General features: G+C 49.7%; 100 protein-coding genes, 4 tRNA genes and 3 pseudogenes (2 of these 107 cut by a window edge). 51 read left to right on the top strand and 56 right to left on the bottom strand.

Features of this window, described 5'->3' with window-relative positions; all coding sequences use genetic code 11:
* Positions 1 to 150: the 5' end (the start) of a class I SAM-dependent methyltransferase gene (locus KCG54_RS03885; RefSeq protein WP_254324714.1), read on the bottom strand. Its footprint begins 510 nt before the window's first position; only the first 150 of its 660 coding nucleotides appear in the window; it begins with the start codon at positions 148 to 150; its stop codon lies off the left edge, out of view.
* Positions 151 to 306: 156 nt separating this feature from the next.
* On the opposite strand from KCG54_RS03885, the gene KCG54_RS03880 reads away from it, so the two are divergent.
* Positions 307 to 2,421: a LysM peptidoglycan-binding domain-containing protein gene (locus KCG54_RS03880; RefSeq protein ID WP_254324713.1), complete on the top strand. Its 2,115-nt coding sequence runs from the start codon at positions 307 to 309 to the stop codon at positions 2,419 to 2,421.
* Positions 2,422 to 2,644: 223 nt separating this feature from the next.
* Here the strand turns inward: KCG54_RS03880 and KCG54_RS03875 are convergent, their stop codons facing one another.
* The 5 genes from KCG54_RS03875 to gatC all read right to left on the bottom strand — a co-directional run bounded on the left by KCG54_RS03875 (position 2,645) and on the right by gatC (position 7,867).
* Entirely contained in the window at positions 2,645 to 3,649 is a 1,005-nt protein-coding gene (locus KCG54_RS03875) for an FAD-binding oxidoreductase (protein WP_254324712.1), read from the bottom strand.
* A gap of 79 nt (positions 3,650 to 3,728) precedes the next feature.
* A complete protein-coding gene (gene gatB, locus KCG54_RS03870) occupies positions 3,729 to 5,159 on the bottom strand; it encodes an Asp-tRNA(Asn)/Glu-tRNA(Gln) amidotransferase subunit GatB (RefSeq protein WP_254324711.1) in 1,431 nt (476 codons plus the stop codon).
* 100 nt (positions 5,160 to 5,259) lie between these two features.
* Positions 5,260 to 5,880, bottom strand: a complete 621-nt coding sequence (locus KCG54_RS03865) for a trimeric intracellular cation channel family protein (RefSeq protein ID WP_254324710.1) — start codon at positions 5,878 to 5,880, stop codon at positions 5,260 to 5,262.
* Between the two features lie 97 nt (positions 5,881 to 5,977).
* Positions 5,978 to 7,426, bottom strand: a complete 1,449-nt coding sequence (gene gatA / locus KCG54_RS03860) for an Asp-tRNA(Asn)/Glu-tRNA(Gln) amidotransferase subunit GatA (protein WP_004520128.1) — start codon at positions 7,424 to 7,426, stop codon at positions 5,978 to 5,980.
* A 150-nt stretch (positions 7,427 to 7,576) separates the two neighbouring features.
* Complete coding sequence (gatC, locus tag KCG54_RS03855) at positions 7,577 to 7,867, bottom strand: Asp-tRNA(Asn)/Glu-tRNA(Gln) amidotransferase subunit GatC (RefSeq protein ID WP_254324709.1); 291 nt, start codon at positions 7,865 to 7,867, stop codon at positions 7,577 to 7,579.
* A gap of 225 nt (positions 7,868 to 8,092) precedes the next feature.
* Between gatC and KCG54_RS03850 the strand changes: the two genes are divergently transcribed.
* From KCG54_RS03850 to KCG54_RS03820, 7 genes and pseudogenes are all read left to right on the top strand, one after another.
* Complete coding sequence (locus tag KCG54_RS03850; RefSeq protein ID WP_254324708.1) at positions 8,093 to 9,130, top strand: rod shape-determining protein; 1,038 nt, start codon at positions 8,093 to 8,095, stop codon at positions 9,128 to 9,130.
* 11 nt (positions 9,131 to 9,141) lie between these two features.
* Positions 9,142 to 9,984 (top strand): rod shape-determining protein MreC, encoded by an 843-nt coding sequence (mreC, locus tag KCG54_RS03845; RefSeq protein WP_254324707.1) that lies wholly within the window; start codon positions 9,142 to 9,144, stop codon positions 9,982 to 9,984.
* A 4-nt stretch (positions 9,985 to 9,988) separates the two neighbouring features.
* Positions 9,989 to 10,489, top strand: coding sequence for a rod shape-determining protein MreD (gene mreD / locus KCG54_RS03840; RefSeq protein WP_254324706.1), 501 nt, complete (start codon positions 9,989 to 9,991; stop codon positions 10,487 to 10,489).
* 4 nt (positions 10,490 to 10,493) lie between these two features.
* On the top strand, positions 10,494 to 12,542 hold the full coding sequence (gene mrdA, locus KCG54_RS03835; protein ID WP_254324705.1) for a penicillin-binding protein 2: 2,049 nt from the start codon (positions 10,494 to 10,496) through the stop codon (positions 12,540 to 12,542).
* Positions 12,535 to 13,685: pseudogene (rodA, locus tag KCG54_RS03830) on the top strand (rod shape-determining protein RodA). Before mrdA ends, rodA begins: the two are co-directional and overlap by 8 nt.
* A 1-nt stretch (position 13,686) precedes the next feature.
* Positions 13,687 to 14,346 carry a MarC family protein gene (locus KCG54_RS03825; RefSeq protein ID WP_254324704.1) on the top strand — a complete coding sequence of 220 codons (660 nt, stop codon included), beginning with the start codon at positions 13,687 to 13,689 and terminating at the stop codon, positions 14,344 to 14,346.
* Positions 14,347 to 14,424: 78 nt separating this feature from the next.
* Positions 14,425 to 15,767 (top strand): annotated as a pseudogene (locus KCG54_RS03820) (aldehyde dehydrogenase family protein).
* 194 nt (positions 15,768 to 15,961) lie between these two features.
* On the opposite strand, the gene KCG54_RS03815 reads toward KCG54_RS03820, so the two are convergent.
* The 4 genes from KCG54_RS03815 to mltG form a co-directional block, all read right to left on the bottom strand.
* Positions 15,962 to 16,969, bottom strand: coding sequence for an IS5 family transposase (locus KCG54_RS03815; protein ID WP_254324703.1), 1,008 nt, complete (start codon positions 16,967 to 16,969; stop codon positions 15,962 to 15,964).
* 323 nt (positions 16,970 to 17,292) lie between these two features.
* Positions 17,293 to 18,573 carry a malic enzyme-like NAD(P)-binding protein gene (locus KCG54_RS03810; protein WP_079453762.1) on the bottom strand — a complete coding sequence of 427 codons (1,281 nt, stop codon included), beginning with the start codon at positions 18,571 to 18,573 and terminating at the stop codon, positions 17,293 to 17,295.
* Positions 18,574 to 18,838: 265 nt separating this feature from the next.
* Positions 18,839 to 19,465, bottom strand: coding sequence for a dTMP kinase (gene tmk, locus KCG54_RS03805; RefSeq protein WP_036490420.1), 627 nt, complete (start codon positions 19,463 to 19,465; stop codon positions 18,839 to 18,841).
* 67 nt (positions 19,466 to 19,532) lie between these two features.
* Entirely contained in the window at positions 19,533 to 20,528 is a 996-nt protein-coding gene (gene mltG, locus KCG54_RS03800) for an endolytic transglycosylase MltG (RefSeq protein ID WP_254324702.1), read from the bottom strand.
* Positions 20,529 to 20,643: 115 nt separating this feature from the next.
* Here mltG and ampD point away from each other — a divergent pair, with 115 nt between their 5' ends.
* The 4 genes from ampD (at position 20,644) to galU (ending at position 26,255) form a co-directional block, all read left to right on the top strand.
* The gene (ampD, locus tag KCG54_RS03795) at positions 20,644 to 21,210 is read left to right on the top strand and encodes a 1,6-anhydro-N-acetylmuramyl-L-alanine amidase AmpD (RefSeq protein ID WP_188213859.1); all 567 of its coding nucleotides are present in this window, start codon (positions 20,644 to 20,646) and stop codon (positions 21,208 to 21,210) included.
* A 177-nt stretch (positions 21,211 to 21,387) separates the two neighbouring features.
* Positions 21,388 to 22,656 carry a cell division protein ZipA C-terminal FtsZ-binding domain-containing protein gene (locus KCG54_RS03790; RefSeq protein ID WP_254324701.1) on the top strand — a complete coding sequence of 423 codons (1,269 nt, stop codon included), beginning with the start codon at positions 21,388 to 21,390 and terminating at the stop codon, positions 22,654 to 22,656.
* A gap of 140 nt (positions 22,657 to 22,796) precedes the next feature.
* A complete protein-coding gene (gene ligA / locus KCG54_RS03785) occupies positions 22,797 to 25,265 on the top strand; it encodes an NAD-dependent DNA ligase LigA (protein ID WP_254324700.1) in 2,469 nt (822 codons plus the stop codon).
* A 126-nt stretch (positions 25,266 to 25,391) separates the two neighbouring features.
* On the top strand, positions 25,392 to 26,255 hold the full coding sequence (gene galU / locus KCG54_RS03780; RefSeq protein ID WP_254324699.1) for a UTP--glucose-1-phosphate uridylyltransferase GalU: 864 nt from the start codon (positions 25,392 to 25,394) through the stop codon (positions 26,253 to 26,255).
* Positions 26,256 to 26,308: 53 nt separating this feature from the next.
* On the opposite strand, the gene KCG54_RS03775 is transcribed toward galU, so the two are convergent.
* A complete protein-coding gene (locus tag KCG54_RS03775) occupies positions 26,309 to 27,805 on the bottom strand; it encodes a TrkH family potassium uptake protein (RefSeq protein ID WP_254324698.1) in 1,497 nt (498 codons plus the stop codon).
* A gap of 174 nt (positions 27,806 to 27,979) precedes the next feature.
* Between KCG54_RS03775 and KCG54_RS03770 the strand changes: the two genes are divergently transcribed.
* The 3 genes from KCG54_RS03770 to KCG54_RS03760 all read left to right on the top strand — a co-directional run bounded on the left by KCG54_RS03770 (position 27,980) and on the right by KCG54_RS03760 (position 29,014).
* Complete coding sequence (locus KCG54_RS03770) at positions 27,980 to 28,255, top strand: type B 50S ribosomal protein L31 (RefSeq protein WP_003747294.1); 276 nt, start codon at positions 27,980 to 27,982, stop codon at positions 28,253 to 28,255.
* Positions 28,255 to 28,380, top strand: a complete 126-nt coding sequence (ykgO, locus tag KCG54_RS03765) for a type B 50S ribosomal protein L36 (protein WP_003685279.1) — start codon at positions 28,255 to 28,257, stop codon at positions 28,378 to 28,380. Before KCG54_RS03770 ends, ykgO begins: the two co-directional genes overlap by 1 nt.
* A gap of 241 nt (positions 28,381 to 28,621) precedes the next feature.
* Positions 28,622 to 29,014 carry an MliC family protein gene (locus tag KCG54_RS03760; protein ID WP_070822369.1) on the top strand — a complete coding sequence of 131 codons (393 nt, stop codon included), beginning with the start codon at positions 28,622 to 28,624 and terminating at the stop codon, positions 29,012 to 29,014.
* 85 nt (positions 29,015 to 29,099) lie between these two features.
* Here the strand turns inward: KCG54_RS03760 and ileS are convergent, their stop codons facing one another.
* From ileS to KCG54_RS03745, 3 genes are all read right to left on the bottom strand, one after another.
* On the bottom strand, positions 29,100 to 31,892 hold the full coding sequence (ileS, locus tag KCG54_RS03755) for an isoleucine--tRNA ligase (RefSeq protein WP_254324697.1): 2,793 nt from the start codon (positions 31,890 to 31,892) through the stop codon (positions 29,100 to 29,102).
* Positions 31,893 to 32,030: 138 nt separating this feature from the next.
* On the bottom strand, positions 32,031 to 32,957 hold the full coding sequence (gene ribF, locus KCG54_RS03750) for a bifunctional riboflavin kinase/FAD synthetase (RefSeq protein ID WP_254324696.1): 927 nt from the start codon (positions 32,955 to 32,957) through the stop codon (positions 32,031 to 32,033).
* A gap of 122 nt (positions 32,958 to 33,079) precedes the next feature.
* Complete coding sequence (locus tag KCG54_RS03745; RefSeq protein WP_254324695.1) at positions 33,080 to 33,469, bottom strand: hypothetical protein; 390 nt, start codon at positions 33,467 to 33,469, stop codon at positions 33,080 to 33,082.
* Positions 33,470 to 33,629: 160 nt separating this feature from the next.
* Here KCG54_RS03745 and KCG54_RS03740 point away from each other — a divergent pair, with 160 nt between their 5' ends.
* The 4 genes from KCG54_RS03740 (at position 33,630) to dapC (ending at position 38,228) form a co-directional block, all read left to right on the top strand.
* The gene (locus tag KCG54_RS03740; RefSeq protein ID WP_254324694.1) at positions 33,630 to 34,505 is read left to right on the top strand and encodes a YoaK family protein; all 876 of its coding nucleotides are present in this window, start codon (positions 33,630 to 33,632) and stop codon (positions 34,503 to 34,505) included.
* A gap of 217 nt (positions 34,506 to 34,722) precedes the next feature.
* Positions 34,723 to 35,403, top strand: coding sequence for an OmpA family protein (locus tag KCG54_RS03735; RefSeq protein ID WP_254324693.1), 681 nt, complete (start codon positions 34,723 to 34,725; stop codon positions 35,401 to 35,403).
* A gap of 340 nt (positions 35,404 to 35,743) precedes the next feature.
* Complete coding sequence (locus KCG54_RS03730; protein WP_004520097.1) at positions 35,744 to 36,916, top strand: NAD(P)H-dependent flavin oxidoreductase; 1,173 nt, start codon at positions 35,744 to 35,746, stop codon at positions 36,914 to 36,916.
* A gap of 121 nt (positions 36,917 to 37,037) precedes the next feature.
* Positions 37,038 to 38,228: a succinyldiaminopimelate transaminase gene (gene dapC, locus KCG54_RS03725; protein ID WP_254324692.1), complete on the top strand. Its 1,191-nt coding sequence runs from the start codon at positions 37,038 to 37,040 to the stop codon at positions 38,226 to 38,228.
* A 47-nt stretch (positions 38,229 to 38,275) separates the two neighbouring features.
* On the opposite strand, the gene KCG54_RS03720 is transcribed toward dapC, so the two are convergent.
* The 7 genes from KCG54_RS03720 to KCG54_RS03690 all read right to left on the bottom strand — a co-directional run bounded on the left by KCG54_RS03720 (position 38,276) and on the right by KCG54_RS03690 (position 42,608).
* On the bottom strand, positions 38,276 to 38,446 hold the full coding sequence (locus tag KCG54_RS03720; RefSeq protein WP_188209856.1) for a rubredoxin: 171 nt from the start codon (positions 38,444 to 38,446) through the stop codon (positions 38,276 to 38,278).
* Between the two features lie 84 nt (positions 38,447 to 38,530).
* Positions 38,531 to 39,622 (bottom strand): acyl-CoA dehydrogenase family protein, encoded by a 1,092-nt coding sequence (locus KCG54_RS03715; RefSeq protein ID WP_254324691.1) that lies wholly within the window; start codon positions 39,620 to 39,622, stop codon positions 38,531 to 38,533.
* Positions 39,623 to 39,746: 124 nt separating this feature from the next.
* Positions 39,747 to 40,295, bottom strand: a complete 549-nt coding sequence (locus KCG54_RS03710; protein ID WP_070608130.1) for a carboxymuconolactone decarboxylase family protein — start codon at positions 40,293 to 40,295, stop codon at positions 39,747 to 39,749.
* A gap of 149 nt (positions 40,296 to 40,444) precedes the next feature.
* Positions 40,445 to 40,867, bottom strand: a complete 423-nt coding sequence (locus tag KCG54_RS03705; RefSeq protein WP_254324690.1) for a YidB family protein — start codon at positions 40,865 to 40,867, stop codon at positions 40,445 to 40,447.
* Positions 40,868 to 41,035: 168 nt separating this feature from the next.
* The gene (ruvX, locus tag KCG54_RS03700; protein WP_070608128.1) at positions 41,036 to 41,491 is read right to left on the bottom strand and encodes a Holliday junction resolvase RuvX; all 456 of its coding nucleotides are present in this window, start codon (positions 41,489 to 41,491) and stop codon (positions 41,036 to 41,038) included.
* The gene (locus KCG54_RS03695) at positions 41,484 to 42,032 is read right to left on the bottom strand and encodes a YqgE/AlgH family protein (RefSeq protein WP_049322876.1); all 549 of its coding nucleotides are present in this window, start codon (positions 42,030 to 42,032) and stop codon (positions 41,484 to 41,486) included. The genes ruvX and KCG54_RS03695 overlap by 8 nt, the downstream gene beginning before the upstream one ends.
* Positions 42,033 to 42,062: 30 nt before the next feature.
* Positions 42,063 to 42,608, bottom strand: coding sequence for a CreA family protein (locus KCG54_RS03690; protein ID WP_070608127.1), 546 nt, complete (start codon positions 42,606 to 42,608; stop codon positions 42,063 to 42,065).
* 173 nt (positions 42,609 to 42,781) lie between these two features.
* On the opposite strand from KCG54_RS03690, the gene KCG54_RS03685 reads away from it, so the two are divergent.
* The 4 genes from KCG54_RS03685 to KCG54_RS03670 all read left to right on the top strand — a co-directional run bounded on the left by KCG54_RS03685 (position 42,782) and on the right by KCG54_RS03670 (position 48,792).
* Positions 42,782 to 44,677, top strand: coding sequence for a murein hydrolase activator EnvC family protein (locus KCG54_RS03685; protein WP_254324689.1), 1,896 nt, complete (start codon positions 42,782 to 42,784; stop codon positions 44,675 to 44,677).
* Positions 44,678 to 44,891: 214 nt separating this feature from the next.
* Positions 44,892 to 46,364 (top strand): S41 family peptidase, encoded by a 1,473-nt coding sequence (locus KCG54_RS03680; protein WP_254324688.1) that lies wholly within the window; start codon positions 44,892 to 44,894, stop codon positions 46,362 to 46,364.
* A 95-nt stretch (positions 46,365 to 46,459) separates the two neighbouring features.
* Positions 46,460 to 47,836: a DNA repair protein RadA gene (radA, locus tag KCG54_RS03675; protein ID WP_049322871.1), complete on the top strand. Its 1,377-nt coding sequence runs from the start codon at positions 46,460 to 46,462 to the stop codon at positions 47,834 to 47,836.
* 149 nt (positions 47,837 to 47,985) lie between these two features.
* Positions 47,986 to 48,792, top strand: a complete 807-nt coding sequence (locus KCG54_RS03670; RefSeq protein WP_254324687.1) for a DUF4198 domain-containing protein — start codon at positions 47,986 to 47,988, stop codon at positions 48,790 to 48,792.
* A gap of 55 nt (positions 48,793 to 48,847) precedes the next feature.
* Here the strand turns inward: KCG54_RS03670 and KCG54_RS03665 are convergent, their stop codons facing one another.
* Entirely contained in the window at positions 48,848 to 49,408 is a 561-nt protein-coding gene (locus KCG54_RS03665; protein WP_049332414.1) for a pseudouridine synthase, read from the bottom strand.
* A gap of 80 nt (positions 49,409 to 49,488) precedes the next feature.
* Positions 49,489 to 49,581 (bottom strand) — tRNA-Ser (locus tag KCG54_RS03660).
* A 199-nt stretch (positions 49,582 to 49,780) separates the two neighbouring features.
* Here KCG54_RS03660 and KCG54_RS03655 point away from each other — a divergent pair.
* The 8 genes from KCG54_RS03655 (at position 49,781) to KCG54_RS03620 (ending at position 59,616) form a co-directional block, all read left to right on the top strand.
* Positions 49,781 to 50,293: a hypothetical protein gene (locus KCG54_RS03655; RefSeq protein ID WP_254324686.1), complete on the top strand. Its 513-nt coding sequence runs from the start codon at positions 49,781 to 49,783 to the stop codon at positions 50,291 to 50,293.
* A 52-nt stretch (positions 50,294 to 50,345) separates the two neighbouring features.
* A complete protein-coding gene (locus KCG54_RS03650; RefSeq protein WP_254324685.1) occupies positions 50,346 to 50,963 on the top strand; it encodes a 4'-phosphopantetheinyl transferase family protein in 618 nt (205 codons plus the stop codon).
* Between the two features lie 93 nt (positions 50,964 to 51,056).
* On the top strand, positions 51,057 to 53,375 hold the full coding sequence (locus tag KCG54_RS03645; RefSeq protein WP_254324684.1) for an MMPL family transporter: 2,319 nt from the start codon (positions 51,057 to 51,059) through the stop codon (positions 53,373 to 53,375).
* Positions 53,376 to 53,508: 133 nt separating this feature from the next.
* A complete protein-coding gene (locus KCG54_RS03640) occupies positions 53,509 to 54,747 on the top strand; it encodes an NAD(P)/FAD-dependent oxidoreductase (RefSeq protein ID WP_254324683.1) in 1,239 nt (412 codons plus the stop codon).
* 97 nt (positions 54,748 to 54,844) lie between these two features.
* Positions 54,845 to 55,363 carry a hypothetical protein gene (locus tag KCG54_RS03635; RefSeq protein WP_254324682.1) on the top strand — a complete coding sequence of 173 codons (519 nt, stop codon included), beginning with the start codon at positions 54,845 to 54,847 and terminating at the stop codon, positions 55,361 to 55,363.
* Positions 55,364 to 55,366: 3 nt separating this feature from the next.
* On the top strand, positions 55,367 to 56,569 hold the full coding sequence (locus tag KCG54_RS03630; RefSeq protein ID WP_254324681.1) for a beta-ketoacyl-ACP synthase: 1,203 nt from the start codon (positions 55,367 to 55,369) through the stop codon (positions 56,567 to 56,569).
* A gap of 172 nt (positions 56,570 to 56,741) precedes the next feature.
* Positions 56,742 to 58,964 (top strand): NADP-dependent isocitrate dehydrogenase, encoded by a 2,223-nt coding sequence (locus KCG54_RS03625; RefSeq protein ID WP_254324680.1) that lies wholly within the window; start codon positions 56,742 to 56,744, stop codon positions 58,962 to 58,964.
* 58 nt (positions 58,965 to 59,022) lie between these two features.
* The gene (locus KCG54_RS03620) at positions 59,023 to 59,616 is read left to right on the top strand and encodes a LolA family protein (protein WP_254324679.1); all 594 of its coding nucleotides are present in this window, start codon (positions 59,023 to 59,025) and stop codon (positions 59,614 to 59,616) included.
* A 55-nt stretch (positions 59,617 to 59,671) separates the two neighbouring features.
* On the opposite strand, the gene ylqF is transcribed toward KCG54_RS03620, so the two are convergent.
* The 18 genes from ylqF to KCG54_RS03530 all read right to left on the bottom strand — a co-directional run bounded on the left by ylqF (position 59,672) and on the right by KCG54_RS03530 (position 77,283).
* Complete coding sequence (gene ylqF, locus KCG54_RS03615) at positions 59,672 to 60,613, bottom strand: ribosome biogenesis GTPase YlqF (RefSeq protein WP_254324678.1); 942 nt, start codon at positions 60,611 to 60,613, stop codon at positions 59,672 to 59,674.
* A gap of 93 nt (positions 60,614 to 60,706) precedes the next feature.
* A complete protein-coding gene (locus KCG54_RS03610) occupies positions 60,707 to 60,943 on the bottom strand; it encodes a lipoprotein (RefSeq protein WP_003684875.1) in 237 nt (78 codons plus the stop codon).
* 34 nt (positions 60,944 to 60,977) lie between these two features.
* On the bottom strand, positions 60,978 to 61,832 hold the full coding sequence (gene rapZ / locus KCG54_RS03605; protein ID WP_254324677.1) for an RNase adapter RapZ: 855 nt from the start codon (positions 61,830 to 61,832) through the stop codon (positions 60,978 to 60,980).
* Positions 61,813 to 62,775 carry an HPr(Ser) kinase/phosphatase gene (hprK, locus tag KCG54_RS03600; protein WP_003747372.1) on the bottom strand — a complete coding sequence of 321 codons (963 nt, stop codon included), beginning with the start codon at positions 62,773 to 62,775 and terminating at the stop codon, positions 61,813 to 61,815. The genes rapZ and hprK overlap by 20 nt, the downstream gene beginning before the upstream one ends.
* 3 nt (positions 62,776 to 62,778) lie before the next feature.
* Positions 62,779 to 63,228 carry a PTS IIA-like nitrogen regulatory protein PtsN gene (ptsN, locus tag KCG54_RS03595; protein WP_039862228.1) on the bottom strand — a complete coding sequence of 150 codons (450 nt, stop codon included), beginning with the start codon at positions 63,226 to 63,228 and terminating at the stop codon, positions 62,779 to 62,781.
* Between the two features lie 269 nt (positions 63,229 to 63,497).
* On the bottom strand, positions 63,498 to 64,418 hold the full coding sequence (gene ubiA / locus KCG54_RS03590) for a 4-hydroxybenzoate octaprenyltransferase (protein ID WP_254324676.1): 921 nt from the start codon (positions 64,416 to 64,418) through the stop codon (positions 63,498 to 63,500).
* A gap of 173 nt (positions 64,419 to 64,591) precedes the next feature.
* Positions 64,592 to 65,086: a chorismate--pyruvate lyase family protein gene (locus KCG54_RS03585; RefSeq protein ID WP_254324675.1), complete on the bottom strand. Its 495-nt coding sequence runs from the start codon at positions 65,084 to 65,086 to the stop codon at positions 64,592 to 64,594.
* Entirely contained in the window at positions 65,076 to 65,732 is a 657-nt protein-coding gene (gene bioD / locus KCG54_RS03580; protein ID WP_254324674.1) for a dethiobiotin synthase, read from the bottom strand. The genes KCG54_RS03585 and bioD overlap by 11 nt, the downstream gene beginning before the upstream one ends.
* Positions 65,729 to 67,018 carry an adenosylmethionine--8-amino-7-oxononanoate transaminase gene (gene bioA / locus KCG54_RS03575; protein ID WP_254324673.1) on the bottom strand — a complete coding sequence of 430 codons (1,290 nt, stop codon included), beginning with the start codon at positions 67,016 to 67,018 and terminating at the stop codon, positions 65,729 to 65,731. The genes bioD and bioA overlap by 4 nt, the downstream gene beginning before the upstream one ends.
* A 52-nt stretch (positions 67,019 to 67,070) precedes the next feature.
* Positions 67,071 to 67,976 (bottom strand): DMT family transporter, encoded by a 906-nt coding sequence (locus KCG54_RS03570; protein ID WP_254324672.1) that lies wholly within the window; start codon positions 67,974 to 67,976, stop codon positions 67,071 to 67,073.
* Between the two features lie 193 nt (positions 67,977 to 68,169).
* On the bottom strand, positions 68,170 to 69,372 hold the full coding sequence (trpB, locus tag KCG54_RS03565; RefSeq protein ID WP_107848694.1) for a tryptophan synthase subunit beta: 1,203 nt from the start codon (positions 69,370 to 69,372) through the stop codon (positions 68,170 to 68,172).
* Between the two features lie 111 nt (positions 69,373 to 69,483).
* Positions 69,484 to 69,894, bottom strand: a complete 411-nt coding sequence (locus KCG54_RS03560; RefSeq protein ID WP_254324671.1) for a hypothetical protein — start codon at positions 69,892 to 69,894, stop codon at positions 69,484 to 69,486.
* Positions 69,895 to 69,898: 4 nt separating this feature from the next.
* Positions 69,899 to 70,501, bottom strand: a complete 603-nt coding sequence (locus tag KCG54_RS03555; RefSeq protein WP_070813819.1) for a DNA glycosylase — start codon at positions 70,499 to 70,501, stop codon at positions 69,899 to 69,901.
* Positions 70,502 to 70,537: 36 nt separating this feature from the next.
* Positions 70,538 to 71,158, bottom strand: coding sequence for a phosphoribosylanthranilate isomerase (locus KCG54_RS03550; protein ID WP_254324670.1), 621 nt, complete (start codon positions 71,156 to 71,158; stop codon positions 70,538 to 70,540).
* A gap of 116 nt (positions 71,159 to 71,274) precedes the next feature.
* Complete coding sequence (locus KCG54_RS03545; protein ID WP_254324669.1) at positions 71,275 to 74,412, bottom strand: M10 family metallopeptidase C-terminal domain-containing protein; 3,138 nt, start codon at positions 74,410 to 74,412, stop codon at positions 71,275 to 71,277.
* Between the two features lie 315 nt (positions 74,413 to 74,727).
* Positions 74,728 to 76,953 carry a DNA internalization-related competence protein ComEC/Rec2 gene (locus KCG54_RS03540; RefSeq protein WP_254324668.1) on the bottom strand — a complete coding sequence of 742 codons (2,226 nt, stop codon included), beginning with the start codon at positions 76,951 to 76,953 and terminating at the stop codon, positions 74,728 to 74,730.
* 166 nt (positions 76,954 to 77,119) lie between these two features.
* Positions 77,120 to 77,194, bottom strand: a tRNA-Glu gene (locus KCG54_RS03535).
* Between the two features lie 12 nt (positions 77,195 to 77,206).
* A tRNA-Arg gene (locus KCG54_RS03530) sits at positions 77,207 to 77,283 on the bottom strand.
* A gap of 115 nt (positions 77,284 to 77,398) precedes the next feature.
* On the opposite strand from KCG54_RS03530, the gene KCG54_RS03525 reads away from it, so the two are divergent.
* Together KCG54_RS03525 and KCG54_RS03520 are read left to right on the top strand one after the other, a co-directional pair.
* A complete protein-coding gene (locus KCG54_RS03525; protein WP_219088780.1) occupies positions 77,399 to 78,790 on the top strand; it encodes a 3'-5' exonuclease family protein in 1,392 nt (463 codons plus the stop codon).
* A 197-nt stretch (positions 78,791 to 78,987) separates the two neighbouring features.
* On the top strand, positions 78,988 to 79,779 hold the full coding sequence (locus tag KCG54_RS03520; protein ID WP_254324667.1) for a Cof-type HAD-IIB family hydrolase: 792 nt from the start codon (positions 78,988 to 78,990) through the stop codon (positions 79,777 to 79,779).
* A gap of 72 nt (positions 79,780 to 79,851) precedes the next feature.
* Here the strand turns inward: KCG54_RS03520 and KCG54_RS03515 are convergent, their stop codons facing one another.
* From KCG54_RS03515 to KCG54_RS03500, 4 genes are all read right to left on the bottom strand, one after another.
* Positions 79,852 to 80,058, bottom strand: a complete 207-nt coding sequence (locus KCG54_RS03515; protein ID WP_003680520.1) for a DUF2788 domain-containing protein — start codon at positions 80,056 to 80,058, stop codon at positions 79,852 to 79,854.
* Positions 80,059 to 80,144: 86 nt separating this feature from the next.
* A complete protein-coding gene (gene metZ, locus KCG54_RS03510; protein ID WP_254324666.1) occupies positions 80,145 to 81,314 on the bottom strand; it encodes an O-succinylhomoserine sulfhydrylase in 1,170 nt (389 codons plus the stop codon).
* Between the two features lie 143 nt (positions 81,315 to 81,457).
* Positions 81,458 to 82,018 (bottom strand): DUF3465 domain-containing protein, encoded by a 561-nt coding sequence (locus tag KCG54_RS03505; RefSeq protein ID WP_254324665.1) that lies wholly within the window; start codon positions 82,016 to 82,018, stop codon positions 81,458 to 81,460.
* 121 nt (positions 82,019 to 82,139) lie between these two features.
* Positions 82,140 to 82,940: a hypothetical protein gene (locus tag KCG54_RS03500; protein ID WP_254324664.1), complete on the bottom strand. Its 801-nt coding sequence runs from the start codon at positions 82,938 to 82,940 to the stop codon at positions 82,140 to 82,142.
* A gap of 162 nt (positions 82,941 to 83,102) precedes the next feature.
* On the opposite strand from KCG54_RS03500, the gene KCG54_RS03495 reads away from it, so the two are divergent.
* From KCG54_RS03495 to KCG54_RS03485, 3 genes are all read left to right on the top strand, one after another.
* A complete protein-coding gene (locus KCG54_RS03495; protein ID WP_003680526.1) occupies positions 83,103 to 83,354 on the top strand; it encodes an NGO1151 family protein in 252 nt (83 codons plus the stop codon).
* Between the two features lie 76 nt (positions 83,355 to 83,430).
* On the top strand, positions 83,431 to 84,234 hold the full coding sequence (locus tag KCG54_RS03490; protein WP_049347925.1) for a basic amino acid ABC transporter substrate-binding protein: 804 nt from the start codon (positions 83,431 to 83,433) through the stop codon (positions 84,232 to 84,234).
* 129 nt (positions 84,235 to 84,363) lie between these two features.
* A complete protein-coding gene (locus tag KCG54_RS03485) occupies positions 84,364 to 84,603 on the top strand; it encodes a putative hemolysin (RefSeq protein WP_254324663.1) in 240 nt (79 codons plus the stop codon).
* 65 nt (positions 84,604 to 84,668) lie between these two features.
* Here KCG54_RS03485 and serS read toward each other — a convergent pair whose 3' ends face one another.
* The 3 genes and pseudogenes from serS to KCG54_RS03470 form a co-directional block, all read right to left on the bottom strand.
* Positions 84,669 to 85,787, bottom strand: coding sequence for a serine--tRNA ligase (gene serS / locus KCG54_RS03480; RefSeq protein WP_283254589.1), 1,119 nt, complete (start codon positions 85,785 to 85,787; stop codon positions 84,669 to 84,671).
* 159 nt (positions 85,788 to 85,946) lie between these two features.
* Positions 85,947 to 86,153, bottom strand: a pseudogene (locus KCG54_RS03475) (serine--tRNA ligase); the annotation flags it as partial.
* Between the two features lie 125 nt (positions 86,154 to 86,278).
* Positions 86,279 to 86,354 (bottom strand) — tRNA-Glu (locus KCG54_RS03470).
* 133 nt (positions 86,355 to 86,487) lie between these two features.
* Here KCG54_RS03470 and KCG54_RS03465 point away from each other — a divergent pair.
* The 4 genes from KCG54_RS03465 to dcd all read left to right on the top strand — a co-directional run bounded on the left by KCG54_RS03465 (position 86,488) and on the right by dcd (position 89,396).
* Entirely contained in the window at positions 86,488 to 87,387 is a 900-nt protein-coding gene (locus KCG54_RS03465; RefSeq protein ID WP_254324662.1) for a recombination-associated protein RdgC, read from the top strand.
* A gap of 78 nt (positions 87,388 to 87,465) precedes the next feature.
* Positions 87,466 to 88,248, top strand: coding sequence for an ADP-ribosylglycohydrolase family protein (locus KCG54_RS03460; RefSeq protein ID WP_254324983.1), 783 nt, complete (start codon positions 87,466 to 87,468; stop codon positions 88,246 to 88,248).
* A 24-nt stretch (positions 88,249 to 88,272) separates the two neighbouring features.
* A complete protein-coding gene (locus KCG54_RS03455; protein WP_070851014.1) occupies positions 88,273 to 88,704 on the top strand; it encodes a hypothetical protein in 432 nt (143 codons plus the stop codon).
* Positions 88,705 to 88,829: 125 nt separating this feature from the next.
* Positions 88,830 to 89,396, top strand: coding sequence for a dCTP deaminase (gene dcd, locus KCG54_RS03450; protein ID WP_003680541.1), 567 nt, complete (start codon positions 88,830 to 88,832; stop codon positions 89,394 to 89,396).
* 58 nt (positions 89,397 to 89,454) lie between these two features.
* Here dcd and ppsR read toward each other — a convergent pair whose 3' ends face one another.
* Positions 89,455 to 90,276: a posphoenolpyruvate synthetase regulatory kinase/phosphorylase PpsR gene (gene ppsR / locus KCG54_RS03445; RefSeq protein WP_254324661.1), complete on the bottom strand. Its 822-nt coding sequence runs from the start codon at positions 90,274 to 90,276 to the stop codon at positions 89,455 to 89,457.
* Positions 90,277 to 90,691: 415 nt separating this feature from the next.
* Between ppsR and ppsA the strand changes: the two genes are divergently transcribed.
* From ppsA to KCG54_RS03420, 5 genes are all read left to right on the top strand, one after another.
* Complete coding sequence (gene ppsA, locus KCG54_RS03440; RefSeq protein ID WP_254324660.1) at positions 90,692 to 93,076, top strand: phosphoenolpyruvate synthase; 2,385 nt, start codon at positions 90,692 to 90,694, stop codon at positions 93,074 to 93,076.
* Between the two features lie 270 nt (positions 93,077 to 93,346).
* Positions 93,347 to 94,051: a peptidoglycan DD-metalloendopeptidase family protein gene (locus tag KCG54_RS03435; protein ID WP_036491300.1), complete on the top strand. Its 705-nt coding sequence runs from the start codon at positions 93,347 to 93,349 to the stop codon at positions 94,049 to 94,051.
* 322 nt (positions 94,052 to 94,373) lie between these two features.
* Positions 94,374 to 94,706 carry a hypothetical protein gene (locus KCG54_RS03430; protein WP_254324659.1) on the top strand — a complete coding sequence of 111 codons (333 nt, stop codon included), beginning with the start codon at positions 94,374 to 94,376 and terminating at the stop codon, positions 94,704 to 94,706.
* Between the two features lie 205 nt (positions 94,707 to 94,911).
* A complete protein-coding gene (locus tag KCG54_RS03425) occupies positions 94,912 to 95,871 on the top strand; it encodes a DnaJ C-terminal domain-containing protein (protein ID WP_036491296.1) in 960 nt (319 codons plus the stop codon).
* 15 nt (positions 95,872 to 95,886) lie between these two features.
* Complete coding sequence (locus KCG54_RS03420; protein WP_128581177.1) at positions 95,887 to 96,177, top strand: chaperone modulator CbpM; 291 nt, start codon at positions 95,887 to 95,889, stop codon at positions 96,175 to 96,177.
* 119 nt (positions 96,178 to 96,296) lie between these two features.
* On the opposite strand, the gene KCG54_RS03415 is transcribed toward KCG54_RS03420, so the two are convergent.
* Both KCG54_RS03415 and KCG54_RS03410 read right to left on the bottom strand, forming a co-directional pair.
* Positions 96,297 to 96,491 carry a YbdD/YjiX family protein gene (locus KCG54_RS03415; protein ID WP_049343946.1) on the bottom strand — a complete coding sequence of 65 codons (195 nt, stop codon included), beginning with the start codon at positions 96,489 to 96,491 and terminating at the stop codon, positions 96,297 to 96,299.
* Positions 96,481 to 98,562, bottom strand: coding sequence for a carbon starvation CstA family protein (locus KCG54_RS03410; protein ID WP_254324658.1), 2,082 nt, complete (start codon positions 98,560 to 98,562; stop codon positions 96,481 to 96,483). The genes KCG54_RS03415 and KCG54_RS03410 overlap by 11 nt, the downstream gene beginning before the upstream one ends.
* A 330-nt stretch (positions 98,563 to 98,892) precedes the next feature.
* On the opposite strand from KCG54_RS03410, the gene KCG54_RS03405 reads away from it, so the two are divergent.
* A complete protein-coding gene (locus KCG54_RS03405) occupies positions 98,893 to 99,636 on the top strand; it encodes a pseudouridine synthase (RefSeq protein WP_036493902.1) in 744 nt (247 codons plus the stop codon).
* Between the two features lie 59 nt (positions 99,637 to 99,695).
* On the opposite strand, the gene alr is transcribed toward KCG54_RS03405, so the two are convergent.
* The gene (gene alr / locus KCG54_RS03400; RefSeq protein WP_254324657.1) at positions 99,696 to 100,754 is read right to left on the bottom strand and encodes an alanine racemase; all 1,059 of its coding nucleotides are present in this window, start codon (positions 100,752 to 100,754) and stop codon (positions 99,696 to 99,698) included.
* A 206-nt stretch (positions 100,755 to 100,960) separates the two neighbouring features.
* Between alr and KCG54_RS03395 the strand changes: the two genes are divergently transcribed.
* Positions 100,961 to 101,422, top strand: a complete 462-nt coding sequence (locus tag KCG54_RS03395) for a winged helix-turn-helix transcriptional regulator (RefSeq protein ID WP_079453694.1) — start codon at positions 100,961 to 100,963, stop codon at positions 101,420 to 101,422.
* A 575-nt stretch (positions 101,423 to 101,997) separates the two neighbouring features.
* Positions 101,998 to 103,335 (top strand): GTPase/DUF3482 domain-containing protein, encoded by a 1,338-nt coding sequence (locus KCG54_RS03390; protein ID WP_254324656.1) that lies wholly within the window; start codon positions 101,998 to 102,000, stop codon positions 103,333 to 103,335.
* 74 nt (positions 103,336 to 103,409) lie between these two features.
* Here the strand turns inward: KCG54_RS03390 and KCG54_RS03385 are convergent, their stop codons facing one another.
* Genes KCG54_RS03385 through KCG54_RS03375 form a run of 3 tightly spaced genes read right to left on the bottom strand, consistent with a single transcriptional unit; the run spans position 103,410 to position 109,364 of the window.
* On the bottom strand, positions 103,410 to 104,816 hold the full coding sequence (locus KCG54_RS03385; RefSeq protein WP_141759934.1) for an efflux transporter outer membrane subunit: 1,407 nt from the start codon (positions 104,814 to 104,816) through the stop codon (positions 103,410 to 103,412).
* A gap of 55 nt (positions 104,817 to 104,871) precedes the next feature.
* Positions 104,872 to 108,084 carry an efflux RND transporter permease subunit gene (locus tag KCG54_RS03380; RefSeq protein ID WP_254324655.1) on the bottom strand — a complete coding sequence of 1,071 codons (3,213 nt, stop codon included), beginning with the start codon at positions 108,082 to 108,084 and terminating at the stop codon, positions 104,872 to 104,874.
* An 11-nt stretch (positions 108,085 to 108,095) separates the two neighbouring features.
* Complete coding sequence (locus KCG54_RS03375) at positions 108,096 to 109,364, bottom strand: efflux RND transporter periplasmic adaptor subunit (RefSeq protein ID WP_254324654.1); 1,269 nt, start codon at positions 109,362 to 109,364, stop codon at positions 108,096 to 108,098.
* A 226-nt stretch (positions 109,365 to 109,590) separates the two neighbouring features.
* Here KCG54_RS03375 and KCG54_RS03370 point away from each other — a divergent pair, with 226 nt between their 5' ends.
* Entirely contained in the window at positions 109,591 to 110,226 is a 636-nt protein-coding gene (locus KCG54_RS03370) for a TetR family transcriptional regulator (RefSeq protein ID WP_254324653.1), read from the top strand.
* A 65-nt stretch (positions 110,227 to 110,291) separates the two neighbouring features.
* Here the strand turns inward: KCG54_RS03370 and ettA are convergent, their stop codons facing one another.
* On the bottom strand, positions 110,292 to 111,968 hold the full coding sequence (ettA, locus tag KCG54_RS03365) for an energy-dependent translational throttle protein EttA (protein WP_254324652.1): 1,677 nt from the start codon (positions 111,966 to 111,968) through the stop codon (positions 110,292 to 110,294).
* A gap of 343 nt (positions 111,969 to 112,311) precedes the next feature.
* Here ettA and KCG54_RS03360 point away from each other — a divergent pair, with 343 nt between their 5' ends.
* Together KCG54_RS03360 and KCG54_RS03355 are read left to right on the top strand one after the other, a co-directional pair.
* On the top strand, positions 112,312 to 113,664 hold the full coding sequence (locus KCG54_RS03360; protein ID WP_036493892.1) for an SLC45 family MFS transporter: 1,353 nt from the start codon (positions 112,312 to 112,314) through the stop codon (positions 113,662 to 113,664).
* Between the two features lie 76 nt (positions 113,665 to 113,740).
* Positions 113,741 to 115,343, top strand: partial view of a glycoside hydrolase family 65 protein gene (locus tag KCG54_RS03355; RefSeq protein ID WP_254324651.1) — the 5' portion only. Its footprint extends 656 nt past the window's final position; only the first 1,603 of its 2,259 coding nucleotides appear in the window; it begins with the start codon at positions 113,741 to 113,743; the stop codon falls past the right edge of the window.

The raw sequence follows: 115,343 nt of genomic DNA, 5'->3' as shown, positions 1-115,343 counted from the left end.
CACAATCATATTTTCAGACGACCTCTGCCATATACTGCCCAATTGAACTGCCACTTGACCATTCAAATATTGCAAATGCCGTCTGAAAAAATCCGCCTCTTTTTGAGCAAGATATTGTCCCATTGGCGTTTGCATAAAAAAAGTTTCCATTAAATGCTCCCCTATGCATCCTGACTTGTGTGACAGAATTTTAACACCACGACCACATCATACAAGCAAATTCCCTGCCCGACTTGACGATTGAATGCTGAAACGATACCATCGAAAAGACGAAATTTTATTATATATTTGATAACTCTATTTACTATGGCAAAACTAAAAACCATCGCTCTGACCGTTTCAAGCCTGTCGGCAGTTTCCGCCACAGCCTACGCGCAAAACGCTACACCCAACCAAGTCGGCATGGCCATGATGCGCCTCAACTCCTCCCTGCTCGACCAAACCAAAGCACAAACCTTCGGATCTGGCAGCTTGTGGGCATCGTTGCGTAAAGACTTCCGCATCAACGAAGTCAACACAGAACTGGTTCGCCGCCATGAAAACAAATTTGCTGCAAACAGTGCATATTTCGACCGCACTATCTCTCGCAGCAAACCTTATATGTACCATATTGCCAATGAAGTTAAAAAACGCAATATGCCTGCTGAAATCGCTTTACTGCCTTTCATTGAAAGCGCATTCGTAACCAAAGCCAAATCTCATGTCGGCGCATCCGGCCTGTGGCAATTTATGCCGGCTACCGGCCGCCACTTCGGCTTGGAAAAAACGCCTTTATATGACGGCCGCCACGACGTTTATGCCGCTACCGATGCTGCATTGAACTACCTGCAATACCTGCACGGTATGTTCGGCGACTGGTCTTTGGCCCTTGCCGCCTACAACTGGGGCGAAGGTAACGTCGGCCGCGCCGTAAACCGCGCCCGTGCACAAGGTTTGGAGCCGACATACGAAAACCTGCGTATGCCGAACGAAACACGCAACTACGTTCCCAAACTTTTGGCCGTCCGAAATATCGTTGCCAATCCACAAACTTTCGGCATGAATATCAGTGAAATCAGCAATCAGCCGTATTTCAAATCCATCAGCATCGACAAACCTATTGATAACAGCACAATCGCTCGCTTTGCAAACATCAGCGAAAGCGAACTGTTGGCACTCAACCCAGGTTTCAATGCCCCGGTATTTATCCCTAAAAACAATCGTCGTCTGTTGTTGCCGGTTTCTGCGGTTTCTGCATTTGAAAAGAACTACCGCAATGCCAATCCAGATACCCTGATGTCTTGGGATATTTATACTTCTTTGGGCAACAAGAAGCTTAACGCCATTGCTAACGATACCGGCATGAGCGTAGCCGAACTCAAACGCCTCAACGGCCTGAGCGGTAGCGCCATTTCTGAAGGCCGCAGCATTTTGGTGGCTAAAAACTCAGCTACCCAAAGTCAAGACATTATTAACTTTATCGACAAAGACAATACGCCGGATACTTACCAATCCAATATGCCGGCTATGTCTCCAATTATTGCTTCCAACGTAGCAGAACCGGTTAAAGTCGCTCAAAATACCGTGACCAATATTGTTGCGCCTGTTGTTCCACAGTCCAGCAAATCGGTTGACTTTATTGCACGTAGCAAAGCTGAAAACGTTACTTCTGTAGCAGTAGCAGTAACAGAAACCAAAGCACAGCCTCAAGTTGCAAATGCGGAAGTAGCCGCCCCTGTTGTAGCCATGACCCATACTACTACTGAGCCTGCTGCCACAAATGTTGCTGAAGCACCCAAAACAGCTATTCCGGCCGACTTGACTGCACCAACTGTTGCCGCAAACGATGTAGCCCCTGCTCCAGCAGTTGAATCTGTTGCTGTTGCTCCGGTTCAAGAAGAGCATGATGACCTGATGGCTTTGGTACAAAGCCGACCTGCGGAGGAACCTGCAGCGACTGTTACTGAAGCGACTCCTGAAACCAAACAAGTTCAAACTGTTGTCACTGCTGAAAACGCTCGTACAGAACGTATCTCAGCCAATACCGTTAAACAACAAAGCCGCATCAATGCGCGTCTTGCCCGTATGAGTGAGCAACAAAACGCACAAACTGCAGCACTTGCAGCAGGCACACACCGTGTGGAAGATGGCGATACGTTGTTTAACATCTCCAAACGTTATAACCTGAGTGTAGCTGATTTGATTATTGCCAACAACATCAAAGGCAACAATATCAAAAAAGGCCAAATCCTCCGTGTTACAGCTGCTCCAGCAAAAGTCCGCGGCAACCCGATTCAAAACGTTTCCTACACTGTACGCAAAGGCGATACTTTGAACACCATTGCCAGCCGTTTCAATGTTGATGTTAATGATATTCGTCGTTGGAACCGCAATACCCGTACTGTGACCCCTGGTCAACGTTTGAAACTGATTGGTAGCTAATACTTGCTTCAAAACAAAGGCCGTCTGAAATATTCAGACGGCCTTTTTCTTTATGATAAATAATCAATTCAATTTTTAAAAACAAAATAGCTATATAAGCATCTGTTCAATAACTACGACATAGAAAAAGAGTGTGTAAAAACACACTCTTTCTCAAACAGATTGCCATCAAATTTTACTCTTAACACCTGCATTCAAACATATAAATTCTGTATAAACATCATTATGCCGGTGAAAAAGCATCACAGAAGAAGGTATCTTCCGGCAAGGCGCATTTTTGAGTCAGCAAACTTTGCGCACTCTCGGTCATAGCTGGTGACCCACAAGCATAAACTTCATATTGGCTCAAATCAGGATAATTTTGTGCGGCAACATTTTGCACATATCTATTCTCCCCTTTCCAATCGGAATCAGGCTTAGAAAGAACAGGCGAGAATTTCGCGTTTTTCAGACGACCTAGTAATGCTTCTGCTTCTTCCAATGCGTACAAATCCTCCTGCTGACGTGCTCCCCAGTAGAAATGAACCGGACGTTCGCTATTCTGATGAATCAAATCAAGCAAAATACTGCGGATAGGTGCGTAGCCTGTACCCGTTGCCAACAAAACAATCGGTTTATCGCTGTCCTTTTGCAAAGTAAACGTACCCAATGGGCCTTTAACACGGACAATGCCTTTTTCTTTGATTTTAGGCTCGGCACCAAAAATCATTTCTGAGCATACGCCGTTTTCACGTTTGCGGATATGCAGCTCCAAAACGCCTTCTTGGTCAGGCGAATTGGCGATTGAATAGCTGCGACTGATATTGCCGGGAAGCAGCAAATCAATATATTGTCCGGCATAAAATGCAAATGACGGCGCTTTAGGCAAAGCCAATCGCAACAAAGCAACATCATGTTTGATTTCAATCGTTTCAATGCGTACAGGTAAAGTACGCACCGGTAAAGCATTCGGATTAAACCCAGGCACATTGATTTTCAGGTCACTCTTCGCAGTAGTACAGCACAATAACACTTTACCTTGTGCTTTTTCTTCTTCACTGATGGCTTTATCAATATGTTTGCCCATTTCAAATTCGCCACTAATCAACTCAGCCTTACACTGCCCGCAGGCACCACTTTTGCAAGAATGAGGCAAATTTAAATTCTGACGGGTTGCGGCAGCAAGAACAGTTTCGTCCTCATTCGCCGTAAATGTAGTTTGATCTGGTAAGGTAATGGTATGTGTCATGGTATTTAGAATAAATTTATTATCAAAAACAAAGGCCGTCTGAAAATAAAACCTGTTTTCAGACGGCCTATCCTATCTATCAAGCCAATTTGGCTTTAATCAACTCTTGAACCTGAGCCGGATTGGCCTTGCCTTTACTTGCTTTCATCACTTGGCCGACAATCGCATTTAAGGCTTTTTCATTACCGGAACGGAATTGCTCAATGGCTTTCGCATTGTTTGCCAACACTTCATCCACCATCGCTTCAATTGCGCCAGTGTCAGTAATCTGTTGCAAACCATGTTTTTCGATGATTTCGTCAATACCTGCTTCAGGCTCAGCCCACATCGCTTCAAAAGCTTTTTTCGCCAATTTGCTGCTTAATGTTCCATCTGCAACTTTAGCAACCAACTCGGCAAGGCGTGGAGCTGTAATCGGGCTTTCAGCCAATTCCAAACCTTCTTTGTTCAAGGTAGCGGCAAGCTCGCCGTTCATCCAGTTCGCCGTCAATTTACCTTGGCCGCAGGCTTTGGCCGCTTCTTCAAAATAGGCAGCTTGGGCGCGGCTGGCAGTCAACAGGCGCGCATCATAGTCAGACACGCCGTAATCGGCAACAAAACGCGCCGCCATTTCATGCGGCAACTCAGGCATTTGCTCTTTGGCCTTTTGCAATTGGCCGTCTGAAATAATGACAGGCAGCAAATCCGGATCCGGGAAATAGCGGTAATCGTGCGCATCCTCTTTCAAACGCATCACACGGGTTTCGCCTTTTTCAGGATCAAACAGCATGGTTGCCTGCTGTACTTTACCACCATCTTCCAAAATTTCGATTTGCGCTTCCACTTCATAATTGATGGCTTGTTCCAAGAAGCGGAAAGAGTTGAGGTTTTTGATTTCACGGCGTGTACCGAACTCGGCCTGACCTTTTGGACGTACAGAAACGTTGGCATCAACACGGAACGAACCTTCCGCCATATTACCGTCGCAAATATCCAGCCAAGTCACTAAACCATGCAACGCTTTAGCATATGCCACAGCTTCGGCTGCGGAACGCATTTCAGGCTCGGAGACAACTTCCAACAAAGGCGTACCGGCACGGTTCAAGTCGATACCGGTAGCACCGTTCAAACCTTCATGTACGGATTTACCCGCATCTTCTTCCATGTGCGCACGGGTAACATTGATGGTTTTAACCTCATCGCCCACTACGATTTCCAGTTTGCCGTGTTCAACAATCGGCAAATCCAACTGGCTGATTTGATAGCCTTTTGGTAAATCAGGATAAAAATAGTTTTTACGGTCGAACACGTTTTTCTGATTGATTTTCGCATCCAAAGCCAAACCGAGTTTGATGGCTTTTTCGACGACTTCGCGGTTCATTACCGGCAATACGCCCGGCAACGCACACTCAACCACGCTGGCGTGGGCATTAGGCTCGGCACCGAATGCAGTGGATGCGCCGCTGAAGATTTTGGATTGGGTGTTGAGTTGGACGTGGATTTCCAGTCCGATTACGGTTTCCCAAGTCATAAGGGTCTTTCTGTCGAAAAAAAGTTAATCGGTTAAATGAGTGATTCGTTTTTCAGACGGCCTAAATAAAAAACCATAACAGGCCGTCTGTAAGATAAGTTTATTTCCTGCGGCGTTGGAAACCGGGCAGTTGCCAATGGAAACGGTATGCAGTCAGGCGAAACAACAATCCGCCGGCAAAGAGCAGGTTTAACGTAAAAATATTAATCCAGCCCAAATGCCCGAACAGATAAATCAGTCCGCCAATCAAAATAGCCACGCTGCCGTAAAGGTCGGTGCGCAAAATCATCGGCACATCATTGACCAAAATATCGCGCGCAATCCCGCCGCCAACGGCAGTCACAAAAGCCAAAGAAATAACGCCGAATAGATTGAGCTGCAAGGCCATACCGATTTGTGCGCCGGTAATGCTGAACGCTGCCAAACCGATGGCATCGGCAATAATAAAAGCAGCAGCCAAATAGGTGCTGCGATAACGTTGCACCCTTATCAACCATGCGATGGCAAGCGTGGCAAACACAACAATCAACGCATCGGTTTGCAAAAATACTTGCGGAATCCGGCCGACCAAGCTATCGCGTATCATGCCGCCGCCGACAGCCGTCAGTAACGCAGTAATGACGACACCGAGTACATCCAAACGCTTGTTGTAGCCGACCAAATAGCCGGAAATGGCAAACGCAGCTGTCCCAATGATTTGAATGAAGTCGGTGGCTGTCATGTTTTTAAATATCTACAATATGCAGCACCTCAATACATTCAGGCGCTTTTATATGGTTTATTTTCAGACGGCCTTGAATCATCAAGGCCCTAAAACATTATTCCGGCGCTTTAGTGTGCCAATCGCTGTTCAGCTGAACTTGATGTGCGGCACCCAAAATTTTGGCTTCGGAGAAATAGTTGCCGATAAATTGCACACCAATCGGCAGGCCGTTTGCGCTGAAACCGGCAGGCAGAGTCAGTGCAGGCAAACCGGCAAGGTTCACGGCGATGGTGTAAATATCGGATAAGTACATTTGCACAGGGTCGTGAATGTCGCTGCCGAGTTTTGGCGCGGCAGTCGGCGCAGTCGGCGCCAAAATGAAATCACATTGACCAAAGGCCGTCTGAAAATCATTGGCAACCAGACGGCGCAGTTTTTGCGCTTTCAAATAGTACGCATCGTAGTAACCATGGCTCAATACATAAGTACCGATCATGATACGGCGTTTGACCTCGCTGCCAAAACCTTCGGCACGGGTGTTGCTGTACATTTCTTCCAAATCGCCGAATTGCGCCGCACGATGGCCATAACGTACGCCGTCGAAACGGGACAAGTTGGTACTTGCTTCAGCAGAGGCAAGAACGTAATAAGCAGGAATCGACAATGATGTTTGCGGCAGGGAAACTTCAACAGTCTCCGCGCCTTGTGCTTTGAGCAAATCGATAACGCTTTGTAAGGCCGTCTGAACATCGGCATCTGCGCCTTCGCCGAAATATTCTTTAGGCAAACCGATTTTCAAACCTTTGAGCGGCTTGTCCAAATCACGGGTGTAGTCTTCTTTGTCGCGTTCCAAGCTGGTGGAATCGCGCTCGTCAAAGCTGGCCATGGCATTCAACAAAATCGCACAGTCTTCGGCTGTTTGCGCCATAGGGCCGGCTTGGTCAAAGCTGGAAGCATAGGCAACCATACCAAAGCGTGAAACCGTACCGTAAGTCGGCTTGATGCCGGTAATACCGCAATGCGATGCAGGCTGACGGATAGAACCGCCGGTATCCGAACCCAACGCAGCCGGTGCCAAACGCGCCGCAATCACGGCAGCCGAACCGCCTGACGAACCGCCGGGAACATGTTCAAGATTCCATGGGTTTTTGGTTGCGCCGTAGAACGAAGTCTCATTGGTCGAACCCATGGCAAATTCGTCCATATTGGTGCGGCCAAGAGTAACCATGCCGGCATCCAACAGGTTTTGCACCACAGTGGCAGTATAAGGAGAAACAAAGTTATCCAACATTTTAGAGCTGCATGCACTGCGCCAACCTGTTTGGCAGAAAATATCTTTGTAAGCAACCGGCACACCGGTCAAAGCCGTTGCATTACCGGCCGCGATACGCGCATCGGCTGCTTTAGCTTCAGCAAGGGTCTTATCTTGATCGATGGTCACATAGCCGTTGATGGCAGGGTTTTTCGCAGCAATAGCGGCCAAATATTCGGTCGCCAATTCGACTGCGGAAATTTGTTTGGATTGCAGCAGGCTGCTGGCTTGTTTGAGCGTGTAAGCGGTCATTGTGCCGTACTTTCTATAAAACAGTTTTTGCTTTCAAAACAGATATTGAAAACATCCGTTTAAATCAATAAATCGGGCCGTCTGGACAAAGTATCCTTTCAGACGGCCTTGCAATAGGGGCTTGCCGATAAGCAAAGGCCGTCTGAAACCTTATTCTTCAATTACTTGAGGAACGATATACAGGCGGTTGCGCACTTCGGGGGCAACCGCCTGATATCCTGCAGCGTGGTCAGTTTCAGTCACTTTATCTTCGCGCAGGCGCAAAGCGGCTTCGTGCGGATGCGCCATAGGTTCGATGCCGTCGGTATTGACGCTTTGCATGTTTTCAACCATGGCGAAAATGTCGTTCAACTCGGCAAGCGTTTTGTTTTTTTCTTCGTCCGTTAAAGTGAGGCGCGAGAGTTTTGCGATTTTTTCCACATCATTTAAGCTTAAAGCCATAAAAAATCCTTGTCTGATAGCAATGCCTCTTGGGTTTGGGGTATCATTGCATTTCGTCTTCTATGAAGCGAAGAATTATAACCGAAAACCAAACAGGTTGGCATGGTGTTTTGATTCAGACGGCCTTTTAAGGGCGCATTTATCCGTCTAAAACCGTGTACCTGTTTTTCTTATTTTAAATACTGCTTAACGCATCCGGGCTGGGCCGGAATTTCAGGAATCCTAATGTTTCGTCTTTTATCTCGTTTCCTCTCCAATGATATTGCCATCGATTTGGGCACGGCCAACACGCTGATTTTTGTACGCGGCAAAGGGATTGTTTTGGATGAGCCGTCCATGGTTGCGATTCAATCCGGTGCAGGCAATAAAAGTAAAATTATGGCGGTGGGCACGGAAGCCAAAAAAATGCAGGGCCGCGCGCCGCGCAATATTGAAATCGTCCGTCCGATGAGGGACGGCGTGATTGCTGATTTTGTGATTACCGAGCGTATGCTGGGTATGTTGATTAAAAAAGCCACTGAAGGACGGTCTTGGGTTCCGCCTCGTGTGGTTATCTGTGTTCCGGGTGGCTCTACCCAAGTGGAACGTAAAGCGATTTTGGATTCTGCGTTTGCTGCCGGCGCGGCAAGCGTGCATTTAATTGAAGAACCGATGGCCGCCGCTTTGGGCGCAGGCTTGCCGATTGAAGATGCGGCAGGTTCGATGATTGTCGATATTGGCGGCGGTACAACTGAAATCGGTATTCTTTCACTGGGCGGTATGGCCTATTCTGCTTCTGTCCGCGCAGCCGGCGACGAATTCGATAAAAGCATCATCCATTACCTGCGCCGCCATCGCGGCGTCTTGATCGGCGAAGCGACGGCAGAGGAATTGAAGAAACAAATCGGCTCTGCATCGGGCTTTGAAACAGAAACAGCCATGCGCATTAAGGGCCGCGATCTGGCCGAAGGTACGCCTAAATCCTTGGCAGTTACTTCAGATGAAATCCGTGAAGCATTGAGTGAAACGGTGAATCAAATCATCCGTGCTGTCCGTCTGGCTTTGGAACAGGCACCGCCCGAATTGGCCGGCGACATCGCTGACCGCGGCATTATGCTGACCGGCGGAGGAGCGCTTCTGCACGGTATCGATACCGTCTTGGCCGATGCAACCGGCCTGCCCGTCGGTATTGCCGACCAGCCTCTGAACTGCGTTACCTATGGTGCTGGTAAGGCTTTAGACTATATCGGCAAATGGGATACCGTATTCACGGAAAACCCATAAGGTAGATGGTTATGGAACGCTCTTCTTTGCGCTTTGACGAGGCAAAAGGCTCTAAGCTGTTGCCTCGTTTTGTCGTTTATATCACGCTGGCTGCCGGCCTGATGGTAGCCGATTACCGCTTTTCATTGATGCAGCCTGTACGTGCGGCAGTCATGCCCATGCTCTATCCTGTTCAATGGCTGGCGAATCAACCTGTTCAACTTTATCAATATTTTGCCGACCTCTCCCACTCTAAATCAGAGCTCTTGGAACAAAATCGCCGGCTTATGGAAGAAAATGGCCGTATGAAAATCGATTTGCAGCGAGATAAAGTCAATACCGATGAACTGCGCGAATTGAAAAAACTGTACGGTTTGCAACAAAAAGGCATTCACAACGTTATCGGTGCGGAAGTCATTTCCAATGGTAAAGATCCGCTTTCCGAAAGACTGATTATCGGCAAGGGCGGCCAAGATGGTTTGAAAGTTGGCGATGCGGTCATCGATCAAAGCGGTTTGATTGGCCTATTGACACAAGTTCACACACAAAGCGCGGAAATTGAACTGATCTCAAGCGGACAAAGCATTGTCCCCGTAGCCGTCAGCCGCACCGGCGAACGCAATTTGGCATACGGCAATGGCAACGGTTTGGATTTGCGCTATTTCCCAACCGGCTCAGACTTGAAACCCGGCGATATTCTGCTGACTTCCGGTTTGGACGGTACTTATCCGGCGGGGATTCCCGTTGCAACCGTCAGCAAGGTTGTCCGTGCATCGGGAACGCCTTATTACGATACGCAACTGACGCCTTTAGCCGCTTTACGCAGCAGCCGTTTTGTCTTGGTACTTTCTTCCGCCCCTTCTTCCCCACGCTGATTTCATGAACGATTTTGACGATTCTTACCGTGCAGTACCGCTACACATCATGGCGGCCAGTCTCATCGTGATGATGATACTGGACTTTATGCCGTTTTCCTTTGACGGGTTCTTCTGGCTGCCTGAAATGACGGCACTGATGCTGCTGTATTGGGCATTGCACCAACCGCAACGCGCAGGCATGGGACTGGCTTTTGCCATCGGTCTGATTGTCGATGCAGCAACCGCCGCGACTTTGGGCTTGCACGCCCTGTCTTACGTCGTGATGACTTATTTCATCTTAAACCGCCGCCGCCAAATCATGCTGTACGGCCACATTATGCAATTGGCCGCTGTCTTGGCTGCGTTGTTGCTCAATCAGGCCGTTTTAACTGCTGCCCGTCTGTTCCTCAATCATCAGGTCATCACTTTGCAAGGCTTTGTTGCTCCATTTGTCGGCGCACTGCTTTGGCCCATACTCAGCCAGCTGATGCTGATCGTGACCCGTATTTACCGCTCCCACTGAAAAGATGAAACCGATTCTTCCACGCCGTCTTTCCGGTGGTCAACATACCAAAAAACCTTCCGCTCAGGCAGCACAAGCCGATGCTTTGTTGCGCCTGCTCGTTGCATTTATCCTGATTGTTATCTTCTTTTCCATTTTGCTGGCGCGGTTCTTCTACCTGCAAGTAACTCAACACAATGAGTTTTCCGGTCAGGCATCGAGCAACCGTATTACCCTGATTCCAACGCCGCCTGTACGCGGCGAAATCGTCGATATCAACGGCGTTCCATTGGCCAAAAACTATCCTGTCTTTTCGCTCGAAGTTATTTCCAGCCGCATCGAAGGCAATATGGAAGATGTCATTGAAGCATTAAAAAAATACGTCGATATCACGCCGACAGATTTAAAACGCTTCAAAAAATACCGCGAAAGCTATCGAAAATTTGAAAATATCCCGCTCAAGCTTAGGCTGACCGATGAAGAGGTCGCCCGTTTGTCCGTTCATCTGCGTGAATTCAAAGGTGTAGAGGTCAACTCACGCACATTCCGCGAATATCCTTATGGCAAACTGACTTCCCATTTCTTAGGCTACATCGGCCGTATTAGCGATAAAGACAAAGAAATGCTGGAAGAAGAAGGCCTGACCGCCCTCTACCGCGGCAGTACGCACATCGGCAAATCAGGCTTGGAAAAATATTACGAACACCAGCTTCATGGCATTCCAGGCTATCAGGAAGTCGAAAAAGACGCTTACGGCAACATTGTCCGCGTATTGAAAAATGTCCCGTCCCAAATGGGGCAAACCTTGCGCCTGGGCATGGATATCCGTATGCAGCAGGAAGCCGACCGAATCTTGGGCGACCACCGTGGCGCATTGGTGGCCATCAATCCGCAAGACGGTACTGTTTTGGCTTTTGTTTCCAAACCTTCCTTTGATCCCAACCTCTTTATTGACGGCATCGACAGCGACACTTGGAAAATGCTGAATGACGATTGGAAAAAGCCTTTGATCAACCGCGTTACCCAAGGCCTTTATCCGCCGGGTTCTACATTCAAACCCTTTATGGGCATGGCCTTGTTGGAAAGCGGCAAAATCACTCAAAACACCATCGTCCCCGCCCCCGGCGCATGGAGCATACCCGGCAGCCGCCATATTTTCCGCGACTCTGTCCGCAGCGGCCACGGCTCGGCCAACTTGAGCAAAGCCATTCAAGTATCCTCAGATACCTTCTTCTACCGTTTGGGTTACGAAATGGGTATCGACAAAGCCTCTCCGTATCTGGCGCAATTCGGTTTCGGCCAGAAAACCGGCATTGACCTGCCCAGCGAATACACAGGCGTTTTGCCCAGCCGCGAATGGAAAGCCAAACGCTTTGCCAAGTCTTCCGACCCGACCGCCAAAGAATGGCGCGCCGGCGAAATGGTTTCCGTCAGCATCGGCCAAGGCTACAACGCCTACACGCCTTTGCAAATGGCACATGCGACAGCATCTCTGGCCAATAACGGTGTTGTCCATCAGCCACATTTGGTCAAAGAAGTATTGGATTTCGGCGCGCGCAAAATTACCCGTATCAGTCCTAATCCCGAACGTCAAATTCCATTCAAAACCGACAACTTCGAATACGTCAAACGCGCAATGGAAAAGGTATTGAAACCGGGCGGTACGGCGCACCGTATCGGTGGCGGACTCGCTTACACAATGGGCGGCAAAACCGGTACGGCCCAAGTCGTACAAATCAAACAGGGCGGCCGCTACAATGCCGCAGCCCTGCGCGAACAACACCGCGACCACGCATGGTTTATCTCGTTTGCGCCATTGGAAAAACCTGAAATCGCCATTGCCGTTATTTTGGAAAACGGCGGTTGGGGTGCGTATGCCGCGCCATTGGCTCGTGAAATGACTGATTTTTATATGCTTCACGTCAAGCCGCAACAGTTTTCAGACGGCCTTGAGTCAGATTCGGCCAAAACTGAAACAACGGACAAGCATCAGCCTATTACCAGCATTTTCCAATCTGCCTACGGACTGACTCCGACAAGCCCTGCCTCACAGCCGGAGGTTCATCATGAATAACACATCAGCGTGGAAAAATTTCAAATCCACCATTGCAGCCCCGATTGACCCTTGGCTGTTTTTTGCCATGCTCGCCATCTACATCATGAGCCTATTCCTGCTCTATTCTGCAGACGGGCAAGAGTTCGGCCAATTGGAAAACAAAACCATCCATACCGTTTTGGGCTTTGCCCTGTTATGGATTATCGCCGTATTTAAGCCGCAAACAGCTGCCAAAGTTGCCCTGCCTGTTTACATTGTCGGCGTATTACTGCTGATTGGCGTCGAAGTCGCCGGCGTTACCGTCAACGGCTCGACCCGTTGGCTGAGCCTCGGCTTTACCCGTATCCAACCTTCCGAAATCATGAAAATCGGTATTCCCATGACTGTCGCGTGGTATTTCCAACGCTATGAAGGCCGTCTGAAATGGATACATTATATTGTCGCCCTCGTGCTGATTCTTGTTCCTGTCGCCCTGATTTTGAAACAGCCAGATCTGGGTACGGCCGCGCTGATTATGGCTTCGGGTATTTTTGTCATCTTCTTTGCCGGATTGCCTTGGAAGGCCATTTTTGCTGCTATTATTGCCTTTGTGGCCGCTTTGCCGCTCTTGTGGAATTACGGCATGCACGACTATCAGAAAACCCGCGTCCTCACCCTGCTCGACCCAACCAAAGACCCATTGGGCGCAGGCTACCACATCATCCAATCCATGATTGCCATCGGCTCGGGCGGCGTATGGGGTAAAGGCTGGCTAAACGGTACGCAAACCCATTTGGACTATATTCCCGAATCAACGACTGACTTTATTTTCGCGGTATTCGGCGAAGAGTTCGGCCTGATTGGCAATATCCTTTTACTGCTGGTTTACCTCATCATTCTGGCACGCGGATTGTGGATTGCCGCGCAAGCTCAATCCCTTTACAGCCGTACTCTGGCAGGCGCGTTGACCATGACCTTTTTCTGCTATGCCTTTGTAAACATGGGCATGGTCAGCGGTATTTTGCCCGTTGTCGGCGTCCCCCTCCCTTGGTCAGCTACGGCGGTACGGCTACACTTTCCATCATGGTGGTACTAGCCTTGTTGATGGGTATTGCCAATGAACACAAAAACCTCCGCCGTCGTAATATAGACAACGACGACCTAACTGCAAGCAAGGAATAATATGGAATTAGGTGTAGAAATCGGCAAACTTCTCGTTGCACTTCTTGTACTGATCAACCCCTTCAGCGCGCTCTCAATTTATCTTGACCTGACACAAAACCACAGCACCAAAGAAAAGCGCAGAATCGCGCGTACTGCCGCATTGGCTGTTTTCATCGTGATTGTCGTCTTTGCACTGGGCGGCGGTATCTTGTTGAAAGTACTCGGTATCAGCGTGGGCTCTTTCCAAGTAGGCGGCGGTATTCTGGTTTTGCTGATTGCCATCTCCTTAATGAACGGCAACGATAATCCTGCCAAACCCAAAATTGATCCCCATTCAGAAGAACATCAAAGTGCGCAACAAGTCCGCCGCAATGAAAAAGCCATTGCCGTCGTCCCCATTGCCATTCCGATTACCATCGGTCCCGGCGGTATTTCTACCGTCATTATTTACTCCTCTGCCGCCAAAAATTACAGCGATATTGCCCTGATTATCATCTCCGGCTTTCTGGTCAGCCTGATTTGCTATCTCATCCTGATCGTTGCCGGACGCATCAGCAAACGCTTGGGCACTACCGGCCTGACCATCCTCAACCGTATCATGGGCATGATGCTTGCCGCCATTTCCGTAGAGATTATTGTTGCCGGCTTAAAATCTATTTTTCCCCAACTGGTCGCTTGAAGTACAATCATCACAATAAAAGGCCGTCTGAAACATTTTCAGACGGCCTCATAAAACATAAAAACAAAGGAGCCAACCATGTTTCACAGCACCAACGTTTTCACCGGAGAAACCATTTACAGCAGACCGGCGCAAAGCTATATCGAGTTCACCTACGAATTAAACCGCCTCCAAAGCCTTCAGCAAACCTTCGCCCAATCAAGCATTATCGAGCGCACCGCCCTCTTGCAGCAATTTGCCAACAGCCTTACCCAAAACCAAGAACGCCTCGCTGAAATGGTTTGCGAAGAAGTCGGACGCTGCCTGCACGAATGCCGTGCCGAAATCAGTAAATCCATCGAGCTTATCCGCTACTACGTCCGCCTTGCCCCGAACTGCTTGCCCATAAAACCATCGCCACCCAAGCCAGTCTCAGCCAAGTCCGTTTCGAGCCTTTGGGTATTGTTTTGGCGGTCATGCCGTGGAATTATCCTGTTTGGCAGATTTTACGATTTGCCATCCCTGCCCTTTGTGCAGGCAATGCTTGTGCAGTCAAACCTGCGCCCAGTGTTGCTCGCGTCAGCGAAACTCTCTTCGACCTTGTCCCCAAAGGCTTGCCGCTTATCGGCGCATGGTTAAGTCATGAAGACACGCTTAAAGCCATTGAAGATACCGATGCCATGGCGTTTACCGGTTCGACCCATACGGGCCGCCTGCTGGCCGCCCATGCAGGCAAACATCTGAAAAAAACCGTCCTTGAACTGGGCGGCAGCAATCCGTTTATTATTCTGCCTGATGCCGATCTGCAACGTGCAGCCATCGATGCCTGCTATTCACGCTTTCGCGATGCCGGACAATCCTGCAATGCCGCCAAACGCATCATTGTTACCCAAGATATTGCCGAACAGTTTATCCCGCTCTTCCTTGCCGAATGCGCCAAACTGCAAACCGGCAATCCCAAAGATCCGAACACCACCCTTGCCCCGCTTCACCGCAAAGACCTGCGTCAAACCGTACACGAGCAGGTTCAAGATGCGGTTGCACACGGTGCGCAATGCTTGAGCGGCGGCTATATCCCTGAGGGAGAAATCTGGTTTTACCCTGCCACGGTATTGGATCAAGTCAATCCAAACTGCCGCGTTTGGCACGAAGAAGTCTTCGGCCCGGTTGCCATGATCTTACGCGCCGACAATCCGGATCACGCCGTCGCACTTGCCAATGACACACCTTTCGGCCTCGGCGCCTGTATCTACACAGCCGACACGGCAAACGCATGGCAATATGCCGAAAAAATCCAAGCAGGCTCTGTCTTTATCAACCGCCACACCAGCAGCGACCTGCGCCTCCCCTTTGGCGGCGTCAAAGCTTCAGGTTATGGACGTGAGCTATCAGAATTCGGGCTGTACGAGTTCGTCAACGTCAAAACCTATTGGCAAAAATAAACCGTTTCATTAACTCAGACCGTCTGAAAACCCAATTTCAGACGGCCTGAGACCTTTGCAAAAAAGTCCTTTCCCCAACAGCCGAAACCCAAACACAGGTTTTCGGCTGTTTTTGTTTCAAATATCCGCTGACTCTACCCAAATATCCCCTTAATCCCTCTTGGATACCTGATAATCAGGCATCCGGCCACCTTTTAGGCGGCAACAGGCGCACTTAGCCTGTTGGCGGCTTTCAACAGGTTCAAACACATCGCCTTCAGATGGCTTTGTGCACTTACTTTAACCAGCCCGAAATAGGCTGCCCGGGCATAGCGGAATTTACGGTGCAGCGTACCGAAGCTTTGTTCGACCACATAACGGGTCTTCGACAAATACCGGTTACGTTTGGTTTGCGTTTCCGACAGCGGATGGTTACGGTGGGCTTTGCGCATAATGCCGTCCTGCAGCCGATGCTCTTCCAGATGTTGCCGGTTTTCCTCACTGTCATAGCCTTTATCGGCATAGACGGTCGTACCTTTGGGCAGTCCTTCCAACAAAGGCAACAGGTGTTTGCACTCATGGGCATTGGCGGGGGTAATGTGCAGTTTCTCGATATAGCCTTCCTCATCGGTGCGGGTATGTTGTTTGTAACCGAGTCTGTATAAACCGTTTTTCTTTGTCCAACGGGCATCTTTGTCTTTGCTCGGTGTGGTTTGGCCGCTGACTTGTCCTTCGTCATCGACTTCTATGGCCTGGCGCTGTTTGCTACCGGCGGTCTGAATAATGGTGGCGTCAACGACGGCGGCGGATGCTTTCTCTACTTTTAGGTTTTTCTCGGCCAGTTGGCAGTTAATCAGTTCCAGCAGTTCGGACAGGGTATTGTCTTGCGCCAGCCAGTTACGGTAGCGGCATAAGGTGCTGTAATTGGGGATGCTCAGTTCGTCAAAACGGCAAAACAGGTTGAAATCGATGCGGGTAATAAGGCTGTGTTCGAGTTCGGGATCGGAGAGGCTGTGCCATTGGCCGAGCAAGACGGCTTTGAACATGGACAACAGGGGATAGGCGGGACGGCCGCGGTGGTCTCGGAGGTAACGGGTTCTTTGACGATTCAGGTATTGTTCGATCGGTTGCCAATCAATCACCTGATCCAACTTCAATAGTGGGAAACGGTCGATGTGTTTGGCAATCATGGCTTGGGCGGTTTGCTGGAAGAAGGTGCTCATGGAAAATTCCCTAAATGTCTTGGTGGGAATTTAGGGGATTTTGGGGAATTTTGCAAAGGTCTCGGCCTGATGTTTTTTTTTAAAGACTGGCAAAAATGTTGTATTTAAAACCCATACCAATTCTGCAAAATCAAAGCGGCTCAAAAATAAGCAACCTATTTTAGAAAGCAATTTATATTTCCATGCCTATTTTGAATCGGCAGCTTACCATGTTCATCATTCCAGCCGTTTCATTAAACTCTCTATAAAATACGCGACAAACAAAAATGCCGTCTGAAATACAACTTTCAGACGGCATTTTCAATCAAATACTACTTACCGGATTACAATTTCAAACCGGCCAGTTTAGCAGCATACGCATCCAAATCGGCGATTGGACGGGTAGCCACGCCGCTTTCCATTGCCGCTTTAGCAGTAGCTGTAGCAACGCGAGGCAACAGGCGGGAATCGAATGGGGTAGGAATCAGGTATTCCGCACCGAATTCAAATTTCTTACCGTAAGCGGCAACCACTTCTTCAGTTACCTCTTCCATCGCCAAATCAGCCAAAGCGTACACGCAGGCGCGTTTCATTTCTTCGTTAATGGTGGTCGCGCCGACATCCAATGCGCCACGGAAGATAAATGGGAAGCACAATACGTTGTTCACTTGGTTCGGGAAGTCTGAACGGCCGGTACCGATGACCACATCCGGACGGGTTTCTTTTGCCAATGGAGGCAGGATTTCCGGATTCGGGTTTGCCATGGCGAACACGATTGGTTTTTCGTTCATGGTGTTCAGCATTTCAGGCGTCAGCAGGTTTGCACCGGACAGACCCAAGAAGATGTCTTTACCTTTAACGGCATCGGCCAATACGCGTTGGCCGTTGTCTTCAATGGCGTAGAACTGTTTGGACTCGTCCATACGGTCTTTGTCTTCGCGGGTTTTGTAAATCACGCCTTTGGAGTCGCAAACGGTCACGTTTTCGCGTTTCAGACCCAAATCCAGCAATTGGTTCAAGCAGGCAATCGCGGCCGCACCTGCGCCGGAGCACACCAAAGTCGCTTCTTCAATTTTACGGCCGGTATGACGCAAAGCGTTCAACACAGCGGCGGCGGTGATGATGGCGGTACCGTGTTGGTCGTCGTGGAATACGGGGATTTTGCAGCGTTTGCGCAATTCGCGTTCGATGTAGAAGCACTCGGGCGCTTTGATGTCTTCAAGGTTGATACCGCCGAAAGTCGGTTCCAAAGAAGCGATGATGTCCACCAGTTTTTGCGGGTCTTTTTCATCGATTTCGATATCGAATACGTCAACACCGGCGAATTTTTTGAACAATACGCCTTTGCCTTCCATAACAGGTTTGCCGGCCAATGCGCCGATGTTGCCCAAACCCAACACTGCGGTACCGTTGGAAATCACGGCAACCAAATTGCCTTTGGCGGTGTATTTGTAGGCATTTTGCGGATCGGCATGGATTTCCATACAAGGAGCGGCTACGCCCGGAGAGTACGCCAACGCCAAGTCTTTAGAAGTAGCCAGAGATTTGGTTGGGGTAACGGAGATTTTGCCCGGCACGGGGAATTCGTGGAACTGCAGGGCGGCTTCTTTTAATGAATTTTCCATTTGTCGATCCTGTTTGCGAGAGAGAGATTTTACAGCGAACAATTCTGAAACGGGCTGCTTCAGACATTTAAACTTCTAAAGTCGGTTTGTTAACAGACAGACTTTGTAAGAGGCCGTAATTTTATCATGTTCTTTCGGTGGCGCATACCTAATATTTATTTCATTTGTTTTGATGTTTCGGTTTAATCGGTTTTATGTCTAAAAACTTCTGTAATAATATTTCTTCGCTACATCAATCTTCTTTCAGACGGCATTTTATTTAAACTTAAACATTCAATCCAAAATGACTGTCCAGTGCGGTTTCAATCTGGGTTTTGACTGCGTCCAGACTTTGGCTGCTGTCGATGACGGCGTATCGTTCCGGCTGTTTGGCAGCACGTTGCAAATACACTTCCCGCACCCGATTGAAAAACTCGGCTGCCTCTTGCTCGAAGCGGTCTTTCTCGCGCGTTTGGTTGATGCGCGCCATCGATACTTCCAAAGGCACATCCAACAGCAAGGTCAAATCGGGACGGAAATCACCCTGTACCCAATGCTCAAGCGTGGCAATATCTTGCAAGGGAACGCCGCGTCCGCCGCCTTGGTAGGCAAACGTTGCATCGGTAAAGCGGTCGGAAACGACATGCGTGCCGTTTTTCAGGGCAGGCAGAATGACGGTTTCCAAGTGTTGCTGTCTGGCGGCAAACATCAACAGGGTTTCAGTACGCAGGCTGACTTGGGTGGCAGGGTTGAGTAGGATTTCGCGCAATGCTTCTCCGGCAGGCGTGCCTCCCGGTTCGCGCGTAAACAATACGGGCAGTTTGTGTTTCTCAAACCATGCTTTCATTACGGCGAGGTTGGTGGATTTGCCTGCGCCGTCTATGCCGTCAAGGGTAATAAATCTGGGTTTCATATGGATATCGTTAATCTAAAGGCCGTCTGAAACTGGGATTATAAATGTTTCAGACGGCCTATTCGGTTTATTTCTTCAAAATATATTTGCGTACGGCGGCGTTGTGTTCAGAAAGATTGTGGCTGAACTCGCTCAGGCCCGTACCATCCATTTTCGAGACGAAATACAGATATTTTTCATTAGACGGATGACCCGCTGCTTCAAGCGCGGCCTTGCCGGGAAGCGCAATCGGCGTCGGCGTCAAACCGCTGCGCGTATAAGTATTGTAAGGCGTATCGCGTTGCAGGTCGGCTTTGCGGATTCTGCCCTTATACGCATCACCCATGCCATAGATGACAGTCGGGTCGGTTTGCAGGCGCATGCCGATATTCAGGCGGTTGACGAATACGGCGGCCACATGGGCGCGGTCGTCTTCGTGCGCGGTTTCTTTTTCAATCAGACTCGCCATAATCAGCATTTCGTACGGATTTTTATAAGGCAGGCCGCTTTGACGGTCATCCCATGCTTCTTGCAGGTTTTCCCGCATTTTACGGTAGGCGATTTTGTAAATTTGAAGATCGCTGCCGCCGGCATCAATTTCGTAACTATTCGGGAAAAACTGTCCTTCGGGATTGCTGCTCAAAGCGTCGGGTGCTACTTCGGCCATCAGTTTTTCATCGCTCCAGCCGCGCGTATCATGGGCAATATCGGCAGTGTTGTCGATAATACGGCGCATTTGTGCAAACCGCGCACCCTCTAGAATTTGCACGCTGACCGAATCAGGACGGCCTTTTTTAATGCGTTTTAAAATGTCCCAAGCCGATACTTTGGCAGACAGGCGGTAAGAGCCGGCATTGAGTTGGTTGTGCACGCCCATCACATATGCGGCGGCTACCAACACATAACGGTTATAAACAATGCCGTCTTGAGCCAGTTTGCGGCTGACGGAAGAGATACCTTGATTCTTAGCAATGGTAATACGGTATGGCTTGCCGTTGTCTTTCGGAACAAACAACAATGCGGCAACCACGGCGGCAAATGCCGTCAAAAATACGGCCAGCCATTTCAACAATTTTTTCAGCATGGTAGGATTCTTGGTTTGTGAACGTGTCGGGCGACAGTATAACCGAAAACAAGCATATTAAGCCTGTCGCATTCCCCAACGTATGTTTTCCTATCCCGAAAGGCCGTCTGAAACCATGAATTCTCCTTCAAAAAACACTTGGCAAAACGGCCGTTGGCTGAATGCACGCCAAACTCATTCGCCCAATTTCAGCCCGCGCGAACCGGATGAAGACATCTCTTTGGTTGTCCTCCACAATATTTCCCTCCCTCCTTTTGAGTACAACACAGGGGCAGTGGAAAAATTGTTTACCAACCAAATCAACCCTGACGAGCATCCTTTTTTCAGTATCATCCACACCCTGCGCGTCTCCAGCCATTTTTTCATCAGCCGTAAGGGCGAAACCGTCCAATTCGTTTCCTGCGACGACATGGCCTATCATGCTGGCGTATCGTCGTTTCAAGGCAGAGAAAAATGCAATGCCTTCTCCATCGGTATCGAATTGGAAGGCTGCGATTTCGAGCCTTTTACCGAAGCACAATACACCAGCCTGCAAGCCTTGCTGACCGCCATTTCCGAACATTACCCAATTCAGGCCGTTACCGGTCATCAGGACATCGCGCCGGACAGGAAAACCGATCCCGGACATTTCTTCGATTGGCCTCGCCTTCAAAAAGCAGGTTTCCCCGTCCGGCGCGGATAACTTTCAGACGGCCTGAACAATGATTGGCAGACATAATGCTGTCACAACCGTTTATTTTCGTTATAATTCAGCTATTCATTCGGACGCATAAAGTCCGGCTCCAACGAACTTCCCACGCAGCAAGATTCCGCACCCTGAAAAAGACGGAATGCTGCCTTTTTAAAAAGTGATTACTCCATGATTTTCATCGTCTTAGCCCTCGCCGCCCTTTTGGCGGTCATCGGTTACAACATGTACCAGGAAAACCAATACCGCAAACAAGTGCGCGAACAATTCGGCCATTCCGATAAAGATGCGCTTTTGACCAGCAAAACCAAGCACGTCCGCGACAGCAAAGAAACCGGCGGCCAGGGTTTGTTTATCAAGAAAAACAAAAAAACCGAAGAGGCATTGCGCAACCTGCAAGAGCAAGATGAAATCTACGCGGCAAAAGCCAAACTGGCTCACCCTGCCCAACTTAAAACCGATGTCGAGCTGACCGTGGAAGACGACTTCTCCGCAGAAGAAAAAGTCCAACACACCGTTATCGGTTTGAACAACGAAATTACCGTAAGCCCTTCCGAAGCCGCTTCTGCTCCGGTTGAAACTGCAGCCGAGCCTGTGGCACAAGTACCATTGATCAGCCTGGACGAATTGTCTCAAGTCGAGCTGCCTTGGTTTGACCCGCGCTTCGACTACATGGCCTACATCTCCCTGAAACAAGCCCAAGAATTGCACGCCCTGCCGCGCCTTTCCGGCACACACCGCTTCCAAATCATCGGTTGCACCATGGACGACCATTTCCGCGTTGCCGAACCGATTCCGGGCGTTTATTACCAAGGCTTCGTCATGGGCCTGCAAGCTGTCAGCCGCAATGGTTTGGCCGCGCGTGAAGAGCTGCAACACTTTGACCAACAGGTTGATGCTTTTGCCCAACTGATGGACGGCAAAGTTTTGCATACCGACTTGGATGCTTTCACCGAAGTCGCACAAGCCCTCGACCAATTCTGTGCGCGTGTTGACCAAACCATCGCCATTCACTTGGTTTCCCATTCCAATATCAGCGGCGTAGAGTTGCGTGCCGCCGTGAAAGATACAGGCTTCAAACTGGGTGAAGACGGCGCGTTCCACTTCGGCGACAACAACAACCCTCAACTGTTCTCTATCCATACTTTGGACAACAAACCGTTTACCAATCCTTTGCTGGACAACCAAGCCTACCGCGGCTTCAGCATGCTTTTGGATATTCCGCATGTTCCTGCCGGCGAAAAAACTTTCGACAAATTTATGGACTTGGCTGTCAAACTTTCCGGCCAACTCAGCTTAGATTTGGTTAACGACCAAATGGAAGAAGTTTCCACCCAATGGCTCAAAGACGTACGCAACTACGTTTTGGCCCGTCAGGAAGAAATGCTTAAAGTCGGCCTCAAACCCGGCAGCAAACAAGCCCTGCGCCTATTCTCTTAAAATTCCCCAATCAAAAAGCGGATATGCAATGACGGCATATCCGCTTTTTTTCAGGTAAAATCCCTTCATCTTCAATATTCATCGATTTTCAGACGGCCTCTCTATCATCAGGCCGTCTGAAAACTCTATTTCGATTGCTCATGAATCCGACCGCACAACGTATCAAATACCTGACCGACCTCCTCAACCGCTACGCCTACGAATATTACACCCTAGACGCGCCCAGCGTACCCGATGCCGAATACGACAAATTGTTCCGCGAGCTTGAAGCATTGGAGCGGAACTATCCCGAGTTCAAACTGCCTGACAGCCCGACCCAGCGTGTCGGTGGCGAGCCTTTGGCAGGCTTTGCCGAAGTACGCCACGAAGTACCGATGCTGTCGCTGACCAACGCCTTCTCGCCACAAGATGAAAATGGCGTTTTTGACCATGCCGAAATGTATGCTTTCGATGAGCGCGTTCGTAGCGGATTAAACGGAGAAAAACCAGAATACGTTATCGAACCTAAATTTGATGGTCTGGCCATCAGCCTGCTGTACCGCGACGGCGTATTGACTCAAGCGGCAACCCGTGGCGATGGTACAACAGGCGAAGACGTTACCCAAAACGTCAAAACCGTATCCAACATCCCCCTACGCCTGCATGGAGAAAATATTCCCGAGCTTATCGAAATACGCGGCGAAGTACTGATGCTCAAAGCCGATTTTGCCGCCTTAAACGCACGACAAGCTGAAAATGGACAAAAACCTTTCGCTAATCCACGCAATGCCGCCGCCGGTAGTTTGCGCCAACTCGATTCGCGCATTACAGCACAGCGCAAACTGCATTTCTTTCCCTATTCCATTGCCCGACAACAAGGCGGTTTTATCGCGGAAGAACACCTGCAAGAGCTGAGCTACTGTAAAGAGCTTGGTTTCAGCCTGCCCGATGGTAATTTCAGCTGTTTCCAAAATATCGACGAAATATTGGCATTTTACGAGAAAATGCAGCAAAAACGCCCTACTCTGCCCTACGAAATCGACGGCATGGTGGTCAAAGTCAACAGTCTGGCACAACAAGAAAAACTGGGGTTCATCTCACGTGCGCCGCGCTGGGCCATTGCCCACAAATTTCCTGCTGAAGAAGCATTGACCATTGTCGAAGCCATTGATGTACAAATCGGGCGCACCGGTGCAGTAACCCCTGTCGCCCGCCTGCAACCTGTATTCGTCGGCGGCGTTACCGTTACCAACGCCACCCTGCACAATCAGGACGAAGTATCGCGCAAAGACGTGCGCGTTGGCGATACCGTCGTCGTGCGCCGCGCCGGAGACGTCATTCCCGAGGTGGTGCGCGTGATTTTTGAACGCCGCCCAATGCAGGAGACCAATATTTCCGTTTCAGACGGCCTGCAAGACGATTTGTTTGCCGAAACACCTTCTGAAACCCGATCCGAACCGCTTCACAAACCTTACCGCCTGCCCACCCATTGCCCTATCTGCCGCAGCGAAATCGAACGCGAAGAAGGCGAAGCGGTTGCCCGATGCAGCGGCGGTATGCTTTGCCAAGCACAACGCGCGCAAGGTTTAATCCACTTCGCCTCACGCAAAGCCATGGACATTGACGGACTTGGACAAAAACAAATCGAGCAGCTGGTAGCACAAGATTTGGTTCGCCATTTCGCCGACCTCTACCGTCTCGATATTCCAACCCTGCAAAAAATGAAGGAAACAGCGGATAAAGCGTCAGCTAGTGAAGAAGAACCATCAAACAGTGAAATTGGAGACTTTGAAGGCGAGACCGGCAATACTCTGCTTGCCAAAAACAATAAAAAACAGCCGACCAAATGGGCAGAAAACATCCTTGCAGGCATAGAAGCCAGCAAAACGCCCGAACTTGCGCGTTTCCTTTTTGCCCTCGGCATCCGTCACGTCGGCGAACGCACCGCCAAAACGTTGGCTCAGGCATTCGGTACGCTCGAACATGTCCGCCATGCACCCGAACTCATCCTCGCCTGCCTGCCCGATATCGGCACGGTGGTTGCCCACTCCATTGCCCACTTTTTTGCCCAAGAAGCGCAACAGGCGATGATCGACGAGCTGCTAACTGTAGGTGTTGCCCCACAAAGCCAGGCTGTCACTATCCCGCCGTTGCGCCATGCTGAGCCGCAACGCTGGATTGCCCGCCTGCCTGATTTTAAAATCAGCGAAACTAAAGCACTGGCCTTGTGGGAGCTTGCCGGACAAAGCATAGAAGGTTTGCAAACTGACAAAGCGTTGCCTGCCGATTGGCAGACATGGCGCAGCAAACCGCAAAACGCAGCCCTGCTTGAAAATATGAAAACTTTCTTTGCTCAAATGCTATCTAATCTTCAAGATGAAACTATTTCAGACGGCATTAATGAGGACATAGCAGGTAAAACCTTTGTATTAACAGGGACTTTACCCACACTCAAACGCGACCAAGCCCAAGCCATGATTGAGGCTGCAGGCGGTAAAGTTTCCGGCAGCGTATCCAAAAAAACCGACTACGTTGTCGCTGGAGAAGCCGCAGGCAGTAAATTGGAAAAAGCCCAAGCTTTGGGCGTGGCCGTATTGAGCGAAGAAGAATTACTGTCGTTGCTGAGATAAGACAGTATCTACAAGCAATCCGCCTTTTCAAGCCAACTGCTCCCTTATCATGTGGTATCATCGCTACATGCGACTACATCTTTACACTTTTTGGGTATAAACCCATAGTTAAAATAGGATAATAATATGAAACCCATTAAAAAATGCGTCTTTCCCGTTGCCGGTATGGGTACCCGTTTCTTGCCTGCGACCAAAGCCAGCCCCAAAGAAATGCTGCCTATTGTGGACAAACCTCTGATTCAATATGCAGTTGAAGAAGCGGTTGAAGCCGGCTGTACCGAAATGGTGTTCATCACCGGCCGTAACAAACGCAGCATCGAAGATCACTTCGACAAAGCATACGAGTTGGAAACCGAATTGGAATTGCGTCAAAAAGACAAACTGTTGGCGCACGTTCGCGATATCCTGCCTCCCAATATTACCTGCATGTACATCCGTCAAACTGAAGCATTGGGTTTGGGTCATGCCGTATTGTGCGCGCAGGCTGCCGTTGGTAATGAACCTTTTGCCGTTATTTTGGCAGACGATTTGATTGATGCGCCTAAAGGTGCATTGAAACAGATGGTTGATGTGTACAATCAAAGCGGTAACAGCGTTTTAGGCGTTGAAACCGTTGACCCTTCCCAAACAGGCTCTTACGGTATCGTTGAAGTTGAAAACCTAAAAAGCTATCAACGTGTAGTCAATATTGTTGAAAAACCAAAACCGGAAGAAGCGCCTTCCAATCTTGCTGTTGTCGGTCGCTACATCCTGACTCCGCGTATTTTTGACTTGTTGACCAACCTGCCCCGCGGCGCCGGTAACGAAATCCAACTGACAGACGGTATTGCGCGCCTGCTCGACCATGAGTTTGTGTTGGCTCATGCGTTTGATGGCAAACGCTACGACTGCGGCAGCAAATTGGGTTACCTTGAAGCAACCGTGGCTTATGGTTTGAAACACCCTGAAACTGGCGAACAATTCAAAGAATTGATCAAACAATACGCTTAAGCCCTGCCATTATAAAAAGGCCGTCTGAAATTTCAGACGGCCTTTTTCTACACTTATTTCTTCCAATATGCCGGAGTAAACAAAATTAAAACGGTAAAAATCTCCAAACGTCCCAACAACATCACAGCCGTACACAGCCACTTCTGCACATCGCTCAGCGCGGCATAATTATGTGACGGACCAACTGCACCTAAACCCGGCCCTGCATTGGTAATACAGGCAATGACTGCCGTAAATGCGGATAAAAAGTCCAAGCCTGCCGCCATCAGCAAAAAGCTGAATACGATAACCGTCATAAAGTAAATAAAGATAAACGACATAACGGTCAGCGCCATGCGATCCGGAATAGAACGGTTGTTGACCTTTACCGTACGAACCGCACGCGGGTGCAGTAAAATCAACATTTCGCGCAAGCTGAATTTAAACAACACCAAAGCACGCACGTTTTTAATACCGCCCCCCATAGAGCCTGAACTTGCCAATACGTTCGACAGGAAAAACATCCACAGCGACACAATCAGCGGCCATTGGGCAAAGTCAGCATTGGAGAAACCGCTGGCCAATCCGATGGACACAAAGTTGAAGCTGACAAAGCGCAAAGCTTCGCCAAGGCTTTGATAAACGTCCTGCTGCCATAAATATAATGCCGAAATCAAAATACTGCCCGACAAAACCAGCAGCATGGTGCGGCATTCTTCATCTTTCCAATACACCTGCAAAGAGCGGTTGCCCAGCGCAGTAAAGTGGCTGGCAAAATTGATACCACCCCATACAGTAAAAAACATCAACGTCCATTCGACTGCTACGGAATCAAAATAGGCAACGCTGTCATCATGTGTCGAAAAACCGCCCAAGGCCACAGCCGACATCGCATGGCACAAGGCATCAAACCAGCCCATACCGGCAATATGCAAGGATACAAAAGCCGCAGCAGTTGTCAGCGCATAGGCAAACCACAGCCGTTTGGCCACTTGCGAAATGCGGGGCGCCATCTTACTTTCTTTATCCATACCCGGAATTTCCGCTTTGAAGAGCTGCGTCCCCCCCACGCCCAACATCGGCAAAATCGCCACAGCCAGCACGATAATACCCATACCGCCGAGCCAGTTGAGCATGTGCCGCCAAAAATTCACCGACGGTGCCAACGTATCCAAACCGGAAATCACTGTCGCACCTGTCGTCGTCAGCCCCGACATCGCTTCAAAAAATGCATCGGTAAAACTCATGGACGGCATATAGAAATAAATCGGCATAGCCGCCACGACGGCAAAGGCCAGCCACAGCATCAATACCAGGGTAAATCCGTCACGCGGCCGCAATTCACGGTTGAAACGCAAAGTCAGCACCCAAGTAACGCACGACACCAACAATACCGTCAAAGCCGTATAGGCAAACACGATAAACGCGCTGTCGTGATAAAAATACGACATCAGTGTCGGCACTGCCAACAGCAGTGAAAACAACAGCCCCAGCTTGGACAATACATGGACAATCGGCATCACCTTGCTTACCGCACCGCCAAATCTGAAACCCTTATGCAGATACATCATATTCCTATCATCAGAAAACAAAATGTTTCAGACGGCCTCATGAAAAAAAGGCCGTCTGAAACTGCATATTTTATCAAAATGCTGCAACCCCGTGATAAAGAAAAACCAAAAAACACTTGCCTGCTCTTTTTCTAGGAGTATAATGTTATACCATAACATTTACTGGAGAAAGAAATGAAACCCGATATCCACCCGGACAACTATCGTACCGTCCTGTTTTACGACAGCGGCGCAGACCAAGGATGGCTCATCCGCTCATGCGCCAATACCCACGGCAAAACCATGGTTTGGAAAGACGGCATAGAGTATCCCCTCTTTTCACTTGATACTTCTTCCGCGTCCCACCCCGTGTACACAGGCAAACAACGCAATGTCAATATCGAAGGCCGCGCCAGCAAGTTCAACCAACGTTACCAATCCATGATGTCTTCCTTCAGAAAGGATAAATGATGCAAGTTCTCTCATCTCTAAAAACTGCAAAAAAACGACACCGCGACTGCCAAATTGTCCGCCGAAAAGGCAAAGTGTACGTTATTTGCAAGAGCAACCCCCGCTTTAAAGCACGCCAGCGTTAAGCGGCCTAACCCATATTTCAATGTAACTCTCTGAATTTTCCGCACTTTCGTTTACCTCTAGCGCAAGTGCGGCTTTTTTTCAAACGGCATTAATCATTCATATCAAAACTACAAAAAATCCTGCCATACTCCCGAAAACAGGAAGAAAAAGTAAATAATGGTTATCCCTATTGTGAAGCCATAAAGATATTTATAACATGCCGCTACATTCTTCCTTCAACACTGACCATAGGAGTCAAAAATGAAAGTAAAAGCCCTGCTCGCAATTGCCGCCGCCATGAGCCTCGCTGCCTGTGCCGCACCCGAAGCCCATCAACATGACCATGGTCACCGTCACGAGCACAATCATGACCACGGCCGTGCACACGATCATGATGCCCGTGTTCAATCATTCAGCTGCGAAAACGGCCTGTCTGTACAAATCCGCAACCTGAGCACCGATCAAGTTGAATTACGCCTTGACGACAAAGTTGCCACCCTGTCTTCTGCCGTTGCAGGTTCAGGCGAACGCTATGTTGCCAACCAAGGCCTGTTCGGCAAAGGCGCTGAATGGCATCAAAAAGGCAGCGAAGCATTCTTCGGCTTCACTGACCCATACGGCAACAAAGTAGAAACTTCTTGCTCTGCCCGCTAATTTCTACTTAGCAATAGAATAGCTAAAGGCCGTCTGAAAACCTATTACCAAAGTTTTCAGACGGCCTTTATCTTAGACCAAACAATTAAGCGTAATGTCTGTCTTCGCCCTTGCCATCAACGTTGTCGGCACAACGTTTACAGATGGTTTCATGGCCTGCAACTGCGCCCACATCGTGGGTATAGTGCCAGCAGCGTTCGCATTTTTCACCATCACTGGCTTTAGCGGTTACAGTAAGTTCATTACCTACTTTCACTTCAGCTTTAGACACCAGCAAAGCAAAACGCAATTCTTCGCCCAAAGTGTTCAGATAGTCGGCAATTTCTTCCGGAGCCGTAATTTCGGTTTCAGCTTGCAATGAAGAACCGACGGTTTTATCCGTACGCAAAGGCTCGATGGCAGCAGTTACCGCTTCGCGTGCTTCGCGGATTGCCGTCCATTTTTTCACCAATTCGGCTTCGGCTTTTTCATTGATAGATGGGAATTCATGCCATGTGTGGAAGAGGACGCTGTCTTCTTCTCCACCACCGATGATGTCCCATGCTTCCTCTCCGGTAAAGCACAAAATCGGAGCAATCAGCAGAACCAAACTGCGTGTGATGTGATACAAGGCAGTTTGCGCGCTGCGGCGTGCATGGCTGTCGGCTTTGGTGGTGTAGAGGCGGTCTTTCAGGATGTCGAGGTAGAACGCGCCCAAGTCTTCCGAGCAGAAAGAAACAATGTCTTTTACGGCAAAGTGGAAGGCATAACGCGGATAGTAATCTCCTGCCAAACGCTCTTGCAGCTGACGTGCCAATACTAAAGCATAGCGGTCAATTTCCACCATGTCTGCCTGTTGCACGGCATCTTCAATAGGATTGAAGTCGCTGAGGTTGGCAAACAGGAAGCTCAAAGTATTGCGGATACGGCGGTAGCTTTCGGTAACGCGTTTGAGGATTTCTTTGGAAATCGCCAATTCGCCGCTGTAATCGGTGGATGCCGCCCACAGACGCAAGATGTCTGCGCCGAATTCGTTGTAAACTTCTTGTGGTGCAACGACATTGCCGATGGATTTCGACATTTTGCGGCCGTTTTGGTCAACCACGAAACCGTGGGTCAGCAGCTGTTTGTATGGCGCACGACCCATGGATGAGGCACAACCAGTCAACATAGACGATTGGAACCAGCCGCGGTGTTGGTCGCTGCCTTCAAGGTACAAGTCAGCCGGCCATTCCAATTCTTCGCGTTGTTTCAAGACGGAATAATGGGTCGAGCCGGAGTCGAACCATACGTCCATCGTGTCGGAAAGTTTGTCGTAATTTTCACAATCTTCCGCGCTCAAGAGTTCGCTCTTATCAAGAGAGAACCACGCTTCGATACCTTTTCCTTCGATTTTTTGGGCAACTTTTTCCAACAACTCGGCAGAGTTTGGATGCAATTCACCAGTCTCTTTGTGAACAAAGAAAGTCATCGGCGTGCCCCAATAGCGTTGGCGAGAAACCACCCAGTCAGGACGGCCTTCAATCATGGCTTCTAAACGCGCACGACCCCATGATGGGAAGAATTCGGTGTCATCAACGGCTTTGATGGCTTTGTCGCGCAGGGTTTTACCATCGGCACCTGCTTTGTCCATACCGACAAACCATTGGCCGGTCGCACGGTAAATCAACGGCGTTTTGTGACGCCAGCAGTGTGCGTAGCTGTGTTCGATTTTACTGCTTGCCAAAAGGTTGCCGGTTTCTTCCAACCATTGCAGGATGACGGGATTAGCATCCCAAACGCGCATACCAGCAACGCGCGGCGTTTCGCTGATGTATTTGCCTTCGGCGTTGACAGGGTTGTAAAGCTCGATACCGTATTTATTGCAGACGGCGTAGTCTTCCAAACCGTGCGCAGGGGCGGTGTGTACCAAACCCGTACCGGCATCGGTGGTCACATGGTCGCCGTTGAGCATGGGAATATCGCGTTCGAGGAACGGATGATTCATATGCAGGTTTTCCAGCTTGTCGCCTGTGGTTTCTGCCAATACTTTCAGGTCGTCTGAAGCAAAGCCGTAACGTTTGAGCGCGTCTTCTGCCAAATCTTTGGCCAATACCAATTTGCCTTTAGGCGTATCAATCAGTTGATACACCACGTCTGCACCAGCTGAAACAGCTTGGCTCGCAGGCAAAGTCCAAGGCGTAGTTGTCCAGATAACGGCAAACGCTTTGCCTTCGATACTTGCCAAACCGAATGCGGCGGCAAGCGCGGCAGTGTCTTTAAACGGATAGGCAACATCAATCGCAGGCGATACTTTGTCTTTGTATTCCACTTCTGCTTCCGCCAGCGAAGAGCCACAGTCCAAGCAGAACTGAACCGGTTTCGCACCGCGGTAGAGATAGCCCGATTTGTAGATTTCGCCGAGCATACGCACGGTATCGGCTTCGGTTTTGAAATCCATGGTCAAGTAAGGATTGTCCCAGTTGCCCAACACGCCCAAGCGGATAAAGTCTTTTTTCTGACGGGCAATCTGTTCGGCAGCGTATTCACGGCACAATTCGCGGAAACGGGCTTTAGGCATGTCTTTACCATGCAGTTTTTCTACCATCACTTCGATAGGCAAACCGTGGCAGTCCCAACCCGGTACATAAGGCGCATCAAAACCGGCTTGGGTTTTGCTGCGGATAATGATGTCTTTGAGAATTTTATTGACGGCATGACCGATGTGGATGTCGCCGTTGGCATACGGAGGGCCGTCATGCAGAATGAATTTCGGACGGCCTTTGGCGATTTCGCGCAGTTTTTGGTAGCGTTTTTGCTCGTACCAACTTTTCAGCCATGCAGGCTCGCGCTTGGCAAGATTGCCGCGCATTGGAAACGGGCTCTCGAGCAGGTTTACGGTTTTACTGTAATCGGTCATTTTTTGATCTCTATTGTTGCGGTATTTCGGTTTCAGACGGCCTGATTGCTCATTTTGAAAAGAACAGGCCGTCTGAAAAAATTCAAAGGACTTATTGTAGCCCAATTGTCTTGATTTTATAAGCTTCTAGAAGCGTTTCTATGCTTCCCAAACCCTCGCATCTTCCATATCTTGCAAAATTTGAGTTTTCAATGCTTCGATACTCTCAAATTTTTTCTCGTCACGCAGTTTGTGCAGGAAGCGGACGAAGATGCGTTGGCCGTACAAATCGCCGTTGAAATCGAACAGATGGACTTCCAGCTTTTGCGAGCGGTTGTTGCTGACAGTAGGGTTAAAACCAAAACTGGCAACGCCTCGGCGCGTGCCGAATGTGCCGTCTGCTTCAACGACAAATACGCCGCTTAGCGCATAATGATACGGAGGAAGCTGGACATTGGCGGTAGGCGCGTTGATGGTGCGGCCGAGTTTTTGTCCGTGTTTAACCTTGCCGCTCAACACATAATCATGGCCCAACAGTCTTTTGGCGTATTCCAACTTGCCGTCTGAAAGGGCTTGGCGGACGGCGGTACTGCTGGTGCGGATGTCTTCAACGATAACGGACGGCGTGCGCTCAGTTTGCATATCGGGCTGTTGTGCCAAAAGCTCGAAACAACCTTCACGGCCGGCACCAAAACGGAAATCGTCGCCAATCAGCAGATAACGCGTGTTAAGCGTTTGGCGCAAAAGCTGGTCGATAAACGCTTGTGCGCTCATATCGGAGAAAGCTTGGTTAAAACGCAAGACCCAAACGGCATCCACGCAGCTGGTTTCACGCAAAAGGCGCAATTTGGTACGCAGCGGGCTGATGCGGTAAGGTAGCTTTTTCCCAGCTTTGCGCGCAAAAAATTCTTTGGGCTGAGGCTCAAAAACAACAACGACAACAGGCAGACCGCGCTGGTCTGCCTCTCGTTTGAGTTTTTGTAGAATATGTTTGTGCCCGAGGTGTACGCCGTCGAAGTTGCCGATGGTTACGGCGGCTCCTTGCGGAAATTTGGGCGCGTGTCGCTGTCCAAGCCAGATGTTCATGGGTGGTGGTATTGTGTTTGAATAGGCGGCTATTGTAAACGTTATTGCCGTTTCAATAAACCTTAGGCCGTCTGAAACCAATAAATATATGCTTTCAGACGGCCATAAAGTTTGTTAATACCTTACCACCACCAAGGATAACGGCCAAATGGATAGCCCCAATCATCGTAATAGCGATAGTAGCGGGCTTCGCGCAGCTGTTCTTGGGAAATATAATTTTGCCATGCCATTTTGTAGCAGGCTTGGAACATCGGATCGGAAACTTTGTCGATATATTTGAGGCGGAAGGCTTTTTGTTCCGCGGTTGCGGCACCGGGTTTGCCTTCTTCGTCAAATTTGCGGCGGATCAGCGCGGCAGTTTCCTGATCGCATTGGCCGGCAAGATGTACTTGAAGATCCTGCTCATAGCGTTTCTGCGCTTGGGCGCGTGCGGCTTTTTGCTCAGGCGTGGTGGCGCAGGCGGCAAGTAATGCGGCAGCACCAAACAATAAGGTTAGGCGGATAGGATTCATCGGATGTTTCCTTATACTCATGTATGGCTATTAATGTACGCCCTCATCTTATAATGAGCAAGTGTGGCAACTTAGGAACACTTTATATTATTTGTTCTTGGCAGCAGGCAGTTGCATATAAAATACACCCAATATAAATGCTCGCTCCTACCCTCAATCAATGAACGACGACAAACGGCCCCACTCTTACCGACCGCGCCACCATAGGCAACACACGCCGCCGTTTTGGCAGGCGGATCGCCCGTATCTGCACGAACACAATATTTCCGATGCCCGTTTTAGACGGCTGGGCTACATCATGGCCTTTCTTGCCGGTGCGATTAATGCAGGGGGATTCTTTGCTTTTGCGCGCTATATTTCCCACGTAACCGGCTCCATGTCTCTTTTGGCTGATGTGCTGTATCTCCAAGACTGGTGGTCTGCCGCAGTGACTTTCATCAGCGTGTTGTGTTTTGTTGCCGGTGCCGCGCATTCGGGCTGGGTGATTTTATGGACGCAGCAGATGCGTTTCCGTGGCAGCTTTGGGTTTTCCATGTGGCTGGAAGCAGTTTATCTGTTGATATTCGGTTGGTTCGGTATTGCCGCGATGGAATGGGATTTTGGCGGCTCTGATTTTATTATGCCGTCTTTAGCATTGTTTTTATTGTGTTTTATTATGGGCATGCACAATACGGTTATCACGCTTCTTTCCGGCGGCGCCATCCGCTCCACCCACATGACCGGTACAGCGACCGACTTGGGCATTGAAATTTCACGCGCGCTTTATTACTCCAAACAGCATCATCCGCGCCTGCCGCACGTCCGCGTCAACAAACCGAAAATGTGGCTTTTAAGCGGCTTGATGCTGTCGTTTCTGCTGGGCGGCGTGGTTGGCGCATGGGGTTATCATCTAGTCGGCCATCATTTCGCCCTGCCCGTTTCCGCCGTTTTGCTCATACTGGGTGCAGGTTCAGTGGGATACGATGTCAAGGTCAGATTGAAATGGGCATTCGTCAACTGGTATCGCCGCAAGCAGAAAAAACGGAAGAAACTGTAAAAAACTTTGCTTGTTATTTCGCGGCAAAATAACCAAACTGTCGGAGAAATGCAGAAATGTTTCAGTATTATGTTAACTGGCAAATATTTGCGTAATATCGGGTTAAACCCGTTCTTTTGCGTTTCAGATATTCGGTATCATTAATTCGTAATGACCCACGCGGTTTTTATTCATTTTTTCAGACGGCTTAAGCCGTCATCTAAAAAGAGGATACGACATGAAATTCTTGAAACCCCTGACCGTTATTGCTACTGCAATTCCTTTAGCGCTCACCGGCTGTGTAACTGATCCTGTTACCGGCCAACAATCCGCCAGCAAAACCGCTATGTACGGCTTGGGCGGTGCAGCTGTTTGCGGCATCGTTGGTGCGCTGACCCACGGCGGCAAAGGCGCGCGTAACTCCGCATTGGCTTGTGGTGCAGTAGGTGCGGGTATCGGCGGTTACATGGACTACCAAGAGAAAAAACTGCGTCAAAGCCTGGCCAACACCAACATCGAAGTTGAACGTCAAGGCAACCAAATCAAACTGGTTATGCCTGAAAACGTAACCTTCGCCACCGGCAGCGCTGCCCTGAGCGGCCATGCTCAAAGCGCCCTGTCTGCCGCTGCGCAAACTTTGGTTCAATATCCTGACACCACTTTGACCATCAATGGCCACACCGACAATACCGGTAACGACGCCATCAACGAACCATTGTCTCGCAACCGCGCCGAATCTGTTGCCACCTTCCTGCAATCACGTGGCGTAAGCGGCACCCGTTTGAGCACTTTCGGTTACGGCTCCCGTCAACCAATCGCCTCCAACGCTACTGTTGAAGGCCGTGCACAAAACCGCCGCGTTGAAATCTTGATCAACCCTGACCAACGCGCCATTGATGCCGCTAAAAAACAAATGTAATCCGACATCTGTCCGATTCCCATACTTAAGGCCGTCTGAAATTTCAGACGGCCTTTTTCTTTGTAGATTTTGTTTGCAATTTCGCCTCCTTAATCCAACCCATCATAAAATTTATTCCTTTATTAACAAGACTTTTCAATTTTTTCTTTAAAAAAACTGTATTAATACTCTAATTTTTACACTAACTTAGAGTATAATTCCTAAAATTTTAAAAACACGCCCCATGCCGTCTGAAAAACGGCGGCGAAAAACACACTTATTTATATACACATCAGTCTGTTATCCAATCCATTTCATAGGATTTCAGACGGCACCATCCAGAATCTATGAAGGAGCATCCATGCAAAACAACTTTGACCCATTGATTATCCGTGGCAAATCACTGATTCCCGTTGTACAAGGCGGTATGGGTGTAGGCGTTTCCGCATCAAAACTCTCCAGCGCAGTTGCGCGCGAAAACGGTGTGGGTACCATCGCCAGCGTCGATTTGCGCCACTTGCACGAAGATTTGCTGGCCGAATCAAAAATCGATTCCAGCGAAGAAAAATACACCCGCCTGAACTGCATCGCGCTTGACCGTGAAATCAAAAAAGCCAAAGCCGATTCAGAAGGCAAAGGCATGATTGCCGTCAACGTCATGAAAGCCGTAAAAGACCATGCCGCCTACGTCCGTCAGGCCTGTGAATCCGGCGCAGACGCGATTGTGATGGGTGCAGGTTTGCCTTTGGATCTGCCTGAAATGGCCGAGGGCTACCACAAAGATGTCGCCCTTTTCCCTATTTTGTCAGAGTCACGCGGTATCAATATCGTTTTGAAACGTTGGATGAAAAAAGGCATCTTGCCCGATGCCATCGTTATCGAACACCCAGCCCACGCAGCCGGCCACTTGGGCGCGGCAACTGTTGATGGCGTGAACGATGCCAAATTCGAGTTCAAACGCGTTATTGAAGAAACGTTTGAAGTATTCAAAAACTTGGGCTTGGAAAGCGAAAAAATCCCGTTGGTACTCGCCGGCGGCATGGCAAACTTTGAAAAAGTCAAAACAGCCTTGAAAAACTGGGGCGCGTCCGCCGTTCAAATCGGTACCGCGTTTGCCGTGACCGAAGAAGGCGATGCCCACATCAACTTCAAGAAAACGCTGGCCGGTGCGGAAACTGAAAAAGTGGTTGAATTCATGTCTGTTGCCGGTTTGCCTGCACGCGGCGTGCGCACCAAATTCCTCGACAACTACATCAAACGCGAGGCTAAATTGCAAGCCAATGCCAAAAACGATCCGCGCCGCTGCACCCAAGGCCTGAACTGTCTGACCAGCTGCGGTTTGCGTGACGGTTTGGCCAAAGCCGGTCAATTCTGTATCGATATCCAACTTTCCGCGGCATTCCGCGGCGAGGTCGATAAAGGCCTGTTTTTCCGTGGTAAAGACCCGCTGCCGTTTGGCAACGCCATCCGTACGGTTCAAGAAACCATTCATTATCTCTTGAACGGTTCCCTGCCCGTCGTCCCTGCCAAATAAACGCATCAATATTCAAAAGGCCGTTTGAAAAACATTTAAACCCTGTTTTCAGACGGCCTTTTTGTCCCAATCCATCTAAAAAATGCTAAGATTATTGCCTGAATTTATCGGCAGAAACATCATGAACCCATTATTAAACCATCTCAAACCCTATCCTTTCGCCCGCCTGCGTGAAGCCATGCAAGGCATTGATGCACCCGAAGGCGTAACGCCCATTCATCTGCAAATCGGCGAGCCGAAACATCCGACGCCCAAAGTCATCACCGACGCGCTGACCGCCTCCCTGCACGAACTGGAAAAATATCCGCTGACCGCAGGCCTGCCCGAACTGCGCCAAGCCTGCGCCGAATGGGTGGCCCGCCGTTATGATGGTTTGAGCCTCAATCCCGACAATGAAATCCTGCCGGTATTGGGCAGCCGGGAAGCTTTGTTCTCTTTTATCCAAACCGTTTTAAATCCGGCTTCAGACGGCCCCAAACCGGTCGTTATCAGCCCCAATCCGTTCTATCAAATTTACGAAGGCGCGACTATTTTGGGCGGCGGCGAAATCCATTTTGCCAACTGTCCGGCACCCAGCTTCAATCCCGATTGGAGAAGCCTGCCCGAAAACCTATGGCAGCGCACCAAAGTCCTGATTGTCTGCTCGCCCAACAACCCGAGTGGCAGTGTCCTGCAATTAGAAGACTGGAAAGAAATTTTTGATTTGCAAGACAAATACGGCTTCGTTATTGCCTCTGACGAATGCTATTCCGAAATCTATTTTGACGACAACAAACCAATCGGCGGTCTGCAGGCTGCGGCGCAATTAGGACGCGGCACACGCAACATTATTATGTTTACCAGCCTGTCCAAACGCTCCAACGTCCCCGGTTTGCGTTCAGGGTTTGTCGCAGGCGATGCCGAGTTGCTCAAAAACTTCCTGCTCTACCGCACCTACCACGGCAGCGCGATGAGCATTCCCGTCCAACGCGCCAGCATTGCCGCTTGGAACGACGAAGAACACGTCATTGACAACCGCCGCCTCTACCAAGAAAAATTCGACCGCGTCATCCCTATTTTGCAACAGGTATTCGATGTCAAACTGCCTGACGCGTCGTTCTACATTTGGCTGAAAGTTCCCGATGGCGACGACTTGGCATTCACGCGCAACCTGTGGCAGAAAGCCGCTATCCAAGTGTTGCCCGGCCGCTTCCTCGCCCGCGATACCGAACAAGGTAATCCGGGAGAAGGCTACGTCCGCATCGCTTTGGTTGCCGATGTAGAAAGCTGCGTCAAAGCGGCTGAAACCATGGTTGCTTTATACCGCCGATAAAACAAAGGCCGTCTGAAATTTCAGACGGCCTTTTTAAATCAACCAAGTTATATCACGAAATCCAACAGATAAAAATCTTCTTTGCCTACGCCGCACTCAGGACATTTCCAGTCGTCGGGAATATCTTCGAACTTGGTTCCGGCTGGCAGGCCGTGCTCGGGGTCGCCGAGTTCTTCATCGTAAATCCAGCCGCAAGGGCCGCACATATATTGAGCCATTTTGTGTTCCTTCTATTTTAAAAGGCCGTCTGAAACCGTATTTTCAGACGGCCTTTCGTGTGTTTTATTGTTGATATTTTGAATTTATTGCGCTGCTTCCAAAGCGGCGATTTCTTTACGCAGGTGTTTGATGGCCGGTGTTACGATGGCGACAAACATGGCCTCGCGAACGCGGCGTTGCGCCGGACTGCGCATCAGATAACCTTTCGCGCCTGCATACAATGCGGCAGATTGAGTGGCGTTCAGTGCCAATACAGCAGCGGCTTCACGCAGTTTTAAGGTTGCCAGCGTGTCAGGCTTGTTGTTCCACGCATCATCGGCAAGGCGTTCGGTTTCCGCCCATGCGCCGTCCAACGCGGCTTTCAAATCATCGTAGCTGTGGTCGAGGTATGAGTTCACTTCCGCGTTCACTACATTGGCCATGCGGATAATGCCGAGCGCACCGTCAATCACACCGGCGCCGATACCTATTTGCAGCAAGATGAAACCGGCTTTAATGGTCGGAATATAAGACTGGAATTGCTCAGGTGAAGCAATCACATCTTCATCGGGAATAAACACGTCTTTAAAATTCAGGCTGTAAGTGCGCGTGCCTTCCAAACCGCAAAACTCAGGGCAATCTTGCAGGGTCACGCCTTTCCATTGGCCGCCGGTAATAAACATCACATAGCTGTCGCCGACTTGGGCGGTATTCGCCCAAATATGGTCTTCGCCGATATTGGATACCCAAGGCAAAGCGCCGTTGACTTTGTAGCCGCCCTCGACACGCTCGGCTTGCAAGTTGTGTTTTTCAATGCCGGCAAGATGTTTGACGGTATTGGACATGCCCGTACCGGCCAAAACTTTACCCTGCAGAATGTCGGCAAAATATTTATCTTTAACCGCTTGGTTGGGCGATTGGTGCAGATACCACGCACAAGCCGCCTGACACCATGCGCTGAACGAAGTGGCGCCGCATTCTTTACCGATTTCGCGCAATACGGCGATTTGCGTTGCCAAACCAAAACCGTTACCGCCCTCTTCAACCGTACCAGTCGCGGCAAAACCGCCGATTTTGCCCAATTCCAGCATAAATTCTTTTGGATACAGGCCTTTGCGGTCGATGTCGTCCACCAATGGTTTCAGCTTGCTTTTAACGAGTGCGGCAACATTGTTCAGTAAAGCTTCGCGTGTCATGATTTTTTCCTCTGAATAAGGTTTGAAGCGTAGATGGTTCTACTCATGAATTATTCTTGGCAACAAGGATATCCTTGCTTTTTACTAAAAGGCCGTCTGAATTTTCAGACGGCCTTTGATGAGATTAGGCAAATGCCTGCAATTCAGGGTTGATTTCAGTTTTGGCAAGGTTGTTGACGTAGTTGCACAAGGTTGCCAAAGCAACGCCCATGACGACTTCAACGGCTTGCTGTTGGTTGTAGCCTGCATCGAAGAAAGCTTTCAACTCATCGTCGGATACCGCGCCTTTTTTCGCCATAACGGCTTGGGTGAATGTTGCCAAAGCACCCAGTTTGGCATCGTCAAACTCGCCTGCAGACAATGCGCGTGCGGCTTTGATGGATTGTTCGGACAGCAGTTTTTTCAGGGTAGCCAGTTTGGTGTGGCCGGCAACGCAGAAACCGCATTCGTTGGTACGGGCGGCGATGATTTGAACAACTTCAACTTCGCCGTCAGTCAGGCTGTTGGCCGCATTCAGCTTGCCAACTTCTTGATAAAACGCCAAAGCTTCAGGCGCATTGGCCAAAACGCCAATCAGGTTAGGAATAAAGCCGTTGTTTTTCAATACGGCTTCAATGCGTGGTTTAGCAGCTTCGGGAGCGGTTTCAACTGTGTGTATGGTCAAGCGGGACATGTGTATAACCTTCTTATCTGGTGAAATGAAGTGCCCATCATAAGCCATCCGCCTCCATCAGAAAAAGACTTATTGGTTATTTACCGCGAACCAAAAGTTATAAGGCCGTCTGAACGGATTCAGACGGCCTTATCAAATGATTCAACTCATTATTTCATAAAGTTTTTCAGCAGCATAGAAGCGATGTCGTCCAAGCCGAAGCCATCCGCATCTTGAGCCGTGCCGTTAGGCGTGGCTTTATCGACCAAGTCTGGCAACACTTTTGCCAACAAATCGCCTACTTGACCGGCATCCACGCCGAATTTTTGCGCGATTTGGTTTACTGTATCGCTGCCCAAAGCATTTTGCAGGTCGCTGCCGGACACAGGCAGATTGCTGGATTGATTGGAAACCCAGCTACTCAGGGTATCGCCCAAACCGCCTTGTTGCAGTTGGTTGATCAGGTTGCCCACGCCGCCTTGCTGTTTCACCAAATCCATCGCCATATCGGTCAGAGAACCTTGTGCGCCGTTTTCGCTGTTGCCACCCAACATTTGGGTAGCCGCATTCAAAAGATTGTCCATGAGTGCCATGACTTTTTCCTTGTGTGTGTTTATGTCTAAAAAAAGAAAGCGGAGTGTAGCAAAATTTATGCCGGAAAAAATCAGGCTTAACCAAACTAAACCTCTTTTATCTCAAAGCCGTAACAAAACAAAGACCGTCTGAAACCCAGTTTCAGACAGCCTTTATAATGAATAATACTATTCTTCGCGGCCATTGAAATACTCGGCCGCGCCACCTTCGAAAAACCCTTGCAAAATCGCCTGCGCCGCCACTTGGTCAAGTACGGATTTTTGTTTTCGGCCAAATACTTGTGCTTCTGCAAGCAGGCTTTCGGCGTATAGGGAAGACATCCTTTCGTCCACCCAATAAACCGGCAAGTTAAAACGTCCCTGCAAACGGCGGCCAAACTTGCGGCTCAAACGGGTCAGCTCATGCTCCGTACCGTCGGTATGCGTCGGCAGGCCGACCACAAAATACTTGGGCTGCCATTCTTTGACCAGCTTGGCAATGGCCTCGAATTTTTCATCGTTGCTGTTGCCAGTTACCGTCGCCAGCGGATGGGTCATACCCAGCTCTGCCTCGCCCTGCGCCACGCCGATACGCGCCTCGCCGAAATCAAAGGCCAAAACCGTGCCTTTTGGTGCATCAGGCATGGCCGACTCCTGAAACCAAGGCGTTCGGATTGACACCCAATTTTTCAAAAGCGGCGGCATAACGGAGTTCGTAAGGCACATCAAAAAGAATATGCTCGTCCGCAGGCACGGTCAGCCAAACATTTTCTGCCAGCTCGCGCTCCAACTGCCCTTTGCCCCATTTCGAATAACCAATACTGATCAAAGCCTTGTCCACCGCACCTTCTTTAGACAAGTTTTCAATCACATCGCGCGAAGAAGTCAGCGCGACGTTATCGGTTACCACCATGCTGTTTTGCCAGCGGCCGATCGGCGTATGCACGACATAGCCGCGCTCAATCTGAACCGGCCCGCCCATCATCACGTTTTCATGTTGCAGGCGCAACGGGATATTGCGGTCGGCGGCGGCGAAAATCATGTCCATGGTAATCGGCGAAGGCTTGTTGATGATGATGCCCAGCGCACCTTCTTCATCGTGTTCGCACACATAAATGACCGTATCCGTAAAAAACGGATCGTCCATATGAGGCATGGCAATCAGGAAATGGTTGGCTAAATTCATATTCTTCTTAATATCTATAAGCTGATTTTATTATTTTTGTCCGTCGGCAACCGGCGCGTCCACCACGCATGCACCGTAAACCGCACCGCCTGCCGGTACCGGCGCATCGGTTTTCGCATGGGCAAAACACGATACTGCGCTCAAAGAGTTTTTCGGCGAGCCTTGAACGATTTTATCGCTGTACACCAAATAAGCGAAAGACTTACGTTTCGGGTCGTAGTAGCGGATAATCTGCTGGCTCTTAAATGCTATGCTGGCACTGCGTTTGAACACTTGTCGCGGTTTCAAAACCGCAGCCTCGTTATAACGGATGACTTCCGCACTTTGCACGCAGGAAACCGATGCGTCGCTGGCATCTTCTTCCAGATTGACCGTTTCTTTCAAACCGCCTTTTTTCGCGTACGAAATATAACAGGCAACCCCCTGCACATCAGGATCGTCAAAACCTTCCACTTCAATACGGTCGTTTTTACCCAGCATATGAAACACCGTACTGGCGCGTCCGATTTTATCGGTATCGTTACCACAAGCCGCCAAAACCATGGCACCCAACACTACTAATAAATATTTTTTCATAATATCCTGTCGATGCAGACTGTCATTTTCCAGGCAGACTAAACCCCGTCCGCCTACTCTATCGTTACTATATAAGACCGTTCGACCATATTGCAACCCGATATTATTTTCAGACGGCCTGACAGACAGTATAATCCGTCCTATTGTTCCTACTTTGATAGCAAGATCGAACCATGCGTTACAAACCCCTCATTCTCGCCCTGTTGCTCAGTTTCTCCCTGCCAACCTATGCTGCCAAAGACGCGCCGAAAGAAAAAGCGGCCGCCGTCAAAAAAGCTGCGCCCGTGAAAAAAGAGAAAGAAGCCGCCAAGGCAGATGTAAAAAAAGAAACCTCAAAAAAACAAGCAGTAAAAGAAAAAGAGGAAGACAAAAAAGCGGTTAAAGCCAAAGCTGCCAAAGAGAAGGAAACCGCCGACAAAAACGAACGCGCTTCAGCCAAAAACAAAACGGCTAAAGTCGCCGAAGCCGCTGCCGACAATAAAAAGTTCAGCCGCAAAGCCGAAGAGCCTAAAGAAACGGCAAAAGACAAAAAAGCCGCAGCCGCAAAATCCGGCAAGGCCAAAGAACAAGACAAGAAACCTGTTGAAGATAAAAAAGACAGCAAAGCCAAAGAACCCGTAAAAAAAGCAGACCCTAAGGAAACCAAAGCCAAAGAGCCTGCTAAAAAAGCGGTTGAGGATAAAAAAGACGGCAAAAAAACCAAAGAGCCCGGAAAAAAAGCAGCCGAAGACAAAAAAGCCGAAGACAAAGAACCTGCAAAAAAAGCTGTTGACGACAAAAAAGACACAAAAGCCAAAGAGCAAAACAAAAAAGCCGAGCCTAAAGTTGAGCCTAAAGTCGCTTCTTCAGCCGACAACGATTTCAAAGCAGCCGTAACTGCCGCCGCCAACGATATGGAAACCAAAAAATCCTTTGCCAAACGCAACGAGGGTTTCATTATCCATGTCAATGCCACGCTCAAACAGCTGCAACAAACACGCAACAACCTCTCCGGCATCAACCGCAAACAACGCGACGCATGGGAAAAATTCCAAAAACTCAATGCTGATGCCAACCAGTTGAAAGCAGAAGTTTCCAACACGCGCGCCCAAATTTCGCGTTTTGTGTCCGGCAACTATAAAAACAGCCAGCCCAACGCGGTCGCCCTCTTTCTGAAAAACGCCGATGCCGGTCAAAAAACCCGCTTCCTGCGTTACACACGTTATATCAACAACGCCAACGACCAAGTTATGAGAGACTTGGAAAAACAACAGAAAGAGCTGGCGGCGCAAGAACAAAAAATCAACAATGAATTGGCTTACCTGAAAAAACTGCAAGCCAATATCCAAGCTTCGTTGCGTCAACAAGGCGTGACCAATACCGCCGAACAAGCCGAAAGCCGCCGTCAAAACACGCAAATGGCCAAAGAAGCGCAAAAGAAAATCAACCACAGAGAAAACGAGCAACGCCTCAACAATCTCCTGAAAGATTTGGAAAAACGCAAAGCCGAGCAACGCAAAGCCGAAGCAGAAGCGCGTAAAAAAGCCGCCGAAGCCCGTTTGGCTGCTGCCGAAAAAGCCCGCAAAGAGCAAGCTGCCGCCCAACAAAAAGCCGAAGCCGAACGCGCCGCCATGTCCACGCTGACTGACGAAGACATGAAACTGCAAGCCCCGAACACCCAAGGCTTTATCGTCAGCAACGCCAACAGCTTCAGCCGTATGCAAGGCCGTCTGAAAAAACCGGTCAACGGCACATTGGCGGGCCTGTTTGGTCAAGACCGCGGCGATGGCGAAGTTTGGAAAGGCGTGTTCTACAATACCGTTCCTGCTCCGGTCAGCAGCATTGCCTCAGGCACGGTTACTTTTGCCGGCGAGCTTGAAGGCTACGGCAAAGTGGTCGTCCTCGACCACGGCGACGGCTATGTCAGCATTTACTCCGGCCTGAGCGAAATCGACATCGCCCAAAATTACGCCGTCAATGCCGGCAGTAAAATTGGCACCAGCGGCACTTTGCCGTCGGGCGAAACCGGCCTTTACCTTGAAGTCCGCTACAACGGACAAGTCATGAATCCGCTTTCATGGATTAACTGATGCTTCAGACGGCCTGAGTGAATTTTCCCTCCAGGCCGTCTGAATTTTCATCATAAACTACAATAAAACACGATTTTCACGCCTGTTCAGCACATTAAACAACAAACTTTTACCTTAAACTTATTGTTCCAAGCGTTTAAATCACATAAAGTCAACGGGTTCAGAGAAAACAAAAACCACTTTGCTTACCGTACACAAAAAGAAAGTCAAACGAATGTCAACAAAATCCACTTTGAAAAAAGTTGCAATCTACACTCTCGGCGCATTTAGCGGCATCGCCCTCAGTCTGAGTGTACAAAGTTTTGCCGCCGAAAAAGACAAAAAAGACAACGAGGCCCTGCCCGTGCAGACCATCCGCACCATGGCAGAAGTGTACGGCCAAATCAAAGCCAACTATTACCAAGACAAACCCGATGCCGAGCTCTTTGAAGGCGCAATGAAAGGCATGGTGTCCGATCTCGATCCGCATTCCGAGTATATGGACAAAAAAGGCTACGCCGAAATGAAAGAATCCACCAGCGGCGAATTCGGCGGCTTGGGCATGGAAATCGGACAAGAAGACGGCTTCGTCAAAGTCGTTGCCCCGATTGAAGACACTCCGGCAGAACGCGCCGGCGTGAAAAGCGGCGATTTCATCGTCAAAATCGACAATACCTCTACCCGCGGCCTGACTGTCAGCGAAGCCGTCAAAAAAATGCGCGGCAAACCGGGTACCAAAATCACCCTGACCCTTTCACGCAAAAATGCCGACAAACCCATCGTCGTCAACCTGACCCGCGCCATCATCAAAGTCAAAAGCGTGCGCCATCACCTGCTTGAAAAAGACTACGGCTACATCCGCGTCTCCCAATTCCAAGAGCGCACCGTTGCCGCACTCAACGAAGCCGCACAAGCCCTCGTCAAAGAAAACAAAGGCCCGCTCAAAGGCATCATCCTCGACTTGCGCGACGACCCGGGCGGCCTGCTCAACGGCGCAGTCGGCGTATCCGCAGCCTTCCTGCAACCTGACGTAACCGTTGTCAGCACCAAAGGCCGCAACAAAAAAGAAGGCATGGTTCTCAAAGCAACTGCTGAAGACTACATCACCACCAGCGGCAAAGACCCGTTGGCCGGATTGCCTGCCGAGCTGAAAACCATTCCTATGACCGTCCTGATTAACGCAGGCTCCGCTTCCGCTTCCGAAATCGTTGCCGGCGCATTGCAAGACCATAAACGCGCCGTCGTCGTCGGCACACAAAGTTTCGGCAAAGGCTCCGTGCAAACCCTGATTCCGCTTTCCGGAGGCAGCGCAGTCAAACTGACCACTGCCCTTTACTACACGCCAAACGACCGCTCGATTCAAGCGCAAGGCATTGTTCCTGACGTTGAAGTCAAAGACAAAGACCGCGCCTTTGAAAGCCGCGAGGCCGATTTGGTCGGCCATATCGGCAATCCGTTAGGCGGCCAAGACGTCAACAGCAGCACTGAAACACCTGCCAACTCAGAAACCAAAGCCGATAAAGACAAGTCCCAAAAAGACAAAGACGAAGACATCTCCAGCCGTCGCATTCCAAATCCGGCCAAAGACGATCAGCTCCGTAAAGCCTTGGACTTAGTGAAAAATCCAGCCGAATGGCAAAAATCTTTGGGTTTGGCAGCGAAAAAACCTGCACCGAAAAAAGATGCAGATAAAGACAGCAAAAAATAAACCTGTTATTTCTCAATAAAAAAGGTCGTCTGAAAACGATATGATTGTTTTCAGACGACCTTTTCACACATCAAATATTCCACAGGGAAAACACTATGGCAAAAGCCCCCAAAACCATCTACCAATGCTCCGAATGCGGTGGCACTTCCCCGAAATGGCAGGGCAAATGCCCGCATTGCGGCGAGTGGAACACACTTCAGGAAAGCCTTGCCGCGCCTGAGCCGAAAAATGCCCGCTTCCAATCTTGGGCGGCGGATACCTCGACCGTCCAATCCCTATCCGCCGTTACCGCCACAGAAGTGCCGCGCAATCCGACCGGCATGGGAGAACTTGACCGCGTATTGGGCGGCGGTTTGGTAGACGGCGCAGTCATCCTGCTCGGTGGCGACCCCGGCATCGGCAAATCCACGCTGCTGTTGCAAACCATCGCCAAAATGGCGCAAAGCCGCAAAGTGCTGTACGTTTCCGGCGAAGAATCCGCCCAACAGGTCGCCCTGCGCGCGCAGCGTTTGGAATTGCCCACAGAAGGCGTGAACCTGCTTGCTGAAATCCGCATGGAAGCGATTCAGACGGCCTTGAAACAGCATCAGCCCGAAGTCGTGGTCATCGACTCCATCCAAACCATGTATTCCGACCAAATCACTTCCGCCCCCGGCTCCGTGTCGCAGGTGCGCGAATGCGCCGCCCAACTGACGCGTATGGCAAAACAGATGGGCATCGCCATGATACTGGTCGGACACGTTACCAAAGATGGCGCGATTGCCGGCCCGCGCGTACTGGAGCACATGGTTGATACCGTGCTGTATTTCGAGGGCGACCAGCATTCCAACTACCGCATGATACGCGCCATCAAAAACCGCTTCGGCGCGGCAAACGAATTGGGCGTATTCGCCATGACCGAAAACGGTTTGAAAGGCGTGTCCAACCCGTCCGCCATCTTCCTTGCCAGCTACCGCGACGACACGCCCGGCTCGTGCGTTTTGGTCACGCAGGAAGGCAGCCGCCCGCTTCTGGTCGAAATTCAGGCATTGGTCGATGACGCACACGGCTTTACCCCCAAACGCCTCACCGTCGGCCTCGAACAAAACCGCCTCGCCATGCTGCTCGCCGTCCTCAACCGCCACGGCGGTATCGCCTGCTTCGACCAAGATGTGTTCCTCAATGCCGTCGGTGGCGTCAAAATCGGTGAACCCGCCGCCGACCTTGCCGTCATCCTCGCCATGCTCTCCAGCTTCCGCAACCGCCCCATGCCCGAAAAAACCGTCGTATTCGGCGAAATCGGCTTAAGCGGCGAAGTCCGCCCTGTTGCACGCGGGCAAGAGCGACTTAAAGAAGCGGAAAAACTCGGCTTCAAACGCGCCATCGTTCCCAAAGCCAATATGCCGCGCAATGCCAAAGAATTTCCAAATCTAAAAATCTACGGCGTCAGCAGTTTGCAGGAAGCGATTGACGTTTGTCGTGACGGGGACTAAACCGTTTCAATAATCCGACTCAAAAAACAATCAGCTAAAAGGCCGTCTGAAATTTTCAGACGGCCTCTCTTTAAATTTAAATAATTTTGTTATATTATAACGAACGATTTATTCTATCTTTTCTACACATCGAAAATCGGAGAGAAATCTTGAAAAAAACCGCTTTGCTTATCGCATTCGCCTTCCTGTTCAGCACTGCCACCCACGCCCACCGCGTTTGGGTTGAAACCGCCCACACACATGGCGGCGAATACCTTGAAGCCGAATTGGGCTATGGCGAATTCCCAGAGCTCGAGCCGATCGCCAAAGACCGCCTGCACATTTTCAGCAAACCCATGCAACTGGTGACTGAAAAAGGCAAAGAAAACATGATTCAAAAAGGCACATACAATTACCAATACCGCAGCAAACTGCCGGTCAAAGACGGTAGCTACTTGGTAACCGCTGAATACCAACCGACTTTCTGGTCAAAAAACAGCGCGGGCTGGAAGCAGGCAAGCATCAAAGAAATGCCTGATGCAAGCTATTGCGAACAAACCCGTATGTTCGGCAAAAACATCGTCAATGTCGGCCACGAAAGCGCAGATACTGCCATCATTACCAAGCAAGTCGGCCAACATTTGGAAATCGTACCTTTGGACAACCCAGCCAACGTACACGTCGGCGAACGCTTCAAAGTCCGCGTCCTCTTCAATGGCGAGCCGCTGCCTAACGCCACCGTTACCGCCACATTTGACGGCTTCGACACCAGCGACCGCAGCAAAACCCATAAAACCGAAGCCCAAGCCTTCTCCGACACCACCGATGACAAAGGCGAAGTCAGCATCATTCCATTGCGCCAAGGCTTCTGGAAAGCCAGCGTAGAACACAAAGCCGATTTCCCCGATCAAAGCGTGTGCCAAAAACAGGCGAACTACACCACAATGACCTTCCAAATCGGTCATTCACATCATTAATTTTTCGATAACAAAAGGCCGTCTGAATATTTCAGACGGTCTTTATTCATCCTATTTAAGGACGATGCGGCGCAAACTGCCATTGTCCCAATTCCAAATTCAAATCAAACAGATTCAGACGGCCTATTGCCACACGGACCAAGCGTAAACACGGAAAGCCTGCTTTCGCCGTCATCCTTCGCACTTGACGGTTTTTCCCTTCCGAAATTTTGATTTCCACCCAAAAATCAGGCACAGACTTGCGCACGCGAATCGGTGGCACGCGCGGCCATAAAACATCCGCTTCACCCTCTTCCAATACCCTGACCTCGGCCGGACGGGTGACAAAATCGCCCAAATCTACGCCACGGCGCAATAAATCCAATTTGGCTTCATCAGGAGAACCCTCCACCTGCGCCCAATAAGTTTTAACCTGCTTGAATTTCGGGTCGGCAATCTGCGCCTGCAAACGGCCATTATTGGTCAGCAGCAGCAAACCCTCGCTGTCCGTATCCAAACGGCCGGCCGGATAAAATCCCGGTTTCTCGACAAAATCCTTAAGGCACTGATGTTTTTCATGTGCAGAAAACTGGCAAATCACGCCATAAGGCTTGTTTAGAATAATCAAATCGTTCATTTCACACTTTCAGACGGACTTGGATTTCAAGAAATTCCGGATAATAAAAAAGACACCGTATAAACGGTGTCTTTCATATTTGGCGGAGTAAGAGGGATTCGAACCCTCGATGCAGGTTGACCCCACATGCTTCCTTAGCAGGGAAGTGCCTTCAGCCTCTCAGCCATTACTCCTAAGGAAGACCGCAATATACGCTTTCTGCCCTTCTTCGTCAAGCATTACCGCCTCAAACTTTCTTAACGCCATGAAATCATTTAAATAAAAATATAATATTTTTTGCATCATCCTATTTTTATACTTCTTTCATATATGTTAAAATGATTCTGTTTTCTGTAAACCTTTTTTCACACCCCTTATTACAAAGGAGTTCGTATGTTACGTTTTTCTGCTTTGGTTGCCGTATCCGCCCTGATGCTTGCCGCCTGCTCACAATCCGGCAATTCCCAACCATCTACTTCCTCCTCTCAAACTTCTACTCAAAAAACAACTGCCGCCGGTTCTGCCTGCCGCAGCATGGGTGAAGGCCATAAAGTCAATGGCAAAGGTCAAAACGATATTTATATGTGTAAAGTCGATGTGGCTTTGAACTCTGCCGAAGCCAAATCCGCTTTGGATCCTAGCATCCGCGTTCACTACGGCAGCACATCCGGCGCGACTTTGACTTCCCGTCAAATCTCCAACTCAGTCGGCAAAACCCCTGATGAAACCTGCCAACGCGCATTCCTGAGCGCGGTTAAACGCTTCCAAAGCACTGCTCAACGCAAAAAAGCCAAATCCGTTCATCTGGTTAGCTACTTTGACAAAGTGACCAAAGGCGGTAACGAGTACGAATGCCACATCGCTACATTCAACAGCCGTGTGGTTTTGAAAGGTAGCTTCCACTAAGCAATGTCAAAAATGCCGGACTTCAATATGAAGTTTGGCATTTCTCTATTTTATGGATACGACACCCCTTCACTGCCTACTGGCCGATCCGTCTTTTGCCGCCTGCTACGACCATGTCTCTCTAAACGCAACCGACTCCCAACGTTTGGCTGCCACGCCACAACTGGCGCAGCGTCAAGACTGGCAAGTCAGCCGCGCATTAAAACAGCAAACCGATTTACCGACTGTATCGCTGAGCCACAGTCAAGGCTTTGCCGCTTTATTGTGTGCGCCTCAGCCCTTAACAGCCGGTGTCGATATCGAATTTATCCGCCCGCGTGATTTTAAAGCGCTGTCGGCTTTGATCTGCACACAGGAAGAACAAGACTATTTGGAAACGGCAAACTGGCCGTCTGAAACGTTTTACCGATTATGGTGTTTCAAGGAAGCCTTGATTAAAGCTGCGAATTTGGATTTTCCGTCGGATATGAAATCGGTCGGCTATGTTTTCGATTCAGGGCAACCCGTCGGTTTACGCGCTGGAAAGCAAACCGATTGGCACGGCACAAGCGCGATTTTGGCGGATACGATGGCACTTGCCTGCGTTTGGAAGGACAACGCCGTCGCTCTGCAATGGCAGTTTTTCGGTTCGCTCAAGCCCAATGATTTAACCGACCGGCAAACTATCTAACAACTGACAAAATAATAATAATCTGATTTAATTTACTGCACTTTTACTTATTCCGCACACCAACAGCAGCATTTGCAAAAGGCCGTCTGAACGATGAATCTTCGCCTCCTAAACCGCCTCTATACTGCCCTTATCCTGTTTCTTACCCTGTTTTTGGTTTATGCCTTTGCTTCACAAGCGCGCATCCAAACCGATTTGACCGCGTTGTTACCAAGCGAGCAGCAACCCGATGCCTTACTGACGGCCGCGGATAAAGCCGCAGAAGCGCAGCTCAATTCACAAGTTATTTTGCTTGCAGGCAGTACCGATGCCGAAACCGCTTTTCAGACGGCCGCACAAATTGCCGACACATGGCGCAAAAGCGGCGTATTTGAACAAGTCGACAGCAGCATGACGCCGAATTTGGACAAAGTGCGGGCGGATATGCAGAAACTGAGCTTGGCGGTTTTGCCGCAAGACGAAATCCGCCTGCTGTTTGAGCAGCCGCAAGCCTATTTTCAGGCTCGGGCAGAAGCCGCGGCCAATCCGTTTGCCGCGCCCTCGCCTTTGTCTTTAGAACAAGACTGGCTGGGCTTCGGACGCTTTGTTGCCGACAAAGCCAATCCGCAAAGCCGTTTGCAGTGGGACATGGACAACGGCATGCTGTTTGCCGAAGACAAAGGCAAAACTTGGGTATTCCTGCGCGGACGGCTCGCCGGTGGCGATCAATTTTCCGGCAACGATGCCCTCTTGTCGCTGATGGCGCAAAGCCGTCAAATCGCTTCGGAAAACGGTGCGGAAACCTTAAGCGCAGGTGGCGCATTGTTCGCCGCCGTATCCAAAGCAGCCGCAGAAAAAGAAAGTCGGCTGATGAGCATGATCGGACTTGGGCTGACCTTTGCGCTGCTGTTGTGGGTCTTCCGCAGCGGCCGAGTATTTTTGCTGTCCTTGCCGCTGGCCGCTGGTATGTTGACCGGATTGGCGGTCGCTTTATTAGTATTCGGCGAAGTGCATATCCTGACCATCGTTATCGGCACCAGCTTGGTGGGGATGTTGGTGGATTTCCCGTTGCACTGGCTTGCTCCGTCGGTATTCGGGCCGTCTGAAAAGACCGTTTGGCAGGCTGAATCGGCAATAAAACATGTCTTGCCAAGTTTTGCCGTCAGCCTGACAATTACCGTCTTGGGCTACGCGCTGCTGTGGTTCACCCCTTTGCCTGTACTGCGCCAAACCGCCGTATTTTCAGGCTTTGCCTTATTTGGCGCGTTTGGTGCCACCGTTTTATGGCTGCCGCCGCTGTTTCGCCGCTACCGTGCCAAAACCGTGCCTTTTGCCGCATTAACCGAAAAGCTCTATTCCTTATCAGGCCGTCTGAAAAACCGCCTGCACAAACGCGGTTGGTTAATCGTGGGCGGAATTTTGCTGGCAGTCGGACTGTGGCGCAGCGACTGGCGTGACGACATCCGTCAATGGGTCAATATGCCGACCGCGATGTTGACCGAAGTACAACAAATCGGCCAGTTGAGCGGCACGGATTTTGGCGGCAAATATTTGGTGGCCGAAGCACAAAGTGAAGATGCCCTGTTGAAGAAAACCGCCGAACTCGGTCGCGCCCTGCAGCCCTTAATCGCGCAAGGCAAACTATCCGGCATCCAATCGCCCGACCAATTCATCCTGCCGACAACGGAACAGCAAAAACTGCAAAACCGCCTGCGCGAATTGACCAAGTTGCCTGATAGCTGGAAACCGCTTACCGAAATCGGTATTCCGCGCAAAACCGTACGCGATGCCCTGCTGCAAGCTGCCGACACACAACCATTATCGCTTTCAGACGGCCTGAATACCGATTTGGCAGAGGCTTGGCGTTCCTTGTATTTGGGCGAAGTGGAACCAGGTCGTTTTGCTGCCGTCGTGCGTTTGAACGGCATGACCGATGAAGCCGCCGTACGCGCCGTGGCGCAACACATCTCCGGCGTACATTGGGCAGACAAGCGCGCCCACTTAAACGAGCTTTTCCACCACACGCGCAATCAGGCCGCATGGTTGAAACTGGCTTCCTATGCGTTGGCATGGCTGCTTTTATGGAAAATGTTTGGTTTCAAACGCGGCAGCAAAGTCCTTGCCGTACCGCTGGCCGCCGCCATCTGCACCGTTGCCGTACTTGGTTTGGCAGGCATTCCCGTCAGCCTGTTTGCCATGTTCGGCCTGCTTTTAGTGTCCGCCATCGGCGTGGACTATGCCGTCTATGCCGCCACCGCACACCACAGCGCCCCGGCAAAATTAGGCGGTATGCTGCTTGCCGCCGCGACGACAGCCATTTCCTTTGCCCTGCTCGCCATCAGCAGCACGCCCGCTGTTGCCGCGTTCGGCATGACGGTTACCATCGGCGTGGTATTCAATATTTGGCTGGCAGGCACATTGTTGAAAAATTAGACAAAAGATAAAGACGATTGAAATTGAAGCGATATTTTTTCAACTTCTATCGTCACGTTGTAAGAGGCCGTCTGAAAAACTTCAGACGCTAGTTTAAACATTTTTTTATCATTAAAATCAAAGGTATTTTCAAATGTCCGTAGAATTTGACGTTGCCGTTATCGGCGCAGGTCCTTCAGGTTCGGTTGCTTCCGCTTTGCTGAACAAACAAGGCTTTAAAGTTTGCGTATTGGAAAAACAACATTTCCCGCGCTTTGTCATCGGCGAAAGCCTGTTGCCGCATTGCATGGAAATGTTGGAAGAAGCCAGTTTTGCCGATGCAGTGCATGCCGAGCCCAGCTTTCAATTTAAAGACGGCGCTGCGTTTTCATGGGGCAGCCGTTACACAGATTTCAACTTTACTGAAAAATTTTCAGACGGCCCCGGTACTATTTATCAAGTGCGCCGCGGCATCTTCGACAAAATCCTGATTGATGAAGCGGCAAAACAAGGCGTCGATGTCCGCTTCGGACATGGCGTAACCACATTTGACAACAGTGGCGATATGGCATGTTTGAGCGTTGCAACCGATACAGGCGAAAACTATGAACTGACTGCCAAATTCGTTTTGGATGCCAGCGGTTACGGCCGTGTCCTGCCCCGCCTTTTAGATTTGGAAAGCCCGTCTGAGCTGCCTCCGCGCCAAGCCCACTTCACGCATATCGACGACAACATCACCAGCCCGAAATTCGACCGCAACAAAATCCTGATCAACACGCATCCTGAACATCGCGATGTCTGGATTTGGCTGATTCCTTTCGGCGACAACCGCTGCTCCATCGGCGTTGTCGGCACGCCCGACAAACTGGCCGGCGAATCAGAAGCCGTGTTGAAAAAATTTGTGTACGAATGCCCGATGCTGGCGGAAATTTTGGATAAAGCCGTTTGGGAAAACGACTTCCCGTTCCGCTCTATCCAAGGCTATTCCGCCAACGTGAAAACCTTATACGGCAAACATTTCGCCCTTTTGGGCAACGCCGCCGAATTCCTCGACCCCGTCTTCTCCTCCGGTGTAACCATTGCCCTGCACTCTGCCAAACTGGCTGCCGATTTGTTGGGCAAACAGCTCAAAGGCGAAGCCGTCGATTGGCAAACCGAATTTGCCGACCAACTGATGATCGGCGTGAACGCATTCCGCACTTATGTAAACGGTTGGTACGATTTCCGCTTCCAAAATGCCATCTACGCGCCTAACCGCAGTCCTGAAATCAGCCGTATGATTTCATCTATTCTGGCAGGCTACGCTTGGGACACGAACAATCCATTCGTGGAAAAATCCGAGCAACGCTTGTCCACACTTGCCGCATTGGTGGGCGATTTGAAGGTAGAATAAGGACGAATGTCTTTCAGACGGCCTAGACTGAAAACAGAACAGGCCGTCTGAAACTTCATCCACACCATTAAATATTTTGACCGATAGATAAAACCTTATGCGATTTATCCCTTTGCTTGCCGCACTGCTGCTTTCCGCATGTGCGACCTCGCTCCCCCATCCGCAAACGCTACCGCCGCTTTCCAAAGAAGGTCAATGGTTCAAACTCGAGCAGACTAATGCGGTGGGGCAAACCGTTCAAACCAATCTCTTGGCAGTCGAACCTCATTCAGACGGCATCCGCTTTGTCCAAACCGATGCACTGGGTGCGCCGGTATCGCGTCAATCGGTCAGTACCAAAGGCTGGAAAAATGACGGCTTTGTGATGCCAAATGCCAGTTCGCGCCGACTGTTTGCCGCCTTGTTGCCGCTTTTGGCCGCCGAACACGCCGCCACGCTTTACCCTGAAGCCCGCCAACAAAACGCCACCCATCAAGGCTTCTGCCCTGACGGCAAAGGCGCGGTGTTCAGCTACCGCGAGCGTGATTTGTGGTGTGTCGCCCACCATTCCGAACAATTCCTCATCGGCTTCCCCGACCAAACTTTCTGGACGGTCAGCCCGATTGCAGAAGACTAATTCATGAATACTCCTGTTTATCTCAGCCGTCCGGCACTGACCAGCGCATTGGGCAGCGGCTTGCAAGTTCATGCCGATTCCTTACTCACGCCGTCTGAAAACACGCCCCTGACTTTTTCAGACCAATGGGTAAAAGGCAAAACGCATGCTTTTGGTGCAGTCAAAGAAACCCTGATGCCTCTGCCCGACAGCATTCCCGAAGCGCATCGCAGCCGCAACAACCAGCTTATCCTGCACGCGCTTTCGCAAATAGACGGACTGATTCAGACGGCCATTGCCCGTTACGGCAAAGAAAGGGTCGCTGTCGTGACTGGTACGTCCACCAGTGGCGCAGATGAAAATATCCCTTTGTTTCAACACGTTGTCCAAGGTGGTGAATGGACGGATGTTCCGTTCAAACAGCTGCAACACACCATGGTTTCGCCCTCCGAATTTATCGCCCAAGTTTACGGTTTAGACGGCTTGCGCTATACCGTTTCCACCGCCTGCACTTCCGGCGCACGCGCCCTCATCAGCGCAGCCCGATTGCTTCGTGCCGGATTGTGTGATGCCGTAATTTGCGGCGGCGCGGATACGCTTTCTCCGCTGACGATTAATGGTTTTGCCTCTTTGGAAGTGCTTTCAGACAGCATCGCCAAGCCTTTTTCCTCCAACCGCAACGGCATCAATATCGGCGAAGCGGCCGCATTTTTCGTGATGACGCGCGATGCCGATTTTGACGGCGAAATGCAGTTGCTGGGCTATGGTGCAAGTAGCGATGCCTACCATATGTCTTCTCCCCGCCCCGACGGTTTGGGTGCAGCCCAATCCTTTCAGGCCGCTTTGGATAAAGCCGGTTTGAAAGCAGAAGACATCGGCTGGATCAATCTGCACGGCACCGGCACGCAACACAACGACAGCATGGAAAGCCGAGCCGTTGCCGAAGTATTTGGCAGCCACACCCTTTGCACTTCAACCAAGCCATCTACCGGTCACACTTTAGGTGCAGCCGGTGCGATCGAAGCCGCATTTGCCTGGTTGATGGCCAACCGCCAATACAATCCGGAAGGCAAACTGCCGCCGCAACAATGGGACAACGTACCCGATTCCGAGCTGCCCAACATCGCTTTGACCGACGAAAACAGCCGCTGGCCGTCTGAAAAACGTATTGCCGCCAGCTCGTCATTTGCCTTCGGCGGCAGCAATGCCGTTTTGATTATCGGATAAGTCCTTATATTTAGGCTGTCTTTTCAGACGGCCTTTTTCTTTTCCGCAACTTAAAAAACAATAACATCAAAACAACAACCAAATCCGCCGAAATATGCCATAATAGGCTTAGCACGTTTCTTCTCGCGATGTGCCCGAAAAGAAAAACTTAACCTACATAGAGAATAATCCCATGACTAAATCCACCATTATCTATACCTACACCGACGAAGCTCCTGCATTGGCCACTCAATCCCTGCTGCCAATCGTGCAGGCGTTTACCCGCCATGCCGATATTGATGTCAAAACCAGCGACATCTCTCTCTCCGGCCGTATTTTGGCAGCGTTTCCCGAATACCTGACCGAAGCGCAACGCGTACCTGATGCGCTTGCCGAATTGGGCGAACTGGTAAAACAACCCGATGCAAACGTGATCAAACTGCCGAACATCAGCGCATCCGTACCTCAACTGACTGCCGCGATTAAAGAATTGCAGTCTAAAGGCTTTGCCGTTCCCGACTATCCTGCCGACCCTCAAACCGATGAAGAAAAAGCCGTACGCGAACGCTACGACCGCATCAAAGGCAGCGCGGTAAACCCTGTCCTGCGTGAAGGCAACTCCGACCGCCGTGCGCCTAAAGCAGTGAAAAACTTTGCGAAAAAACATCCGCACAGCATGGGCGCATGGACCAAAGACTCCAAAACCCACGTTGCCACCATGCAAAGCGGCGACTTTTTCCATAACGAACAATCCGTTACCGTACCTGAAGCGACTTCCGTATCCATCGTATTCACCGACAAACAAGGTAACAAAAAAGAGCTGCGCGAGCCTGTTGCCCTGAAAGCCGGCGAAATCATCGACGCGACCGTGATGAGCAAAAAAGCCCTGCTCGCCTTCCTTGCCGAACAAGTGAAAGACGCGAAAGCAAAAGGCGTGTTGTTCTCGCTGCACATGAAAGCCACCATGATGAAAGTGTCCGACCCGATTATCTTCGGACACGCAGTCAAAGTGTTCTTCGCGCCTGTCTTTGAAAAATTCGGCGACAAACTGGCTGCCGCAGGCGTCAACGTCAACAACGGCTTCGGCAACCTGCTTGCCAATCTGGACAAGCTGGATGCGGACACCCGCGCTGCCGTTGAAGCCGAAATCGCCGCCGTTTATGCCGCCAACCCTGATTTGGCCATGGTTGATTCCGACAAAGGCATCACCAACCTGCACGTTCCTAGCGATGTCATCGTCGATGCTTCTATGCCTGCAATGATTCGTAACTCCGGCCGTATGTGGGACAAAGACGGCAAAGCGCAAGACACCAAAGCCGTCATTCCAGACAGCAGCTACGCCGGCGTTTACCAAGCAACCATCGATTTCTGCCGCGAACACGGCGCGTTTGACCCGACAACCATGGGTACCGTTCCTAACGTCGGCCTGATGGCGCAAGCAGCCGAAGAATATGGTTCACACAACAAAACTTTCGAAATCGAAGCCGACGGACAGGTTCAAGTCATTGATGCAGCAGGTAATGTCCTGATGCAACACGACGTTGAAGCCGGCGACATCTGGCGTATGTGCCAAACCAAAGACGCTCCGGTTAAAGACTGGGTACAACTCGCCGTCAACCGCGCCCGTCTGAGCAACACACCAGCCGTGTTCTGGCTCGATGAAAACCGTCCACACGACAAGAGCCTGCTCGCCAAGGTTAAAACTTACCTTACCGAACTGGATACCGACGGCCTCGACATCCGCGTCCTCGCTCCCGAAGAAGCCGCTAAATTCAGCTTGGGCCGTCTGAAAAACGGCGAAGATACCATCTCCGTAACCGGCAACGTCCTGCGCGACTACCTGACCGACTTGTTCCCAATTTTGGAACTGGGCACCAGCGCGAAAATGCTGTCTATCGTTCCATTGATGAATGGCGGCGGTATGTTTGAAACCGGCGCGGGCGGTTCTGCACCGAAACACGTTCAACAATTCCTCGAAGAAAACCACTTGCGTTGGGACTCTTTGGGCGAATTCCTCGCGCTTGCCGTATCGTTTGAACATCTGGCGCAAAAAACCGGTAACGCCAAAGCCCAAGTCCTCGCTGACACTTTGGATGCAGCCACCGAAAAACTGCTGTTGAACGACAAATCGCCTAAACGCAAAGCAGGCGAACTCGACAACCGCGGCAGCCATTTCTACCTCACCCTCTACTGGGCGCAAGAATTGGCAGCGCAAGACAAAGATGCCGAACTGAAAGCCGCATTTACTCCATTGGCAGCCGCTTTGACTGCCGACGAAGCCAAAATCGTTGAAGAACTCTCTGCCGTACAAGGCAAAGCGGTCGACATCGGCGGCTACTACGCAGCCAATCCTGAAAAAGCAGCACAAGCAATGCGTCCAAGCGCAACCTTTAATCAGGCCTTGTCAGCCTTATAATTAAAGCAATAAAAGGCCGTCTGAACTTTCAGACGGCCTCAAACCTTATGGAAGCACAATGAAAAAAACCATTCTTTCTCTTACTCTCCTCATCAGCGCTCCGGCTTTGTGGGCATTTTCCCCTGCCGAATTGGCACAAACCCTGCAAAAACCGCAAAACGTACAAGGCAATTTTGTCCAACAACGCCAGCTCAAATCCCTCAGCAAACCCATGACCACCAGCGGCAGCTTTACCCTTATCCCACAAAAAGGCCTGCTCTGGAAAATGCAAAAACCATTTGAAACCACCCTGCGCGTGCGTTCAGACGGCATCATGCAATGGAACGGCAGCCAATGGGTCAACCCAAACGCCAGCAAGCTCAACGGCCAAAGCCGCCAAATCAAACTCTTCCTCGACCTTTTGGGCGGCAATACCCAAGGCTTGGAAAAACAATTTGATTTGAAATTAAACGGCAATGAGAAAAAATGGACGTTGACCTTAACTCCGAAAACCGCCATTACCCGTCAAATTTTTAACCGTATCGAAATCAACGGCGATACGCTGGTGCGTAAAATCGAATTGGACGAAAAGCAAGGCGACAAAACCACCATGCAGTTCAACCAAATCCAAACCGATAAAGCCCTAGACAGCTTCAGCCGTACCGCCCTCTAAATTGTCTATTCCAACAAAAGGCCGTCTGAAAATAGATTTCAGACGGCCTTTTATATTACTCGGCAGAAGGCTGTTGCCCTTTTCGTTCCGCCTTTCTGGCTTCGCGAATGGCTTTGAGTTCGGCCTCTTTCTGTCTGGCTTTTTTCAGCCAAGTTTCCCATTGGTTTGGCGTTTCCAACGTGATTCTGCCGATTTTGCCTTCGCGGAAATCAGTCAGGATATTTTCGGCGGCCTTTTGGTAGTTGACCCGTCCGCCGCTCAAAACCGCACCGCGTTTTTTTGCAATCCACTCCAACCAAGAAGTATCGTCCCAATGACTGCTTGGATCTTTGTCGGCTTGATAGCGCTCTTGCAATAGAACCAGATAATGGCGGCGGAGGTAATCCAAAAGCTCAAGCGCCACTTCTTCTTCGTCCAGCGCGTTGCGTCCGACTGCACCGCCGGCTGCAAGATTGTAGCCGCCTTCTTCAACAATAATTTTTGGCCACAACATACCCGGGGTATCGTAAAGCCAGAAATCGTCGGCAAGGAAAAGACGCTGTTCGGCTTTGGTAATACCGGGTTCATTACCGGTTTTAGCAGATTTTTTGCCGATCATGCCGTTAATCAAGGTGGATTTGCCGACATTGGGAATACCGCAAATCAGGACACGCAGTGGCTTCTCGATACCTTGGCGATGCGGAATCATGGCGCGGCAGGTTTGGGTAATTTTGCCATGCGCGCCGGTTTCGGAAGAATCAAGCGCAATGGCGCGGGTATCTTGACGGCTGTTGTAGTGTTCGAGCCAAACTTTGGTACGCTCGGGATCGGCAAGGTCTTGCTTATTTAAGATTTTCAGTTTGGGCTTACCTTTGGACAACTGGGCAAGCAAAGGGTTTTCGCTGGAAGCAGGCATACGCGCGTCCAGCATCTCAATCACCATATCAACGCTTTTAATGCGTTCGGCAATGGCTTTTTTTGCCTTGTTCATGTGGCCGGGAAACCATTGGATAGCCATGTCTTTTTATTCTTTCTATTCGTATCTGAGGCCGTCTGAAAAATCATTGTTTTTCAGACGGCCTCGGTATTTGGATAATCTGTCAATCAGGATTTAAAGGTTGCCATGCTCGTAGCTGTAATAACCTGCTTCATCCATACATTGCTCAAACGTCTTGGATGTATTGCCACGTTTGGTTCCATTTTGAACTTGTGATTTGCAGGTATTGATTTGGCGGGAAACTTCAGCTTCGCTCGCGCCGGTACGGTGCCAACGGTAAGCAGTAACAGGCTCTGTTGCACAAGCGGTCAAGATAAGCAGGGATAATGCGGTCAGACTGATTTTTTTCATGGTTTCTTCCTTTGAGGCCGTCTGAAACGGCAAGTTAACGTCCTGCCAAGCTTTGTGCCTGACGGTGGCGGACAAGGAGTTCGTAACGGCCCTTGAGACGTTCGGCCAGTTTTTCCACAACATAAACGGAGCGGTGCTGACCACCGGTACAACCGATGGCAATCGTTACATAACTGCGGCTCTCTTGTTGTAAGCGCGGCAACCAGCGGCTAATAAAATGGTCGATGTCATCAACCATTTCTTGAACCAACGGCTGCTGGCCCAAATAATCTTGAATAGGCTTGTCCATGCCGGTAAAGGGGCGCAATTCCGGATCATAATACGGATTGGGCAGGCTGCGCATATCAAACATAAAGTCGGCATTGTTGGGAACGCCGTATTTGAAACCAAAGGATTCAAGAATGACCAGCAAACCGACACGTTCAATATTGAGCCATTGTTGCACGGCATAACGCAGCTGCTGTGCGTTCATTTTGGACGTATCGATGCAATATGCGATGTCTCTAAGCGGGAAGAGCCACTCGCGTTCTTTTTGTAGGCTTTCCAACAAAGTCAGGTTTTGACCGGATAAAGGATGGCCGCGGCGGGTTTCCGAGAAGCGGCGAACCAACACACCCTCTTCCGCCTCAACAAACAGGACTTCGACCTGATGTCCTTCGTCACGCAAAAATTGGATTTGCTCTTGCGCTTCTTGGATATTGATACCGGAACGGATATCAACGCTGACACCGAGTTTGGTTTCATCGGCCCGTTCGATGTGGAGTGAAACCAATGATGGAAGCATTTCCAAAGGAAGATTATCGACACAGTAATAGCCCAAATCTTCGAGCTGCTTGAGAGCTACGGACTTTCCCGAGCCGGATAAGCCGCTAATCAGGACGATTTTCATGATTTTGTTCGTTTTCTTTGAGTTGTGTTTGGTGACGTTCGAGAAATTCTTTGGTGCTGTCTTTACCACGCAATTGAAGGATGTAATTGCGTACTGCAGCTTCAACCAATACTGCTAAGTTTCGACCGATTGCAACAGGCAGGGTAACGGAACGGACGCTGACGTTGAGGATAGATTCTGTTTCGGTACGGATGCTCAATCGATCAAGTTGTTTCATGTATCCATCGTCGGCCGGAACCAAATTGATAATCAGCTGGAGGATTTTTTTCGGACGGATAGAGGTTTCACCAAAAATATGACGGATATTGAGTATGCCCAAGCCGCGTACTTCGAGGAAATCACGCAGCATAGGCGGGCAACGGCCTTCCAGCATTTCCGGGCCGGTACGGAAGAGCTCTACCGCATCATCGGCAATCAGGCTGTGACCGCGCGAAATTAGCTCCAATGCCAATTCGCTCTTACCCAAGCCGGATTGTCCGGTAATGAGTACGCCCACTTCAAATACATCCAAAAATACGCCGTGCTTGATGGTGGAAGTCGCCAATGTGCGTTGCAGATAAATCCGCAAAACGTCCATCAGGTGTGGACTTTCCTGCTTGGAAGTCAGCAAGGGGATACTGTTGGTATGGCAATAATCGCGCAATTTGGGCGAAACCGGCAAGCCGTTGGCGACGATAACCAAAGACATGGGGATGTCGAAAAGCTCGCCGAAATCGTAGTTGAGCTCGCCCGATTCCAAGCGGCGCAAATATTCGGCTTCAGCTACGCCGACAACTTGAATTTGGTTGGGATGGATAAAGTTTAAGTGGCCGACCAAGGCCAAGACGGGTTTATCGGCTTCGACACCGATACGGTTGTCCGCGCCGGAATTACCGGCAGCCCAAGCAAGTTCGAGTTTGTGCTGATTATCGGAAAACAGGCGGCGGACAGATATGCTGGGCATGAATTACTCTTCGGTCAGGAGTGTGCGTACTTCTTCGGCAGAAGTCGCGGCCATCAATGCTTCACGGATGGCTTTTTGAGAGAATCTGCCGGCCAGTTTGGACAAGACTTCCAAATGTTCGCCGGTAGCGTTTTCAGGCACAAGCAGGATGAAAATCAAGGAAACGGGTTTGCCGTCGGGCGCATCAAAGGCAACCGGCTCTTTGGTGCGGATAAACGCACCGGTGGCTTTTTTCACGCATGCGTGACGGCCGTGAGGAATCGCCACCCCCTGCCCTAAACCGGTCGAACCAAGTTTTTCACGGGCAAACAGGCAGTCGAACACGTTGGTATTCGGTAATTCTGCTTCATTCTCCAGCAGCTGGGCGGCCTCTTCAAACAGACGCTTTTTGCTGCTGACTTCCAAATCCAAAACGATATGGGACAAAGGTAAAATTTCGCCAATCAGGCTCATGTGTATCTCTTTTAAATGTCGCAAAACAATGGGATTGTACCGATTGTCGGTGCAAATCTCAATCCTGAAGGCGTAATTTACACTCACCCTGCTAACATTTTCCATGTTGTTTTTGATATTTTTTAACAAGCTAAAAATAATCCAACTGCTTGCTTATATTGAATTTAAAGTAAAAATGCTATCACTGGCCAAACTATGATTCAAATGAAAAGGGGTATGCCCGGCATACCCCTTTTCCCTTTCTTTTCAGACGGCCTCAACCTAGTCTTTTAAAACAGTTTGGAAACCAAAAACAACCAGAAATAATGGCAGACCAATCCGCAAAACCACGCCAAACCGATGCGGTTGTTGGCCAAAAACGTTTGGAAACACAACTGGCGATTACGCGTACGGATGACAACATATTGCTGATACTGCCAATAAACAGTTATCGGCAATATCAACCAATACGGCCAAGTTGCGCCGATTTTAATACCCAATACCGCCATCAATACGGTAAACCAAAAATGGCAAAGCATAGAGGCGGTAATATCGTGATGGCCAAATGTGATTGCCGAAGTTTTAATGCCGATTTTCAAATCGTCTTCTTTGTCCGCCATGGCATAAATCGTGTCGTAAGCCAGCGTCCATAAGGCATTGGCGGTAAACATCAGCCACGCTTCGGGAGGCACTCTGCCTTGCACGGCGGCAAAGGTCATGGGAATGCCGAATGAAAATGCCAGTCCTAAATAAAACTGCGGCAACGGGAAAAAGCGTTTGGTAAAGGGATATGTGATGGCAAGGAACAAGGCCGGAAGGCTCATCAGCCAAGTAAAGCGGTTGAGCTGCACCAAGCATAAAGCCGCCATCAGACACAGCATGACTGTCAAAAGCAGCGCTTCGATTTTAGAAACCAAACCTTTGGCAAACGGGCGGTTTTTGGTGCGCTCTACTGCACCGTCAAAATTGCGGTCGGCAAAGTCATTCACCACGCAACCTGCGCTGCGCATCAAAAATGTGCCTGCGCTAAAGGCAATAAAAATATCCGCGTCGGGAACACCTTTAGACGCAATCCACAATGCCCAATAAGTCGGCCACAGCAAAAGCAGTGTGCCAATAGGTTTGTCGATACGCATCAGTTTGGCGTATATCACCATCCGTCCGACAGCGTAACGCGGTAAAAATTGTAGGAAAAAGCGCCTTATGTTCATTGATGTAATGTGTCGTTGTTTATGTGTCGATTCGGAAGGAAAGGCTTTTTAGAGCCTTAACTCTTATTATAATGTATTACCGTCTGAAATTAAACAGCTCTTAACAATTTAATTTATTGTATTATAACAGAATTATGACAAACATCGGTAAACGGTTTTATTTTCAGACAGCCTTAGCGGTATAAATCTATTAATTTCAATAAGAAATATTCTGTTAATTCCAATGTTTCGCCGTTCCAATCGAAATACGAACGGCGCGCGGTAACAGGCCGTCTGAAAGATGGATGGTCGAAATCTTCAAAACGAAGAAACTCAAAATCCGAACGCTTCAACGGCAATGTACCGTCAAACAGGCGCTCGCCCAAAGGCTGCGTTCCGCAATCCAATAATTCTGTCCATAGACTGCTGTCCGGCCGGCACGCGCTTCTGGCTTGTATCACTGTTTCGCCGTCCAGTTTGAGCAAAACATCGCGCACAAAGATTTCGTCTCCATTTTCCACTCCCTTCGTCAAACCCAAATACACCGGCTCGACTGAAAAATCCTTACCGGAAGCGCGCAAAGCGGCAGTTAGCGAAGAAACGGTCAGCAGATGTTCGGCCTTAGACGGCAAAAGACTTGAAGCTTCGGCATATAAACAAAGCGTGCCACGCGGTATATCAAGCTCCATCTGACACCTCTGTCTTGGCCAACTCCTGCCATTTGGCTTCGGGAAACTCATCTTTCAGACGGCCTTTAAGATATTCCAAGGTATCTCCGGCAACGGTTTCATCTTTGCTGTCATGAATATGGTTGAAAATCAGGCTATGCAAGCTGATGCCGTATTGTTTGAGCGCGGCGAAACTGAGTAAAGTGTGGTTGATACTGCCGAGCCGTCCGCTGGTAACGAGGATGACGGGATAAGCCTGTTGCTGAATATAATCAATGGTTAATAGGTTTTCCATCAGCGGAACCATCAATCCGCCCGCACCTTCGACCAATACGATTTCGTATTGTGCCGCCAATTCTTGCGTGGCGGTGCGGATTTTGTCCAAGTCCAAAGCCCTACCATCCAGACGGGCGGCGAGATGGGGCGAGGCGGGGTAGCTGAAGATTTCGGGCATGGTCAGCCCTTGTTTGTCGGCTTCCTGTATGGGTATGCCCATGATTTTGCGGTGGACGGCGATGTCGTCGGCGATGTCTTGGCAACCTGTTTGCACGGACTTTTGCGTGATCACGCTTTTGCCTTGCTGCAATAATCGTTTTGCCAACATACCGGTGGCGACAGTTTTGCCGATGTCCGTATCAATGCCACTGACGAAGTAAACGCCTTTCATTTGCTGTGTTCCCTCAAAATTTGCACGGTTTTATCGGCAAGTTCGGTCAAGAGGCCGTCTGAAATGATGTAAGGCGGCATGAGGTACACCAGCCTGCCGAATGGGCGCACCCAAATGCCCTGAGCCACGCAATCCGCTTGAAAACGCGCCATATCCACGCCTTTTTCCAGCTCAATCACGCCGATGGCACCCAAAACGCGCACGTCTTTCACGCCGCGAATATCCCATGCGGCTTTCAGACGGCCTTTTAAGATGCTTTCGATGCGGCGGATATTTGCCTGCCAATCTTGGGACAAAAGCAGCTTGACCGAAGCGCAGGCAACGGCACACGCCAGCGGGTTCGCCATAAACGTCGGTCCGTGCATAAACACGCCCGCTTCGCCGCACGAAATCGTTTCAGTGACTTTTTGCGAAGTGATTGTCGCCGCCAGCGTCATATAACCGCCACTCAAGCCCTTGCCGATACACATAATATCCGGCACGACATCCGCGTGTTCACAGGCAAACATCTTGCCCGTACGCCCGAATCCGGTGGCAATTTCGTCAAAAATCAACACGATATCAAATTCGTCGCACAAATTGCGCAATCCGCGAAGATACTGCGGATGATAAAAATACATACCGCCCGCGCCCTGCACGACCGGCTCTAAAATAAAGGCGGCGATATCCGCATGATGCGCTTCAAACAAGGCGCGGACAGGCTGCAAATCTGCCTCGTCCCATTCATCGTCGAAACGGCTTTTCGGATTATCGACAAAATAACGCTGCGGCAGAGCGCTGCCGAAAATATAATGCATCCCCGTTTCCGGATCGCAGACGGACATCGCGTTCCAAGTATCGCCGTGATACCCGCGCCGCACCGTCGCAATATTCTGCTTCGCCGTCAAACCCCGCGCCTGCTGGTACTGCACTGCCATTTTCAACGCAACTTCCACCGAAACCGAACCCGAATCCGCATAAAAAATACGGTCCAGCCCCTGCGGCAAAATCCCGACCAACAACTTGCCCAGTTCCACCGCCGGCTCGTGCGTCAAACCGCCGAACATCACATGCGACATCTGCTTAATCTGCGCCTCAACCGCCTGATTCAAAACGGGATGATTGTAGCCGTGTATCGCACACCACCAAGACGACATCCCGTCAATCAGCCGCGTTCCGTCCGCCAATTCGATGTGCACGCCCTCCGCTCGGCGCACCGGATAAACAGGCAACGGATCGGTCATGGATGTATAGGGATGGAGCAGATGGGCGCGGTCGAAATCGAGTAGGGAGGAATGTTCAGACATGTTTAAAACAATGGTTTGATCAGTTTCATTATTATATAACATATTTCCTATTTCAGACGGCACGTCTTCCGTACTGCATCAACGCCAATCCGCCTACTGCCGCCAAACAGCCGGCAACCAAGGAAACATGCAATGCCTCGCCCAAAAACCAAGCGGAACACAAAATACCGAATACCGGCACCAAAGTGATGTACGCCGCCGCGCTGCCCGCGCCCAAAGTCTTTACGCCTTCAAAATACCACGCATAGCTCAAAACCGTTGCACCGACAGACAGGCCAATCAAAGCAAACCAGCCCCTGCCGTCCATTTCGGCAAGCATACCAAACGGCAGGCCGTCTGAAATCAGCGCAGGCGGCAGCAACATCATTGCACCCAGCCAAGCAGTAGCCACGGTAACCGTCAGCGCATCAATCCCCTGCAACACCGCCCGGCCTATCATCGTATAAGTGACCAAGCAGCAAAGGCTGAAAAATACCAGCACTTCGCCCCATCCTACGCCACCGCCCGACAAAAATGCCGCAATCTCGCCATGTGTAACCGCCCATATCGAGCCTGCCACAGCCAACAGCATACCCGACACAATCTTGCCGTTGAGCTTCTCGCCAAACAACAAAGCCGCAAAAAACATCGTCAATACAGGATTGAATGTGACCAACACCGTCGCCCTTGACGCAGGAATCCGCTGCAAACCCAGCATAGACAACACAGTAAAACCAAATACGCCGAATGCCGCCGCCAGTGCCAACCCAAGCCATTGTTTGCGCGACAAAACCGCCAAAGTACGCAACCGATACCGTGCAAACAGCCAGCCCAAAAGCAAGATTGCCGCCGTCAAAAAGCGTAGCATACCGCCCGTTAAAGGCGGCAGCGCCTGTCCCAGCATCCGCCCCATCGGCCAAGATGCGCCCCAAAACGCCGCCATGCCCAATAGTTTTAGATGGATTGCTAAATGTTTCATGGTGATGGATAACTTGAATAATCAGTTTAGAAAGCGTACAAGCGCAGTTTGAAAGGATAAATTTCCTTAACCGCCGATACTTGATAGAGTTTACGCGGATAAAATACTACGCTGATCATTATGGAAACAAAGGCCGTCTGAAAGACTGAAATCCAGCTTTTTCAGACGGCCTTTACTGCTCAATCAATAAGGCTTACAACTCAATGCCTTTGAGTTTCGCCACAGTATTAATGTCTTTGTCGCCGCGACCGGAGAGGTTGACCAAAATCACTTGGTCTTTGCTCATTTTCGGTGCGTTTTTTACCGCCCAAGCAACGGCATGGCTGGACTCCAGCGCAGGAATAATGCCCTCAAAACGGCAGAGCAAATCAAAGGCTTCTAGTGCTTCGTCATCTTTAGCAACGGTATATTCCACGCGGTTGATGTCGTTCAAATGGCTGTGTTCCGGGCCGATGCCTGGGTAGTCCAAGCCTGCGGAAACGGAGTGCGTACCCAAGACTTGACCGTTTTCGTCCTGCATCAAATAGCTGCGGAAACCATGCAATACGCCGATAGGGGCTTTGCTGGTAATCGGTGCAGCGTGGTCAGGCGTATCCACGCCCAAACCGCCGGCTTCTACGCCGACCAAACGCACGTTTTCTTCTTCGATATAAGGGTAGAACAAACCGATGGCGTTGGAGCCGCCTCCCACGCAGGCAACGGCAACATCAGGTTGGCGGCCGATGGCTTCCAACATTTGTTCTTTGGCTTCATTGCCGATCACGCATTGGAAATCGCGTACCATTTCGGGATATGGCGCAGGACCTGCGGCAGTGCCGATGATGTAGAACGTGTCGTCCACGCGGGCGACCCATTCGCGCATGGCTTCGTTCATCGCGTCTTTCAAAGTACGGCTGCCGCTGTCGACGCTGACCACGTTCGCACCCAATAATTTCATGCGGAACACATTCGGCATTTGGCGTTGGATGTCGTCTGCGCCCATGTACACGTCGCAAGTCATGCCGAAACGTGCTGCGACGGTGGCAGAAGCCACGCCGTGCTGACCTGCGCCGGTTTCGGCAATCACGCGTTTTTTGCCCATGCGGCGGGCGAGCAATGCCTGACCGATGGTGTTGTTGACTTTGTGCGCGCCGGTATGGTTCAAATCTTCACGCTTCAGCCAGATTTGTGCGCCGCCCAAATGCTCGGACAATCGCGCGGCATGGTAAACAGGGCTGGGACGGCCGACATAGTGTTTCAAATCATGGCGGAACTCTTCCCAAAATGAAGGATCTTCTTTCGCTGCTTTATAGGCTTCTGCCAATTCTTGCAAAGCAGGAATCAGGGTTTCGGAAACGTACAGGCCGCCGTGTTCGCCGAAAAAGCCGTTCTCGTCGGGAGCGTGATAATTTTTCATGGGATTTTTCCTTGTTCGTTTTATGGTTTCAGACGGCCTGATTCAGTACAAGGCCGTCTGAAAGTAAAATTGTCAGCAATTATAGCCGTTTTCCATTCATCTTGTCGGCAACTAATTGAATAATAATTTCAGTAGCCAAAATAGGAACAACAGCGTACTGCTCGATGTTGCAATCAATGCCGTACCCAACGGCGGCGCGATATATTGTTCTTCGTTTTTGTTTCTCAGACATAGTTTCAATGCCAACATCCCCAGCCACAGTGCCAGCAACCAACAACCCAGAAAGTTAAGCGCAAGCAAAGCAATAATCAACTCATTAGTATTTATAGTACTTACGTTCAAAAATATCCAATTAAGGCCGTTAACAGACATAATGACTGCAGATATTTGTATCACATACAAAAGCGTTCCGCCCAGCAATACCTTTATATGCCATTGTTTGGCCTTCAGCCACACTGAGACGACATTAAAAAGCCACCACAAAGCCATAAACGTCATTAAAGAGATTTCATAACGATCCATCGCCCTACTCCTGAAAAACAGTCAATCCAGCCGTTTCAAAAAAAGCCCGATACGCCGCCGCTTTTTTCGCCAAACTCAAAGGATAGGCACGCGAAGTCGAAGGCAGGCGCGTCAGGGTCAACTCACGCCCCGCATAGGGAAACGGCACTGTTTCGCCTGTCTTCGGCATTTTCATGCCGCTGCCTTGAATCTCTAACAAAACTTCGGTTGCCTTGCCGCCGGTAGTGCAAAGATGGCGGCACTCGGGCATTTGCGCCAATACTGCCGCCAAATCGACGGTTTCTATCACTTTTAAAAACTTATCCGAAGCATTGCCATGTTCGCGTATTGCCTTCAACACGGTCGGACAGGATGCAATGCCCTTCTCACTTAAAAACGCTTTGATTTTATCGGCATCAAACGCTTTCTCGCCCTGCTTTTGAAAATGCGCCGCATCGCCGAAAAATACCAGCCCGTACACACGCCACATATCGTTTTGAAAATTCGGATAATGAAACTGCATCGCGTGTTTTTCTTCTTTAGGCGGAAACGTCCCCATCATCATGACCGTTGCCTGCGGCGGCAACAAGGCTGCGAAGGGATGGGACTCAACGATTGGCTCTTGCATAGCTGTATTCCGGTTGCTTTTCATTCAAACACATTTTCAGACGGCCTTTACCGCCTGAATAAACGCTGCCATTTTCTCCCTGCTCTTAACCCCGCCGGAGATTTCAACGCCGCCGGACACATCCACCGCCGCCGCACCACTGATTTTCACCGCTTCGGCAACGTTTTCCGCAGTCAATCCGCCGGCAAGTATCCACGGTTTGCCGATATTGCCGTGCAACATGGTCCAGTCGAAACTTTGTCCCGTACCACCGTATTCGGTCGGATGATAGGCATCAAACAGCAAGGCACGGGCATTCGGAAATTTGGCACAGGCCGTCTGAATATCGGCAGCTGACTGTACACGCACGGCCTTCAAATACGGGCGGTCGAACCGACGGCAAAAATCATCGTCCTCATCGCCGTGAAACTGAATCACATCTATCGGCACCTGACGCAAAATTTCACGGATGGTTTGCTCGTTTTCATTCACAAACAAGGCCACCACCGATACAAACGGCGGCAGGTTTTTCACAACCGCCTGCGCCTGCTCAATACTCACAGCCCGTTTACTCTTGGCGTAAAACACTAGCCCGATGGCATCCGCGCCCAATTCGGCCGCAGCCTGCGCGTCTTCAGGTCGGGTAATACCGCAAATTTTGGTGCGTATGGTGTTCATGGCGATGGCCTTTTTAAACAGATGGGTCGGATATTATATAGTTAACAAACACAAAGTTTAAGGCCGTCTGAACATGAAATATCAAGTTCAGACGGCCTTGAACTTCAAAACAACCATCAGCCGATAATATTGGCGGCCGTCAGCTGCGCAGCATCTTCGTTGTAGAAACGTGCAAACTCTGTGCTACTTTCAGCTCCTGCACCCCGATACGCCAAGGTTTTTTGGGTGCTGTTGAACACAAGATACGAGCGGTCGGGGCTGAATGTATCCACATCGCGGACAAACAAATCCGCCCAGCTAACCTGGCTTTCTTTCTCATTGAGCAACGGGCGCATGGCGCTCAAATCCAACTTGTCTTTGACCGGATTGAAATCCAGTAAGTGATCCAGTTTGCCCTCGCGGACATCCCACGCAGTAAATGCCACCGTATCTCTACCCTCGCCGGTAACAATGGTATCGCCACCCAGACCTCCTGCCAGATAATCATTGCCATCACTGCCTTTCAATACATCGTCAGCCGCACTACCATGCAAGGCCGCTACGCCTTTGTTGTCTCCACTGATGCTGACAGACCAATCAAAGCCGTTTTTGCCTAAGTCGATTTCCTTACCGTTTGCCGCATACGCCATCTTATCGCCCTGCTGGTGCGCCGTCATTTCCACGCCTTTGAGTGACAGGACGTTACCGGCTGCATCCTCTGTCTGAACCACGGCAAGCATGGGCCGGTCATCGGTATAAATGGCAGAGGTACCGGTTGCGTATGGCGTTTCTTGGGCATCATTACTGCTGCTACCCCATTTCTTTTCAATGCCGTCTGAAAAACCGTCTTGGTCAGAATCCATCAAATAAGGATTTTTGTAATGCTTGTCGATACGTTTACCTTGGGAGAAGTATTGTTCAAGTTCGGTATCAGACTCATAAAAGCTGGTCATATTGTGTTTGCCCCATACATCATCGCTTTTGAAATCCAAAACCTTGGCTTTCGGATATCTGCCCAATCCTTTATGAACTTGGGACGCGGCAGCACCTGCAAGTGCACCTGCAGCTCCTGCCGCAAGGCTCGCTCCACCAGTCGCTAATGCCAATAATATACTGACTGCCGTACCAATACCCGCACCTGTTTTACCTGAAAAACCATCTCCAACCCATTCGCCTTTGATTACATAGGAATTGGTTTCATACAGATGGCGTGCCTGTGTTGTATCCGAGTTGTCCGTGATACGTGTTTCCGCCATTTTATCGGCCATATCCCGTGCTTGTTTTAAGGCTTCAGGCGAGGCTTTGTCCACATTCAAAACAGCCGGATTAAACAGACTGCTGCGTTTGAAATCACTTGCCCAATCATTACGCTGTTGCATGGTATGTGCGGCAAAGTATTCTGCAAGATAGCCGCCCAACGAATGTCCGGTCGAATACACATTTTTGGCATGAAGCGTATCAATATAACGGGCAATGTCATTCAGATATTTGGTTTGAGCCGGCAAATTACCAGTCATAATGTTCAAATCAGCCAAAACATCCTTAATGCTGGTCGCCTGCGTACCTCTAAACGCTACCACGACATTGTCCCAACCGCCCTTTTTGTTCGCATTGCCGAAAATCGCATAATCCAAACCGCTTCCCGGACTACCTGCCTTAAGCAATGTCCATTTCCCAACCAATTCAGATACATTGGCCTGATTGCTAAAATATTTGTCGTTAATATTCTTAGCAATAAAAGCATATTGCGTATTCCACCAATAATTGCCTTTAAATACAGTATGCAAAGCAGACGGAGATTCATAAGCCAATGAAGAGAACATCCGCAAATCACGCTCGGAAACATTCCACTCCTGCGGATTGCGGTCAATAGCATCGACCAAACCGTCGCCATCACTGTCTTTGGTAAAGATAGAATGCTGCGCCTGTTTATAACTGGGTCGGACAATATCATTGGCTCTTTTTTGAGTAGCAATATTTTCCCAATACTGCAAAGAGGCCGTCCGAAGATGCTGCCCTTGTACGGCGGCATGTGTGACGGCATGACCATCTTTATAAAGCACACGCATGGTTACGCTATCTTCGCTGGCATCATGCTCGGGATATTTGAAGATTTCAGCAACATCCATTTCCTTATCCGTGAATTTATACTTAGATACAGATGAATAGGTCTTGTGTTGCTCTTTAAGAGTCAGCGTTTCGCCTGTTTCACGAATCGTAAATACCCAATCTTTAAGGGCAGGATTACTGACGCTTGGACGAGTAGTAAGACTGATATCCTTCCTACTCAAACCTTCAAAATGAATGCTGTTATGGCCCAAATTGTCTGAAATGACATCATGGCCGCTGCCGCGGCGGAATACATAAGTATCGTCTCCGCTACCGCCTTCAAGCGTGTCATTTCCTTCACCGCCATCCAAATAATCATTACCGGCATCGCCGCGTAAAATATCGTTGCCGGTACCGCCGTAAAGTTTGTCGTCGCCATCACCCGCCAACAGCAAGTCATAACCTGCCTCTCCGCGAAGCACATCATTACCTCGGCCTCCGATCAAACGGTTATTGCCGATGTTGCCGATTAAGACGTTGTCGGAATGGTTGCCAAAGCCGAAATAATTGCCGCTGCCGGTCAAAGTCAGGTTTTCAACATGAGTCGGCAAACGGTAAGTCATACCTGTGTAGACCGTATCAATGCCGCCATTGGCTTCTTCGATAACGACATCGTTTGGACTGTCTACATAATATGTATCGTTGCCATTACCGCCGCGCATTACGTCTGCACCGATTCCGCCGTCTAAAACATCGTCGCCTTCGTTTCCTTCCAAATAATCGTTACCATGATCTCCCCGCAAAATATCGTTGCCGTCGCCACCATAAAGTTTGTCGTCATCATCGCCTGCCAACAGCAAATCATTACCCGCCCCTCCGTAAAGCACATCCTTGCCACGGCCGGCGCTCAAACGGTTGTTGCCGCTGTTGCCGATAAGGACGTTGTCGGAATTGTTGCCGAAACCAAAAATATTATCGTGGCCGGTCATCGTCAGGTTTTCAACATAATTCGGCAACGTATAAGTCGTATGGGTATAAACCGTATCCGTACCCTCGCCGTACCTTTCAACGATTTGGTCATTCCTGTTGTTCACAATAAAGGTATCGTTTCCTAAACCGCCGTAAAAAATATTGTGTCCCAAGCTGCCATACAGCACATCATCACGACGCGTACCGATAATCACTACGGACTCTTCGTTATTAGGTTGGTTTTGAGTTTCAGTCATTTCTTTTCCCTTTGTTAAATTTAATTTGAATGTGCAATAATGCGTTTAGATTATATAAGCAAGCTAAAAACAAGTGAATTTATTCAGCCAAACAGATTCAAAATGATTATCAAATTAACAACAGTTATAAAATGACTTTGTAATTATTACCCTATTTCTAAACTGCCTATTTTTTCATCACAATCAATTTATTCTTTATTATCAAATATCAAATCAAACTATCCACAATTAGATTCACACAAAATTTGGATAATGCCCGTCAATAAAAAATATCAAGGCCGTCTGAAAAGTCTTTCAGACGGCCTTTTAGCCTTTTTACTCAAACGGTTTCTTCTGCCAATAAAACTTATCCTTTTTCAGACGGCCTTGAAATATATCGCCCTGTCCCAAAGCAAACACCAACGCGCCTGACAAATCCGTTCTCAACAAAGTAATGCCGTGCGCGCGGACACGATTTTGTACGGCAACGGTCGGATGTTTGTAGGCATTGGCATAGCCGCTGGATGCCACGGCATATTGCGGCGAAACCGTATGTAGAAAGCTGCCCGACGAAGCCGTGCTGCTGCCGTGATGTCCCAATACCAACACTTGGCTATACAGCGCATTGCCGTATTTCTCAATCAAACCTGCCTCACCCTTCACGCCCAAATCGCCGGTTACCAACAAGGCTTTGCCGTTTGCCACGACACGCAATACGCAGCTTCGGTCATTATCTTCCTTGCCCGCATTTTCAGACGGCCTGAGCAACTCGAAATCTACGCCGTCCCATTGCCATTTGTCTTCTTGGCAAAACTCCGCATTCGGATAAAACTCAGGTTGTCCGGCAAGCAATTTATCGGTACCGACAGCCGCTACACTTTGAAAACCGCCGTCATGGTCAATATCATGGTGCGACAAAATCAAGCTGTCCAAACGGCGCACACCCATCGCGTTCAAACTCGGCACAATACCTGTTTGCGCCACTTGCTCCGTTCCCGTATCAAACAAAAGATTGCGGTTACGCGTTTGTATCAACACCGACAAACCTTGCCCTGCATCCATCACCGTAACTCTTGCCACCCCCTCCTCCAACTTGGCAGGACGGTAAAACACAAAGCCCAATAAAACCAGACATGCCCAAGGTTTCAAGCCCATTCCTTTAGGCAACAATAACAGCAAAGCCGCCATCATCGCCAACACCAGCAAAGGCATGGGCGCCGCTGCGACGGCAAATTCAGGCGATACCGTAGCCAGCCATACCAAACCACGCAAAGTGTATTCCGCCAAAAATGCCGCTACCAACTGGACAAGTTCAAACGGGAAAACCGAACCCAGCAAAGCCAACGGCGTCAACACCCAAGAAAACCAAGGAATAGCCAGCGCATTAACCAACGGACTGAGCAAAGGTAACGAAGCAAACAAATAGCCCAGCAATACCACCGACAATACCGTTGCCGCCCATTGCCCCCGTACAGCCAAACGCCAACCCGACTCTTTCAGACGGCCTGATGAAGCCCAAATCAAAGCAGCAACCAAACCGAAAGACAACCACGTTCCCACGCCCAATACTGCCAACGGGTCCAACAGCAAAACAACGGCCAAGGCCTGCCACCACGCCGTCCAGCCCGAGCCGCCACTGCCGCGCCACCATGCCCACGCAAACGCAGCCAACATCAACACACTGCGTTGCGTCGGTACAGAAAAACCGGCCAAAAGCGCATAAAACAAAGCACCGGCAACACCGCCAGCCAATATCCACACACGCGGTTTTGCCGGAATCCACGGCAAATAACGGAAAATTCGCTTAATCAGCCAGGCAAACAATACCGCCACCATCGTCACATGCAAGCCCGAAATACTGACCAAGTGCGTCAGTCCCAAAGGCCGGAATGCCTGCCACAAAGGCGGCCGCAACGCCGATTGCTCGCCAATACTCAAAGCACGCATCAGCCCTATGCCGTCTGAAAACTCAGGATATTTGTCCGCCGTTCTCTGCCAACTCCGGCTTACCGCATCACGCATATCAGCCAAACCAAAACCACCACCTTGCCGCACGAGTTTCCTGTCGCGCCCCAAAGCACCCATGCCATCGATACCATTGGCCAAAGCCCATGTTTCACGGTTCAAACCGCGCACATTCACTTCACCGATTACCGGCTTTACCCGCGCCGATACAGACCACCTGCTGCCCACCGCCCAATCGCGCCGCTGATAATCCGACAACATCAAATCAAAAGCCTGCCCACGATCATCCCAAGCCCTTGCCGCAAACTGCACACGCCGACCATCATCACGCGGCATATCCGCCACTTCAACCGTCAAAACTTTAGCCGTCGCCTCCCCTGCAGGCCATTGACCGGCCAACACCAGCCCGGTCCGCCACACACCAAACGCCATGCCCATACAGACGGCCAGCGCCAACCAGGCCACAGCAAATCTTCGACACAACGCAAGCGCGCCAATAATTACAGCCAACCAAACCCACCATGACGGCACAAACGGCAACGCAAACGAAAGCACTACCCCAACCACCCAAGCAGGCAACACAAACCACCACGCCATGAACGTTTTCCCTTAAATTATGATTATTAGATATATAATAAATGCTTTTAGTAGATTATGACAAACACCAACCTGCATTAGCAGATAAAAAGAGAGGTTCAAATCATTTCAAAACTGATAGACGCAAAAAAGCGCAATCCGAAACAGATTGCGCTTTTTTATAAACTGGCACGCCCACGGGGAATCGAACCCCGGTTACCGCCGTGAAAGGGCGATGTCCTAACCGCTAGACGATGGGCGCGTAGATTTTCTGTGGCGCACCCGGAGCGATTCGAACGCCCGACCCTCTGGTTCGTAGCCAGATACTCTATCCAACTGAGCTACGGGTGCATCAAGAAAGATTTGAATTATAAAGAGAGGGCTGTTTACTGTCAAGCGTTTTATTTGGAAAACTTGCAGACAGCGTGTAAAATGCGCATTTGCTATTGAATTTACAGAGAATAAAATGTCAGATTTCGCACGCTGGCCGCTCTTATCCGAAGCATTTTCCCGTTTGGGACGGCCTGTGGTCGTGGTGGATTTGGAGACGACCGGTGGAAATTTCTATCAAGACAGGATAACGGAAGTCGCCCTTGTTCGTTTTGAGCAAGGACGCGCCACACATTACGAGCAATTGGTCAATCCTTGCCGCAGCATTCCCGAATTTGTTGCCAGGCTGACCGGAATTCATGATGAAACGGTGAAAAACGCGCCTGTCTTTGCCGATATTGCAGCCGATTTGTTGCCGCTGTTGCAAGGTGCAGTGGTTGTTGCCCACAACAGCCGCTTTGACTACACCTTCCTGCGCCACGAGTTTGCCCGTATCCATACTGACTTTGCCGCACCCTCGCTCTGTACGGTTCAACTGTCGCGCCGCCTGTATCCTGAGTTTTACAAACACAGCCTCGACAGCATTATCGAACGCACCGGCATTCAGACGGCCAACCGCCACCGCGCCATGACCGATGTTGCCGCATTGTGTGATTATCTCGAATTAAGTCTGGCAGAAAAAAATCATCAACAATGGGACGAACACGTCCGTGTATTGATGAATCCGAAAATGTTGCCCACTTGGCTGCCTGATTCGCTCGCCCAACAGCTCTATGCCCTGCCCGACAGTTACGGCGTATTGGTTTGGTTTGACCATTTCGGCAAAGCCCAAGCCATTGAAGCACACGAACGCACATACAGTGAAACCGCCACCCTGCTGCACAGCAAAAAACTGCCGCCGCACATCAAAGCCGCAGCCTCCATCCGTTTTATTCCGGCAGTCGGACAGCTTCATACACTATGGCTCAAAGCCCAGACCATGCAGGAATACCAACTGATGCCGTCTGAAAAATCCACATCGTTTTCTACCGTCCGCTTTATCGCTGACGAACACGGCAGCCTTCAAGCACGCATTGTCTTGTTAAACAGCGGCACCAGAAACTGGCGTCCTTACGGTTTGTTTGCCCACAAAAAAGCAGCCAAACGCGCTTTGACGCAATGGTCGCAAGAACACAGACTCTGCCCAGATTCGCTCAACATTTTGCCGACCAGCTATGCAAAGGGAGAACCCTGCCCTGTCGAGGCCGTCGGAAAATGCAACGGCGACTGCCGCCAGCCAAACGGCATCAAACATCAAAACCAACGCATTGCCGAGCTTGCCGCCCTACTCCCCGTAACCGATTGGGGCAAAGCGCACGAAATTGAAATTACCGAAACCGACCCCCTGACCGGAAACAGCATTACCCTGCTCTGCGCCGGCGGCGCGTTGGCATTGCCTGACGGCAGCTGGTATTTCGACAGCAGCCTGCCTCTCGTGATTAAAAACAAATTCAGGCAAGACAAAGAAAATATCCGTTTGATTGCTTAAAACAAGGCCGTCTGAAAACCAAATTTTCAGACGGCCTATTGTGAATAACTTTCCACTTTATTCTCAAAACAAAAACTGCCTAAATTTTAATCAGAACTTATTTTTATAATAGCAATCAAATACTAAACCAATTTATACACAAGCTGTTCACACAATTTTCAATGAAAGCTGTGTATACCCAGCCCAACGAGTAAACCATGAACAACCCTGAAATCATCTTCTTTGACATCGACGACACCCTCTACCGCAAATACACGGATACCCTGCGTCCTTCGGTTGCCCAAGCCATGCGCGCATTAAAAGCCAAAGGCATTTTGACTGCCATTGCCACCGGCCGTCCGGAAGCCGCCATTCCCGCCAAAGTCAAAGCCTTGATTCAAAAATGCGGTATCGACATGCTCGTTACCATCAACGGCCAATATATTTCCTTTCGCGGCGAACCTCTGCAAAGCTACCCCTTGGACATTGCCGACATCGAAACCGCCATCAACCTGCTTGAACAACACAAAATAGACTACGCCTTTGTCAACAACCAAGAAATTGCCGTTTCCTCCAACTCGCCGCGCGTTGTCGAAGGCTTATCGCATATCCTACCCAACTTCCTGACTGACAAAGAATATTTCCGCAAACAACCTGTTTATCAAATGTTGGTCTTTGTGGATAAGGAAGAAGAAAAAATCCTGCAACCACTGACCCGGCAACACGGCTTCAAATCCGCCCGCTGGCATGAATATGCTGTGGATCTGCTGCGCAAAGAAGGTTCAAAAGCTCGCGGCATCACCCACGCAGTGGAAAAACTGGGCATTGATATGAGTAAAGTGATGGCATTCGGCGACAGCTTCAACGACTTGGAAATGCTGTCAACCGTCGGCTTTGGTGTTGCCATGGGCAATGGCGAAGAAGCAGCCAAAGCGGCCGCACAATTCGTCTGTCCAAGTGTTGATGAAGACGGCGTATTGCGCGGCTTACAAGAATTGGGCGTCATTTAAATTTCAAATCAAAAGGAAAAGGCCGTCTGAAAAAATGTTCAGACGGCCTTGTTCTATCTATAAACGTTCTGCTTACTTCGGCAATACCAAAAAGCTAATCAGTAATTCTTTAAATACGAATCCAAACACACCCAAGCCCAAAACCAAGAAGAGCATGGCAATGCCGAATTTGCCGGCTTTGGATTCTTTACCCAAGTTCCAAACGATAAAGCCCAAAAAGATAATCAGGCCGCTCAGTAGGATTTTCATTGCCCATGAGGCGAATTCTGCTTCAGTCATATTCTTTCCTTGTATGATTCAGATGTGTGTTCATAAACTTCAGACGGCCTTATCGCAACAGGCCGTCTGAAATATCTTTTTTAAACTTATTTGTTCAAGACTTGTTTCAAATCTTCAATCAAATCGTCAACGTATTCTAAGCCGACAGACAGGCGCACCAATCCCGGGCGGATATTGGCGGCAAGTTTTTCTTCAGGCTGCATACGGCCGTGGGTTGTTGTCCACGGGTGGGTGATGGTTGAGCGCACGTCGCCGAGGTTGGCAGTACGGGAAAAGAGTTCTACGCCGTCCACGATTTTCCATGCGGTTTCCTGATCGGCGACTTCAAAGCCGATGACGATGCCGCCACCGTTTTGCTGTTTACGGATCAGTTCGGCTTGCGTATGGTCGGGCAAACCGGTGTAGTACACGGCTTGGACTTGCGGCTGTTGTTGCAGCCATTTGGCGATTTTTAACGCATTATCAAACTGTTTTTCCATACGCAGCGACAGGGTTTCCACGCCGCTCAACAGCTGCCATGCGTTAAACGGAGACATCGCCAAACCGCAAGAGTTGCAATATACGGCAACTTGCGTCATCAATTCTTCCGAACCGGCCAACACACCGCCCATCACGCGACCGTGTCCGTCAATCGCTTTGGTTGCAGAAGACACGGAAATATCCGCACCGTGTTTCAAAGGCTGCGAACCGACTGGCGACAACAGGCTGTTGTCCACCACCAAAAGCGCGCCGATGCTGTGTGCCAGTTCGGCCAATGCTTCCAAGTCGGCAACTTCGCCCAAAGGGTTGGACGGCGTTTCCAAGAAAAACAGTTTGGTATTGGGCTTGATGGCAGCTTTCCATTCATCTACATCAACCGGCGATACATGGCTGACTTCGATGCCGAACTTGGTAACGATGTTGTTGATGAAACCGACGGTCGTGCCGAACAGGCTGCGGCTAGAAACAACGTGGTCGCCTGCTTGCAGGAAGGTAAAAAACGCCGCCTGAATTGCAGACATACCGGTCGAAGTGGCTACCGCGCGCTCTGCGCCTTCCAATGCGGCAATGCGTTTTTCAAAAGCGGCAGTAGTCGGATTGGCTGTACGGGTATAGGTAAAGCCTTTAATTTTTTTGGAAAACAAATCTGCCGCATGTTGCGCGCTTTCCCACATGAAGCTGCTGGTCAAAAACAGCGCCTGATTGTGTTCGCGATATTCGGTCTGCTCTTTGCCGCCCCGGATGGCCAGCGTTTGCGGATGAAGTTTTTTGTTCATTTATTCTCCAATCTACTGTGTATTCCAATGGACGGAACAATATTTTCCGTCTGTTTAACTTGTTAACATTTTGCGCCGATTTCTACCATCTTTCAAGCCGAAGGCCGTGTTTCGGGCCGTCTGAAAAAACAGGAAAACCGTTTTTACTGATAAAGGCGGCCATCGTGTTTCAACCAGCCGTCAGTATGCCGACCTGACGGGTCATGGTGCGTCCAATGGATAACGCCGCCCTGCTCCGACCATTCGTATTCGCCGTAAAACTCTACTTTATCACCTTTTTTCAAGCCTTTGATTTTATCGGCCAAATCGATATTATGTGCCACCAAAAGCGTTTGACCGCTGGAGAGCTTCAAAATAAAACGTTGATGGCGCGTGCCTTTGTTGTCATCCGGCAGGGTTTTCCATACCGTGCCCTCGCCCTCAACCTGAATATCGCTTTGTTCGTTTTCAAACGCCTGTTTCAAAACCGCTTCAGCTGATTCTTTGTCCGAACCGATTTGCTGCTGAGCCGTATCGGCGTTTTTTCTACCCGAATTATTTTGTTTTTGAACGGCTTCTATTTTCTGCTGATTCTGCGATTGTACCGGCTGCTTGTTTTGCATTTTGTTATAGGCAAATACGGCAACCAAAGCAATCAGCAATACAATGATTTTATTTTTATTCATAACAATCTCAAAAAAAATGCCCGATTCTGCATCGGGCATATCAACTATTTAGAAAGGATATTTATCACGAAAACGTGAGCCACTATTATACACGCTTCGTAAAATTTTAAGGGAAATTTACGCCGAAGGCCGTCTGAAACTTTTCAGACGGCCAGGATACTCAACGGCGGTATTTCATTTCAGTCTTCATATCGTCCAAGATACGTTTGACGTTGTGTTCCAATACATCTTCCACCAAGCCCGGCGCCTGCTCGTTGAGCATTTGCTGCAACTGGTAAGTGAACAAGGCCATTTGTTTTTGCACGGCAATCCGAATCATGCCGTTGACCGCATCGGCCACATGGGGACGCAAACGCTTAATCAGACGCTCGGTCAAATCCTTTTCAGAAACGCAGAATACTTCCCGACGGCCAATCGCTTGCGGGTTCAATACATTGATATGGACATTGATGGCCGGTTCTTTTTCAAGGCCGTCTGAAACCGCCTCTTCAGCCGCTTCCGCATCATCATTTTCCGGTTTTTCAGTTTCTTCCACTTCAGGCGCATCAAAATCTACGGCACCTGATTTCGGATTCAGTCTGACAGTGCGCGTCGATTCGATATGACGCTCTGAAGCCGCAGCCTGCAATGCCGATTGCGCGCTCAACCAGTTGTCCTGCAAAACCACCATCGCATCGGTTTCCACTGCTTCGCCATCGTCTGCAAGGGCAGTATTGTGTTCCAACTGCCAGCGGTACAAATACTCTTCCAATACTTTTTCACGATTGTCAGCATCCAATTTATATTCTTTTTTAGACGCGGTTTTGGACGCGGTATCGACAGCGTCGTCCGATTTTTTGACCAATGGCGCATGAGTCGGCGCGGTATTGAATTGTCGTGCCTGACGCAATCTTTCCAGGCGTTTTTCCCAATTCAGGTCTTCTTCCTCGAGGGCTGCGGGGTCAAGACGGTTGTTTTCCATAATAATCTCGTTTTTTCATTTTTATTGTGAACCGCATTCAAACCTAAAATCACTTGAAATACGGCCGATGGTTGGACATATCCGGCAAGCCGGCGCAAGCGTCACATTTTAATATTAATTCGCTATATAATCACTATTTTATTTAATACTCAAGGATACATCATGAGCAGCATCGAACAACGCCTCGAATATCTGGAAGAGGCCAACGACGCTTTGCGTATGCAAAACCACGTCCTCGCCACCGCGCTGAAAGGCCTTATCCGCTCCCTGCCCTCCGACATGGCCAACGATGCCGTAGAATCCATCCAGCTTGCCTTTGAAGACGCGTTGGCGGAATTGAGCTACGAAGACAGTCCGCACACCGACCTCTTCCATGACGTAACCTACGCATTTTTCCGAGAAAAAGACCACTGATTTCGGCTAGCATGTTCGCAAAATTATGCTAAACTAAGATTTTATCCGTTAACATTTTATTAAGAAAGCACATATCATGAACATGAAAAAATGGCTGGCCACTGCCCTCGCTTGTTCCGCCCTTGCCCTGACTGCCTGCGGCGGTCAAAGCAACAATGCCTCTGCTCCTGCCGATAAAGTGTACCGTGTCGGCTCCAACGCCGAGTTTGCCCCATTTGAATCTTTGGATTCTGCCGGCAAAGTAGAAGGTTTTGACGTAGATTTGATGAATGCCATGGCCAAAGCCGGCAACTTCAAAGTCGAATTCAAACACCAGCCATGGGAAAGCCTCTTCCCTTCTCTGAACAACGGCGACGTGGACATCGTTATGTCCGGCGTAACCATCACTGACGACCGCAAACAAAGCATGCTCTTCAGCGATCCATACTTTGAAATCACCCAAGTTGTCCTCGTTCCAAAAGGCAAAAAAGTGGCTTCTTCCGAAGACCTGAAAAACATGGCTAAAGTCGGCGTGGTAACCGGCTACACCGGCGACTTCTCCGTTTCCAAACTCTTGGGCAACGACAATCCGAAAATCGCCCGCTTTGAAAGCGTTCCCCTGATTATCAAAGAATTGGAAAACGGCGGTTTGGATTCCGTCGTCAGCGACAGCGCGGTTATTGCCAACTATGTGAAAAACAACCCGACCAAAGGCCTGGATTTCATCTCCCTGCCTGACTTCACCATCGAAAACTACGGTATCGCTGCACGCAAAGGCGATGAAGCAACCATCAAAATGTTGAACGATGCGCTGAAAAAAGTACGCGAAAGTGGCGAATACGACAAAATTTACGCCAAATACTTTGCTAAAGAAGGCGAAAAAACCGAAGCAGCCAAATAATCCGGTTTGACTTCTTAAACTAAAGGCCGTCTGAAAATTTTTCAGACGGCCTTTAATCTGGTTAACGCCATTAAACGCAAGCGTCCCCTATAATCTGCTTGTTTTTATCTTTCAAATGAAAGACATACCATGATCAAACCCGTTATCCTCAGCCTCGCTGCCGCAACCGCTTTGGCCGCCTGCTCCGCTTCCGAAAAACAAGAATCTCCTAACCTCGGCGCAGCCAATCCGGCTTCCGAATTCTGCGTCAAACAAGGCGGCAAATCCGAAATAAAAAAAGACAAAGATGGTGGCGAATACGGTGTGTGCCACTTGCCTGACGGTAAAGTCGTTGAAGAATGGGAATATTTCCGTCAGCACAACAAATAATTACTCAATCATAGAAAAGGCCGTCTGAACCCAAGTTTCAGACGGCCTTTTTATTTAAACAACGATTATTTTACTTCCAATTTGGTCACGCCGCCCATATACGGTTGCAACGCGGCAGGAACATTAATGCTGCCGTCGGCGTTTTGATGGTTTTCCAATACTGCCACCAAAGTACGGCCGACTGCCAAGCCTGAGCCGTTCAAAGTATGCACCAAACGGTTTTTACCGTTTTCATCTTTGAAACGCGCTTTCATGCGGCGTGCTTGGAAATCTTCGCAGTTGGAGCAGCTGGAAATTTCGCGGTAAGTATTTTGCGCAGGAACCCAAACTTCCAAGTCGTAGGTTTTGGTTGCGCCGAAGCCCATATCGCCGGTGCACAAAGTGATCACGCGGTATGGCAATTCCAACGCTTTCAAAATATTTTCAGCGTGACCGACCATTTCTTCCAGCGCTTCGTATGATTTTTCCGGATGAACGATTTGCACCATTTCCACTTTGTCGAATTGGTGTTGGCGAATCAAACCGCGCACGTCTTTGCCGTATGCACCCGCTTCGGAACGGAAACATGGAGAATGCGCAGTCAATTTCAACGGCAAATCACTACCAGCCACGATGCTGTCGGCAACAGTATTGGTCAGCGTCACTTCTGCGGTCGGAATCAGATATTGCGTTTTCTTGCTCTCGTCACCGCCGCGGGTAACGTGGAACAAATCTTCTGCAAATTTAGGTAGTTGGCCCGTACCCTGCAAAGTGGTGTCATCCACGATATAAGGCGTGTAATGCTCGGTATAGCCGTGTTTCAGCGTGTGCGTATCGAGCATGAACTGCGCCAGCACGCGGTGCAGGCGGGCGATTTGACCTTTCATGACGGTAAAGCGCGCGCCGGACAGTTTCGCGCCGCCTTCGAAATCCAAGCCCAAAGGTTCGCCCAAATCGACATGGTCTTTGATTTCAAAGTCAAATTCGCGCGGCGTACCGACTTTGCGGACTTCGACGTTTTCGGTTTCGTCTTTACCGGCGGGTACGCTTTCGTGCGGCAGGTTGGGAATGCTCAACAACCATGCGTCCAATTCTTTCTGAACGGCATCCAAATCGGCGGCAGCCTGCTCCAAATCGGTTTTCAACTCATTAACACTTGCTGTCCTATCTTGTACCAGTGCATCAATCACGCCCTCTTGCTTCACAATATATTCTGGTTCTTTATTTTCAAACGAATTAATAATTTTACCAGTTATTAAACCTAAGCCAGCTCCTACACTAGCCCCTAAACTAGCTCCTACTGGGCCACCAAAAAAAGCGCCTATTAAACCTAAAGCAATGACTGGAGTATATTCAGGAATCTTTTCTAGTTTTTTTTGCTCAGAACGTAAACCTCCAATTTCTTTGGATAAAACATTTCTTGTTGCTTGTAGATTTTCTACCTTAATTTGCAACTGACGTCTTTTTTCTTCAAGCTCATTGAAACGTGCGGTATCAAACTCGTAACCGCGCTGCGCCAAACGTTCGGCAACTGCGGCGGTATTGCTGCGGAGCAATTGGATGTCTAACATTGTTTTCTCTCGTTAAGATTCAGAATGGCATTATTGTAAACCAATTTAAAGATATTTTCACAGCGACAGGCCGTCTGAAAACAAAAAACGCCCCTGCAAAAAGCAGGAGCGTTTTTTAAGAATTTTGGCACGCCCACGGGGATTCGAACCCCGGTTGCCGCCGTGAAAGGGCAGTGTCCTAGGCCTCTAGACGATGGGCGCGTAACCGAAGCGCGAACTATACAGAAAGCCTTTTCTTCTGTCAACGCTTTTACTGCATTTTTAAAGGTGCTGCCGATTTCCGTATGTTATTTTCCCTGTATAATGCCGGTTTTAATAAAAAGGAAAACTCGCCATGTGGTTTAAGCAAATCAGTTTTTATCCGCTCAACAAAGACAAATTGCCCGAATTGGAAGTCCTTGCCGACAAATTGGCGCAATCCGAATTTGCCCATTGTCAGGGTTTGGACTGGTTTAGCGAAGGCTTTGCCACGCCGGTTTCCTTTTCGCCCGAGCTGGTTTTCCCTGCCAATTACACTTGGCGCGTTGCTCTGAAAAAAGAAGAAAAAGTCCTTCCTGCCGGCGTCATCCGCGATATTTTGGATGAAAAGGTTTTGGAAATCCAAAACAACGAAGCGCGCAATGTCGGCCGTAAGGAAAAACAAGAGCTGAAAGAACAGATTACTGACGACCTGCTGCCCCGTGCCTTTACGCGCAGCAGCCGCACACAGGCGATTTTCGACACACGCCACGGTTATCTTTTGGTCAACAATGCCGCATCTGCCAAAGCGGAAAATATCCTGACCAAACTGCGAGAAGCCTTGGGCGGTTTGGAAGCAGCACTGCCCAACACCAAACAATCGCCCTCTTCCCTGATGACCAGCTGGCTGCTGCAAGGACACTGCGAAGGCGGTTTTGAATTGGACAGCGATTGCGAACTCAAAGGCGTAGGCGATGTTGTTCCGGTCGTCAAAGTTTCCAAACAAGACCTGACCGCCGATGAAGTAGTACAACACGTCAAAAACGGCAAAACCGTTACCCAGCTGGGCTTGGTATGGCGCGAACAAATCGCGTTCATCCTCACCCAAGACTTTACGCTCAAACGCATCCAGTATCTGGACGTGTTGCAAGAAGAAGCCGAAAGCAACGGCGACGATGCCGCCAGCCTCGCCTTTGCCTCGCAAATCCTGATGACCGAAGCCATCAGCACCATGTTGGAAGAACTGGTTTCTTATTTGGGCGGCTGGCAAGAGTAATTTTTCAGACGGCCTTTTGATTGGGAAATATCAAAGGCCGTCTGAAATATAAATAGAAGTATCAGAAAGGATGTCATGATGTTGGGCGCAGTCATCGGCGATATTGCCGGATCACGATTTGAGTTTGACAACTACCGTCATACCGATTTTGACATTTTCAGCCCCGACAGCGACTTTACCGATGACACGATTTGCACTGTTGCCATTGCCGATTGGGTTTTACAGGGCTGCAACGATAATTTGACCTCTATTTTACAAGGCTGGTGTAGGGCATATCCCAACCCTAAAGGCGCATATGGCGGCCGCTTCTCACAATGGATAGAATGGAAATATCCAGAACCTTATAATAGCTGGGGCAACGGCTCGGCCATGCGTGTTTCTGCCGTTGGCTGGGCATTTGCCACATTGGAAGAAACCCTGCATTTTGCCGAACAATCCGCCGCCGTAACGCACAACCACCCGGAAGGCATTAAAGGCGCGCAAGCCGTAGCCGCCGCCGTCTTTTGGGCGCGTACCGGTATGGGCAAAGCGCAAATCAAAGAAAACATTACACGACAATTCGGCTACGACTTGAGCCAAAGTTGCGACCAAATCCGCCCGCATTATCATTTCAACGAAAGCTGTCAAGAAACCGTACCTCAAGCAGTTACCGCCTTTCTTGAAAGCGATGATTTTGAACACGCCATCCGACTGGCGGTTTCCCTGGGCGGAGACTGCGATACCTTGGCGGCCATTACTGGCAGCATCGCCGAAGCCTACTACGGTATCCCTGCATCCATGCGCGAACACGCTTTAGCCATATTGCCACGCCGCATTGCTGAAACCCTGCTGACTTTTGAATCCCAATATCAGGCCGTCTGAAACCGCCTGCAAAAAGGAACAATCATGATGAAATACCTCGCCCTACTTCCCGTCGCCTTCATGCTGGGTACGCCTGCCATTGCTGAAACCATCAATCCTTATCAGGAAAAAGGTTGCGTTTACGATGGCGATGTCGGCAAAGACGGCAAACCATCCGGTAAAGGCACATGGAAATGCCAGGACGGCCGCAGCTATGTCGGCGCCTTTAAAAACGGCAAATTTGACGGCAAAGGCGTATATACCGTTTCCAGCAACAGCGAAACCTTTATCGAACCTTTCTCCTCCAACAGCGCCAAATTACGCAATATGACGCTGGAGGGCGTGTTCAAAAAAGGCAGGGCGCACGGAAACTTTACCGCTTCCCAAAACGGCACACCCGTCTTCATCATGAAATGCGAAGACGGTATGATTAAAGAAGTCAAACTGGCTAAGAAATCTGCTTCCAAAACCAAATAAACAGCCTTTCAGACGGCCTTATCCAGCTTTTAGGCCGTCTGAAACATCAATTGACAAGCCTGTCTAAAGGCTGTCGTGTTGATTTCAAAGAATTCCCAAACAACCCTTACCCCAGGACAACCACCATGAGCATTAAATCCGACAAATGGATACGCCGCATGGCCGAAGAACACGGCATGATTGAGCCGTTTGAGCCCAACCAAATCAAAGAGGCCAACGGTCAGCGCATCATTTCCTACGGCACATCCAGCTACGGCTACGACATCCGTTGCGCCAATGAATTCAAAATCTTCACCAATATCAACAGCACCATCGTCGACCCGAAAAATTTCGACCCGAAAAACTTCGTAACCGTCGAAGACGACTGCTGCATCATTCCGCCCAACTCCTTTGCCCTGGCGCGCACAGTCGAATATTTCCGCATCCCGCGTAACGTCCTGACCGTCTGCTTAGGCAAGTCCACCTACGCACGCTGCGGCATCATCGTCAACGTTACCCCGTTCGAGCCGGAGTGGGAAGGCTACGTTACGCTTGAGTTTTCCAACACCACGCCGCTACCGGCAAAAATCTACGCCGGCGAAGGCGTGGCCCAAGTCTTGTTCTTTGAAAGCGATGAAGTCTGCGAAACTTCATACAAAGACCGCAACGGCAAATACATGGGGCAAACCGGTGTTACCCTGCCCAAAACCTAATATCAAAGACCAAACAAAAGGCCGTCTGAAACTTTCAGACGGCCTTTTATCATTTCAGTTAAAAACGGCGTTTCAGCTTGCAAGCCTGCAAGATATGCACGGCAAGTTCTTCCACAGATTTGTCCGTAGTATTGGTAAACGGAATACCGTGGCGTTTAAACATATTTTGCGCATCGGCAATCTCACTGCGGCAAGTACCGATTTTGGCATAAGTCGAATTAGGGCGGCGTTCCTGACGGATAGCCTGCAAGCGTTCAGGCTGAATGGTCAAACCAAACAGCTTATCTTTATAAGGCTTGACCATACGCGGCAAATCGGTGGATTCCAAGTCATCGGGAATCAGCGGATAGTTGGCGGCACGGATACCGTATTGCAAGGCCAGATAGAGACAGGTCGGCGTTTTACCGGAACGGGAAACCCCCATCAAAATCACATCGGCTTCTTTCAAATTCTTATCACTGACACCGTCATCATGATTCAGTGAAAAATTGACCGCCTCCATACGCGCATCATAGCGTTGGGTATTGCCGATACTGTGGTGCCCCTGCTGGGCGGCAACCGCCTCCGTATTGAGTTCCTTTTCCAAAAGACCGAGAAAGGTTTCAAAGAAATTAATATGGAACGCATTGGCTTTCTTGATGATTTCACGGATTTCGTCATTGACCACACTGACAAAAGCAATCGGGCGCACGCCGAATTTTTCGGCGGACTGGTTGACTTTGTCTACAACAGCACGCGCTTTTTCAGGCGTATCGATAAACGGATAGGTATGGCGTTTGAACTCAACATTGCCAAATTGGTTCAGCAAGGCTTCACCGATATTTTCGGCGGTCAGGCCGGTTCGGTCGGAAATATAGAAGACTTGGCGTGGATCAGTCATAATGAATCCTCTTGAGGGTAACGTTTCAGACGGCAATCATAGCAGTTACAGCCTTTGCAATAAAGCGACTCCCGGCAGATTACACAGGATTACAACAAATTTGAACAATTTTTAAATTAGCACAATATTTTATTTTTTCTATTTTGTAGAATTTTATCCTAAAATTGCAAAATAAATCTTGTTCATCAAATTTATTAACTTATTTTGTTTTCCATATTTAACAATAGGATAACTCACAAAAACATGAATCTGATATTCACATTTCAGAAGACTACACGCTTGAAAAGCACAGTATCACAGACGAATTTGTGATTTTAAAAAAGATAAAACACATGACAGCCATCAAACGAATGGCTACAATAAGCAGGCGGATTTGTTTCTTTTTTAACATTTTTGGATTGGATTGGACACACAAATGGCCGAAAACTACGTTATTTGGTTTGAAAACCTGCGTATGACTGACGTTGAGCGAGTGGGCGGTAAAAATGCCTCTTTGGGCGAAATGATCAGCCAACTGACTGAAAAAGGCGTACGCGTTCCCGGTGGTTTTGCGACCACTGCCGAAGCCTATCGCGCTTTCCTGGCTCACAATGGTCTGAGCGAGCGTATTTCCGAAGCCCTGAAACAACTGGATGTTGAAGACGTTGCCGAGTTGGCGCGCGTGGGTAAAGAAATCCGTCAATGGATTTTGGATACTCCGTTCCCTGAGCAGCTGGATGCTGAAATCGAAACAGCTTGGAACAAAATGGTTGCCGATGCCGGCGGTGCGGACATTTCCGTTGCCGTACGTTCTTCCGCAACAGCAGAAGACCTACCGGACGCTTCTTTTGCCGGCCAACAAGAAACCTTCTTGAACATCAACGGCTTGGAAAACGTTAAAGAAGCCATGCGCCATGTATTCGCTTCCCTGTACAACGACCGTGCCATTTCTTACCGTGTCCACAAAGGCTTCGAACACGACATCGTTGCCCTTTCCGCAGGCGTACAACGCATGGTGCGCTCCGACAGCGGCGCGTCCGGTGTGATGTTCACCATCGATACCGAGTCCGGTTACGACCAAGTCGTTTTCGTTACCTCTTCTTACGGCCTGGGCGAAAACGTCGTACAAGGCGCGGTCAACCCTGACGAATTCTATGTATTCAAACCTACTTTGAAAGCAGGCAAACCGGCTATCCTGCGTAAAACCATGGGTTCGAAACAAATCAAAATGATCTTTACCGACAAAGCCGAAGCCGGTAAATCTGTAACCAACATCGATGTACCTGAAGAAGACCGTCAACGCTTCTCCATTACCGACGCCGAAGTTACCGAATTGGCCCATTACGCGCTGACCATCGAAAAACACTACGGCCGCCCAATGGACATCGAATGGGGCCGCGACGGTTTGGACGGCAAACTCTACATCCTGCAAGCCCGTCCTGAGACCGTGAAATCCCAAGAAGACAGCAGCCGCAATCTGCGCCGCTTCTCCATCAACGGCGAAAAAGTTGTCTTGTGCGAAGGCCGTGCCATCGGTCAAAAAGTCGGCCAAGGCAAAGTACGCCTGGTGAAAGACGCTTCCGAGATGGATTCCGTTGAAGCAGGCGATGTACTCGTTACCGACATGACCGACCCGGATTGGGAACCGGTGATGAAACGTGCTTCCGCCATCGTGACCAACCGCGGCGGCCGTACCTGCCACGCAGCGATTATCGCGCGTGAACTGGGCATTCCTGCCGTAGTCGGCTGCGGCGACGCAACCGATCTGCTTTCAGACGGCCAAGAAGTTACCGTATCTTGTGCCGAAGGCGATACCGGCTTCATCTACTCCGGCCTGCTGGACGTTCAAATTACCGATGTTGCTTTGGACAACATGCCTAAAGCCCCTGTCAAAGTGATGATGAACGTTGGTAACCCTGAATTGGCATTCAGCTTCGCCAACCTGCCTAGCGAAGGCATCGGCTTGGCACGTATGGAATTCATCATCAACCGTCAAATCGGTATCCACCCTAAAGCCTTGTTGGAATTTGACAAACAAGACGACGAATTGAAAGCGGAAATTACCCGCCGCATCGCCGGCTACGCTTCTCCTGTTGACTTCTATGTCGATAAAATTGCGGAAGGCGTGGCAACTTTGGCTGCTTCGGTTTACCCACGCAAAACCATCGTCCGCATGTCTGACTTCAAATCCAACGAGTACGCCAACTTGGTGGGCGGCAGCATTTACGAACCGCACGAAGAAAACCCAATGTTGGGCTTCCGCGGCGCGGCGCGTTATGTCGCTGACAGCTTCAAAGACTGCTTCGCACTCGAGTGCAAAGCCTTGAAACGCGTCCGTGACGAAATGGGTTTGACCAACGTCGAAATCATGATTCCATTCGTCCGCACTTTGGGTGAAGCCGAAGCTGTTGTCAAAGCCCTGAAAGAAAACGGTTTGGAACGCGGCAAAAACGGCCTGCGCCTGATCATGATGTGCGAGTTGCCAAGCAACGCTGTATTGGCAGAACAATTCCTGCAATACTTCGATGGCTTCTCCATCGGCTCTAACGACATGACCCAGCTGACCCTCGGCCTCGACCGTGACAGCGGCTTGGTATCCGATTCCTTCGACGAGCGTAATCCTGCCGTTAAAGTGATGTTGCATTTAGCAATCTCTGCCTGCCGCAAACAAAACAAATACATCGGTATTTGCGGTCAAGGCCCGTCAGACCATCCGGACTTTGCCAAATGGCTGGTTCAAGAAGGTATCGAAAGCGTATCGCTCAACCCTGATACCGTGATTGAAACTTGGCTGTATCTGGCTAACGAATTGAACAAATAAGTTCGATGAGACAAAAATCCCCTGCCCGTTTATCTCGGCAGGGGATTTTTATTGCCTTATTCAATGCCGTCTGAAAGAACTTTCACGTTCTTTTACCTTTTCAAAAAAGTCCCTTTTCATCAAAAAGATATAGAAATATTCAACCATATCTACAAATTCTCAATGGTACTATATTGCCTTTCCGCATTTTATCCCATGCCTTTTGAGTGAACCTTTTTTCACTCTTCCTATCTATCATATACAGTATAACGATACATTTAGAAACAACCCATGAATACAACCTTTATTTCCACCTTTCAGACGGCCTTGAAACGTCTGGCACTCATCAGCACCATTGCCGTCTTAGCAGCCTGCGCCGGCAACAATACCTCTTCCAACCGCGCCGTACCCGACGGCTACTACAAAGTCCGCCCCGGCGATACCCTGACCCAAATCGCCAAACGCTACGGACAAAACGTCAATACACTGGTTGCATGGAACAATCTTCCCAACGCCTCACAAATCGAAGTCGGCCAAGTATTGCGCGTCCGCCGTCATGTTGCCTCCCGCAATACTGCTACGCAGCAACGCCAAGCAACCGCCGTTACCCCGATCAATCGGTTAAGCTTGCAATGGCCGACCGATAACGCCTCATCCTCCATTATCCAACGCTACAACGGCACAACCAGCAAAGGCATAGATATTGCAGGCACACAAGGCCAACAAATCCGTTCTGCCGCAGCCGGTACCGTCATTTACGTTGGCGAAGAAGTCCGCGGCTACGGCAAGCTGATTTTAATCAGCCACAACGACTACACCATCACCGCCTATGCCCACAACGACACGCTTTTAGTACAAAAAGATCAAAAAGTCCAAGCAGGTCAAGTTATCGCCACCATGGGCAGCAGCGATACAGACAGCGTCAAGCTACATTTTGAAGTTCGTCTAAACGGCAAAGCAGTCGATCCCCTGCCTTATTTGACCAGAACAAATTAATGTCCCAATCAAAAGGCCGTCTGAAATACTGTTATTTCAGACGGCCTTTTGATTATCTTGCTATAACAGCCATTTCAACAAAATCTTTTCCTATTTAACTTATGTTGATTGAGTGTAAACGCCGTTATACAATAACAACTCTTTTTAACATTCCATTTCAGGTGTCCTACTATGTCTCCTAACCGTATCCTTGCAACCGCATTCTTGTTTGCATCTGCATTTGCCAGCGCAGATGTCCATATTGATGAAAGCATTCCTTACCGCGATAAAGAAGAAATCGATACCCGGTATTGTTTCCGAGTGTTTAGAAGTGGGCAGCATCATGTCCAAATCTTTGCAAGAAACTGCAGCCAAAAGCGATGTAACGGTTGTCCGTGACGGTAAAAAACAAGGTACATACGCAGACATCGCCATTACTTCCGCCATGAGCGCAGGCAATGCCTTTATCGGCCACGCCAAAGGGATGGCGGTTTCAGCCACTTTGTATGTTGACGGCAAACAAGTTAATAAAAAAACCTTTACCCGCAACTCTTCCGGCGGCATGTTTGGCGCTTATAAAAGCTCTTGCGCCGTCTTGAACCGCACTTCTAAAGTATTGGGTTCAGATATTGCCCAATGGGTGGTCCGCGAACAAAAAAATGCTCAAGACAAATAAAACCCCAATTTGATAAAGGCCGTCTGAAAAACCGTATTTCAGACGGCCTTTATATTTTCTATTTCTCTAGAAACAAAGAAATAAATTATCCATTAATCATTATCAGAAATAGAGAATTTTATTTCCAACGCGCTTGATTTTAGAATATCTACCCTCAATTATTAAAACTATAAGAATTTTGTATATGAGCAGTCAAAGGAATAACATGGCAGAAAAAAACTATTATGAAATACTGGGCGTTGCCAAAGATGCGGATGAGGCCGAAATCAAAAAAGCCTACCGAAAACTGGTGCGCAAATACCACCCCGATGTCAGCAAAGAACCTGACGCAGCCGAACGTACGGTAGAAATCAACCGTGCCTACGAAACGCTTTCCGACAAAGAAAAGCGGGCCGAATACGATGAAATGTTGGCTAATCCTTACGGACGCAGCGCTGGAGGCAATCCGTTCGGTCAAGGCGGCAATCCGTTTGGCAATGGATTTAACGGCGGCAGCTTCCGCTATGAACGTCATGAAGGCGAGCCGTTCGGAGCGGGAGATTTCAATTTTGAAGATCTTTTTTCATCATTCCGCCAATCCCACACTCGTTCCGAGCAACCCCGCGGCCCAATAAAAGGCGAGGATCAACATGCTGAATTGAGTATTGATATTTATGCAGCGTATGTTGGCGCAGAACGTAGCATGACTTTGAATGTGCCGACCCTAGACGAATACGGACGTGCGGTTTATCAAAATAAAACCCTCAACGTCAAAATCCCCAAAGGCATTGCAGAAGGCCAACAAATCCGTTTGGCCGGCCAAGGTTTGCCGGGATATAACGGCGGTGAAAACGGTGACTTGTACTTAAAAATCAAGTTCCACGACCAACCTGATTTATACGTCAAAAACAGGAAAGACGTATATCAAACAATAGATGTCAAACCTTGGGAAGCCGTATTGGGCGGCAAAATCATCGTCCCTACCGCTTCAGGCCGCTTACAGGTCAATCTGCCTGCCAACAGCCAAAGCGGTAAAAGCATCCGCCTCAAAGGCAAAGGTATTCCTGCAAAAGAAGCCGGAGACCTTTATCTCAATATCCGCATTAATGTTCCGCCAGTAGAGAGCGAAGCCGACCGTGCCGCATGGGAAAAATTGGCCGAACACTTTGCCGCGAAACAAGCATAAGAGAAAGGATAAATTATGATTCAGTCCTCCGATGTTACCCTTACTTTTGAAGAAATCGTTGCCGCCAGCCGCTGCCGTCGCGATTGGCTGTTGGAACTTATAGCAGAAGACATCATCAGCATTGATGGCACGCCCGAAAAAAGCACCTTCAGTGGTTTTCATCTTGCCCGCATCCGTCGCGCACAACGCTTAAGCCGTGATTTTGAAGCCGGCATTCCCGCATTAGGGCTGATTATGCGGCTGTTAGACGAGGTGGAAGAACTCAGAAAAATACAGCGTCCGCTGGTACTGCTCGAAGAAGAGTAAATATTAGCAAGTTGTTCGCTTAAATATTGATGACAAGACAAAGTTTTTGATTTTTATTGATATTCCATAATAAAAGGCCGTCTGAAAGTATTTTCAGACGGCCTTTTTTCATGCCTTCATTAACAACAGCGTCCGCCGTTGCTACCGCAACGGCGTTTGCGGCAGTAGTCTTGGAATTGCAGCTCGGTCATGACCGGCGCATTGGGATTATGTTTGCGCTGGCGGGCAACGTAGTTTTCATAATCTGGAACACCGGCCATCAAGTTTGCTGTCAACTTGATGGTTTTCCACCAAGATGCGAGCTTATGCTTCATGCTGAGCCTCCGGCTGCTTACCGTCGCGGTACACTGCTGGAATTTCTTTAGCAGTTGGCCAACCGACTTTGCGGGCTTTCATGGCGGTACGGAAACCGTACACGGCGACAATCACGACAACTGCCAAGAACAAAGCAGTCAGACCAGCATTGATTTGGTCGTTGAAGATGATTTGTGACATTTCGCCAATGTCTTTAGCTGGGGCAAGGACTTCGCCTGAAGCCAAGGCATCGCGGTATTTGCCTGCGTGAGCCAAGAAGCTGACGCGCGGATCGCTGTGGAACAGTTTTTGCAAACCGGCATAGCAGGTTACGAACAATACGCCGACAGCAGGAACCAAGGTTACCCAAATATAGCGGTCGCGTTTCATTTTCACCAATACAACGGTACACATAATCAACGCTACGCCTGCAAGCATTTGGTTGGCGATACCAAACAACGGCCAGAGCGAGTTAATACCGCCCAGAGGGTCGGTTACGCCGGTATAGAGGAAGTAACCCCACAATGCCACGGCAAAGAATGTGGCAACCAAGTTGGCAGGGATAGAGTCGGTGTTACCGAATGGTTTGTAGAAAATACTGCCCAAGTCTTGGATCATGAAACGGGCTACGCGCGTACCGGCGTCAACGGCAGTCAGGATGAACAAGGCTTCAAACAGCAGGGCAAAGTGATACCAGAACGCCATCATGGCTTCGCCAGGAATCAGACGGCTCATGATGTGCGCCATACCGACTGCGAGGGTTGGCGCGCCGCCTGCACGGGACAGAATGGTGTTTTCGCCCACTTCTTTAGCAGTATGCAACAAGGTTGCGGCATCAACAGGGAAATTCAGTTTAGTGGTAATGACTTCGGCAGCAGTGTTGGCATCTGTGCCAATCAGCGCAGCCGGGCTGTTCATCGCGAAGTACACGCCTGGCTCAAGCGAAGCGGCGGCAGCCAACGCCATAATGGCCACAAAGCTTTCCATAATCATGCCGCCGTAACCGATCATGCGGACGTGGGTTTCGTTTTCCACCATTTTTGGCGTAGTACCGGAAGAAATCAGCGCATGGAAGCCTGAAACCGCACCACAAGCAATGGTAATGAACAAGAATGGGAACAATGCACCGGAGAATACCGGGCCTGAACCATCGATAAAGTGGGTAACCGCAGGCATTTGCAGGGTTGGGTTAACAATAACGATACCCAAAGCCAAAGCTGCAATCGTACCGATTTTCAGGAAGGTAGACAGATAGTCGCGCGGGGTCAGCAAGAGCCAAACCGGCAATACGGAAGCCACGAAACCGTAAATCATAATCGCCCAAGTCAGCTGAATGCCGTCAAGGTCGAACCAGTGTCCGACGGAGCTGCGGGCAACATCTTCACCGTAAATTACGGCCAACATCAGCAAAATAAAGCCGACGATGGAAATCTCGCCGATTTTGCCCGGACGAATATAACGGGTGTAGATACCCATAAACAGGGCAATCGGCATGGTTGCGGCAATGGTAAACGTACCCCAAGGGCTGTGAACCAATGCTTTCACAACGATCAGCGCCAACACCGCCATAATGATGACCATAATCATCAAAATACCGATAGACGCAATCACGCCGGGAACGGTACCGAGTTCTTGTTTCACGATATCGCCCAAAGACTTACCGTCACGGCGCATGGAGACGAACAAGACCATCATATCCTGTACGGCACCGGCAAACACCACGCCGAAGATAATCCACAAAGTACCGGGCAGATAACCCATTTGCGCTGCCAATACAGGACCGACCAAAGGACCTGCGCCGGCAATCGCGGCAAAGTGGTGGCCGAACAGTACGCCTTTATGTGTGGGTACATAGTCCAAGCCGTCATTGTGGCGTTCTGCCGGAGTCAGACGGTTAGGATCAAGCTGCATCACACGGTTGGCAATGTAAAGACTGTAAAAACGGTAGGCAATACAGTATACCGAAATGGCGGCCGTAACCATCCAAATCGCACTGACCTGCTCGCCGCGACTGAGGGCCAAAGTGGTAAAGGAGGCCAGGCCGACCAAAACCACAATGCCCCAAATCAAAAATGATTTGAGCGATTTCATTGATTTATCCTTAAAACGTGATACACGAAAGCTTGTTTTAGCGACAAACTGCCTTCATGCACTTCAGAAAGACCAATCATTATAGTCTTTATGATTTCATGAGTGAAATGTCATTTCAACCCAAATTCGACTGAAAACAAAATGATTAGTTCGTTCGTAAGGTTAACACAAACAGACAATACACCCTTTAGTTTTTACTTTAAAACTAAATATTCCTTAACATATAGCAAACGAAAGGCCGTCTGAAAACCCAAAAATTCAGTTTTCAGACGGCCTGACAAACGGTCAATGCTATAATCCGACATTCCCATTTCTCTATATTGCCATACCATGCAAAACAACGATTCCGAAACCATGCGCCTCTCCAAACGCATGGCGCAATTAGGCTTATGCTCGCGCCGCGAGGCAGACAGTTATATTGAGCAAGGCTGGGTCAAAGTCAACGGCCAAACCGCCGTACTCGGTCAAAAAGTTACCGAGCGCGACCGCATCGACCTCAACAAACAAGCCCATGAAAAACAAGCCGCGCGCGTAACCATCCTGCTGAACAAACCTGTCGGCTACGTCAGCGCGCAGGCAGAAAAAGGCTATAAGTCCGCCGCCGAACTCATCACAGCCGACAACCATTGGGAAGGCGACGACAGCCGTATCCCTTTCAGCGAAAAGCACAAATTCGGCTTAGCTCCTGCTGGCCGCCTGGATATCGACTCCGTCGGATTATTGGTACTCACTCAGGACGGACGCATTGCCAAACAACTGATTGGTGAAAACAGCAGCAGCGAAAAAGAATACCTCGTCCGCGTCCGTGGCAAACTGGACGACAAAGGCCTCGCCCTACTCAACCACGGCTTGAGTTTGGACGGAGAAAAATTGCGCCCCGCCAAAGTCGAATGGCAAAACGAAGACCAGTTGCGCTTTATTTTGCGACAAGGCAAAAAACGACAAATCCGCCGCATGTGCGAACTGGTCGGCCTGCGCGTTGTCGGTTTGAAACGCATCCGCATGGGCAAAGTCAAACTCGGCAGACTGCCGCCGGGCAAATGGCGTTATTTACGCGCTGACGAATCGTTTTAATTGCAAATAACAGAAAGGCCGTCTGAAAACATATTTCAGACGGCCTTATCTTTTACTGCTTACTCAATATACGTAAACTTCGCACGTTTGATATTGCATAGGATTTCGTACGGAATCATACCGGCAACTTCGGAAACTTCATTAATATTAATCACATCGCCCCAAAGCTCGACTTCTGCGTCCAAGCCTTCTTTCGAGGCTTCCAGCTCAACCGTAATCATATCCATAGATACCCTGCCGATAATACGGCTGCGTTTGCCATCCACCGCTACAGGAGAATTAGTGGAAGCGCGACGCGGATAACCGTCGGCATAGCCGCAGGCAATCAAACCGACACGGGTAGATTTGCTGGTGTAGAACGTTGCGCCGTAGCCAATCGGAGAATGCGGCTGCAACACGCGCTCGCCGAAAACGCGAGAAGTCAGGCGCATAACAGGTTTCAAACGCTCATCCACATCGCCGAAAGGCGAAATACCATATAAGGCCAGACCGGCACGTCCCCAATCGCGCCGCGCTTCAGGCACGTTCAAAATCGCGGCGGAATTGGCCAAGCTCTCCTCACCTTCCAAACCCTCACACGCCAAATCAAACGCTTCAAGCTGCATTTCGGTCATGCCGTTTTCCGGCTCGTCCGCGCAGGCAAAATGGCTGAATTTCACAATGTTTTCAACCGATTCGGATTGTTTCAATGCCGTATAGGCGGCGGCATAGTTATGCGGAAAGAAACCGGCACGGTGCATACCAGAGTCCATTTTCAGCCATACGGTTGTCGGACGTTGCCACTCATGATGTGCAAACGCCTCCAGCTGCCATTGACTGCCGATTGCCGGCCACAAATCATAACGATCAACATCCGCATACTCTGCAGCCTCAAACACGCCTTCCAATAAAACAATCGGATTTTTAATGCCGTTTTGACGCAATTCCACGCCTTCATCTACCGTTGCCACCGCAAAGCCGTCGGCAATATCCGCCAACGCGTGTGCACATCTGACCGCGCCATGCCCGTAAGCATCGGCCTTAATCACAGCCAACAATTTATTGCCGTGCAACTCTTTGAGAAGACGATAATTTTGACGTAAATTATCCAAACGGATTTGCGCATTGAGCGGACGCATAATGTATTCCTCTTATCGGCATCCGTTTCAGACGGCCTGCCCTATTACTTTGAAGCGAATATTATAGGTCAAAAACCATACAGGATTCCATGAAATACACAAGATTAATATCTTCCTTCCGCCTTACCTTTAAGGATTTATGCTTCTTCTGAGCCTGTTTTAAGGTTATGATGTCATCCAAATTGAAAACGACAAGCATTAAAGCCATGAAAGAACTCGACAAAACCGACTTAAAAATTCTCAAGCTCCTGCAACAAAACGCACGCATCCCCATGACCGAATTGGCTGAAAAAGTCGGCCTATCTACCACGCCGGTAACCGAACGCGTCCGCCGCTTGGAACGCGACAACCTTATCACCGGCTATCACGCCCATCTGAATCCTCATGCCTTGGGTCAAAGCCTCTTGGTCTTTGTCGAACTGAAACTGCGTTCCAAATCCGGCAATATTTTTGAAGACTTCAAACGCGAAGTGCTGAAGATTCCGCAAATTTTAGAATGCCACTTGGTCTCCGGCGAATACGATTACCTTATCAAAGTCCGCCTGCCCAATATGTCCGCCTATCGCGATATGCTTGGCAATATCCTGCTGCAACTGCCGGCTGCATCCGAAAGCCGCAGTTATGTTGTCATGGAAGAAGTCAAAGAAGAAGTAGTATTAGATATCTAATTCTATTCAACAAACAAAGGCCGTCTGAAAGATTGCAACATTCAGACGGCCTTTATTTTAAAGGAGCAAAAAAAAATGCACACATCCGACAGAATGTGTGCCAAGTCTACAAAGGAGAAATAGAGGAGAAACTATTAACTGACTACTCGAACCAGCTAACGAAACGAATTATGCAACAAGATATTCAACCGCGCAAGCATTTTTCTTGTAAAGTTTCTTAATTATTCAATTAACAGATTTTAAATGTAATCATGTTTCAATGCAGATAAAAAAATGCGCATACCGTTTCGATATGCGCCAAGTCTACAAAGGAGAAATAGAGGAGAAAAATCAAGCTGCATCAAGCAACTCAACGGCGCGAATTATCCTAGCCTTCTACCCTCCTGTCAACTGTTTTCCTATCTATTTTCAAGTATTTTGCTAAAAAACAACAAAGGCGCTACTCCCCTCTTTTTCTTGCTATTTTCGCCCATATATAAAAAAAATTTAGGGCCGTCTGAAACATATATTGCCACTAAAGATAAACGGCTCCATACTCACACATTCATAGTCCATATCAACCCGACCCAAAGACCATGACCACCCCACTCTCCCTTGCCGTTGTCGGCCATACCAACACAGGCAAAACCTCGCTCTTACGTACGCTTTTGCGCGACAGCACCTTCGGTGAAGTGAAAAACGCGCCATCCACCACGCGCCATGTCGAAGAGGCCCTTATCAACGACGGCGACGACAGCTTGGTTTACCTCTACGATACACCCGGCCTTGAAGATGCAGGCGGCGTGTTGGACTGGCTGGAAACCCACACATCCGCACGCGATGACGGTATCGAACGCATCCAGCAATTCCTCAGCAGTCATGAGGCGCATCACGAGTTCAACCAAGAGGCCAAAGTGCTGCGCCAAGTCATGCAAAGCGATATGGCCATGTACGTCATCGATGCGCGGGAACCCGTCCTCGACAAATACAAAGACGAGCTGACCATTTTGTCTTGGTGCGCCAAGCCCATCATGCCCGTGTTCAACTTTACCCAAAATCAAGACCTGACCGCTTGGACCAATATGCTCGCCCGCAGAAACCTGCATGTTTACGCCGGTTTCGATACCGTTGCCTTCGACTTTGAAGGCGAAATCCGATTGTGGGACAACCTCGCCACCATGTTACCTAAGCGCGACATCCTCGACCGCCTCATCAATATGCGCCGTCGCGAGTGGCAACGGCTGGATACGGAAGCGCGCCGTGAAATTGCCGATTTTCTGCTGGATGCCGCCGCATTCACCCAAGAAATTGCCGAAAACGACGACCCGGCCCCGACTTTGGAAGTCATGCAATCGGAAATCCGTCAACTTGAGCGGCAAATGCAACAACGCCTGTTCACACTTTACCGCTTCTATCACGACGAAGTCGGCAGCGACAGCACATGGATGCCCAAAGCCTTCAAACAAGATCCGTTTGACAGCGAATTGCTCAAACATTACGGCATCCGTACCGGTACCGGCGCAACCGCAGGCGCACTCATCGGCTTAGGCTTGGATATTGCCACGCTTGGCGGATCGCTTGGTTTGGGCACAGCCATCGGCGGACTGTTGGGCGGCATTTTGCCCAATGCCCAAGACATCACCGACAAAATCAACGGCCGACAAACCCTGCATACTGATCCTGAGACCCTTACCCTGCTCGCCGCACGCGCACTGGACTTGTTGCACGTCTTGCAAACACGAGGCCATGCGGCTCAATCTCATATTGAACTAAAAGAACGCAAAGCGCCATGGAATGCGGCCAAATTGCCAAGCGAACTCAATAAAGCACGCAGCAACCGCAAATGGTCTTCGCTCAACACACACCAGCCCGAAGCCAGCCGTAACGAACGCGCAGCCTATGTCGCCACTTTAAGCAAGAAATTAAAAGCTTAGAATTGCCGCATAACAAAAAGGCCGTCTGAAACCCAAATGTTTCAGACGGCCTTTTAATCTTAGCAGGCAAATACTTATTCAGCAGCTTTGGTTTCTCGTTTCAAACCGCCGCCAAGTGCTTTATACAAGTCGGCAAGGTTTTCCAAACGGGTCAGCTGATTAGCCAAAAGAGCAGTTTCTGCGCTGTAACTGCTGCGCTCGGCATCCAGTAAATCCAATGCGCTGGATACGCCATGTTTGTAGCGCAGGCTGATGAGGCGCAGGCTGTCGTTGTAGGCACGGCTTTGTTTGCTCAAAGCGGCATAGCTTTTATCCAACTGTTCACGCGCAACCAAAGCATTAGAAACGTCTTTAAATGCGGATTGAACAGCAGCTTCATAAGCAACGATTTGTGCCTGTTGGCGCAGTTTGGCTACGTCAAGATTGGCTTTGTTTGTGCCCCAGTCAAAGATAGGCAATGTGATGGACGGTGCAAAAGCCCAAATACCTGTGCCGCTCTTAAACAGGCCGCTCAACTCGCCGGAAGCGGTACCAACCGAACCGGTCAGGCTGATGCGTGGGAAAAACGCCGCACGTGCCGCACCGATATTGGCATTGGCTTGTTTGAGCGCGTGTTCGGCCGCACGGATATCCGGACGGTTGAGCAACACGTCCGAACTCAAACCGGCAGGCAGTTTGGTCAATTTGAACTGCTTGCTCAAAGGCAAACCGGCAGGCAAATCTTCGGGCAAAGGTTGATTAATCAACATAGCCAAGGAATTGCGCGCTTGCTCGCGGTTTTTTACCGCGGATGCGTAATCGGCTTTGGCTGATTCAATCAATGCTTCCTGTTGGCGCAAATCAACGGCGGAAATCACACCGGCCTTATGGCGTAATTGTGAAAGCTTGTAAGTCGCTTCACGGGTTTGCAATACGCGTTGTGCCAATGCCATGGTTTCTTCAGCGTAGCGTTCGTTAAAGTAGGCTTTGGCAACGGTAGAAATCAAGGTCAGATGGGCGGCATCGCGGTTGGCGGCCACATTGAAATAACCTTGCAACGCGGCTTCGCTAGTACTGCGGACACGGCCGAAAAGGTCAAGTTCATAAGAGGCTGCGCCCAAACCCACGCTGTATTGGCTGCTGACGCTGCCGCCGCTCAAGCTGCCTTGACGCGAACCTGTACCGCTGGCATTGACGGTTGGCAACAAGTTATTACGCGCAATCATATATTGCTTGCGGTAGATTTCCGCATTCAGTGCGGCTGTACGCAAATCGGTATTGCGTTCCAATGCGATGTCGATCAAGCGGTGAAGGCGCGGATCGGCAAAGTAGTCTTGCCAACCCAATTCAGCGGCGCGGATACCGTCGTCAACAGTGTCGTATTTAAACGTATCGGCAACGGCAACTTGAGGCTGCTCATATTTCGGCATCATGGTACAGGCCGACAAAGCCACAGCTGCGGCAACGGCGGTCAGTACAGGTTTGAATGTAATCTTCTTCATTTTAGAATCCTTTAGCATTTTGAGGCCGTCTGAAAATTTTCAGACGGCCTTTGCTTTAGTGCTTGTCTGAATCGTGTTTACCGTCTTCAATCATGCCGGCTTCAGCGGCGTGTTTGGCGGCCATCTCATGCTCGTGTGCGGTTTCTTTAAAGAATTTGCGCACAACCACATAGAACAAAGGCACAAGGAACACAGACAGAATCGTACCGATCAACATACCCCAGACCACGGTCGTACCAATCGCACGTTGGCTGGCGGAGCTGGCACCGCTGGCAACATAAAGCGGTACCACGCCCAAGATGAAGGCGAACGAGGTCATGATAATCGGACGGAAACGCAAGTGTGCGGCGGCAAGCGCAGCTTCAAGCGCGCTCTTGCCTTGCGCTTGCAGGTCTTTGGCAAACTCGATAATCAAAATCGCGTTTTTCGCACTCAAACCCATCACCGTAACGAAACCGACTTGGAAGTAGATATCGTTGGCGTATGCTGGAATACTGCCCAGCAGCGCTTCAAACATGTTACGACCGGTCACGCCCAATGCCGCGCCAATCAAGCCCAACGGAATCACAAGGATAACCGCCAACGGGATAGACCAGCTTTCGTACAAAGCAGCCAATACCAAGAATACAGCGGCAGCGGCCAATGCGTACAACACGACAGTTTGCGAGCCGCCTTTGGCCTCTTCACGAGACTGACCGCCCCACTCCAGACTGTAACCGCCGCCCATTTCATCAACCATTTGCTGTACCGCAGCCATTGCTTGGCCGGAAGATACGCCGCTGATAGGCGAGCCGGAGATCTCCATAGCGGGATAGCCATTGAAGCGGACGCTTTGTTCCATACCATTTTCCCAAGAAACAGTAGCAATGGTAGAAAGCGGTACGGCAACACCGGATTTGTTCGGCACAGTCAGGTTCAGAATATCGGCAGGCTGCATACGGGCACTCGCATCAGCTTGTACCATTACGCGTTGCAGACGGCCTTGATTCGGGAAGTCGTTGACATAAGACGAACCCAAAGAAGAAGCCAAGGCAGTACGGATATCAGAGAACGAAATACCTTGTGCGGCTGCTGCGGCACGGTTGATGTCGATTTTCAACTGCGGCGCATCTTCCAAACCGCTCGCACGAACGGTACTTGGGTTAAACAAACCGCTTTTACGCATTTTGTCAATCAACTCATTGCGCTTGGCCAACAATGCAGCATGGCCGCTGTTGTTACGGTCTTGCAGGTAAATCGTCAAGCCGGAGCCTGTACCCAATTCCATAATGGCAGGAGGCACAATCGCCAAACCGAAACCGTCTTTCAGCGTAGTCATCATCATACCGGTCAACTTACCGGAAATAGAAGTCGCATCGCTGCCCGGAGCAGTACGTTCGCTCCAGTCTTTCAGAATGACAAAGCCCAAAGCCATGTTTTGGCCGGAACCGCTAAAACTAAAGCCGGAAACGGTAATAATGTTCTCGATCTCAGGTACAGATTTCGCCAGTTGGGTGATTTGAGCCAAAGTTGCATCGGTACGCTCTTTGGTCGCGCCGGCAGGCAGCTGTACGCTCAACATCAAGTTACCTTGGTCTTCAGTCGGCAAGAAGGAAGTCGGCAGACGCATAAACAGGAATACGCCCACAACAGTCAAACCGATATAGACAACCATCATGCGCAAAGTCTTGCGCAAGACTTTGGCTACCCAGCCTTCGTAGCCGTGTGTCCAGTTGTCGAATTTCTTGTTAAACCAACCGAAGAAACCTTTTTTCTCTTCGTGATGACCATTCTGAATCGGCTTGAGCATGGTGGCACACAATGCCGGAGTCAGCGTCAAAGCAAGGAATGCGGAGAAGCCGATCGATGCCACCATGGTCAGGGCAAACTGTTTGTAAATGTTACCGGTTGCACCGCTAAACATTGCCAGCGGCACAAATACGGACATCAACACGGCAGTAATACCGATCACCGCGCCGGAAATCTGACTCATCGCTTTTTTGGTTGCAGCCTTAGGCGGCAGACCTTCGCTCGCCATAATACGCTCAACGTTTTCAACGACCACAATCGCATCATCGACCACAATACCAATTACCAATACCATCGCAAACATGGTCAATACGTTAATCGACATACCCATATATGAGATAAAGGCAAAACCGCCCAACAGGGAAATCGGCACGATAATAGTCGGAATCAGCGTATAGCGGATATTTTGCAGGAAGAGATAAATCACCAAGAATACCAATACGATGGCTTCCAAAAGCGTATGGATCACTTTCTCAATCGAAATTTCCACAAATTTGGAAGTATCGTAAGGAATTTTCCAGCTCATGCCGTCTGGAAAATACTTCTGCAAAACCGCCATTTTTTCTTTCACGGCAGTCGCCGTTGCCAAAGCGTTACCGCTGTTAGACAACATCACTGCCATACCGGTGGTATTCACGCCGTTCAAACGTGTGGAAGTAGAATAGTCCTGCATACCCAAGCTGACTTTGGCAACATCTTTCAGATAGACATTAGAACCATCGGTATTGGATACCAGAATGATATTGCCAAACTCTTCAGCAGTGCTCAGCTGACCTTGCGCCGTCACAGTTGCTGAAATAGTCTGACCTGCAGCCGCCGGCAAAGAACCGATAGAGCCTGCAGAAATTTGGATATTTTGAGTAGCCAGTGCGTTAGTTACCGTTGCAAAAGACAGGTTGTAGTTTTGCAGTTTTTTCGGGTCAACCCAAATACGCATGGCGCGTTGCGCACCAAACAATTGTACCTGCCCTACCCCGTCAATACGCTGCAGTTCAGGAATGATATTGCGCTGGGCGTAATCGTTCATTTCCTCAATGGATTGCTTTTCAGAAGAAAGCATGACCACTTGCAAGAAGTTGGAACGCGCTTTAGATACGGTTACACCATATTGCTGTACGGTAGACGGCAATGTGGACAACACTTCCGACAATTTGTTCTGCACGTCTACCTGCGCCAAATCTTCATTGGTTTCCGGTGTAAACGTCAGACTGACGCTGCCGCTGCCACTGGAATTGGCAGAAGTCGTCATATAGTCCAAACCTTCCACACCGTACATATTACGTTCGATAACGGCCAGTACGCTGTCTTCCATTACCTGAGCCGAAGCGCCCGGATAAGTAGCGCGCAAAGTAATAGTCGGTGCAGCAACGGACGGATATTGGGAAATCGGCAGTTTTTGAATGCCGAAAATACCCGCTGCGATGATAAAAATCGCAATAACCCATGCAAAGATGGGGCGGTCAATAAAAAACTTAGACATTCACGCGTTCCTTATTTGGCTTCAGATGCAGCTTTAGCTTCAGGCTTGGCCTCGGATGCAGCTTGGCCGTCTGAAACTGCCGGTGTTGCTGCCGCAGCGCTTGCAGGCGGCGTCCATTCTTTCGGCGTTACCTGTTTAGCACCCGACATAGCGGCAATGCTGATGCCTTCAACAATCACTTTGTCGCCGTCTTTAAGGCCGTCTGTAATAACCCAATTGCTACCTTGCTGTTGGGCAACGGTCACGACACGCGCTTCCATTTCGCTCTTGTCATTCACTACCATCACAGTATCTTGCGAACCGCGGGTAACTGCTTGTTGCGGCACTACAAATGCATTATCTACTGCCACTTGCTCCATCAACACGCGCACATACAAGCCCGGCATCAAGATATTTCTGTCGTTAGGAATGGCGGCGCGCAAGGTAATTTGACCGGTTGTTTCGTTGACAGTCGGATCTGCAAACAGCAGACGGCCTTTTTCAGGGTAAACGGTACCGTCGTCAAATTTGATATCCACTGCAATCGCGCCGTTTGCCGCCAACAATTTGCCTTCGGCAACCTGTTGACGCAGTTTCATGACCTCACTCGCAGACTGGGTAACGTTGACATACATCGGATTGGTTTGTTGGATAGTGGCCAAAACAGTAGTATCACCGGAATTCAACAGCGTACCTTCAGAAACTTTAGATTGACCGATAAAGCCGGAAATCGGCGCAGTAATGCGGGAGCGGTTCAGGCTGATACCGGCAGATTTGATGGCTGCTTGTGCAGATTTGACGCTTGCCTCTGCTGAACGCTTGGCGGTTACGGCCGCATCGTATTCTTGTTGGCTGATGGCATCGGCGGCAACCAGCGGTTTGTAGCGGGCCAAGTCGGCATTCGCTTTAGCCAAAGTCGCTTGCGCACTCGCCAACTGGGCGCGTGCGCTTTCTAAGTTTGCTTCATAAGATGAGCTGTCGATTTGGTACAAAGGCTGACCGGCTTGCACATAGCTGCCTTCTTGGAACAGGCGTTTTTGCAAAATACCGCCGACTTGGGCGCGAACTTCGGCAGTACGCAACGATTCCAGACGGCCCGGCAACTCGGTTGTCAATGCAACGGTTTCCGGATGCACGGTAACCACGCGGACTTCAGGCGCAGGTTGATTTTGCTGTTGCTGACTGCCTTGCGCCTGTTGGCCGGCTGCCTTCTCATCGCCTTTGCCGCAAGCAGAAAGCGCCAATGCAGTAGCCGCCGCAATCGCCGCGACACGCATCATTTTAGAAGCATAAAGAGCCATAATTTTCCTATCTCTATGATAAATAAGGGTTTGACTAATTAAAAATTGATTACTTTAATCTCATATTTCGCAAACAGAAATTGCCTGCTTTTATGAAAAACAGGCTGATTATATAGTGTTGAGAAACACTATCAAGTATTGAATTAAATTATACATGCATTCTTGCATGTTCAGAAGTAATTTTTTATAATCCGAACCATAAATTTACATTTCCTACAAAACAACTATGAGAAGAACCAAAACCGAAGCCTTAAAAACCAAAGAATATCTCATTCTTGCCGCATTGGATACGTTTTATCAGAAAGGCATTGCCCGCACCTCGCTTAACGAAATCGCCCAAGCCGCAGGCGTAACGCGCGGCGCGCTGTATTGGCATTTCAAAAACAAAGAAGATTTGTTTGACGCCTTGTTCCAACGGATTTGCGACGACATCGAAAGCTGCATAAAAGAAGACTCGAACAATAATAACGAACAGGCTTGGTCAAGCTTCCGACTGACCCTGACCCGTTTTTTCGAGCGACTGCAACACAACGAGCTTCACTATAAATTCCACAGCATTTTGTTTTTAAAATGCGAACACACCGAGCAAAACGAGGCGGTCATTGCCATCGCTAAAAAACACCAATCGCTATGGCGTGAAAAAATCGTTGCCGTCCTGACTGATGCGGTACAACAAAAAGCGTTGGCGGATAATTTGGATATCGATATGGCAGTCATCTTCATCAAGTCTTCATTAGACGGCTTGATTTGGCGCTGGCTTTCTTCAGGTCAAGGCTTCGATTTGGCGCAAACTGCCCCACGCATGATTGAAATCATCATTGATACATTGGAAAACCATCCGCAATTAAGAAAACAATCATAAACATCAAAAATAAAAGGCCGTCTGAAACATTAAAAGTTTCAGACGGCCTTTTGGTTCAAACCTAATTAACGTGTTACCGGTTTATAACGGATACGTTTCGGTTTTGCGCCCTCTTCGCCCAAACGGCGTTTCTTGTCGGCTTCGTATTCCTGATAGTTGCCGTCAAAGAACACCCATTTCGAATCGCCTTCGCAAGCCAAAATATGCGTAGCGATACGGTCGAGGAACCAACGGTCATGCGAAATGACCATCACGCTGCCGGCAAATTCCAACAATGCGTCTTCCAACGCGCGCAGGGTTTCCACGTCGAGGTCGTTGGACGGTTCGTCCAGCAGCAAGACGTTGCCGCCGCTCAACAAGGTTTTTGCCAAGTGCAGACGGCCGCGTTCGCCGCCCGACAATTGACCTGCGATTTTGCTTTGGTCGCTGCCTTTGAAGTTAAAGCGTCCCAAATATTGGCGGGCAGGAATTTCAAACTGGCCAACCTGCAAAATGTCGCGGCCTTCGGCAATATTGTCGAACACGGTTTTGTCGTTTTGTAAACCTGCGCGGCTTTGGTCAATCAGGCTCATTTTCACGGTTTGGCCGATTTTTACTTCGCCGGAATCAGGCTGCTCTTTGCCTGAAATCATTTTGAACAGCGTAGATTTACCCGCGCCGTTCGGGCCGATGATGCCGACAATCGCGCCCGCAGGCACTTTAAAGCTCAAATCGTCAATCAACACTTTATCGCCAAACGATTTGGAAACGTTCACAAATTCAATCACTTCGTTACCCAAACGCTCGGCAACGGGAATGAAGATTTCCTGCGTTTCATTGCGTTTTTGGTATTCGTAGTTGCTCATTTCTTCAAAACGCGCCAGACGCGCTTTGGACTTGGCTTGGCGGCCTTTGGCATTTTGGCGCACCCATTCCAATTCCTGCTTCATCGCTTTCACACGCGCAGCTTCGGATTTCGCCTCGTTTTCCAAGCGTTTTTCTTTCTGCTCCAGCCAAGACGAGTAATTGCCTTTCCATGGGATACCGTGGCCGCGGTCAAGTTCCAAAATCCATTCGGCGGCGTTGTCCAAGAAGTAGCGGTCGTGCGTTACCGCGACCACCGTACCGGGGAAGCGCACCAAGAATTGCTCCAGCCATTCGACCGATTCCGCATCCAAGTGGTTGGTCGGCTCGTCCAGCAGCAGCATATCGGGCTTGCTCAACAAGAGTTTGCACAAGGCAACGCGGCGTTTTTCACCGCCGGACAGATTGCCGATTTTGGCATCCCATTCCGGCAGGCGCAGCGCATCGGCAGCAATTTCCAATTCGTGTTCCGCACCGCCGCCCGTGGACGAGCCTGCCGCAATAATCGCTTCCAAGCGGCCCTGCTCTTCCGCCAGCGCATCAAAATCCGCATCAGGATTGGCGTACTCGGCATACACTTCTTCCAAACGTTTCTGCGCCGCAGCCACTTCGCCCAAACCGCTTTCCACTTCCTCACGCACGGTTTTTTCAGGATCAAGCTCCGGCTCTTGCGGTAGATAGCCGATTTTGATGCCACCCATCGGCACGGCTTCGCCCTCGAATTCCTTATCCACACCCGCCATAATCCGCAGCACGGTGGACTTGCCCGCGCCGTTCAAACCGAGCAGGCCGATTTTCGCGCCGGGGAAGAAGGAAAGGGAAATATCTTTAATGATGGTTTTCTGCGGCGGCATAACCTTGCTCACGCGCAGCATAGAATAGACGTATTGTTGGGACATGGTTTTTTCTCGATTCGCTCAAACAAATTTCAGACGGCCCATTTTAACCGATTGCTCAAATACCTGCTTGTTCAAATGCCGTCTGAAAATAGAAATCAGCATCACAAGATGCAGCAAAGCCGAACCAATGCTTTCATTCTCCAAAATTTTCAACACGAAACCGTAAAAAATTTGATTTAAGCCAGTTTATCTTTGAACAAACATTGCCAATATTCGATACGCTCCATAAAATGCGCCTATATCCTTGAAAGTACATAAACAAATAATAACGACAAAGAAACACCGCGCTAAAAACAATTTCAGATTTCCCAATACAAATACTTTTAAAATAAGGATTTGCCTCATGTCTGAACATACGCAAAAAACAACAAAACAAGGTTTGCCCTCACTGGCAAAAAGTACGATTTGGATGCTGAGCTTCGGCTATCTCGGCGTTCAGACGGCCTTTACCCTGCAAAGCTCGCAAATGAGCCGAATTTTTCAAACGCTAGGCGCTGACCCGCACAATTTGGGCTGGTTTTTCATCCTGCCGCCGCTGGCCGGTATGCTGGTGCAGCCGATTGTGGGCTACTACTCAGACCGCACTTGGATGCCGCGCCTGGGTGGCCGCCGCCTGCCCTATCTGCTTTACGGCACGCTGATTGCCGTCATCGTGATGATTCTGATGCCCAACTCGGGCAGCTTCGGTTTTGGCTACGCTTCTTTGGCGGCTTTGTCGTTCGGCGCGCTGATGATTGCGCTGTTGGACGTATCTTCCAATATGGCGATGCAGCCGTTTAAGATGATGGTCGGCGACATGGTCAACGAGGAGCAGAAAAGCTACGCCTACGGCATTCAAAGTTTCTTAGCGAATACGGGTGCAGTTGTGGCGGCGATTCTGCCGTTTGTGTTCGCGTATATCGGTTTGGCGAACACGGCCGAAAAAGGCGTCGTGCCGCAGACTGTTGTCGTAGCATTCTATGTGGGCGCGGCATTGCTGATTATTACCAGTGCGTTCACCATCTTCAAAGTCAAAGAATACGATCCGGAAACCTACGCCCGCTATCACGGCATCGACGTCGCTGCGAATCAGGAAAAAGCCAACTGGTTCGAACTTTTGAAAACCGCGCCTAAAGCGTTTTGGACGGTTACTTTGGTACAATTCTTCTGCTGGTTTGCCTTCCAATATATGTGGACTTACTCGGCAGGCGCGATTGCGGAAAACGTTTGGCAGACAACCGATGCTTCTTCCGTAGGCTACCAAGAAGCAGGCAACTGGTACGGCGTTTTGGCGGCGGTACAATCCATTGCTGCTGTTATCTGCTCGTTTATTCTGGCAAAAGTACCGAATAAATACCATAAAGCCGGTTATTTCGGTTGCTTGGCTTTGGGTGCGCTCGGTTTCTTCTCCGTTTTCTTCATCAGCAACCAATACGCGCTGGTGTTGTCTTATACCTTAATCGGTATTGCGTGGGCCGGTATCATTACCTATCCTTTGACGATTGTGACCAATGCCCTCTCAGGCAAACACATGGGTACTTATTTGGGCCTGTTCAACGGCTCTATCTGTATGCCTCAAATCGTCGCTTCGCTGCTGAGTTTCGTCCTCTTCCCTATGCTGGGCAGCCATCAGGCAACCATGTTCTTGGTTGCCGGCGCAGTCTTGCTGATGGGGGCTTTCTCAGTATGCCTGATTAAAGAGACCCACGGCGAATAATCCGTTTCAACACCATCGGCAAAGGCCGTCTGAAACCTTTGCCGATCTGACAATTTTAATAACAGGAGCTTCATAAATGTACACGAGAATCATGGAAGTCAGCCCTTGGACACTGCGTTCGACCAAACTGGAAAAAGAGCACAAACGACTGCAAGAGAGCCTGACCAGCTTGGGCAACGGCTATATGGGCATGCGCGGCAACTTTGAAGAAACCTACTCCGCCGACAGTCACTTGGGTACCTACATCGCCGGCGTGTGGTTCCCCGACAAAACCCGCGTCGGCTGGTGGAAAAACGGCTATCCTAAATATTTTGGCAAAGCCATCAATGCGCTCAATTTCAGCAAAGTCAAAATCTTTGTCGATGGTCAAGAAGTGGACTTGGCGAAAAACGACGTTGCCGACTTCTCCGTCGAACTCGATATGCAGCACGGCGTGTTGCGCCGCTCGTTCACCGTATTCGGCGTGCGTTTCGATGTGTGCAAATTCCTGTCCGTCGCGCAAAAAGAGCTGGCTCTCATCCGCTGGGAAGCCGTATCCGTTGACGGCAAAACCCACCAAGTCCGCATCGATTCCATCATCGACGCCGACGTGAAAAACGAAGACTCCAACTACGAAGAAAAATTCTGGCAAGTATTGGACAAAGGCGTTTCAGACGACCGCTCCTACATTGCCACCCAAACCGTCGCCAATCCCTTCGGCGTGGAACAATTCATCGTCAACGCCGAGCAAACCTTCGCCGGCAGCTTCAAAGCCCTCGGCGGCAGCCAAACCGATTGGCAGGTCTCCAATTCTTTCGAAGCCGAAGTCGGCGGCACGCCCGAAACCTTTGAAAAACGCGTGATTGTTACCACCAGCCGCGATTATCAAGGCTTGGAAGCAGTGAAAGCCGCAGGCCGCGCCTTGTCGGAAAAAATCGCAGGCGTTGCGTTTGAAACCTTGTTGGACGCACACAAAGCAGGCTGGCTGCACCGTTGGGAAATCGCCGACGTGGTCATCGAAGGCAGCGACGAAGCGCAGCAAGGCATCCGTTTCAACCTGTTCCAACTGTTCTCCACCTACTACGGCGAAGACGCACGCCTGAACATCGGCCCGAAAGGCTTTACCGGCGAAAAATACGGCGGCGCGACCTATTGGGACACCGAAGCCTACGCCGTACCACTCTACCTCGCACTGGCGGAACCCGAAGTTACCCGCAACCTGCTGCAATACCGTCGCAACCAACTGCCGCAGGCGCAGCACAACGCGCGCGAACAGGGCTTGGCAGGCGCACTCTATCCGATGGTGACGTTTACCGGCATCGAGTGTCACAACGAATGGGAAATCACCTTCGAGGAAATCCACCGCAACGGCGCGATTCCTTACGCCATCTACAACTACACCAACTACACCGGCGACGAAAGCTATCTTGCCAAAGAAGGCTTGGAAGTCTTGGTCGAAGTGTCCCGCTTCTGGGCGGACCGCGTCCACTTCTCCAAACGCAACGGCAAATACATGATTCACGGCGTAACCGGCCCGAACGAATACGAAAACAACATCAACAACAACTGGTACACCAACACCCTCGCCGCATGGGTATTGGACTACACCCGCGAAGCCCTGGCGAAATACCCGCGTCCGGATTTGAACGTGAGTGCCGCCGAGTTGGAAAAATGGGCGGACATCAGTGCGAATATGTACC

Source organism: Neisseria subflava, assembly GCF_024205705.1.
GTDB classification, from domain to species: domain Bacteria; phylum Pseudomonadota; class Gammaproteobacteria; order Burkholderiales; family Neisseriaceae; genus Neisseria; species Neisseria subflava_D.
The sequence above is the reverse complement of the archived record's forward strand: the minus strand, read 5'-3'. Positions and strand labels throughout refer to the sequence as shown.

Excerpts from the sequence above, each read along its gene's own strand:
- KCG54_RS03790 (WP_254324701.1), top strand. The coding sequence starts at position 21,388 with ATGATTTTCATCGTCTTAGCCCTCGCCGCCCTTTTGGCGGTCATCGGT.
- ettA (WP_254324652.1), bottom strand. The coding sequence starts at position 111,968 with ATGTCCCAACAATACGTCTATTCTATGCTGCGCGTGAGCAAGGTTATG.
- KCG54_RS03550 (WP_254324670.1), bottom strand. The coding sequence starts at position 71,158 with ATGAACACCATACGCACCAAAATTTGCGGTATTACCCGACCTGAAGAC.
- KCG54_RS03770 (WP_003747294.1), top strand. The coding sequence starts at position 27,980 with ATGAAACCCGATATCCACCCGGACAACTATCGTACCGTCCTGTTTTAC.
- KCG54_RS03490 (WP_049347925.1), top strand. The coding sequence starts at position 83,431 with ATGAACATGAAAAAATGGCTGGCCACTGCCCTCGCTTGTTCCGCCCTT.
- KCG54_RS03735 (WP_254324693.1), top strand. The coding sequence starts at position 34,723 with ATGAAATTCTTGAAACCCCTGACCGTTATTGCTACTGCAATTCCTTTA.
- KCG54_RS03760 (WP_070822369.1), top strand. The coding sequence starts at position 28,622 with ATGAAAGTAAAAGCCCTGCTCGCAATTGCCGCCGCCATGAGCCTCGCT.
- KCG54_RS03570 (WP_254324672.1), bottom strand. The coding sequence starts at position 67,976 with ATGAAACATTTAGCAATCCATCTAAAACTATTGGGCATGGCGGCGTTT.
- KCG54_RS03520 (WP_254324667.1), top strand. The coding sequence starts at position 78,988 with ATGAACAACCCTGAAATCATCTTCTTTGACATCGACGACACCCTCTAC.
- KCG54_RS03555 (WP_070813819.1), bottom strand. The coding sequence starts at position 70,501 with ATGCAAGAGCCAATCGTTGAGTCCCATCCCTTCGCAGCCTTGTTGCCG.
- KCG54_RS03560 (WP_254324671.1), bottom strand. The coding sequence starts at position 69,894 with ATGGATCGTTATGAAATCTCTTTAATGACGTTTATGGCTTTGTGGTGG.
- mltG (WP_254324702.1), bottom strand. The coding sequence starts at position 20,528 with ATGCTGAAAAAATTGTTGAAATGGCTGGCCGTATTTTTGACGGCATTT.
- KCG54_RS03410 (WP_254324658.1), bottom strand. The coding sequence starts at position 98,562 with ATGAAATCGCTCAAATCATTTTTGATTTGGGGCATTGTGGTTTTGGTC.
- rapZ (WP_254324677.1), bottom strand. The coding sequence starts at position 61,832 with ATGAAAATCGTCCTGATTAGCGGCTTATCCGGCTCGGGAAAGTCCGTA.
- KCG54_RS03880 (WP_254324713.1), top strand. The coding sequence starts at position 307 with ATGGCAAAACTAAAAACCATCGCTCTGACCGTTTCAAGCCTGTCGGCA.
- KCG54_RS03360 (WP_036493892.1), top strand. The coding sequence starts at position 112,312 with ATGTCTGAACATACGCAAAAAACAACAAAACAAGGTTTGCCCTCACTG.
- ptsN (WP_039862228.1), bottom strand. The coding sequence starts at position 63,228 with ATGAGCCTGATTGGCGAAATTTTACCTTTGTCCCATATCGTTTTGGAT.
- KCG54_RS03390 (WP_254324656.1), top strand. The coding sequence starts at position 101,998 with ATGACCACCCCACTCTCCCTTGCCGTTGTCGGCCATACCAACACAGGC.
- KCG54_RS03740 (WP_254324694.1), top strand. The coding sequence starts at position 33,630 with ATGAACGACGACAAACGGCCCCACTCTTACCGACCGCGCCACCATAGG.
- gatA (WP_004520128.1), bottom strand. The coding sequence starts at position 7,426 with ATGACCGCTTACACGCTCAAACAAGCCAGCAGCCTGCTGCAATCCAAA.
- KCG54_RS03695 (WP_049322876.1), bottom strand. The coding sequence starts at position 42,032 with ATGAATTTAGCCAACCATTTCCTGATTGCCATGCCTCATATGGACGAT.
- KCG54_RS03720 (WP_188209856.1), bottom strand. The coding sequence starts at position 38,446 with ATGGCTCAATATATGTGCGGCCCTTGCGGCTGGATTTACGATGAAGAA.
- alr (WP_254324657.1), bottom strand. The coding sequence starts at position 100,754 with ATGCGTCCGCTCAATGCGCAAATCCGTTTGGATAATTTACGTCAAAAT.
- KCG54_RS03775 (WP_254324698.1), bottom strand. The coding sequence starts at position 27,805 with ATGATGTATCTGCATAAGGGTTTCAGATTTGGCGGTGCGGTAAGCAAG.
- KCG54_RS03645 (WP_254324684.1), top strand. The coding sequence starts at position 51,057 with ATGAATCTTCGCCTCCTAAACCGCCTCTATACTGCCCTTATCCTGTTT.
- KCG54_RS03685 (WP_254324689.1), top strand. The coding sequence starts at position 42,782 with ATGCGTTACAAACCCCTCATTCTCGCCCTGTTGCTCAGTTTCTCCCTG.
- KCG54_RS03850 (WP_254324708.1), top strand. The coding sequence starts at position 8,093 with ATGTTTCGTCTTTTATCTCGTTTCCTCTCCAATGATATTGCCATCGAT.
- bioD (WP_254324674.1), bottom strand. The coding sequence starts at position 65,732 with ATGAAAGGCGTTTACTTCGTCAGTGGCATTGATACGGACATCGGCAAA.
- KCG54_RS03810 (WP_079453762.1), bottom strand. The coding sequence starts at position 18,573 with ATGGAAAATTCATTAAAAGAAGCCGCCCTGCAGTTCCACGAATTCCCC.
- KCG54_RS03405 (WP_036493902.1), top strand. The coding sequence starts at position 98,893 with ATGCAAAACAACGATTCCGAAACCATGCGCCTCTCCAAACGCATGGCG.
- KCG54_RS03815 (WP_254324703.1), bottom strand. The coding sequence starts at position 16,969 with ATGAGCACCTTCTTCCAGCAAACCGCCCAAGCCATGATTGCCAAACAC.
- KCG54_RS03370 (WP_254324653.1), top strand. The coding sequence starts at position 109,591 with ATGAGAAGAACCAAAACCGAAGCCTTAAAAACCAAAGAATATCTCATT.
- KCG54_RS03545 (WP_254324669.1), bottom strand. The coding sequence starts at position 74,412 with ATGACTGAAACTCAAAACCAACCTAATAACGAAGAGTCCGTAGTGATT.
- ileS (WP_254324697.1), bottom strand. The coding sequence starts at position 31,892 with ATGACCGATTACAGTAAAACCGTAAACCTGCTCGAGAGCCCGTTTCCA.
- KCG54_RS03640 (WP_254324683.1), top strand. The coding sequence starts at position 53,509 with ATGTCCGTAGAATTTGACGTTGCCGTTATCGGCGCAGGTCCTTCAGGT.
- KCG54_RS03515 (WP_003680520.1), bottom strand. The coding sequence starts at position 80,058 with ATGACTGAAGCAGAATTCGCCTCATGGGCAATGAAAATCCTACTGAGC.
- ampD (WP_188213859.1), top strand. The coding sequence starts at position 20,644 with ATGAATTCTCCTTCAAAAAACACTTGGCAAAACGGCCGTTGGCTGAAT.
- KCG54_RS03650 (WP_254324685.1), top strand. The coding sequence starts at position 50,346 with ATGGATACGACACCCCTTCACTGCCTACTGGCCGATCCGTCTTTTGCC.
- trpB (WP_107848694.1), bottom strand. The coding sequence starts at position 69,372 with ATGAAAAATTATCACGCTCCCGACGAGAACGGCTTTTTCGGCGAACAC.
- KCG54_RS03745 (WP_254324695.1), bottom strand. The coding sequence starts at position 33,469 with ATGAATCCTATCCGCCTAACCTTATTGTTTGGTGCTGCCGCATTACTT.
- KCG54_RS03710 (WP_070608130.1), bottom strand. The coding sequence starts at position 40,295 with ATGTCCCGCTTGACCATACACACAGTTGAAACCGCTCCCGAAGCTGCT.
- KCG54_RS03420 (WP_128581177.1), top strand. The coding sequence starts at position 95,887 with ATGATTCAGTCCTCCGATGTTACCCTTACTTTTGAAGAAATCGTTGCC.
- KCG54_RS03625 (WP_254324680.1), top strand. The coding sequence starts at position 56,742 with ATGACTAAATCCACCATTATCTATACCTACACCGACGAAGCTCCTGCA.
- KCG54_RS03680 (WP_254324688.1), top strand. The coding sequence starts at position 44,892 with ATGTCAACAAAATCCACTTTGAAAAAAGTTGCAATCTACACTCTCGGC.
- KCG54_RS03730 (WP_004520097.1), top strand. The coding sequence starts at position 35,744 with ATGCAAAACAACTTTGACCCATTGATTATCCGTGGCAAATCACTGATT.
- KCG54_RS03415 (WP_049343946.1), bottom strand. The coding sequence starts at position 96,491 with ATGAAGCATAAGCTCGCATCTTGGTGGAAAACCATCAAGTTGACAGCA.
- dcd (WP_003680541.1), top strand. The coding sequence starts at position 88,830 with ATGAGCATTAAATCCGACAAATGGATACGCCGCATGGCCGAAGAACAC.
- mreC (WP_254324707.1), top strand. The coding sequence starts at position 9,142 with ATGGAACGCTCTTCTTTGCGCTTTGACGAGGCAAAAGGCTCTAAGCTG.
- tmk (WP_036490420.1), bottom strand. The coding sequence starts at position 19,465 with ATGAAACCCAGATTTATTACCCTTGACGGCATAGACGGCGCAGGCAAA.
- KCG54_RS03460 (WP_254324983.1), top strand. The coding sequence starts at position 87,466 with ATGTTGGGCGCAGTCATCGGCGATATTGCCGGATCACGATTTGAGTTT.
- KCG54_RS03430 (WP_254324659.1), top strand. The coding sequence starts at position 94,374 with ATGTCCAAATCTTTGCAAGAAACTGCAGCCAAAAGCGATGTAACGGTT.
- KCG54_RS03485 (WP_254324663.1), top strand. The coding sequence starts at position 84,364 with ATGATCAAACCCGTTATCCTCAGCCTCGCTGCCGCAACCGCTTTGGCC.
- gatC (WP_254324709.1), bottom strand. The coding sequence starts at position 7,867 with ATGGCTTTAAGCTTAAATGATGTGGAAAAAATCGCAAAACTCTCGCGC.
- KCG54_RS03715 (WP_254324691.1), bottom strand. The coding sequence starts at position 39,622 with ATGACACGCGAAGCTTTACTGAACAATGTTGCCGCACTCGTTAAAAGC.
- KCG54_RS03525 (WP_219088780.1), top strand. The coding sequence starts at position 77,399 with ATGTCAGATTTCGCACGCTGGCCGCTCTTATCCGAAGCATTTTCCCGT.
- KCG54_RS03465 (WP_254324662.1), top strand. The coding sequence starts at position 86,488 with ATGTGGTTTAAGCAAATCAGTTTTTATCCGCTCAACAAAGACAAATTG.
- KCG54_RS03585 (WP_254324675.1), bottom strand. The coding sequence starts at position 65,086 with ATGGAGCTTGATATACCGCGTGGCACGCTTTGTTTATATGCCGAAGCT.
- KCG54_RS03655 (WP_254324686.1), top strand. The coding sequence starts at position 49,781 with ATGTTACGTTTTTCTGCTTTGGTTGCCGTATCCGCCCTGATGCTTGCC.
- KCG54_RS03620 (WP_254324679.1), top strand. The coding sequence starts at position 59,023 with ATGAAAAAAACCATTCTTTCTCTTACTCTCCTCATCAGCGCTCCGGCT.
- bioA (WP_254324673.1), bottom strand. The coding sequence starts at position 67,018 with ATGTCTGAACATTCCTCCCTACTCGATTTCGACCGCGCCCATCTGCTC.
- mreD (WP_254324706.1), top strand. The coding sequence starts at position 9,989 with ATGAACGATTTTGACGATTCTTACCGTGCAGTACCGCTACACATCATG.
- KCG54_RS03630 (WP_254324681.1), top strand. The coding sequence starts at position 55,367 with ATGAATACTCCTGTTTATCTCAGCCGTCCGGCACTGACCAGCGCATTG.
- KCG54_RS03610 (WP_003684875.1), bottom strand. The coding sequence starts at position 60,943 with ATGAAAAAAATCAGTCTGACCGCATTATCCCTGCTTATCTTGACCGCT.
- KCG54_RS03690 (WP_070608127.1), bottom strand. The coding sequence starts at position 42,608 with ATGAAAAAATATTTATTAGTAGTGTTGGGTGCCATGGTTTTGGCGGCT.
- KCG54_RS03495 (WP_003680526.1), top strand. The coding sequence starts at position 83,103 with ATGAGCAGCATCGAACAACGCCTCGAATATCTGGAAGAGGCCAACGAC.
- KCG54_RS03825 (WP_254324704.1), top strand. The coding sequence starts at position 13,687 with ATGGAATTAGGTGTAGAAATCGGCAAACTTCTCGTTGCACTTCTTGTA.
- KCG54_RS03665 (WP_049332414.1), bottom strand. The coding sequence starts at position 49,408 with ATGAACGATTTGATTATTCTAAACAAGCCTTATGGCGTGATTTGCCAG.
- ubiA (WP_254324676.1), bottom strand. The coding sequence starts at position 64,418 with ATGAACATAAGGCGCTTTTTCCTACAATTTTTACCGCGTTACGCTGTC.
- KCG54_RS03865 (WP_254324710.1), bottom strand. The coding sequence starts at position 5,880 with ATGACAGCCACCGACTTCATTCAAATCATTGGGACAGCTGCGTTTGCC.
- gatB (WP_254324711.1), bottom strand. The coding sequence starts at position 5,159 with ATGACTTGGGAAACCGTAATCGGACTGGAAATCCACGTCCAACTCAAC.
- KCG54_RS03500 (WP_254324664.1), bottom strand. The coding sequence starts at position 82,940 with ATGGAAAACAACCGTCTTGACCCCGCAGCCCTCGAGGAAGAAGACCTG.
- KCG54_RS03435 (WP_036491300.1), top strand. The coding sequence starts at position 93,347 with ATGAATACAACCTTTATTTCCACCTTTCAGACGGCCTTGAAACGTCTG.
- KCG54_RS03425 (WP_036491296.1), top strand. The coding sequence starts at position 94,912 with ATGGCAGAAAAAAACTATTATGAAATACTGGGCGTTGCCAAAGATGCG.
- ribF (WP_254324696.1), bottom strand. The coding sequence starts at position 32,957 with ATGAACATCTGGCTTGGACAGCGACACGCGCCCAAATTTCCGCAAGGA.
- ppsR (WP_254324661.1), bottom strand. The coding sequence starts at position 90,276 with ATGACTGATCCACGCCAAGTCTTCTATATTTCCGACCGAACCGGCCTG.
- KCG54_RS03875 (WP_254324712.1), bottom strand. The coding sequence starts at position 3,649 with ATGACACATACCATTACCTTACCAGATCAAACTACATTTACGGCGAAT.
- radA (WP_049322871.1), top strand. The coding sequence starts at position 46,460 with ATGGCAAAAGCCCCCAAAACCATCTACCAATGCTCCGAATGCGGTGGC.
- KCG54_RS03540 (WP_254324668.1), bottom strand. The coding sequence starts at position 76,953 with ATGGCGTGGTGGTTTGTGTTGCCTGCTTGGGTGGTTGGGGTAGTGCTT.
- metZ (WP_254324666.1), bottom strand. The coding sequence starts at position 81,314 with ATGAACAAAAAACTTCATCCGCAAACGCTGGCCATCCGGGGCGGCAAA.
- ppsA (WP_254324660.1), top strand. The coding sequence starts at position 90,692 with ATGGCCGAAAACTACGTTATTTGGTTTGAAAACCTGCGTATGACTGAC.
- galU (WP_254324699.1), top strand. The coding sequence starts at position 25,392 with ATGAAACCCATTAAAAAATGCGTCTTTCCCGTTGCCGGTATGGGTACC.
- ruvX (WP_070608128.1), bottom strand. The coding sequence starts at position 41,491 with ATGCCTGATGCACCAAAAGGCACGGTTTTGGCCTTTGATTTCGGCGAG.
- KCG54_RS03455 (WP_070851014.1), top strand. The coding sequence starts at position 88,273 with ATGATGAAATACCTCGCCCTACTTCCCGTCGCCTTCATGCTGGGTACG.
- KCG54_RS03505 (WP_254324665.1), bottom strand. The coding sequence starts at position 82,018 with ATGCCCGATGCAGAATCGGGCATTTTTTTTGAGATTGTTATGAATAAA.
- KCG54_RS03380 (WP_254324655.1), bottom strand. The coding sequence starts at position 108,084 with ATGTCTAAGTTTTTTATTGACCGCCCCATCTTTGCATGGGTTATTGCG.
- ligA (WP_254324700.1), top strand. The coding sequence starts at position 22,797 with ATGAATCCGACCGCACAACGTATCAAATACCTGACCGACCTCCTCAAC.
- KCG54_RS03375 (WP_254324654.1), bottom strand. The coding sequence starts at position 109,364 with ATGGCTCTTTATGCTTCTAAAATGATGCGTGTCGCGGCGATTGCGGCG.
- KCG54_RS03705 (WP_254324690.1), bottom strand. The coding sequence starts at position 40,867 with ATGGCACTCATGGACAATCTTTTGAATGCGGCTACCCAAATGTTGGGT.
- KCG54_RS03635 (WP_254324682.1), top strand. The coding sequence starts at position 54,845 with ATGCGATTTATCCCTTTGCTTGCCGCACTGCTGCTTTCCGCATGTGCG.
- hprK (WP_003747372.1), bottom strand. The coding sequence starts at position 62,775 with ATGCCCAGCATATCTGTCCGCCGCCTGTTTTCCGATAATCAGCACAAA.
- KCG54_RS03395 (WP_079453694.1), top strand. The coding sequence starts at position 100,961 with ATGAAAGAACTCGACAAAACCGACTTAAAAATTCTCAAGCTCCTGCAA.
- mrdA (WP_254324705.1), top strand. The coding sequence starts at position 10,494 with ATGAAACCGATTCTTCCACGCCGTCTTTCCGGTGGTCAACATACCAAA.
- ykgO (WP_003685279.1), top strand. The coding sequence starts at position 28,255 with ATGCAAGTTCTCTCATCTCTAAAAACTGCAAAAAAACGACACCGCGAC.
- dapC (WP_254324692.1), top strand. The coding sequence starts at position 37,038 with ATGAACCCATTATTAAACCATCTCAAACCCTATCCTTTCGCCCGCCTG.
- KCG54_RS03385 (WP_141759934.1), bottom strand. The coding sequence starts at position 104,816 with ATGAAGAAGATTACATTCAAACCTGTACTGACCGCCGTTGCCGCAGCT.
- ylqF (WP_254324678.1), bottom strand. The coding sequence starts at position 60,613 with ATGGCTATCCAATGGTTTCCCGGCCACATGAACAAGGCAAAAAAAGCC.